The 114,617-nt window shown below is 70.0% G+C and carries 104 protein-coding genes and 1 pseudogene (2 of these 105 cut by a window edge); 52 read left to right on the top strand and 53 right to left on the bottom strand.

All coding sequences use genetic code 11. The features are described 5' to 3' along the window. The 4 genes from ABN273_RS11160 to ABN273_RS11145 all read right to left on the bottom strand — a co-directional run. Positions 1-2,754: the 5' portion of a UPF0182 family membrane protein gene (locus tag ABN273_RS11160; protein ID WP_349448610.1), read on the bottom strand. It extends 204 nt beyond the left edge of the window; 2,754 of the gene's 2,958 nt are visible here — the first part of the coding sequence; the start codon lies at positions 2,752-2,754; its stop codon lies beyond the left edge, outside the window. Positions 2,755-2,883: 129 nt separating this feature from the next. After that, entirely contained in the window at positions 2,884-3,930 is a 1,047-nt protein-coding gene (locus ABN273_RS11155) for a YlbL family protein (protein ID WP_349448609.1), read from the bottom strand. Between the two features lie 10 nt (positions 3,931-3,940). Next, positions 3,941-4,366 carry a molybdenum cofactor biosynthesis protein MoaE gene (locus ABN273_RS11150; protein ID WP_349448608.1) on the bottom strand — a complete coding sequence of 142 codons (426 nt, stop codon included), beginning with the start codon at positions 4,364-4,366 and terminating at the stop codon, positions 3,941-3,943. A 92-nt stretch (positions 4,367-4,458) separates the two neighbouring features. After that, positions 4,459-5,532: an NAD-dependent epimerase/dehydratase family protein gene (locus tag ABN273_RS11145; protein WP_349448635.1), complete on the bottom strand. Its 1,074-nt coding sequence runs from the start codon at positions 5,530-5,532 to the stop codon at positions 4,459-4,461. A 130-nt stretch (positions 5,533-5,662) separates the two neighbouring features. Here ABN273_RS11145 and ABN273_RS11140 point away from each other — a divergent pair, with 130 nt between their 5' ends. Genes ABN273_RS11140 through ABN273_RS11130 form a run of 3 tightly spaced genes read left to right on the top strand, consistent with a single transcriptional unit; the run spans position 5,663 to position 8,443 of the window. Further along, positions 5,663-6,868, top strand: coding sequence for a zinc-dependent metalloprotease (locus tag ABN273_RS11140; RefSeq protein WP_349448634.1), 1,206 nt, complete (start codon positions 5,663-5,665; stop codon positions 6,866-6,868). Next, complete coding sequence (locus ABN273_RS11135; RefSeq protein WP_349448607.1) at positions 6,865-7,425, top strand: NUDIX hydrolase; 561 nt, start codon at positions 6,865-6,867, stop codon at positions 7,423-7,425. Before ABN273_RS11140 ends, ABN273_RS11135 begins: the two co-directional genes overlap by 4 nt. A 31-nt stretch (positions 7,426-7,456) precedes the next feature. Beyond that, positions 7,457-8,443 carry an endonuclease/exonuclease/phosphatase family protein gene (locus tag ABN273_RS11130; RefSeq protein WP_349448606.1) on the top strand — a complete coding sequence of 329 codons (987 nt, stop codon included), beginning with the start codon at positions 7,457-7,459 and terminating at the stop codon, positions 8,441-8,443. Here ABN273_RS11130 and ABN273_RS11125 read toward each other — a convergent pair. Together ABN273_RS11125 and ABN273_RS11120 are read right to left on the bottom strand one after the other, a co-directional pair. Then, a complete protein-coding gene (locus tag ABN273_RS11125; RefSeq protein ID WP_349448605.1) occupies positions 8,430-9,014 on the bottom strand; it encodes a hypothetical protein in 585 nt (194 codons plus the stop codon). The two genes, ABN273_RS11130 and ABN273_RS11125, sit on opposite strands and share 14 nt — an antisense overlap. Further along, complete coding sequence (locus ABN273_RS11120; RefSeq protein ID WP_349448604.1) at positions 9,011-9,526, bottom strand: M48 metallopeptidase family protein; 516 nt, start codon at positions 9,524-9,526, stop codon at positions 9,011-9,013. The genes ABN273_RS11125 and ABN273_RS11120 overlap by 4 nt, the downstream gene beginning before the upstream one ends. A 445-nt stretch (positions 9,527-9,971) precedes the next feature. Here ABN273_RS11120 and ABN273_RS11115 point away from each other — a divergent pair, with 445 nt between their 5' ends. Together ABN273_RS11115 and ABN273_RS11110 are read left to right on the top strand one after the other, a co-directional pair. After that, the gene (locus ABN273_RS11115; protein ID WP_349448603.1) at positions 9,972-11,690 is read left to right on the top strand and encodes a hypothetical protein; all 1,719 of its coding nucleotides are present in this window, start codon (positions 9,972-9,974) and stop codon (positions 11,688-11,690) included. Between the two features lie 62 nt (positions 11,691-11,752). Continuing rightward, entirely contained in the window at positions 11,753-13,087 is a 1,335-nt protein-coding gene (locus ABN273_RS11110) for an ABC1 kinase family protein (RefSeq protein ID WP_349448602.1), read from the top strand. Between the two features lie 760 nt (positions 13,088-13,847). Here ABN273_RS11110 and ABN273_RS11105 read toward each other — a convergent pair. Beyond that, the gene (locus ABN273_RS11105) at positions 13,848-14,477 is read right to left on the bottom strand and encodes a TetR/AcrR family transcriptional regulator (RefSeq protein WP_349448601.1); all 630 of its coding nucleotides are present in this window, start codon (positions 14,475-14,477) and stop codon (positions 13,848-13,850) included. Positions 14,478-14,558: 81 nt separating this feature from the next. Here ABN273_RS11105 and ABN273_RS11100 point away from each other — a divergent pair, with 81 nt between their 5' ends. Further along, complete coding sequence (locus tag ABN273_RS11100) at positions 14,559-15,155, top strand: hypothetical protein (protein WP_349448600.1); 597 nt, start codon at positions 14,559-14,561, stop codon at positions 15,153-15,155. Positions 15,156-15,408: 253 nt separating this feature from the next. On the opposite strand, the gene ABN273_RS11095 is transcribed toward ABN273_RS11100, so the two are convergent. The 5 genes from ABN273_RS11095 to ABN273_RS11075 all read right to left on the bottom strand — a co-directional run bounded on the left by ABN273_RS11095 (position 15,409) and on the right by ABN273_RS11075 (position 19,784). After that, positions 15,409-15,573, bottom strand: coding sequence for a hypothetical protein (locus ABN273_RS11095; RefSeq protein ID WP_349448599.1), 165 nt, complete (start codon positions 15,571-15,573; stop codon positions 15,409-15,411). A gap of 64 nt (positions 15,574-15,637) precedes the next feature. After that, positions 15,638-15,907, bottom strand: coding sequence for a WhiB family transcriptional regulator (locus ABN273_RS11090; RefSeq protein WP_080045300.1), 270 nt, complete (start codon positions 15,905-15,907; stop codon positions 15,638-15,640). A 128-nt stretch (positions 15,908-16,035) separates the two neighbouring features. After that, on the bottom strand, positions 16,036-16,299 hold the full coding sequence (locus ABN273_RS11085; RefSeq protein ID WP_349448598.1) for a hypothetical protein: 264 nt from the start codon (positions 16,297-16,299) through the stop codon (positions 16,036-16,038). 158 nt (positions 16,300-16,457) lie between these two features. Next, complete coding sequence (gene tesB, locus ABN273_RS11080) at positions 16,458-17,327, bottom strand: acyl-CoA thioesterase II (protein WP_349448597.1); 870 nt, start codon at positions 17,325-17,327, stop codon at positions 16,458-16,460. A 426-nt stretch (positions 17,328-17,753) separates the two neighbouring features. Then, entirely contained in the window at positions 17,754-19,784 is a 2,031-nt protein-coding gene (locus ABN273_RS11075; protein ID WP_349448596.1) for an ATP-dependent DNA helicase UvrD2, read from the bottom strand. A gap of 152 nt (positions 19,785-19,936) precedes the next feature. Between ABN273_RS11075 and ABN273_RS11070 the strand changes: the two genes are divergently transcribed. Both ABN273_RS11070 and ABN273_RS11065 read left to right on the top strand, forming a co-directional pair. Further along, the gene (locus ABN273_RS11070; RefSeq protein ID WP_349448595.1) at positions 19,937-20,836 is read left to right on the top strand and encodes an alpha/beta hydrolase; all 900 of its coding nucleotides are present in this window, start codon (positions 19,937-19,939) and stop codon (positions 20,834-20,836) included. A 79-nt stretch (positions 20,837-20,915) separates the two neighbouring features. Further along, a complete protein-coding gene (locus ABN273_RS11065; protein ID WP_349448594.1) occupies positions 20,916-21,164 on the top strand; it encodes a mycoredoxin in 249 nt (82 codons plus the stop codon). On the opposite strand, the gene nudC is transcribed toward ABN273_RS11065, so the two are convergent. Beyond that, positions 21,165-22,139 (bottom strand): NAD(+) diphosphatase, encoded by a 975-nt coding sequence (nudC, locus tag ABN273_RS11060; protein ID WP_349448593.1) that lies wholly within the window; start codon positions 22,137-22,139, stop codon positions 21,165-21,167. It lies immediately after the preceding gene. A 229-nt stretch (positions 22,140-22,368) separates the two neighbouring features. Here nudC and ABN273_RS11055 point away from each other — a divergent pair, with 229 nt between their 5' ends. Genes ABN273_RS11055 through ABN273_RS11040 form a run of 4 tightly spaced genes read left to right on the top strand, consistent with a single transcriptional unit; the run spans position 22,369 to position 27,480 of the window. Continuing rightward, positions 22,369-23,424, top strand: a complete 1,056-nt coding sequence (locus ABN273_RS11055) for a siderophore biosynthesis protein (RefSeq protein WP_349448592.1) — start codon at positions 22,369-22,371, stop codon at positions 23,422-23,424. Further along, on the top strand, positions 23,421-24,881 hold the full coding sequence (locus ABN273_RS11050) for an IucA/IucC family protein (protein WP_349448591.1): 1,461 nt from the start codon (positions 23,421-23,423) through the stop codon (positions 24,879-24,881). The genes ABN273_RS11055 and ABN273_RS11050 overlap by 4 nt, the downstream gene beginning before the upstream one ends. Next, a complete protein-coding gene (locus tag ABN273_RS11045) occupies positions 24,881-26,413 on the top strand; it encodes an IucA/IucC family protein (protein WP_349448590.1) in 1,533 nt (510 codons plus the stop codon). Before ABN273_RS11050 ends, ABN273_RS11045 begins: the two co-directional genes overlap by 1 nt. Next, the gene (locus tag ABN273_RS11040) at positions 26,410-27,480 is read left to right on the top strand and encodes a type III PLP-dependent enzyme domain-containing protein (RefSeq protein ID WP_349448589.1); all 1,071 of its coding nucleotides are present in this window, start codon (positions 26,410-26,412) and stop codon (positions 27,478-27,480) included. The genes ABN273_RS11045 and ABN273_RS11040 overlap by 4 nt, the downstream gene beginning before the upstream one ends. Here ABN273_RS11040 and ABN273_RS11035 read toward each other — a convergent pair. Together ABN273_RS11035 and ABN273_RS11030 are read right to left on the bottom strand one after the other, a co-directional pair. Beyond that, positions 27,440-30,718, bottom strand: coding sequence for an ATP-dependent helicase (locus ABN273_RS11035; RefSeq protein WP_349448588.1), 3,279 nt, complete (start codon positions 30,716-30,718; stop codon positions 27,440-27,442). The two genes, ABN273_RS11040 and ABN273_RS11035, sit on opposite strands and share 41 nt — an antisense overlap. Beyond that, positions 30,712-33,828, bottom strand: a complete 3,117-nt coding sequence (locus ABN273_RS11030) for an ATP-dependent helicase (RefSeq protein WP_349448587.1) — start codon at positions 33,826-33,828, stop codon at positions 30,712-30,714. Before ABN273_RS11030 ends, ABN273_RS11035 begins: the two co-directional genes overlap by 7 nt. Positions 33,829-34,098: 270 nt before the next feature. Here ABN273_RS11030 and ABN273_RS11025 point away from each other — a divergent pair, with 270 nt between their 5' ends. Continuing rightward, entirely contained in the window at positions 34,099-34,722 is a 624-nt protein-coding gene (locus tag ABN273_RS11025; protein WP_349448586.1) for an NUDIX domain-containing protein, read from the top strand. Between the two features lie 13 nt (positions 34,723-34,735). Here the strand turns inward: ABN273_RS11025 and ABN273_RS11020 are convergent, their stop codons facing one another. From ABN273_RS11020 to ABN273_RS10980, 9 genes are all read right to left on the bottom strand, one after another. Then, positions 34,736-37,588: a CDP-glycerol glycerophosphotransferase family protein gene (locus tag ABN273_RS11020; protein WP_349448585.1), complete on the bottom strand. Its 2,853-nt coding sequence runs from the start codon at positions 37,586-37,588 to the stop codon at positions 34,736-34,738. Positions 37,589-37,690: 102 nt separating this feature from the next. Next, positions 37,691-38,005, bottom strand: a complete 315-nt coding sequence (locus ABN273_RS11015; RefSeq protein WP_349448584.1) for an MGMT family protein — start codon at positions 38,003-38,005, stop codon at positions 37,691-37,693. Then, on the bottom strand, positions 37,993-38,352 hold the full coding sequence (locus ABN273_RS11010; protein ID WP_349448583.1) for a hypothetical protein: 360 nt from the start codon (positions 38,350-38,352) through the stop codon (positions 37,993-37,995). The genes ABN273_RS11015 and ABN273_RS11010 overlap by 13 nt, the downstream gene beginning before the upstream one ends. A gap of 48 nt (positions 38,353-38,400) precedes the next feature. Then, positions 38,401-39,537, bottom strand: a complete 1,137-nt coding sequence (locus ABN273_RS11005) for a S8 family serine peptidase (protein WP_349448582.1) — start codon at positions 39,535-39,537, stop codon at positions 38,401-38,403. A gap of 5 nt (positions 39,538-39,542) precedes the next feature. Further along, positions 39,543-40,247, bottom strand: a complete 705-nt coding sequence (locus ABN273_RS11000; protein WP_349448581.1) for a hypothetical protein — start codon at positions 40,245-40,247, stop codon at positions 39,543-39,545. A gap of 258 nt (positions 40,248-40,505) precedes the next feature. Next, positions 40,506-41,741 carry a S8 family serine peptidase gene (locus ABN273_RS10995; protein WP_349448580.1) on the bottom strand — a complete coding sequence of 412 codons (1,236 nt, stop codon included), beginning with the start codon at positions 41,739-41,741 and terminating at the stop codon, positions 40,506-40,508. Beyond that, positions 41,735-42,451: a hypothetical protein gene (locus ABN273_RS10990; protein ID WP_349448579.1), complete on the bottom strand. Its 717-nt coding sequence runs from the start codon at positions 42,449-42,451 to the stop codon at positions 41,735-41,737. The genes ABN273_RS10995 and ABN273_RS10990 overlap by 7 nt, the downstream gene beginning before the upstream one ends. A 47-nt stretch (positions 42,452-42,498) precedes the next feature. Beyond that, positions 42,499-43,680 (bottom strand): adenylyltransferase/sulfurtransferase MoeZ, encoded by a 1,182-nt coding sequence (moeZ, locus tag ABN273_RS10985; RefSeq protein WP_349448578.1) that lies wholly within the window; start codon positions 43,678-43,680, stop codon positions 42,499-42,501. Between the two features lie 43 nt (positions 43,681-43,723). Continuing rightward, positions 43,724-44,623: an alpha/beta fold hydrolase gene (locus ABN273_RS10980; protein WP_349448577.1), complete on the bottom strand. Its 900-nt coding sequence runs from the start codon at positions 44,621-44,623 to the stop codon at positions 43,724-43,726. Between the two features lie 926 nt (positions 44,624-45,549). Between ABN273_RS10980 and ABN273_RS10975 the strand changes: the two genes are divergently transcribed. Both ABN273_RS10975 and ABN273_RS10970 read left to right on the top strand, forming a co-directional pair. Continuing rightward, positions 45,550-45,981 (top strand): hypothetical protein, encoded by a 432-nt coding sequence (locus tag ABN273_RS10975; protein WP_349448576.1) that lies wholly within the window; start codon positions 45,550-45,552, stop codon positions 45,979-45,981. Positions 45,982-46,439: 458 nt separating this feature from the next. Further along, positions 46,440-47,003, top strand: coding sequence for a hypothetical protein (locus tag ABN273_RS10970; protein WP_349448575.1), 564 nt, complete (start codon positions 46,440-46,442; stop codon positions 47,001-47,003). 850 nt (positions 47,004-47,853) lie between these two features. Here ABN273_RS10970 and ABN273_RS10965 read toward each other — a convergent pair. The 3 genes from ABN273_RS10965 to ku form a co-directional block, all read right to left on the bottom strand. Continuing rightward, positions 47,854-48,198, bottom strand: a complete 345-nt coding sequence (locus ABN273_RS10965) for a hypothetical protein (protein WP_349448574.1) — start codon at positions 48,196-48,198, stop codon at positions 47,854-47,856. A 431-nt stretch (positions 48,199-48,629) separates the two neighbouring features. Further along, on the bottom strand, positions 48,630-48,941 hold the full coding sequence (locus ABN273_RS10960) for a hypothetical protein (protein ID WP_349448573.1): 312 nt from the start codon (positions 48,939-48,941) through the stop codon (positions 48,630-48,632). Positions 48,942-49,391: 450 nt separating this feature from the next. After that, the gene (gene ku / locus ABN273_RS10955; RefSeq protein ID WP_349448572.1) at positions 49,392-50,261 is read right to left on the bottom strand and encodes a non-homologous end joining protein Ku; all 870 of its coding nucleotides are present in this window, start codon (positions 50,259-50,261) and stop codon (positions 49,392-49,394) included. Between the two features lie 59 nt (positions 50,262-50,320). Between ku and ligD (ABN273_RS10950) the strand changes: the two genes are divergently transcribed. From ligD (ABN273_RS10950) to ABN273_RS10930, 5 genes are all read left to right on the top strand, one after another. After that, a complete protein-coding gene (gene ligD / locus ABN273_RS10950; RefSeq protein WP_349448571.1) occupies positions 50,321-51,223 on the top strand; it encodes a non-homologous end-joining DNA ligase in 903 nt (300 codons plus the stop codon). Next, positions 51,220-52,092, top strand: a complete 873-nt coding sequence (ligD, locus tag ABN273_RS10945; protein WP_349448570.1) for a non-homologous end-joining DNA ligase — start codon at positions 51,220-51,222, stop codon at positions 52,090-52,092. Before ligD (ABN273_RS10950) ends, ligD (ABN273_RS10945) begins: the two co-directional genes overlap by 4 nt. Positions 52,093-52,136: 44 nt before the next feature. Then, the gene (locus ABN273_RS10940; protein ID WP_349448569.1) at positions 52,137-52,346 is read left to right on the top strand and encodes a hypothetical protein; all 210 of its coding nucleotides are present in this window, start codon (positions 52,137-52,139) and stop codon (positions 52,344-52,346) included. 144 nt (positions 52,347-52,490) lie between these two features. Then, complete coding sequence (locus tag ABN273_RS10935; RefSeq protein ID WP_349448568.1) at positions 52,491-53,111, top strand: TetR/AcrR family transcriptional regulator; 621 nt, start codon at positions 52,491-52,493, stop codon at positions 53,109-53,111. An 88-nt stretch (positions 53,112-53,199) separates the two neighbouring features. Then, positions 53,200-53,430 carry a DUF3107 domain-containing protein gene (locus ABN273_RS10930; protein WP_349448567.1) on the top strand — a complete coding sequence of 77 codons (231 nt, stop codon included), beginning with the start codon at positions 53,200-53,202 and terminating at the stop codon, positions 53,428-53,430. Positions 53,431-53,865: 435 nt separating this feature from the next. On the opposite strand, the gene ABN273_RS10925 is transcribed toward ABN273_RS10930, so the two are convergent. Next, a complete protein-coding gene (locus tag ABN273_RS10925) occupies positions 53,866-54,504 on the bottom strand; it encodes a ferritin-like fold-containing protein (RefSeq protein ID WP_349448566.1) in 639 nt (212 codons plus the stop codon). A gap of 350 nt (positions 54,505-54,854) precedes the next feature. Here ABN273_RS10925 and ABN273_RS10920 point away from each other — a divergent pair, with 350 nt between their 5' ends. From ABN273_RS10920 to ABN273_RS10900, 5 genes are all read left to right on the top strand, one after another. Beyond that, complete coding sequence (locus ABN273_RS10920; protein WP_349448565.1) at positions 54,855-56,732, top strand: DEAD/DEAH box helicase; 1,878 nt, start codon at positions 54,855-54,857, stop codon at positions 56,730-56,732. A gap of 104 nt (positions 56,733-56,836) precedes the next feature. Beyond that, the gene (locus ABN273_RS10915) at positions 56,837-57,727 is read left to right on the top strand and encodes an alpha/beta fold hydrolase (RefSeq protein WP_349448564.1); all 891 of its coding nucleotides are present in this window, start codon (positions 56,837-56,839) and stop codon (positions 57,725-57,727) included. Positions 57,728-57,740: 13 nt separating this feature from the next. Further along, positions 57,741-58,652 (top strand): oxygenase MpaB family protein, encoded by a 912-nt coding sequence (locus tag ABN273_RS10910; RefSeq protein ID WP_349448563.1) that lies wholly within the window; start codon positions 57,741-57,743, stop codon positions 58,650-58,652. Between the two features lie 820 nt (positions 58,653-59,472). Beyond that, entirely contained in the window at positions 59,473-59,973 is a 501-nt protein-coding gene (locus ABN273_RS10905) for a hypothetical protein (protein ID WP_349448562.1), read from the top strand. Continuing rightward, entirely contained in the window at positions 59,970-60,788 is an 819-nt protein-coding gene (locus ABN273_RS10900) for an RNA-guided endonuclease InsQ/TnpB family protein (RefSeq protein ID WP_349448561.1), read from the top strand. Before ABN273_RS10905 ends, ABN273_RS10900 begins: the two co-directional genes overlap by 4 nt. A 147-nt stretch (positions 60,789-60,935) precedes the next feature. Here ABN273_RS10900 and ABN273_RS10895 read toward each other — a convergent pair whose 3' ends face one another. The 3 genes from ABN273_RS10895 to ABN273_RS10885 are packed head-to-tail and all read right to left on the bottom strand — an operon-like array spanning position 60,936 to position 63,378. After that, positions 60,936-61,949, bottom strand: a complete 1,014-nt coding sequence (locus tag ABN273_RS10895; RefSeq protein ID WP_349448560.1) for a RecB family exonuclease — start codon at positions 61,947-61,949, stop codon at positions 60,936-60,938. Positions 61,950-61,997: 48 nt separating this feature from the next. Next, positions 61,998-62,708 (bottom strand): MBL fold metallo-hydrolase, encoded by a 711-nt coding sequence (locus tag ABN273_RS10890; RefSeq protein ID WP_349448559.1) that lies wholly within the window; start codon positions 62,706-62,708, stop codon positions 61,998-62,000. A gap of 43 nt (positions 62,709-62,751) precedes the next feature. Next, complete coding sequence (locus tag ABN273_RS10885; protein ID WP_349448558.1) at positions 62,752-63,378, bottom strand: DUF6758 family protein; 627 nt, start codon at positions 63,376-63,378, stop codon at positions 62,752-62,754. Positions 63,379-63,452: 74 nt separating this feature from the next. On the opposite strand from ABN273_RS10885, the gene ABN273_RS10880 reads away from it, so the two are divergent. Beyond that, the gene (locus ABN273_RS10880) at positions 63,453-63,848 is read left to right on the top strand and encodes an NUDIX hydrolase (protein WP_349448557.1); all 396 of its coding nucleotides are present in this window, start codon (positions 63,453-63,455) and stop codon (positions 63,846-63,848) included. Here ABN273_RS10880 and ABN273_RS10875 read toward each other — a convergent pair whose 3' ends face one another. Next, the gene (locus ABN273_RS10875; protein WP_349448556.1) at positions 63,849-66,653 is read right to left on the bottom strand and encodes a DUF6242 domain-containing protein; all 2,805 of its coding nucleotides are present in this window, start codon (positions 66,651-66,653) and stop codon (positions 63,849-63,851) included. A 304-nt stretch (positions 66,654-66,957) separates the two neighbouring features. Then, positions 66,958-67,947: a CPBP family intramembrane glutamic endopeptidase gene (locus tag ABN273_RS10870; RefSeq protein ID WP_349448555.1), complete on the bottom strand. Its 990-nt coding sequence runs from the start codon at positions 67,945-67,947 to the stop codon at positions 66,958-66,960. A gap of 100 nt (positions 67,948-68,047) precedes the next feature. Here ABN273_RS10870 and ABN273_RS10865 point away from each other — a divergent pair, with 100 nt between their 5' ends. Both ABN273_RS10865 and ABN273_RS10860 read left to right on the top strand, forming a co-directional pair. After that, positions 68,048-68,737, top strand: coding sequence for a hypothetical protein (locus ABN273_RS10865; protein WP_349448554.1), 690 nt, complete (start codon positions 68,048-68,050; stop codon positions 68,735-68,737). Further along, positions 68,734-69,276 carry a DUF6529 family protein gene (locus tag ABN273_RS10860; RefSeq protein WP_349448553.1) on the top strand — a complete coding sequence of 181 codons (543 nt, stop codon included), beginning with the start codon at positions 68,734-68,736 and terminating at the stop codon, positions 69,274-69,276. The genes ABN273_RS10865 and ABN273_RS10860 overlap by 4 nt, the downstream gene beginning before the upstream one ends. On the opposite strand, the gene ABN273_RS10855 is transcribed toward ABN273_RS10860, so the two are convergent. Then, positions 69,266-70,198: an HpcH/HpaI aldolase/citrate lyase family protein gene (locus tag ABN273_RS10855; RefSeq protein WP_349448552.1), complete on the bottom strand. Its 933-nt coding sequence runs from the start codon at positions 70,196-70,198 to the stop codon at positions 69,266-69,268. The two genes, ABN273_RS10860 and ABN273_RS10855, sit on opposite strands and share 11 nt — an antisense overlap. Before the next feature lie 88 nt (positions 70,199-70,286). On the opposite strand from ABN273_RS10855, the gene ABN273_RS10850 reads away from it, so the two are divergent. Beyond that, entirely contained in the window at positions 70,287-70,664 is a 378-nt protein-coding gene (locus tag ABN273_RS10850) for a hypothetical protein (protein ID WP_349448551.1), read from the top strand. Positions 70,665-70,674: 10 nt separating this feature from the next. Here ABN273_RS10850 and ABN273_RS10845 read toward each other — a convergent pair whose 3' ends face one another. Next, entirely contained in the window at positions 70,675-71,622 is a 948-nt protein-coding gene (locus ABN273_RS10845; RefSeq protein ID WP_349448550.1) for an EamA family transporter, read from the bottom strand. Between the two features lie 96 nt (positions 71,623-71,718). On the opposite strand from ABN273_RS10845, the gene ABN273_RS10840 reads away from it, so the two are divergent. Both ABN273_RS10840 and ABN273_RS10835 read left to right on the top strand, forming a co-directional pair. After that, positions 71,719-72,927, top strand: a complete 1,209-nt coding sequence (locus ABN273_RS10840) for a magnesium transporter MgtE N-terminal domain-containing protein (protein ID WP_349448549.1) — start codon at positions 71,719-71,721, stop codon at positions 72,925-72,927. Continuing rightward, positions 72,917-73,384: a DUF1003 domain-containing protein gene (locus tag ABN273_RS10835; protein ID WP_349448548.1), complete on the top strand. Its 468-nt coding sequence runs from the start codon at positions 72,917-72,919 to the stop codon at positions 73,382-73,384. Before ABN273_RS10840 ends, ABN273_RS10835 begins: the two co-directional genes overlap by 11 nt. Here the strand turns inward: ABN273_RS10835 and ABN273_RS10830 are convergent. Then, entirely contained in the window at positions 73,368-73,829 is a 462-nt protein-coding gene (locus ABN273_RS10830) for a MarR family winged helix-turn-helix transcriptional regulator (RefSeq protein ID WP_349448547.1), read from the bottom strand. The genes ABN273_RS10835 and ABN273_RS10830 overlap by 17 nt on opposite strands. Before the next feature lie 160 nt (positions 73,830-73,989). Here ABN273_RS10830 and ABN273_RS10825 point away from each other — a divergent pair, with 160 nt between their 5' ends. Continuing rightward, positions 73,990-75,123, top strand: a complete 1,134-nt coding sequence (locus ABN273_RS10825; RefSeq protein WP_349448546.1) for an Mrp/NBP35 family ATP-binding protein — start codon at positions 73,990-73,992, stop codon at positions 75,121-75,123. A gap of 170 nt (positions 75,124-75,293) precedes the next feature. Here ABN273_RS10825 and ABN273_RS10820 read toward each other — a convergent pair whose 3' ends face one another. The 4 genes from ABN273_RS10820 to sigE form a co-directional block, all read right to left on the bottom strand. Further along, the gene (locus ABN273_RS10820; protein ID WP_349448545.1) at positions 75,294-75,659 is read right to left on the bottom strand and encodes a sec-independent translocase; all 366 of its coding nucleotides are present in this window, start codon (positions 75,657-75,659) and stop codon (positions 75,294-75,296) included. A 105-nt stretch (positions 75,660-75,764) separates the two neighbouring features. Continuing rightward, a complete protein-coding gene (locus ABN273_RS10815) occupies positions 75,765-77,423 on the bottom strand; it encodes a S1C family serine protease (RefSeq protein ID WP_349448544.1) in 1,659 nt (552 codons plus the stop codon). 167 nt (positions 77,424-77,590) lie between these two features. Then, a complete protein-coding gene (locus ABN273_RS10810; protein WP_349448543.1) occupies positions 77,591-78,112 on the bottom strand; it encodes an anti-sigma factor family protein in 522 nt (173 codons plus the stop codon). After that, on the bottom strand, positions 78,112-78,744 hold the full coding sequence (gene sigE / locus ABN273_RS10805; protein WP_349448542.1) for an RNA polymerase sigma factor SigE: 633 nt from the start codon (positions 78,742-78,744) through the stop codon (positions 78,112-78,114). Before sigE ends, ABN273_RS10810 begins: the two co-directional genes overlap by 1 nt. A gap of 171 nt (positions 78,745-78,915) precedes the next feature. Here sigE and ABN273_RS10800 point away from each other — a divergent pair, with 171 nt between their 5' ends. Beyond that, positions 78,916-79,554 (top strand): O-methyltransferase, encoded by a 639-nt coding sequence (locus ABN273_RS10800; RefSeq protein WP_349448541.1) that lies wholly within the window; start codon positions 78,916-78,918, stop codon positions 79,552-79,554. Here the strand turns inward: ABN273_RS10800 and ABN273_RS10795 are convergent. Then, the gene (locus ABN273_RS10795) at positions 79,551-80,954 is read right to left on the bottom strand and encodes a leucyl aminopeptidase (RefSeq protein WP_349448540.1); all 1,404 of its coding nucleotides are present in this window, start codon (positions 80,952-80,954) and stop codon (positions 79,551-79,553) included. The genes ABN273_RS10800 and ABN273_RS10795 overlap by 4 nt on opposite strands. 78 nt (positions 80,955-81,032) lie before the next feature. After that, entirely contained in the window at positions 81,033-81,200 is a 168-nt protein-coding gene (locus tag ABN273_RS10790; protein ID WP_020545024.1) for a DUF3117 domain-containing protein, read from the bottom strand. A gap of 181 nt (positions 81,201-81,381) precedes the next feature. Here ABN273_RS10790 and ABN273_RS10785 point away from each other — a divergent pair, with 181 nt between their 5' ends. Genes ABN273_RS10785 through ABN273_RS10775 form a run of 3 tightly spaced genes read left to right on the top strand, consistent with a single transcriptional unit; the run spans position 81,382 to position 85,315 of the window. Continuing rightward, positions 81,382-82,158, top strand: coding sequence for a PaaX family transcriptional regulator (locus tag ABN273_RS10785; protein WP_349448539.1), 777 nt, complete (start codon positions 81,382-81,384; stop codon positions 82,156-82,158). Continuing rightward, a complete protein-coding gene (locus tag ABN273_RS10780) occupies positions 82,155-82,931 on the top strand; it encodes an enoyl-CoA hydratase/isomerase family protein (RefSeq protein WP_349448538.1) in 777 nt (258 codons plus the stop codon). The genes ABN273_RS10785 and ABN273_RS10780 overlap by 4 nt, the downstream gene beginning before the upstream one ends. Next, on the top strand, positions 82,928-85,315 hold the full coding sequence (locus tag ABN273_RS10775; protein WP_349448537.1) for a polysaccharide lyase 8 family protein: 2,388 nt from the start codon (positions 82,928-82,930) through the stop codon (positions 85,313-85,315). Before ABN273_RS10780 ends, ABN273_RS10775 begins: the two co-directional genes overlap by 4 nt. On the opposite strand, the gene ABN273_RS10770 is transcribed toward ABN273_RS10775, so the two are convergent. The 6 genes from ABN273_RS10770 to ABN273_RS10745 form a co-directional block, all read right to left on the bottom strand. Next, the gene (locus ABN273_RS10770) at positions 85,275-85,796 is read right to left on the bottom strand and encodes a DNA-3-methyladenine glycosylase I (RefSeq protein ID WP_349448633.1); all 522 of its coding nucleotides are present in this window, start codon (positions 85,794-85,796) and stop codon (positions 85,275-85,277) included. The two genes, ABN273_RS10775 and ABN273_RS10770, sit on opposite strands and share 41 nt — an antisense overlap. 29 nt (positions 85,797-85,825) lie before the next feature. After that, the gene (locus ABN273_RS10765) at positions 85,826-86,596 is read right to left on the bottom strand and encodes a hypothetical protein (protein WP_349448536.1); all 771 of its coding nucleotides are present in this window, start codon (positions 86,594-86,596) and stop codon (positions 85,826-85,828) included. Between the two features lie 128 nt (positions 86,597-86,724). Continuing rightward, the gene (locus ABN273_RS10760; RefSeq protein ID WP_349448535.1) at positions 86,725-87,309 is read right to left on the bottom strand and encodes an LOG family protein; all 585 of its coding nucleotides are present in this window, start codon (positions 87,307-87,309) and stop codon (positions 86,725-86,727) included. Between the two features lie 11 nt (positions 87,310-87,320). After that, positions 87,321-88,118 (bottom strand): LOG family protein, encoded by a 798-nt coding sequence (locus ABN273_RS10755; RefSeq protein ID WP_349448534.1) that lies wholly within the window; start codon positions 88,116-88,118, stop codon positions 87,321-87,323. Between the two features lie 198 nt (positions 88,119-88,316). Further along, a complete protein-coding gene (gene dapE, locus ABN273_RS10750; protein ID WP_349448533.1) occupies positions 88,317-89,372 on the bottom strand; it encodes a succinyl-diaminopimelate desuccinylase in 1,056 nt (351 codons plus the stop codon). Further along, positions 89,372-90,205, bottom strand: a complete 834-nt coding sequence (locus tag ABN273_RS10745) for a 2,3,4,5-tetrahydropyridine-2,6-dicarboxylate N-succinyltransferase (protein ID WP_349448532.1) — start codon at positions 90,203-90,205, stop codon at positions 89,372-89,374. Before ABN273_RS10745 ends, dapE begins: the two co-directional genes overlap by 1 nt. On the opposite strand from ABN273_RS10745, the gene ABN273_RS10740 reads away from it, so the two are divergent. Then, complete coding sequence (locus tag ABN273_RS10740; protein WP_349448531.1) at positions 90,204-91,061, top strand: hypothetical protein; 858 nt, start codon at positions 90,204-90,206, stop codon at positions 91,059-91,061. The two genes, ABN273_RS10745 and ABN273_RS10740, sit on opposite strands and share 2 nt — an antisense overlap. A 16-nt stretch (positions 91,062-91,077) precedes the next feature. Here ABN273_RS10740 and ABN273_RS10735 read toward each other — a convergent pair whose 3' ends face one another. From ABN273_RS10735 to fdxA, 3 genes are all read right to left on the bottom strand, one after another. Continuing rightward, entirely contained in the window at positions 91,078-91,734 is a 657-nt protein-coding gene (locus ABN273_RS10735) for a DUF4178 domain-containing protein (protein WP_349448530.1), read from the bottom strand. A 92-nt stretch (positions 91,735-91,826) separates the two neighbouring features. After that, on the bottom strand, positions 91,827-92,897 hold the full coding sequence (gene dapC / locus ABN273_RS10730) for a succinyldiaminopimelate transaminase (RefSeq protein WP_349448529.1): 1,071 nt from the start codon (positions 92,895-92,897) through the stop codon (positions 91,827-91,829). A gap of 99 nt (positions 92,898-92,996) precedes the next feature. Then, positions 92,997-93,323, bottom strand: a complete 327-nt coding sequence (gene fdxA / locus ABN273_RS10725) for a ferredoxin (protein ID WP_349448632.1) — start codon at positions 93,321-93,323, stop codon at positions 92,997-92,999. Between the two features lie 106 nt (positions 93,324-93,429). Here fdxA and ABN273_RS59435 point away from each other — a divergent pair, with 106 nt between their 5' ends. The 14 genes from ABN273_RS59435 (at position 93,430) to ABN273_RS10660 (ending at position 113,166) form a co-directional block, all read left to right on the top strand. After that, positions 93,430-93,666, top strand: a complete 237-nt coding sequence (locus tag ABN273_RS59435; RefSeq protein WP_502910992.1) for a putative acetyltransferase — start codon at positions 93,430-93,432, stop codon at positions 93,664-93,666. Between the two features lie 11 nt (positions 93,667-93,677). Continuing rightward, a complete protein-coding gene (locus ABN273_RS10720; protein ID WP_349448528.1) occupies positions 93,678-94,751 on the top strand; it encodes an ABC transporter substrate-binding protein in 1,074 nt (357 codons plus the stop codon). Positions 94,752-94,852: 101 nt separating this feature from the next. Then, complete coding sequence (locus ABN273_RS10715; RefSeq protein WP_349448527.1) at positions 94,853-95,629, top strand: class I SAM-dependent methyltransferase; 777 nt, start codon at positions 94,853-94,855, stop codon at positions 95,627-95,629. A gap of 111 nt (positions 95,630-95,740) precedes the next feature. Beyond that, on the top strand, positions 95,741-98,158 hold the full coding sequence (locus tag ABN273_RS10710; protein WP_349448526.1) for a hypothetical protein: 2,418 nt from the start codon (positions 95,741-95,743) through the stop codon (positions 98,156-98,158). 4 nt (positions 98,159-98,162) lie between these two features. Beyond that, entirely contained in the window at positions 98,163-99,980 is a 1,818-nt protein-coding gene (locus ABN273_RS10705; protein ID WP_349448525.1) for a UvrD-helicase domain-containing protein, read from the top strand. A 119-nt stretch (positions 99,981-100,099) separates the two neighbouring features. Then, positions 100,100-101,875 (top strand): sigma factor-like helix-turn-helix DNA-binding protein, encoded by a 1,776-nt coding sequence (locus ABN273_RS10700; RefSeq protein ID WP_349448524.1) that lies wholly within the window; start codon positions 100,100-100,102, stop codon positions 101,873-101,875. A 69-nt stretch (positions 101,876-101,944) separates the two neighbouring features. Then, complete coding sequence (gene cysS / locus ABN273_RS10695; protein ID WP_349448523.1) at positions 101,945-103,300, top strand: cysteine--tRNA ligase; 1,356 nt, start codon at positions 101,945-101,947, stop codon at positions 103,298-103,300. A gap of 418 nt (positions 103,301-103,718) precedes the next feature. Continuing rightward, on the top strand, positions 103,719-106,205 hold the full coding sequence (locus tag ABN273_RS10690) for a penicillin acylase family protein (RefSeq protein WP_349448631.1): 2,487 nt from the start codon (positions 103,719-103,721) through the stop codon (positions 106,203-106,205). 1,276 nt (positions 106,206-107,481) lie between these two features. Further along, entirely contained in the window at positions 107,482-108,387 is a 906-nt protein-coding gene (mshB, locus tag ABN273_RS10685) for an N-acetyl-1-D-myo-inositol-2-amino-2-deoxy-alpha-D-glucopyranoside deacetylase (RefSeq protein WP_349448630.1), read from the top strand. Positions 108,388-108,398: 11 nt separating this feature from the next. Further along, positions 108,399-108,815 (top strand): DUF6113 family protein, encoded by a 417-nt coding sequence (locus ABN273_RS10680; protein WP_349448522.1) that lies wholly within the window; start codon positions 108,399-108,401, stop codon positions 108,813-108,815. Positions 108,816-108,833: 18 nt separating this feature from the next. Next, a complete protein-coding gene (locus ABN273_RS10675) occupies positions 108,834-109,328 on the top strand; it encodes a flavin reductase family protein (protein WP_349448521.1) in 495 nt (164 codons plus the stop codon). 233 nt (positions 109,329-109,561) lie between these two features. Continuing rightward, positions 109,562-109,987 carry a hypothetical protein gene (locus ABN273_RS10670; protein ID WP_349448520.1) on the top strand — a complete coding sequence of 142 codons (426 nt, stop codon included), beginning with the start codon at positions 109,562-109,564 and terminating at the stop codon, positions 109,985-109,987. Between the two features lie 593 nt (positions 109,988-110,580). Beyond that, a complete protein-coding gene (locus tag ABN273_RS10665) occupies positions 110,581-111,003 on the top strand; it encodes a hypothetical protein (RefSeq protein ID WP_349448519.1) in 423 nt (140 codons plus the stop codon). Between the two features lie 99 nt (positions 111,004-111,102). Further along, positions 111,103-113,166, top strand: coding sequence for a S9 family peptidase (locus ABN273_RS10660; RefSeq protein ID WP_349448518.1), 2,064 nt, complete (start codon positions 111,103-111,105; stop codon positions 113,164-113,166). A 1-nt stretch (position 113,167) separates the two neighbouring features. On the opposite strand, the gene ABN273_RS10655 is transcribed toward ABN273_RS10660, so the two are convergent. Both ABN273_RS10655 and ABN273_RS59430 read right to left on the bottom strand, forming a co-directional pair. Continuing rightward, entirely contained in the window at positions 113,168-113,803 is a 636-nt protein-coding gene (locus tag ABN273_RS10655; RefSeq protein WP_349448517.1) for a hypothetical protein, read from the bottom strand. Between the two features lie 14 nt (positions 113,804-113,817). Next, positions 113,818-114,057 (bottom strand): annotated as a pseudogene (locus ABN273_RS59430) (ABC transporter permease subunit); the annotation flags it as partial. A 392-nt stretch (positions 114,058-114,449) separates the two neighbouring features. Between ABN273_RS59430 and ABN273_RS10650 the strand changes: the two are divergent. Further along, positions 114,450-114,617: the 5' portion of an alpha/beta fold hydrolase gene (locus tag ABN273_RS10650; protein WP_349448516.1), read on the top strand. Its footprint extends 1,233 nt past the window's final position; only the first 168 of its 1,401 coding nucleotides appear in the window; its start codon is at positions 114,450-114,452; its stop codon lies beyond the right edge, outside the window.

Raw genomic sequence — 114,617 nt, 5'->3', positions numbered from 1 at the left:
GTTCGGCGGGCTGGTCTGCAGGGCCTTCTGCGCGTCCTCGTACGCCTTCTTGGCGTTGGCGATCGCCGAGTTGAGCGCCGTGTTGGTCTGGCTGGGGACGGTCTGCTGCTGCTCCTCGGTTGGCTTGGTCTGCTGCTGGCCGCCGAAGACCTCTTGGAGCGCCTCCTCCAGGTTCCGTCCGACGCCGATCTTGCTGCCGTAGGACACCAGGACCCGCTGCAGGATCGGGTACGGCTCCTGGCCGCCGCCCGCGGTCGTCTGGACGTACACCGGCTCGATGTAGACCAGGCCACCCGCGTACGGCAACGTCAGCAGGTTTCCGTAGCGCAGCGAAGAGCTGCCGACGCCCATCACGTTGAGCTGACCGGCGAGGCGGCTCTGGAAGGAGTTCTGGATCTGCCCAGGACCCGGGATGGGCGTGTTGGACGGCATTCGCAGGATGCGCAGCCGGCCGTATCCGGAGCCCGCCGACGAGTCGACCGCCATGAACGCCGACAGGTTGGCTCCTCCCTGGCGCGGCACGAACGTGGTCGTCAGCGAGAACGTCGGCGTGCCACCCGTACCCGGCATCGTGGTGGTCAGGTAGTAGGGCGGCTGCTTGATGTTCTTGTCGCCCTGCGTGGGGTCGCCGGGGACGTTCCAGAAGTCCGAGCCGTTGTAGAAGGCGGCCGGGTCGGTGATGTGGTAGCGCGACAGCGTGTAGCGCTGCACCTTGAACAGGTCTTCCGGGTAGCGGACGTGGTTGCGCAGGTCGGGGCTCATCTTCGAGGCCGGGAGGATGATGCCGGGGAAGGCCTTGCTCCAGGTCTTCAGCATCGGGTCGTTGGTGTCCCAGCCGTAGAGCCTGACCGTCCCGTCGTAGGCGTCGACCGTGGCCTTGACGGAGTTGCGGATGTAGTTGATCTTGTCGGTGGGCTGCTGGGCGATCACGCGGCGGTCGGTGGACGTGTCCCGCGTCATGTCGCCGAAGCTCTCGCTCTGCGAGTACGGGTAGTCGTTGGACGTGGTGTAGCCGTCGATGATCCAGGTGATGCGCCCGTCGACGATCGCCGGATAGGGGTTGCCGTCGAGCCTGAGGAAGGGCGCGACCTTCTGCACCCTGTCACGCGGGTTGCGGACGTAGAGGATCTTGGAGCTGTCGTTGACGTCGCCCGACAGGAGGATGTTCGCCTCGCCGTACTTGGCGGCGTAGACGAGCCTGTTGACGAACGACCCGACGCGGACCCCGCCCCCTGTGTAGGTGGTGTTCTCCTGGCCGGTGCCGCCGGTCTTCGGGTAGTCGAGCTCCTGCGGGTTCTTGGGGTTGCCGCCTGCGATGACGTACTTGGCCGAGGCCGGGTCCTCGCCGTAGTAGACGCGTGGCTCCTTCAGGTTGGCGGAGGTCGCCAGCGGGCCGGTAACCGGCATGTCCTTGGCGTCGTACGCGGGCTGGCCGCTGCTGTCGACCTGGTTGCCCGGCGCGGCGACGAAGCCGTAGCCGTGGGTGTAGACGAGGGCCCGGTTGATCCAGTTGTCCTGGCCCTCGGGCGGGCCGGTCAGCTCGCGGACGCCGACGACGTGGTCGACCAGCTTGCCGGTGCTGTCGGGGTAGCGGTCGACGTCGAGCGTGTCGCCGAAACTGTAGAAGCCGCGGATGCGCTGCGTCTGCTCGTACGTCGACGACACCAGCGCCGGGTCGAGCAGGCGGACGCCGGAGACCGAGGTGTCTCCGTCCTTCTGGACCTTGGCCGGGTCGGACTCGGCGTTGTAGTTTTCCACCTCGGTCTTGTCGACGTTGTACGCCTCCCGCGTGGCCTCGATGTTGCGCTGGATGTAGGCGGCCTCCTTGCCCTGCTGGTTGGGCTTGACCTGGAACTGCTCGACCAGCGCCGGGTAGACGCCGCCGATCAGGATGGCCGAGAGCACGAGCAGGCCGGCCGAGACGCCGGGGAGCATGCCGCCGGGGCGCACGACGCCGGCGAAGAACAGGGCGGCGCAGATCAGCGCGATGATCGCGAGGATGGTCTTGGCCGGCAGGACGGCGTTGACGTCGGTGTAGGAGGCGCCGTGGACGAAGCCGCGGTCGGAGAAGACCAGGCCGAAGCGGTCGAACCAGTAGGCGACGGCCTTGAGCAGCAGGAAGATGCCGAGCAGCACCGACAGGTGGGTGCGCGCCGCCCTGGAGGCGTGCACGCCGGGCGACTGCAGCCGGAACCCGCCGTACAGGTAGTGCGTGATCGCCGCCAGCACGATCGAGATGATCACTGCGGTGAACAGGAAGTTCAGCACCATCCGGATGAACGGAAGGTCGAACATGTAGAACGAGATGTCCAGCCCGAACAGCTTGTCCTGTTTGCCGAACGACTCGCCGTTGACGAACTTGAGCCACACCTCCCACTGCCCGGCGAACGAGGAGCCGGAGAAGAGCGCGAGCAGGCCCATGCCCACAATGAAGATCAGCTTGCGGTGGGGGTCGAGCGCCATGCGGTAGCGGTCGGCGCCGCTGCCCCCGCCGAACATCGCCGGCCCGAACATCGGGCGCACCCGGAAGGCCAGCAGCATGTTGCCGCCCACGATGCCGACCATCAGCACCGCTCCGACCAAGAACAGCACGATCTGGGTCAGCACCACACCGGTGAAGACCGACGTGTAGTTCGTCGCGTCGAACCACAGATAGTCGGTATAAATCCCAGAAAATAGGAAAAACAGCGCCACGATCGCTACAAGAGCGATCGCCACAGGCAGAAGCAGTCGCGGTCGGCGGGGCAAGCGCATCGCCCTACCGGCTCCTGGGGTCCGGAAGCTCAAGGCCAACCCCTCGTCGTGATGAAGAAACGGTCCGTGTCTGGCAACCTACACCGCTGTGCCAGCCCTACGGCTAACGCACGGCAGGCGCCAGAAGTTTCATCCGGCTTCACACGCCGGCACGTTTCCCTTGCCCGTGCGCAGCGCGTCGAGCGCCAGCACCGCGTCATGCAGCGTGTCGGCCTTGACCAGCCGGAGCCCGTCGGGCACGGCTTTCGTGGCCTCCGCGCAGTTGTCGGCGGGGGTCAGGAAAATGCTCGCACCGGATTTTCTGGCGCCGACCATTTTCTGTGCGATGCCGCCGATCGCGCCGACCTGACCCGACGGCTCGATCGTGCCGGTGCCGGCGATCTTCTTTCCGCCGGTGAGCTCACCTGGTGTGAGCTTGTCGACTATGCCGAGCGAGAACATCATCCCGGCGCTCGGCCCGCCGACGTCGCCGACGTTGATCTCGACGTCGAACGGGAACTTGTATTTCGCCTGCATGAGCACGCCCACCAGAGTCTGCCCCTTGGGGCCCGCCACCGTCGGCACGGTGACATCGAGCTTCTTGCCTCCCCTGGTGACGGTGAAGAGCACGTTTTCGCCGGGCTTGTGCGCCTTGACCGCCTCGCTCACGACGTCGACGTTCTTCGCCGGTCTGCCGTCGACGGCAATGATCTCGTCGTCCTTCGCGAGCTTGCCCTCGGCGGGCTTGCCCTTCTCCGTGGACACGACCGTCACGACGGTGCTGTAGGGGATCTTGAGCTCGTTGAGCGCGGCGGCGGTGGCGGAGTCTTGGGAGTTGGTCATCTCGACCGTGTTCTCCTGCTCGACCTCCTTGGGGTCGCGGTCAGGAGCGAAGATGGTCTCCTGCGGGACGACCGCGACGGTCGGGTCGATCCAGCCGCGCAACGCCGTCAGCAGGTCGATCTGGGCGGCCGGGCCGCCCTGGTAGGCCACCGTGACCAGGCTCAGCGCGCCGCTGGTGGGATAGGTCTGCCGCCCCTTGATCGTGATCACGGGCTTCTTGTCGACCTCGCCGATCGTGTTCTCCGTCGGGCCGGGGCTCAGCACGACGTACGGGACTGGCCTGAACGCGCCCACCACGCCGAGCGCGAGCACGAGGAAACCCGCGATCAGCAGGGTCAGGGCGCGTCGTGACATGTCGATGAGCTTATTCGCCGGCGCCGACCCATTCGGTCTCGCCGTCGGCGAACACCTGGTGTTTCCAGATCGGGACCTGCGCCTTCAGGTCGTCGATCAGCCGGCGCGAGGCCTTGAACGCCTCGCCCCTGTGGGGCGAGGCCACCGCGACGATGACGGCCGCCTCGCCCAGCTCCAGATCGCCCACGCGGTGAACGGCGGCCAGCGCCGTCACGGGGAAGTCGGCGGCGATCTTCTCCGCCACCTGCCGCAGCTCGGCCTCCGCTGAGGGGTGCGCCGAGTAGGAGAGCCTGGTCACCGGCTTGCCGTGGTCCTGCTCGCGTACGGTGCCCACGAAGAGGGTGGTGCCGCCGGCGGCGTGGTCGCCCACGGCGGCCAGCACCTCGTCGACGGAGAGCGGCGTGTCACGAATGCCGAGCAACCGGATGACGTCCACGGAAAGGGAGCCTACCCAATGAGGAACCTGCTCGTTGGGCTGCCGCCCGACGGCCCTGCCAGGTCGGTTCCTCAAGTGGACTGCATCGGCCCTTACTGGCGCCGCTTCTTGCGCACCTGCCGGACGATCGCGGCGGTGCCGATGACGGCGACGGTGGCGCCCGCGGCGGTGAGCGTGGCCTCCTTGACGGGCAGTCGCCGGCCGACCACGGTCGTCCTGTTCTCGCGCAGCTCCAGGAGCTGCGCGAACGCGGCCTCGTTGGTCCACGACGGCTTCCAGCCCGCCTCGCGCAGCGACGTGCAGTCGACCACCCACGGGTAGACGACGTAGTGCAGGTCCGTGGCGGGCGCCGGGGTGACGCCGAGCCGGTGGAGCCGCTGGGCCGTGCCGAAGGTCAGCCCCGCGGGCAGCTCGAGGCTGCGGATGCCGGACAGCTCCTCGACCTGGTCCTGCTCCAGCCATCCGTCGGAGCCGACGGCCACCACGCCGGTGACGGCGCCGCGCGCCGCCAGCTCCAGCGCCGAGACCAGGTCGTCGATGTGGCAGAACTGCCAATGCGGGCTGCAGCCCTTGACGGTCAGGAGCCTGGGCGACTCGAAGTGGCGGGTGATGACCGTGTCGACCCCCGGGCCGACCACGGCGGCCGGGCGCAGCACCGTGATCTCCAGGCCGGGATGGCTGCGCAGCGACCTGCGCACCAGGGACTCGATCTCCAGGTGGTCGCCGACGACGCCGGTGTCGGGCTCGGCCGCCACTGGGGCGTCCTCGGGGAGGGGCACCTCGTTGTCGGGCGCGGCTCCGTACACCATCGCGCTCGTGACCAGCACCACCCGGCGCACGCGCGCCGCCGCGCAGGCCGTCAGCACCGTCTGGGCGGCTCGGAGGTTGTACGCGCGCCGCTCACCAGGGGCGGAGTCAACGGCGTAGTCACCGGCCAGATGGACCAGGACGTCGATGTCGGAGATCCGGTTCGCCAAGAGCGGATCCCGTACGTCGATCACTCTCCAGGTGGCTTCCCCGACGTCGCCGCGCTGCTCGTCAATGGCCACCACCCTGCGGAAATCCGCGGAGGATACGAGCCTCGCGAGCAGCTCGCGGCCTAGGCCGGAAGCCGCTCCCGTGACGGCTACTACGGGTTCGCGCGGGCGTTTCGAGGTAGGCACCAGGTCCTCACTTTGCACTGATCCGCCGTAGGACGACTAACGTGGCGGATGTGGACTCCTCCATCCTGCACGAGGTAGAGCGGTGACTGACCTGCCAGGTCGCGAAAACGACCCTAACGAGAACCCGTTCGCCATGTTCGGCAACCCTGAGCAGATGGCTCAGGCGATGCGCCAGTTCGCCGACATGTTGTCGGCGCCGCAGGGTTCAGGCCCTGTCAACTGGGACATGGCCAAGAACATCGCCCGCCACGCCGTGGTCGCCCAGGGCGACCCGAGCGTCATGGAGGGCGAACGCCGCCAGATCGTCGAGGCGCTGAGCCTCGCCGACCTCTGGCTCAACGAGGCGACGACGCTGCCGAGCGGCGTCTCCAATCCGCAGGCCTGGAGCCGGTCCGAGTGGATCGAGAGCACCGTCCCGATCTGGCGCAAGCTCTGCGAGCCGATCGCGGAGCGCATGGTCGAGACCATGGGCGGCGCGCTCGGCGGCTCCGGACTGCCTCCGGAGGCCCAGCAGATGGCCGGGCCGCTGCTCGGCATGCTCAAACAGATGGGCGGCATGATGGTCGGCCAGCAGATCGGGCAGGCGCTCGGCTCGCTGGCCCGTGAGGTGGTCGGCACCACCGACATCGGCCTGCCGCTGTCCGACACGGCCGCGCTGCTGCCAGGGGGCATCGCCTCGTTCAGCGAGGGCCTGGAGATCCCGTCCGACGAGATCAGGCTCTATCTGGCGCTGCGCGAGGCCGCGCACCACCGGCTGTTCCAGCACGTCCCGTGGCTGCGCTCCCACCTGCTGGGCGCGGTCGAGGAATACGCCAAGGGCATAACGGTCGACACCTCGGCGCTCGAAGAGCAGATCCGGGGTCTCGACATCAACAACCCCGAGGCGATCCAGGAGGCGCTGAGCGGGGGCAACCTGCTCAAGCCCGAGGAGACCGAGCGGCAGAAGGCCGCGCTGTCGCGCCTGGAGACGATGCTGGCCCTGGTCGAGGGGTGGGTGGCCACCGTGGTCGACCGGGCGGCCGAGGGCAAGCTGCCCTCCGCCGTGGCGCTGGCGGAGACCGTACGCCGGCGGCGCGCGACCGGTGGGCCCGCCGAGCTGACGTTCGGCACGCTGGTGGGTCTGGAGCTGCGGCCCCGGCGGCTGCGCGAGGCGGCGGCGCTGTGGCGCGCGCTGGAGAGCGCGCGCGGGCTCGACGGGCGCGACGCGCTGTGGGGCCATCCCGATCTCATGCCGACGGCCGACGATCTCGACGACCCCGACGCGTTCGTACGTGGCGAGGCGGACTGGGACATCTCCGAGCTGGAGAGGAAGCCGGACGACGAGGGCGACCAGAGTTGAGCCTGCATGGCGACGCGGTGGCGGTGCTGTCCGCGTGGAACGCGCCCACGCCCGAGGAAGAGGCGCTGCGGGCGGAGTTCCTTGAGCACTTGCGCTCTTACGACGACGCGATGCTGCGTGAGTGCGTACCGGGGCACCTGACGGCCACGACGGCGGTGCTGTCGCACGACGGTTCGCAGGTGCTGCTCACGCTGCATCCGAAGGCCAAGATGTGGCTGCCCATGGGTGGCCACTGTGAGATTTCCGACATGTCGCTTGCGGAGGTTGCTCTGCGGGAGGCGTGGGAGGAGTCGGGAATTTCCGGGCTTGAGCTCCTGCCTGGGCCGCTCGCGGTGGACAAGCACGTCGTGTGGTGCCATCCGCCGCACAGCTGGCATCTCGACGTTGAATACGCGGCCGTGGCCCCTCCCGGCGCCGAGGCCGTGATCAGCGAGGAGTCACTGGATCTGCGCTGGTTCCCCGTTGACGGCATTCCCGAGCTCTCCGACGAGGCGACGCGGCGATTGGCCGCACGCGGTCAGGCCGCTCTCAGCTCGGGATCACGCGCGCTCGGCTAGAGTCCTTTGCGTCGTTCCAAGAGGGGGTGGCGTGGAGACTTCTGCCGTCGGCGGCACGATCGTGACACCCCAGCGCAAGCGTGTGAAGTTCCCCGGGACGGCGTTGACATGGCTGGCGGTGGCCCCGTTCGCCGCGTGGGCCGTGGTCAGGGTGGCCGGGCTGGAGCGGGGGTCGCTGCCCACGCAGATCATGACCGGCACCCCGTACGCCGCGGCGGGTTCGCTGATCCCCCTCCTGATCGCCGCGGTCGGGCGCAAGCGCGCCGCGACCGCCGTCGCACTGCTGGCCACGGCCGCCCTCGCCGTCAGCGTGCTGCCCAGGGCGCTGGGCACGGCCGAGGCCACGACGGGCCGGTCCTTTCGGGTCATGACGATCAACATGCTGTTCGGCCGGGCCGACGCAGTGACGATCATGAAGCTGGTACGCGAGTTCACCCCTGATGTGCTGAGCACGCAGGAGCTGACGCCAGGGGCGGTCTCCGACCTGGACTCGGCCGGCCTCGCGGAGGTGATGCCGCACCGGGTGCTGCTGGACGAGTGGAGCGCCGGGGGGAGCGGGATCTACTCCAAGCACCCGTTGGAGGCGCTGCCGGACCGGATGCCGCCGGTCGGGCACCAGATGCCCGCCGCGCTGATCTCGCTGCCGGGCGGGAAGCCGATCGAGTTCATCGACGCGCATCCCTATCCCCCGTTGGGCGACCAGGTCACCGAGTGGAGCGAGGCTCTCGCGGCCTTTCCGTCCGCCTCGCCGGACCGGATCCGGATCATCGCAGGCGACTTCAACGCCTCGCTCGACCATGCCGCCATGCGGCGGCTGCTGGCCCGCGGCTACAAGGACGCGGCCGACATGGTGGGGGCCGGGCTGATACCGACGTGGCCGGCGAACAAGCGGGTGCCGCCGATCATCACCATCGACCACGTCCTGGTGGACCAGCGGGTGGGGGTGCAGGAGGTCAGCGTGCGCGACGTGCCGGGGACCGACCACCGCGCCGTGCTGGCCGCGCTCACCGTGCCCTGACCAGCGCCCTCGTGTTCTCCCAGCCTTCGAGGCCGGGGTCGAGGGCTTCGACGTCTTCGCGTGTGCGCAGGCGGTGCCAGCCCGGGGTGGTGGCGACCCTGCGGGGGCCGGGGGCCTGGCCGCGCAGGGTGGCCACGATGTCCGCGTCGTCGAGGTCGGGGTCCGCCCAGGCGGGCGCGGGGAGGGCGCAGGCCATGGCCACCGCGCCGCCGTTCTGTGCCGGGCAGATCGTGATCTCGGCCCTGCCCAGCTCCCTGAACAGTTTGCCGACGAGCAGGGGCGGCAGGTCGGGGGCGTCGGCGCTGATCACGGCGGCCTGGTCGGCGTTGAGGCGCTGGAGGATGACTTTTAGCGGTTCGTCGTCTTTTATCGTGATTACTTCGGTGCCGGGCCAGACGATCTCCTCCAGCTCGGGAACGCTGGTGATCAGGACCGGGGTGACGAGCTCGAGCCCCGCGACCATCTCGTAGGTGTCCTCCGCCACCGCTTCGAGGAACTCGCCCGGGTCAACGCCCGGGGGCGCCGCCTGTGCCATGCGCTGTCGTACCAGGACCGCGGCGATGCGCGTCAACACTCCTCCGGTGCCGTGTGGGCCGCGGCCGAGAATCCCTCCAGAAACCCGCGCGCGCGTTCTGCCTTGGGATACTGTTCTACCAGCGCCCAGAACTTGGCTCCGTGGCTGGGCACCAGCAGGTGCACCAGTTCGTGGATGATCACGTAGTTGATGACCCATTCGGGCAGGCCCTTGAGCCTGGTCGAGATCCTGATCGTGCCGTTCTCCGGGGTGCACGAGCCCCAGCGGTGCTGCTGGTTGTCGACCCAGCGCACGCTCACCGGCCTTGGCTTGCCGTCGAGATATCTGGCCGACAGCTCCTTGGCTCGCTCGAGCAGCGCCTCGTCGGTGGGCCTTCGCCGGCGTTCCTTCGCAGCCAGCCGATCCAGCATCCGGCTCACCCATTCATCTGCGTCTTCGCCACTCAGCCAGGCGGGCAGGAGCACGATCGTCTTGTCGCCGTCGCGGTAGGCGGAGACCGTACGCCGGCGACGAGAACTGCGACGAACCTCGACTGTCTCGGGGGGCACATATGCACGGTAGCCGACCCTGGCGAAATTCCACAGAGGGTGGACGTTGTTTCTGCTGGTCAGATGATTAAGAGCCGGTGAATTTGGGCATGCGCCGTTTCCCGATGCGTGGCCTGACCTGGCTCGTCCTGCTGGCGGCCGTGGTCATGGGGTGCACCTTGGATTCCCACCTCAGCGCGGCTTCCAGGGTTGATGCTCTTGGTTCAGAGGCGGTTTGGCGGGACTTGTAGGGGTTGGCACGTTCTAGGCGATCTTCACGGCGATGACACCCGCTTCCGGCATTGAGCCATTTTTCGGGAAAGATTGATTTACCAGATCTTTATCTACGCGTGCCTGCTTGTCCCGACGATCTCCCTGTCCACAAGCACTCCTCGGGACCATAGTTATCCACAGCCACCGCCGAACCGGCCCGGGATCTTGCTCGGGCGTGCCAACCTTTCCCGCCATGAGGCCACGTGTGAAGCCCGCCCTCCGGCGCATCATCCGCGACGAGCACACCCTCCAATACGGCGCGCACCCTCTCAGGGCCGTCATGTTGAGCGGCCTGACCCCGGCCGTCCGCCAGTGGATAGAGAGCCTCGACGGCACTCGCGACCTGGCGTGCGTGCTGGCGGAGGCGGCCGCCGCGGGCTTGGACGAGATCCGCGCCCGCTCGTTGCTGGAGCAGCTCGCCGTACAAGGCGCCCTCCACGACGCCGCCACCAGCCCCACGCCTCTCGCCGAGCTCTCCCTGGCCGAGCGAGACCGCCTGAGACCAGACCTTGACGCCCTCGACCTCGCCTCCACCGCCCCGGACGGCGCGATCGCGCTCTTCGGCCGCCGCCGGACGCAGCGGGTGCGCGTCTATGGGGCGGGCCGGGTGGGCGCGCAGGTGGTCGCTCTCCTCGCCGCGTCCGGCGTCGGCAACATCCGGGTGTTCGACACCGGCACCGCCCGGCCGTGCGACATCACGCCCGGCGGGCTGACGTGGGCGGAGGTCGGCCTCCCCCGCGAGGTCGGTGCGGTGGCCGTCGTGAGGAGGCTCACGTCAGGCGGCCACACCTCCGCCGGTGCCGCGGACGCGACACAAGCCGTCGAGTCCCGCGGCACCACGCCTCCGCCGGTCGCCCCGCCCATCCGATCGCCCCAAGCCGCGCGGCTCACCAACTCGCCCCAAGCCGCGCGGGTCACCGACTCGCCCCAAGCCGCGCGTTCGGGCCGACCGGCGCAGGCCGCGCGCTCCAGCAACCCGGCGCAGGTCCCGCACTCGCACTCCAGCAGCCCTGCGCAAGGCGTGCACTCCGCCACCGCTCCCCATCGGGCGCGAGCCGTCGCCCCACCCCACACAGAGGTCGTGACATCCGCCCCGGGCACCGTGCCGTCCACCACACGCGCCCTGCCGTCCTCCCCGGGCGGGATGAGGTCCGCCACAGGGAGCGTGCCATCCCCCGTCGGAAACCTGCCGTCCTCTGCGGAGAACGGGCCTATGGAGAGCGGGACGCGCCCTGCGGACAGGGCGCAATCCTCTCCGGAGACCGGGGCCGGGGCGGCTGCCGCGAGTGCGGAGGCGTGCCACGGCACCGCTGGGTCGTTGAAGCGGGGGCGCGGGGCCTCCGAGAGGCGGGCAGCCCGGGCGGACGGTCTGGCGGCGGACGGCGGGGAGGCAGTCAGGCCGTCCGTCAATGCGCTGGCCGGAGGGCCGTATCTCGGGGACAGATCGGATCGGCCCGATCTCGTCATACTCACGCCCGTCAGCCCGCTCGACGGGGTGCTGGTCAACGAGCTGACCTCGCTCGGCATCCCGCATCTTCTGGCGTCGGCCTTCGAGGGGCACGGGATCGTGGGCCCGCTGGTCACGCCGGGGAAGACGGCGTGCCTGCACTGCCTGGACCTGACGCGGCGGGATGGTGATCCCGGATGGCCGATCGTGACTGCCAGGCTGGGTGGCTATCCGCCGGGCGAGATCGCCTGCGACTCCACACTGGCGACGCTGGTCGCGGCCGAGGCGACCGGCCATGCGCTTGCTTACCTCGATGGCAAGGAGCCAGCTGTGACCAACGGCACAATGGACGTTACGCCTGATTGGCGCTGGAAGAGGCGATTGTGGAAGGCGCATCCACAATGTCGTTGTATGCGAAACAATCCTTATTCGCTAAGAATGGTCATGTCTCCTAACCGCGACTGACGTGCTCAGAGGACGACCATGAAGGGGGGAAGCGGCATCTCGCCGAGGTTCCGCGCATCAGTGTGAGCGATCTTCCGCGTCGTGCTGTCACGCGCTCCGCCAAGCTGGCCGCCCTTCCGCTCGGGTTCGCCGGCCGCGCCGCCCTGGGGCTGGGCAAGCGGCTCGGCGGCAAATCCGCCGAGATCGTGGCGCAGGAGGTCCAGCAGCGTACGGCCGAGCAGATCTTCAAGGTGCTCGGCGAGCTCAAGGGCGGCGCGATGAAACTCGGGCAGGCCCTGTCCATCTTCGAGGCGGCGCTGCCGCAGGAGATCGTCGGCCCCTATCGCGCCACGCTGACCAAGCTGCAGGACGCCGCTCCCCCGCTGCCCGTGTCCACCGTCCACAAGGTGCTCACCGAGCAGCTCGGCGACGACTGGCGGGAAAACTTCCTGTCGTTCGACGACCAGCCCACGGCCGCCGCGTCAATCGGCCAGGTGCACAAGGCCGTGTGGCATGACGGCAGAGAGGTGGCCGTCAAGATCCAGTATCCGGGGGCGGGCAAGGCGCTGCTCGGCGACTTCGCGCAGTTGGCGCGGCTGGGCAAGCTGTTCGGCGCGCTGCTGCCCGGTCTGGACGTGAAGGCCGTGCTGGCGGAGCTGCGCGAACGGGTCGCCGAGGAGCTCGACTACCTGCGTGAGGCGGAGGCCCAGCACGCGTTCGCGCTGGAGTTCGACGGCGATCCCGACTTCCATGTCCCTGACGTGGTCGCGGCCAACGAGCTCGTGCTGGTCAGCGAATGGATGGACGGCACCCCTCTGTCCCGCATCATTGCCGACGGCACCAAAGAGCAGCGCGACCGCGCCGGGTTACTCTTCGTACGCTTCCTTTTCTGCTCCCCCGCACGGGTCGGGATGTTGCACGCCGACCCCCACCCCGGCAATTTCCGCATGCTGCCCGACGGCAGGCTCGGGGCGCTCGACTTCGGCGCGGTCAACCGTCTGCCCGACGGCTATCCCAAGGTGTTCGGCCGCCTGACGCGCATCTTCAACCAGGGCGACATGGAGACCGTCATGGCGGGCCTGCGCCGGGAAGGCTTCATCCGCGACGACATAGAGATCGATCCTGACGCGTTACGAGCCTTTCTGGCGCCGTACGTGGAGCCGACGGCGGTGGAGGAGTTCACGTTCAGCCGGGAGTGGCTGCAGGCTCAGGCGGCGAGCGTCGCGGACCTCCGCCCCACGAACGTGGTCCGCCATCTCAACCTCCCGCCCTCGTACGTGCTCATACACCGGGTCCATGCCGCCGGGATCGGCGTCCTGTGCCAGTTGGGCACCACGGCCCGCTTCCGCGACGAGGTGATCCGCTGGGTCCCTGGTTTCGCCGACGACCCCAACGGCGAGGCCGTGACCATCGGTTAGCCGGTCCGCGGATCACCCTGTCGTTGGCGGACAGGCGGTGACTCATTAACTGACGCAGGGATTTTACTGGCGCCGTATTGATTTCTGACTGCTCTGTGTAATGATACGAGTGCAAGTCGTTACCGTATCGAGGGGATCCGAATGCGTCGATCCGCGCGCCTGCCGGCCGCCGCCACGCCGGCGACCGCAGGCCTATTCGCCGCCGCCCCCGCCGTCACGCTGGCGCGGGGATCGCGGGCGCGGGCTCCGCACGCATGGACTCTCGCCCGGTTCGATTTCGCAATGCCCGTAGCCGGTTTAGGTCCGTGACGCGCCGGTCCGGGCCATGACCGGTTCGAGACGGTGACGCCTCGCGGCCGGTTCCGGAGCGTGACACCCATGGCCGATCCGAGCTGGTGACCCCTCCAGTTGGCTCCCGGCCGTCACGCCCACGGCCGGTCCGCGGGTGTCATCCGTGACCGGTGCTGGGTCGTGAGACCCATGGCCGGCCCGGGTTGCAATGCCCGTGCACGCGCGTGCGCTCGTGCACGGTGATCCCACCGGCGCCGATGGTCAGCACATCCCCCTCCAGGGTGCTGAACAGGCGCCGGTGGGCTCGCAGCCGATCGCGGTCAGATCGGGGCAGGCCGATCGCTGCAGAGCAAGACTGGGGCCGCGAGACCGAAACGACACTGCAAGGTCGGACCGGCACCGCAAGGGTCGAACCCGCACCGCAAGGGTCGAACTGGCACCGTGAGATCCGGCTGGTGGCGCTGGGCGGTCAGGCGAGGCCAGAGAGCAGGGCTTGGACGCCGTCGATGAGTACGCGTTCACCCTCCTCGCGTGAGTCCAGGAACCAGCCCGGGAGCGGGCTGCGGAGCGAGCACGTCAGTTCGATGCTGACGATGCCGTGGATTGTGGTCCACACCAGGTACGCCGCCCGCACCGGATCATTCGACCGGATGAGCCCGGACTGGGCCGCCGCCGAGGTGGCCTGGGTGAGGAGGTCGAAGGTCAGTCCCAGGGCGTCGTTCCGCTGCCGGGGTGAGGGGTCGAAGTCGGGGAGCGGACGCTCGAACATCAGCGCGTAGAGCGCGGGATCCGCCAGCGCGAACTGCCGGTAGCCGCGCGCCACGGCCATGATCCGGACAAGCGGGTCGGCGTGGCCGTTCAGTGACGTCGTCATCACGTCGTGGAGCACGCTGAAACCGTGTTCGTAGATCGCCTCCAGGAGGCCCGCGCGACCGCCGAAGCACGTGTAGATGCCCATCGTGGAGGTGCCGGCGGTGTCCGCGACGCGGCGGAGGGTCAGGTGGAGCGCGCCCTGCTCGCGGAGGACTCGCAGGGCCGCGTCGAGTAGGTCCTGGCGCAGCGCGCCGAGTTCTTTCGGGGTGCTTACGTCGCTCGGCACGCTCTTCACCATATCTGGCGATAACGCGCATCATAACGAGCGTTATCGCGCTGATGTCGCCGAAGAGAAGGGACTCCAGACATGCGTGTGCATCGGGTCGCGGCGGCGGCCGGGTTCGTCTGCGCCGTGCTGCTCGTGGTGAACTCCGCCCGCCGTGCCGGGTTCCTGCCGGAGACGGCGTTCACGCACGCCATCGCGCCGTTCGGGGCGCTGACGGGCTTACTCGCGATCACCGGCATCTACCTGCTCATCCGGGGTACGGCCGGCGGCCTCGGACTCATCGGGTACGTGCTCAACTCGGCCGGTCTGGCCGGAGCGTTCGCGATCGAGTACATCCTCCACTTCGTCTTCCCGTACCTCGGCAGGGGCACGGTGAACGGGCTGCTGGCCGGGGGCACCGGGCGGGCGTTCCTGGTCACGTCGGTTGTTCTGCTGGCCGGAGTGGTGACGTTCAGTGTGGCGGCGATCAGGAGCGGGGCCATGCCCGTTCTCGGCGTGATCCTCTATGCCGTGGGGATGGTTCCCGGGTCGTTGCGGAGCGTGGTGCCGCTGCCGGTGTATCTGATCGGGCTGGTGGTGGCGGGGGCCGGGGTCGCGTGGATGTCGGCTCGGCTCTGGGCCGCCGAAGAGGAACTCGTCGCGCGTTCGCCGCTAACCGGCGTACGCCCCACGACGTGAAGCGGGTTGTAATGCGCCGCCCAAAGTGGCCACGGCCGCGCACGAGCTGAGGAGGTAGGGAAGCGGGTGCGTGACCGCAGAACCCCCTCAAAAGAGGCAACGCACCGGCCTCCCAAGTGGCCGCATACGGGCCGAGACGGAGGAGCGGGCGTACCGAGGACGGGCTCTCCATGGGAAGAGCCGGGCGCTGGGGGCGCCCGGCTCTCTCGGGGGGATCGCGGGAGATCCTGCGCCGGCGGCAGGATCTCCCGGATCAGATCTGGCGGGTCAGGGCCACGCGGAGGCGGTCGTTCGCCCGCTTGACCTGACGCCGCGCCCGCTCCACGCGGCTGACGTGCAGAACGAGGCGTTGCTGTTCCGCCTCGCGGTGGAGCGTTTGTATTCGGTCATTTACCAGGTCATGGATGAGATCCGGCACTGCTCGGCTCCTCGTGATGTGAGTGCTCATTGGTCTGTTCGCTTTCTGGTGGTAGGTGCGGTGTTCAGGCAGCGACCGGGTGCTTGCGGGGACGCCCGCGCGGACGCTTGCGGGGAACGATCGTTCCCCTGAGGATCAGTTCGCCGCCCCAGACGCCCCACGGCTCCTCGCGCTCGAGCGCGCGGGCCAGGCAGGCCTTCTGGATCGGGCAGCCGCCGCAGAGTGCCTTCGCGAACTCCACGTCCTCCGGCGACTCGGCGAACCACAGGTCAGGGTCGGTACGGCAGGGGATCTTGGCTTCGTCGATCAGGTCCATGATCGTCTTCGCCCCCATCTGCTTCTCCTTTTGATCGATATTTTTGATCTTGGTCGGGCACCTCGTAGGTGGTCGAGAATCACGGACAAATAAGTAAGGCCGCGGATCCTGTCTGCGGATCCGCGGCCTGGTGGGCTATGTGCCGGTCAGGTTATGACCGGTACATCCCTCCAGGGTTGCGGACCCCACAGTCCACCCTTGGTGAGCTGGTTGGCCGGCAGTTCGATACGTCCGATGTAGGCAGGGGCAGCTTGCGCAGCGGCGCCGAAGTGGACGCGCGCGTTGTAGGCAGCCGCCTGGCTACGGGCAGACCTCTCCTGCCGCAGCTTGGTGGGACCATCGACGAGTCTCACCGAGTCACGGCATGCGGAAGCGAGCCACTGCGTGGCCGACATCTTGATGCTCATCACGTGACTCACCTCCACTCTCGAGATCGTCGGGACAAGAGCGTCCCGACTCGCTTGACCATGACCCTAAACCGGGAACCCAGGAACCGGCAACATATTTTCTACCTGCGATTTTGTAACACTGGCCGCCTCTGACGGCCATCGCAGGCTGCGAGTATGCACTATTTTGTCAGGCGGATCATGGCCTCTTGAACAACCGAGACCACGAGATCACCCGACGCAGTGAACATCTCACCGCGAGCCAGCCCCCGAGCTCCCCCCGACCAGGGGGATTCCTGAGCATAGAGCAACCAGTCGTCGGCCCGGAATGGGCGGTGGAACCACATGGCGTGGTCCAGCGACGCACCCATGACGTTCGACTCGCCCCAAGCCATGCCGTGGGTCAGCAATATCGTGTCGACCAGCGTGAAGTCGGAGGCGTACGCGGCCAGCACCACGTGCAGGAGCGGGTCGTCGGGCAGGTCCGCGTGGTAGCGGAACCACACGTTGGTATTGGCGCTGCGCAGGTCGGGGTTCTTGAACGCCTCCCAGGTGAGCGGCGAGACGTACCTGGCGTCCACCGGGCGGGGCCGCGAGAGCCACTCCCGGAGGCCGGAGTTGTCGCCGACCAGCTCGTACATCCTGTCCTGGAACGTGGGCAGCGTCTCAGGGTCGGCCACCTGCGGCATCACGGACGCCTGATGCGCCACGCCCTCCTCGGTGATGTGGAACGACGCCGACATCGTGAAGATCGCCTTGCCGTGCTGGATGGCGACGACCCTGCGAGTGGTGAACGAACGGCCGTCGCGCACGCGCTCCACGTTGTAGACGATCGGGACGGCGGGGTCGCCCGGGCGGATGAAGTACGCGTGGAGGGAGTGCACGTTGCGGTCCTTGGGGACCGTACGGCCGGCCGCCACGAGGGCCTGGGCCGCCACCTGGCCGCCGAAGACGCGCTGGATGCGCTCCTCCGGGCTTCGTCCCCGGAAGATGTCGAGCTCGATCTGCTCCAGGTCGAGCAGGTCCAGGAGCTCCTTCAGCGCCTCGTTCACGTGTCCGTCCCCCCTTTGTGCTTTCCGTGTCTTTGGACAAGTCTGACGTGTCGCCTTTATACGGCCAAAGGTGGGCCTGTGTTGTCCGATGATCCTCGGCTCATCCCCCGCGCTGGTTTCTCTCTTGTTACGGGGCTGTGGCCCTTGAGGGTGAGGAGAACACAGCGTATGGGCCGCCGGGGTGGCCGAGCCGTTGGGCCGGGAGGGAGGCCGGACGCGATCGATGCGAACGGACGCCCGGAGCGCCGGACTGGGGCTTGCGGGCTTCGGGCGCGCCGGAAGCGAGGCCGAGGCGAGAAGGCGGGGGCCGGACATCGCCGCGAGCGGGATCGAGGCGGGGGGCCGGACGTCGCCGCGAGCGGTGGAAGCGGGACAGGGCGCGTCGCGAGCGGGACACGGGCGGCGGGGCCGCGCGTGGGGAGGTGGTCAGTCGGTGCGGCAGAGGGACAGGACGGCCTCGCCGTAGCGGTCGAGTTTGACCTTGCCGACGCCCGCTATCGACAGCAGCTCCTGCTCGGACGCCGGCGCACGTTCAGCGATGGCCTGGAGGGTCACGTCCGTGAAGATGACGTACGGCGGGACCTTGGACTCCTTGGCCGTGGCCGCGCGCCAGGCCTTCAGGCGCTCCAGGAGGGCCTCGTCATAGTCCGCCGGGCACGTCGAGCAGCGGCCCAGTTTCTGCTCGGCGGCCGCCACCAGGGTCCTGGCGCACACCCGGCAGCTCACCGGGGCCGCCACCGGGCGGCGCTCGCGGGGCGACGGCGAGAGGCGGGGCGGGGACGAGGCGCGGCCGGTGAAGCCGTCGAGGAAGCGGGAGGGGCGGCGGGTCTTGCGGGCGCCCGGGGCGCGGGCTCCGGCCCAGGAGAGGGACAGGTGCTCCCTGGCGCGGGTGATGCCGACATAGAGGAGGCGGCGTTCCTCCTCGATCTGCTCCGGAGTCTCGGCGTAGATGATGGGCAGCATGCCGTCCGTCAGGCCGACGAGGAAGACGGCGTCCCATTCCAGGCCCTTTGCGGAGTGAAGAGAGGCCAGGGTGACGCCCTCCACGGGCGGGGCGTGCTGTTCGGTGGCGCGGCGTTCCAGCTCGGCCACATACGTGGGCAGGTCGGCGCCCTCGGCGGCCATGTCCTCCGCCAGGTCCGCGAGGGCCTTCAAGGACTCCCATCGCTCCCTGGCCTTGCCGCCGCCGGGAGGGGAAGGCGTCAGGCCCACGCCGCTGAGGATGTGGTGGACCTCCGAGGCCAGTGGCTCTCCGGCGGAGGAGCGGGCGGCGCCGCGGAGGAGCACGACCGCCTGGCGTACCTCGGGGCGGTCGAAGAAGCGCTCGGCGCCGCGCAGCACGTACGGGATCTCGGCCTTGGACAGCGCCTCCTCGTACGACTCCGACTGCGAGTTGATGCGGAACAGGATCGCGATCTCCCGCGAGGGCACACCCTTGTCCAGGAGCTTCCTGATCGCGCGGGCCACCCCCGCGGCCTCGGCAGGCTCGTCGTCGTAGTCGGCGAACGACGGCTTGGGGCCGTCGGGGCGCTGTGCCACCAGGTCGAGCCGGTGCGGCGACCTGGCGACCATCCGGTTGGCGAGGTCCACCACCTGCGGGGTCGAGCGGTAGTCGCGGAACAGCTTGATGACGGTGGCGTTCGGGTGTTCCACGGCGAAGCCCGTCAGGTAGCGCGGGGTGGCGCCGGTGAAGGAGTAGATCGTCTGGTTGGGGTCGCCGACCACGCAGAGGTCGTCGCGGCCCCCGAGCCAGGTGTCGAGCAGGAGCTTCTGCAGCGGGTTGACGTCCTGGTACTCGTCCACGACGAAATAGCGGTACTGCTGGCGGATCTGCGCCGCGACCTCCTGGTGCTCGGTCATCACGGCCGCGGTCAGCTCGAGGATGGTCTCGAAGTCGACCAGGTGGCGCTCGCGCCTGATCTGCTCGTACGCCTCATAGAGCCGGGCCACCTCCTCCGGGGGGACCGGCGGCGTGCGGTGGTATTTCGCGGCGGCGGCCGCGTAGTCCTCTGGGCCGATCTGGGTGACCTTGGCCCACTCGACCTCGGCCGCGATGTCCCGCAACTCGGACCGATCCGGATTTTTCCGGATCTGGCGGCAGGCCTCCACCAGCACCGGGAGCTTGGACTCGATCACCGAGGGCGCCTCGCCGCCGATGACCCGCGGCCAGAAGTATGTGAGCTGCCGCAGGGCCGCCGCGTGGAACGTGCGGGCCTGCACGCCGGGCGCCCCCAGCGCGCGCAGGCGCTGGCGCAGCTCCCCCGCCGCGCGAGTGGTGAACGTCACAGCGAGCACGCTCTGCGCGTCGACCACCCCGCTGTGCACCGCGTACGCGATGCGATGGGTGATCGCCCTGGTCTTGCCCGTACCCGCGCCGGCCAGCACACACACCGGCCCGCGTACGGCCTCGGCCACCGCGCGCTGCTCGGGATCGAGGCCCGCCAGGACGTCATCCATGTTGTTCACCCGTACATACTCCCAGGTGTAGCGGAAAGACTCTTTATTCTGGCAACATGCGGGCCGACGTATGTTCATCGTGGTCCCAACGCAAAGAACTGGTCTCTTCCCCCACAATGGGGCCGACCGTCTGTATGGGGGAAAGGAAAGCCGTGCGAACTGCGGTTTCCGCGAGCGTGCTCGCGCTCGCCGCCGTCGTGCTCACGCCGGTCGCCGCCAGCGCGAACAAAGAGCCGACGCCCGCCCCCAGCTCCGTCATTGACCAGGAGGGTCTCGGCGGCTTCGCCAACGAGACCATCTCGTACGGCTCACACGCACGTCAGAGCATGGACGTCTGGTGGACCCCCGACGGCCAGCAGCGCCCGGGGGTCTTCCTGATCCACGGCGGCTGGTGGTCGGGCGGCGACAAGCGCTACATGAAGGAGATCGTCCGCCAGTACGTCGAGCTCGGCTACACGGTCTTCAACCTCAACTACCGGCTCTCCGGCGACGCGGCCTGGCCCGCGCAGCGCACGGACGCGCTGGCCGCGATAGCGATGGCCCGCAGGCACGCCGACCGGTGGGCGTTCGACCCGGGCAACTACGTGGTGGTCGGCTTCTCCGCCGGGGGTCACATCGCGGCGGCGGTGGGCACCTACGGCGACGGCATCCACGGGCTCAAGGGCGTCGTGGGCCTGTCGCCGATCATCTCGCCCCTGCGCGCCTACTCCGACGGCGAGAAGGCCGGCGACCCCAACAAGCGCAAGCTCCGCACGGCCGCCATCCGCCTGGCCGGAGGTTGCCAGCCCAAGGGCAAGTGCTCGCGGGTCTGGGCCAGCATGGAGGTGGCCTGGCACGCCAGCCGCAAGGACGCGCCGATGCTGACCGTGCACTCGGACGGCGAGTTCGTGCCGCCGGTGCAGAGTCAGTTGCTCAAGACGATGCTGGGTCAGGTGGGCGTGCCCGTGACGGTCATCACCCAGCCGGGCGTCAACCACAGCAACCCTCTCTACCGCGAGCCGGGCGTGGCCGAGCGCGTGCAGGCCTGGATCGCCGAGCGCCTCGGGGGGTGAACCCCCCGGGGGATTAACCAGGCGCGTGCCGTTGTTGCACCGAGCGCCTGAATTCCTGACCTCGGAGGGATCTCCCAACATGGCGCTCACGGTCTACAGCACCACCTGGTGCGGCCCCTGCAAGCGGCTCAAGTCCCAGCTCACCCGCGAGGGCATCAGCTTCCGAGAGGTCGACATCGAGCGCGACCCGTCGGCTGCCGAGTTCGTGATGAGCGTCAACAACGGCAACCAGACGGTGCCGACCGTGGTGATCGAGACCCCCAACGGCCGCATCGTCCGGACGAACCCCTCCGCCCTCGAGGTCAAGGCCCTGCTCGGAGCCGCCTGATCACCAGTCGCCGGTCAGCTCGCCGCCGTACCAGGTCTCGATCAGGCGGCGGGCTATCGACACCGGCGGCGGCAGGCGCAGCTCGCCGGACTCCAGCGCCCGCGCCAGCTCCTCGCGTGAATACCAGCGGGCCTCGGCGATCTCCTCCGCGTCGGGCGTGAGCTCGGTCGAGGTGGCCTCGGCGAAGAAGCCGAGCATGAGGCTGCGCGGGAACGGCCAGGGCTGGCTGCCGAGATAGCGCGGGTTGACGACGGTGATGCCGACCTCTTCGGCCACCTCGCGCGCGACGGCGTGCTCCAGCGACTCCCCCGGCTCCACGAACCCCGCCAGGATCGACAACCGCCCCTCCGGCCACTGAGGGCCGCGGGCGAGCAGGCAGCGGTCGTCCTCGTCGCGTACCAGCATGATCACCGCGGGGTCGACGCGGGGGAAGTGCTGGCTGGCGTCCTGCGGGCAGATCCGGATGTGGCCGCCGGCCTGGACGTCGGTGCGGGTGCCGCAGCGCGGGCAGTATTCGTGGGTCGTGTGCCAGGCCTCCAGCGCCACGGCGTAGACCAGCAGGCCCGCGTCGCGGTCGCCGAGCAGGCCGCCCACCTGGCGCAGCCCGGCCGCCACCGGCTTGCCCTCCGGGGTGTCGCCCAGGCTCATCGGCATCGTCACGCGGCCGTTGACGTCGCCCGTGGGGATGCCGGGCAGCGCCGCGGCCACCGCGAAGTACGCGACTCCGCCCTCCAGCCCGAGCAGGTAACGCTGTCCGGGCGGCGCGTCACTGGGCGTGAACAGCACCGCCTGCACCTCATCGCCCGTCCGCCGCACCAGCGTGTGACCGTTGTCGATCACCAGCACCCGGGTGGACGGATCGGACCACGCCCGCTCCAGCCATCGCTCGTTGGCACGCAGCGCCGACGATCTGTCGATCGTGCCGCGCGCCAGAAGCAGGGGTCCGATGAGTTGCTCTTCCGCGGTCGTCTCCACAGGCCGCCCCCTCCCAAATCCCCTGTCATCCTATGACCTCGCAGTTAGCCGCCGATTAAGGTATCCGGGCCCCTGAGTGATCTCTCTGCGGCTAAGATCGATGAGTTAGGTAAGCCTTACCTGATAATTCGGGGGTGCCTTCGCGTTGCGGCTCTATCTGACCGCGCTCAAACCAACAGATTCCGTGACGGATGGCTTCTTGCCCGCTGCTCGGGCGCTGGGTTGTGAGGTGACGATCCTGACGGATCGGCCGGAGCGCCATCCGCACGCGGTGGCGTGCGACGTACGCGACCCGCGGGCCGTGATCGACGCCGTCGAACACCTCGGCAGGCCGGACGCGATCTTCACCAACTCCGATCACCTGCAGGCGGAGACCGCGCTCGCGGCCGCCTATTTCGGGCTGCCCGGCAAGGACTGGCGGGCGTGCGTGGCCGCCAAGAACAAGTTCCTGATGCGTCGCAGGCTCCTCGAGGCCGGGATCGAGCATGTGTGGTCGACGCGGCTCGCCCCCGGCGACCCGGTGCCCGAGAGCCTGCCCTATCCAGTCGTGCTGAAGCCGCGCGAGGGCGTGGCCAGCGAGGACGTCATGCTCGTCGAACGCGACCTGGCCGGGGCGGTGGCCGCGGCCAGGAAGCGGCGGCCCGGCGAGGCGCTGGTCGTCGAGGAGTACCTCCAAGGGCCGCTGCGGACGCTGGAGACGCTGGGGGACTCCGCCGAGGTGCGGGTGCTCGGAGGGTTCGAGACGATCCTGGGGGCGCTGCCGTACTTCATCGAGGAGCGGCTCGACTGGGCGCCACGGGACGCGTCACACGAGCACGTGCTCGGCGCGTTGCGGGCGCTCGGGGTCGGGTTCGGGGCCTGTCACACCGAGTACGTGGTCACCCCCGGGGGGCCCCGGATCGTCGAGGTGAACTACCGGGCGATCGGGGACCATTGCGACTTCCTTCTCGGTGATGTGCTCGGCGTGCCGCTGTTCGAGTGGATCCTGCGGGTGCACCTCGGCGAGCCTGCGCCCGACATTCCGGAAACCTCAGCACACGGGAGCGCGGTGAGCCTGGTCGCGGACCGAGCAGGGACCGTCAAGGACGCTCCCGGTACCGAGGCGCTGGTCGACGGGGACGTCCGGCTGTGGCACCGGCCTCTGCGGCGGGTCGGGGACGTTGTCTCCCTCACGCACACGAACCGGGACTACCTCGGCGTGGTACGGGCCATCGGCCCTTCCCGGGAGGTCGTGGACTCGGCGATCGACGCCTACCGGGCCGCGCAACCGTGGGTGATCGAATGAGCGGTCGGGAGGCCTACCTGGCCGCCCGGGTGCTGAACACGCTGCTGCGCGAGGACTACGGCGGGCTGTCCTCCCGGATCAGCCGGACCAAGGACGGCGCGGGGCTGCTGCTGGCGGACGGACGGTGGGTACGGCTGGCCCCCGGGGTGCTGTTCCAGGACTTCGTGGTCGCGGAAGGCGAGCGGCTGGGGCTGGAGCAGGTGCTGGAGACGTTGGCGGAGGTCGCGGACCCGGCGGACTCCGAGGGGGTCGCGGCCTTCTTCGAGGAGTGCCTGGCGGCGCTGGCCGCCCTGGAGCTGCACGACGCGCACGCCGCCGAGGTGCTCGGGCGGAAGCCCTCTTATGAGGCGCTCGCCGCGTTCGTGGATCATCCCGTCTACCCGACCTCCCGGGCTCGTGTGGGATTGTCCGAGGCCGAGCTGCTGGCCTACGCGCCGGAGTTCGCGCCCTCGTTCGAGCTACGCTGGGTCGTGGTGCCCGGCTCCGCCACGCGCCTTCCCGCCGACGTGGCGCCCTGGGAGAGCGACGAGGTGCTGTTCCCGGTGCATCCGCTGACCGTCGGCGAGGTGCGGAAGATCGACGGGGTACGGGTCCTCGACGAGGCCCGGGTGAGCGTGCGGCCCACCCTGTCGATGCGGACCGTCGAGATCGCCCCCCGCACCCATCTCAAGCTCCCCCTGCCGATCAGCACTCTGGGCATGCGGAACCGGCGCTCGATCAAGCCGGGCACGTTGGGCGACGGCGCGAAGGCCGAGCTGCTGCTGCGGGAGCTGGCCGGCCCGGACGTGCTGCTGGCCGACGAGCAGGTCCATGCGCACTCCGGCCACGAATACCTCGCCTGGATGGTCAGGCGGCTGCCCGAGGGCGAGATCGTGCCGGTGGCCGCGCTGGCAGCGCCAGGAGTGCTCGCCGAGCTGGGCGACGTGGTCCCCGCCTACCTGCGGATGCTGCTGCGGTGGAACGTGCGGCTCTTCGTGCGGTACGGCGTCGCGCTCGAAGCCCATCAGCAGAATCTCGCCCTGGTCTTCCAGGGCGACCGGATGCGGCTGCTGGTCAAGGACAACGACGGGCTGCTGGCCTCGCCCGCGAGGTTGCGCGCCGCCGGGCTCGCGGTGCCGGAGTTCGCCGACGAGCGGATGTTGACCGACGATCCGCACGCGCTGGCCGACGTGTTCGTGACCATCACGCTGCACCTCGCCGCCGCGGCCGTGGCGTTCGCGGCGATGCCGCACGACCGGGCGGGCGCGCTGCTGCGCGACACCCTGGCCGAGGCGCTCGACGAGTACGGCGACGACCCCATGGCCAAGATCCTGCGCGCCAGGACCCTGGACGCCGCCAGGCTCACCGGCAAATCCATGATCACCGCTGGGACGCTCGTGGCGAAGGAACGTTCCGGCGCACGCGACATCAACAAGTTCTACGGCACCAGCGGGCCCAACTATCTGAGGAGAGCTTGATGCAAGGACTGGCCATCGACGCGCCCTCCGCCCTGGCCGAGGAGGCGACGCTGGCGGCCCTGCTGCGCTGCTGCGTGCGGGAGGTGGCCGGGCCGCGCGGCCTGGTGTGGCCTGCCCCGCCGTACCTGCTGCTGCGGGTGGCCGGCACGCTGCTGCGGGCCCGTACGTACGGAGGCGCCGCACTGCGCTTCGACGGCCGGCCGGAACGCCTGGAAGACGGCGCCTGGCAGCCGTTGACCACCGACGAGCTGGTACGCCTGGCCGAGTCCGACCTCCACGGGGAGAACGGCGAGTTCGGCGGGCAGGTGGCGGCCAGCCGGGAGGCCGTGGCGGCGATCCTGCGGGCCAGGCAGGAGGCCGTGCCGCCCGCCGATCCGTGGCTGGCCTCGGAGCAGGCGCTGGTGTACGGGCATCCGTTCCATCCCAGCCCCAAGGCGCGCGGCGGGGAGGGCTGGCTGCGGTACGCACCTGAGGCGCACGCCCAGTTCCCCGTGAGGCTGCTCGGCGTGCGGGAGGACGTGCTCGCGGAGGGCGGCGACGTGTCGGTGCTGGACGCGATGGGCGCGGCGCCGGCCGGGTACCGGCTGCTCCCGGCGCATCCGTGGCAGCTCGAACTGCTGCGGCCGGCGTTCGGGGCCGAACTGGTCGACCTGGGTCCTGGGCCGGCTGTCATGCCGACGTCGTCCGTCCGGACCGTGTACGCCCCCGGGCCGGAGGCCTGCCTGAAGTTCTCCCTGGACGTCCGGATCACGAACTGCGTGCGGAAGAACGCCTGGTACGAGCTGGCCGGAGCCGTGGAGCTCACGTCCCGACTGGCACCGATTTTTGAGGAAATATCCGGCAAGCACCCCGCCACCCGTTGGCTGCCCGAGCCCGGCTACCGCTCGGTCGCCCTCGGCACCCGGCTCCACGAGGGCCTGGGCGTGATCGTCAGGCAGAGCCCCTGGGCGGCCTGCGACCCCGGCGTGACTCCTGTGCTGGCCGCCGCGCTCGCCCTCGACGCATCGGCGAAGGACCCGCTCGACTGGTGGCACGCGTACGTGACGGCTGTGGCGCTGCCCGTCCTGGAGCTGTACTTCACCTACGGCGTCGTGCTCGAGCCCCACCTCCAGAACGTCCTGGTCGGCCTGGACGCGGACGGCCTGCCCGCACAGGCCGTCTTCCGCGACCTGGAGGGCACCAAGCTGGTCGCGGGCCGCCACGACCTCACCGGCCTGCGCCCCGAGGTGGCCCGGGCACTCACCTACGACGCGGAGCGCGGCTGGGCCCGGGTGGTCTACTGCCTGCTCGTCAACCACCTGACCGAGATCGCCGCCACGCTGGCGGGGCCGGACGACGGGCTGCTGCGCGAGCTGTGGCGGACCGCCCGCGACCTGCTCGTTCGCCAGGCCGGTGAGCTCGGCTGGCCGCTGCCCCTGTCGGACCTGCTGGCCGGGGCGCCGCTGCCCGCCAAGGCGAACCTGGGCGTCCGCTGGGCCAGGGCCGCCGACCGCGCCGCCGGTTACGTCCCGATCGCGAACCCGCTCGCATGATCTCCGACCGCGTCCAGAACGCCGCTCTGAGCCTGCCGGAGGCCCCCGCCTACCTCTATGACCTGCCCGCGCTGGACGAGCACGTCGCGTCCGTACGGCGGGCGCTGGGGGGCATCGAGCTGTACTACGCCGTCAAGGCCAATCCGGACGCCGAGCTGCTGCGCGTGCTGGCGGGCCACGTGGACGGCTTCGAGGTGTCGTCGGCGGGCGAGCACGCGCATGTCGCGGCCCTGTTCCCGGGCAAGAGGCTGGCGCTCGGCGGCCCCGGCAAGACCGACGCCGAGCTGCGCCTGCCGCACCACCGCATCCACGTCGAGTCCCCGAACGAGCTGCGCCGCCTCCTCGGCACCGGGCTGGAGGCCGACGTGCTGCTCAGGCTCAACCCCGACCTTCCCGTCGAGGGCGCCGCGCTCACGATGAGCGGGCCGTTCGGCATGGACGAGCAGGGCGTGGCCGAGTGCCTGCCGCTGTTCGGCGCGCGGGTACGGCTGCGCGGCCTGCACACCCACCTGGCCAGCGGCCTGGCCGCGCCCCAGCTCCTGGCCCTGGCCGGGGCCCTGCTGGACAACGGGCACGAGGAGGTCAACCTGGGCGGCGGCATGGGGGTCTCGTACGCCGCGCCGGAGTCGCGCTTCGACTGGGCGGGCTACGGGCGCGGCCTGGCGGCGCTCGGCCGGGGCAGGACGCTGCGGATCGAGCCCGGCAGGGCGCTGACCGTGTACTGCGGCTACTACGTGACCAGGGTCGTGGACGTGAAGCGGGTGCGCGGCGAGGCGTACGCGATCCTGCTGGGCGGCACGCACCACCTGCGCACCCCGGCGACCAAGGGCCACGACCAGCCGTTCACGATCCTGCCGACGGGCAAGGGGCCGGGCGTGGCGGACGAGCCGATCACCTTCGTCGGCCAGCTATGCACCCCAAAAGACGTTTTTTCCCGAAAAATCGTGACCTCTGCGCATATCGGAGACACGGTGGTGTTCGAGATGGCCGGCGCCTACGCCTGGAACATCTCGCACCACGACTTCCTCATGCATCCGAAGCCGGCGTTCCACTATCTAAGAGGCTGACCCGCTCGATGAGGGCGACCAGGCCGTCGGCGTCGAGCAGGTTGACGGGCCGTACGGTGCGGTTCGCGCGTACGTAGTGGAAGGCCGCCCGCACCTTCTCCAGCGGCGCGTCCGCCAGGTGCGACCAGGCCAGCCGGTACGCGGCGAGCTGCACCGACGCCACCTTGGCGGCCTTGCCCTTGGGCGGCTGGCCGGTCTTCCAGTCGACGACCTCGTAACCGCCGTCGGGCAGCTCGAAGACCGCGTCCATCCGCCCGCGCACCAGCCGGTCGGCGATCATGGTCTCGAACGGCACCTCCAGATCGACCGGCCGCCGATCGGCCCACTCGCTCGCCTCGAACCGCTCCTGCAGCTCGGCCAGGCGCACATCGGCCTCTTCGAGCTCCTCGTCGTACAGCTCGAGGTCGTCGATCAGCCGCTGCTGGTCCCACCGCGTCTCCAGCCACTTGTGGAACGACGTGCCCCGGCGTGCCAGCGGCGCGGGCTTGACCGGGACGGGGCGGCGGATCCTGCGGGCCAGCTCGCGCGGGTCGCCGGCCAGCGTGACCAGCGACGACACGGTCAGCTTCGCGGGCAGCTCGACCGTCGTGGCCGGCCGGCGGTGATACCGCTCGCGCTCGCGCAGCAGCAGGTCGGTGTCACGCTCCCAGGCCCGCAGGCGCTCCTCCTCGAACGCCCGCAGCGGCTCGTCCTCCTCGTCCGCGAGGGTGCCCGCCAGCGCGTCCTCGACCAGCCTGGCGCCGTCCAGCACGGACTCGTAGCGCAGGCCCTCGGGCGTGACCGGCCAGGTGGCCTCGGCGGGCTCGGCGAGCAGCGGGTTCGTGGCGCCATCCGCCGGCTCCTCGGCCCAGAACGAGACGCGGTCGGCGGTGTCGCGGATCTCCAGCAGGAAGTCGGACGGCTCCAGGGGCTTGGTGGCGCTACCCCAGCGGTAACCGGAGGCGATCAGGTGGTAGTGGGCGCGGGTGACGGCCACGTACGCCAGCCTGCGCTCCTCCATCAGGTCGCGCTCGCGGCAGTGCTCGTCGAACGCGGCCAGCTCCTCCTTGCTCAGCCCGGCCAGCCTGGGCAGGTCGGCGGCGTCGCCGCGCAGGGCGTAGGGCAGCTTGCGCGGGTTTTCCGTCCAGCGGCTGTTCATGACCGGTGTGGCGGGGAAGATGCTGCCCGTCGCGATCATCCCCTTCGAGCTGACGAGCTGCGACAGGCCCGGCACGACCACGACCGGCCACTCCAGGCCCTTGGAGGCGTGCACGGTCATGAGCTTGACGCTGTTGCTCTCGCCGACCCGGCCCGCCTCCAGCCCGAACTCCTCGCTCTCCGCCGCCTGCAGGTAGGCCAGGAACGCCCCGAGCGTCGGGTCCTCGGCATCACCCGCGAACCTGGACGCCGCGTCGATGAACGCGTCCAGATCGGCCCGCGCCGCGAACGCGCTCGCCGTCCCGCTGCGCGCGGCCACCTCGACGTCGAGCCCGAGCGTGCGCTCGACCTCGGTGATCAGGTCGGGGAGCGGCTGCGCGGTGTGCGCCCTGAGCCGGCGCAGCTCGTGGGCGAGCGCGACGAGCCTGGTGCGGGCCAGCGGCGAGAGCGGCTCCAGCCACTCCTCCCTGTCGGGCAGCTCGTCCAGCGCGTCCACCAGGCTGCCGCGCTCCTCGGCCAGGTCGGCCACCACCTGGTCGAGCGGGTCCTCCTCGCGGCCGCTGTCGCTCAGCTCGCGGGCCAGCTGCCTGGCGTGCTCCCCCAGCACCCGCAGGTCGGCGGGGCCGATGCGCCAGCGCGGCCCGGCCAGGAGCCTGGCCAGCGCGTCACCGGCCGTCGGGTCGTACAGGACGCGGAGGGTGGCCACGATGTCGGTCACCTCGGGCACGGTCAGCAGGCCGCCGAGCCCGACCACCTCGACCGGGATGTCGCGGTCTTCGAGCGCCCTGCGCAGCGCGGGGAACTGCGATCGCTTGCGCGCGAGGATCGCCACGTCCTGGGGCTGTATGGCGAGCGTCTTCTTGCGCTCCTTCTCGCCCCAGGGCATGCCGTCGGGTGCGACCTCCTGTCCGAGGATCTTGGCGATGCCGTCGGCGATCCACTTCGCCTCGTCCTCGGCGGTCTCGTGGAAGGCACACGTGACGCGGCCGCGCTCGACCCGGTTGGGGCCGGGGACCAGGACCGGCACCTCGCGGGCCTCCATGCGCAGCGGGAGCTGGACGCGGGCGGCGACGTCGAGCACGCGGTCGCCGTTGCGGAAGCTGACGCTGAGCTGGCGGACCTCGGCGGCGTCGCCGGTGCTGGTGCGGAAGTCGCGCGGGAAGCGGCGGAGGTTGCCCGCGGAGGCGCCGCGCCAGCCGTAGATCGACTGGCAGGGGTCGCCCACGGCGGTGACCGGGTGGCCGCCGCCGTACAGGGAGCGGAGCAGGACGAGCTGGGCGTGGCTGGTGTCCTGGTACTCGTCGAGCAGGACCACCGAGTAGCGGGCGCGCTCGATCTCGCCGACCTCCTTGTGGTTGGCGGCGATCCTGGCGGCCAGCGACATCTGGTCGCCGTAGTCGATGACCTCCCGGCCGCGCTTGAGCCGTTCGTACGCCTCCACCAGCGGCAGCAGCTGCTCCCTTGCGGCCTGGACGCTGAGCGGCTTGCGCTGGGCCACGGTCGTCCTGCCCGGCAGCGCGTCGTGCCTGTCCTGCAGCCACTCGCCCACCCGCCGCACGTCGCCGGCCGATCGCAGGTGCTCCGACAGCTCGCCGGCGAGCTCCAGCACGGCGGCCGTGACCGACGGCGGGCCCAGCTCGATGCGGTCCATCGGCCCGTCGTACATCGCCACCACCCGCGAGGCGAGCTGCCACGACACGGCGGGCGTGACCAGGCGCATGGTCGGCTCGAGACCTTCGCGCAGCGCGTGGTCGGTGACCAGGCGGGCGGCGTAGGCGTGGTAGGTGGACACGGTCGGCTCGTTGTCGAGCGCGCCCGGCTCCACCAGACCCGCCTCGGCCAGGCCGTTCAGCCGCTCTCTGACCCTGGTGGCCAGCTCGGCGGCGGCCTTGCGGGTGAAGGTCAGGCCCAGCACGTTCTCCGGCTTGACGAGGCCGTTGGCGACGAGCCAGACCACGCGCCCGGCCATGGTCTCGCTCTTGCCCGAGCCGGCGCCGGCCATGACGACCATCGGCTCCAGCGGGGACTCGATGATTGCGGCCTGCTCGCGGGTGGGCGGCAGGATGCCGAGCTTGTCGGCGAGTTCGGCGGGGGTCAGCACACCTGGCCCCCGTTGTCGTTGACCGGGCAGCTGGCCCTGGCCGCACACGTGCGGCAGCCGTCGTTGACCTTGGCCTGGAAGAACGGGCCCGACATGCCGATCGCGACCGTGTCCACCAGGTCCTTGGCCCAGCCGGGGTCCTTGTCCTCCGACAGCGGTGGCTGCTGCTGCTCCAGTGCGTCATTCTTGCCCGCCGCCTTGCCGACCTGGACCAGCGCGGCGCCGCCCGGCTCGGTCATGCCGTGCCGCGCGAACGCGCCCAGCAGCGCGGCGAGCTGGTAGACCCCGAGCTGGGGATGGCGGTCGAGGTCACCGGCCTTGGGCTTGGAGCCGCCGGTCTTGAGGTCGATGATCACGGCGCGGTTGTCGGAGTCGCGCTCGACCCGGTCGACGCGGCCCTTGATCTGGACGCCCTCCGACACCATCGCCGTGAACGCCTCCTCCAGGGCCACCAGCTCGCGCGGGTTCTCCTTGTGCCAGCGCAGGAACTTGCCGATCATCTGCTCGGCGACCTGGCGCTGCTTGCGGTTGTACCAGGCGCCGCCGAAGTCGAGGTCGTTCCAGATCTGGTCGAGGCGCTCGCCCAGGAGGTCCTCGCTGGGCAGGTCGGTGGAGGCCAGGACGGCCAGGGCGTGGATGATGTTGCCCAGGCCCTGTGCGGTGCTGGTGCCGGCGGCTCCGACGGCCGTCTCAAGGAGCCAGCGCAGGCCGCACTTGGTGAAGCTCTCGACCGCCGAGGGCGAGATGCTGACGACGTCGCCGGGCCAGCTCAGGGGGCGGTCGTCGGAGATGGGCGTGAGGGCGTACCAGTCGTTGGGGTGGGCGCCCTGGACGCCCGCGGCGGCGAGGCGGGCGAGCTGCTTGGCGGCATTTTGGCGGATTTTTCGGGGCTTGGTGGGATCGGTCACCGCGCTGCGGAGGTCGGCCACCAGCGCGGACAGGTTCAGCCACCGGGCCCGGTCGTCGACAGTGGCCGACTCCACCGCGCCCGGCATCAGCTCCGACAGGAACCTGGACGGCCGCTCGTCGGTGTCCTCGCCGCCCACCGCGGTCACCACGAGGCTGCGCCTGGCCCTGGTGACGGCCACGTAGAACAGCCTGCGCTCCTCGGCCAGCAGCTTGGAGACCAGCGAGGCGGCGTTCGGCTGGGTGCCCTCGACCACCTCGACGAGGTCCTCCACGCCGAGCAACGACCCGCGCAGGCGCAGGTCGGGCCAGACGCCCTCCTGCACGCCCGCGACGACCACGACGTCCCATTCGAGGCCCTTGGAGCGGTGGGCGGTCAGCACGCGCACGGCGTCGCCGTCAGGGGCGCGGTCGGCCAGGGTGTCGCCGGGGATCTCCTGGGCGGCCAGGTCGTCGATGAACACCTCGGGGCCCGCCTTGGGCATGCGGTCCACGAACCTGGCCGCGTGGTCGAACAGGGCCACCACGGCGTCGAGGTCTCGGTCGGCCTGCGCGCCCCTGGGGCCGCCCTGCAGGCTCTGCTCGCTCCAGCGCGCGGCCAAACCGCTGGCGTGCCACACGGTCCACAGGAGGTCCTCGGCGGTGCCCTCCTGCTGTGCGGCCTCGCGGGCGGCGGCGAGCAGCTTGGCCACGCGTTCGGCGGGCAGGGCCACATGGGGCTCCACGCGGGTGAGCTCCCGGACGTCCTGGACGGCCGCGACCAGCAGCTCGCCTGACGACCGCGTCCCCTCTGCCTCGTTCTCCGCGATCTTGAGTGCGCGGCGCAGGCGCCGTACGCCGATCATGTCCGTGCCCCCGAGCGGCCCCGTCAGCAGCTCCTCAGCCACGCCCTCGTCGAGCTGGACGGGATCCAGGGCCACCCGCAGCATGGTGAGCAGCGGCCGCACGCCGGGCTCCTGCGCGATCGGCACCTCGTCGCCCGCGATCATCGTGGGCACGCCCGCGTTGACCAGCGCCCGCCGCAGCAGCGGAACCTGGCGCTTGGCCGAGCGCACCAGCACGGCCATCCGGTGCCACGGCACCCCGTCGATCAGGTGCGCGCGGCGCAGCGTGTCGGCCACGATCGCCGCCTCCTGACTGGTGCTGTCGGCCAGCAGCACTCGTGCGTCGCCGGGCTCCGACTCGGGCAGCGGCGCCAGGTCGCGATGGTCGTGCTCGTGCCCGTACGCGTGGTCGGGCATCGGTGCGACGGGCAGTCGGGCCGCGACCCGGCGGGAGGCCTCGAGCAGGTCGGCCCCGCTCCTGCGGCACACCCGCAGCGCCAGCACCGGCGCGTCGCGGCCGTCGCGGGTCCTGAAGCGCTCGGGGAACTTCATGATGCCCTGCACGTCGGCGCCCCGGAAACCGTAGATCGACTGGTCGGGATCACCCACCGCGACCAGGTCGCGGCCGTCGCCCGCCAGCTGCGCCAGCAACAGCTCTTGCGCCGGGTCGGTGTCCTGGTATTCGTCCACGAACACCACGTCGTGCGCCGCCCGCTCCCGCTCGCGCACCTCCGGCCTGGCCAGCAGCGCGGAGGCGGCCCCGATCAGCTCGGCGTAGTCGTACGTCTCCTCCGGGTCGAGGTCGAACCTGTCCTGGTAGCGCTCGGCGAACCTGCCCGCCGCCACCCAGTCGGTCCTGCCGTGCAGCCTGCCGAGCGCGACCAGCCGCTCGCCGTCGAGCCCGCGCTCGTTGGCCCTGGACAGGAAGTCGCGCAGCTCCTCGGCGAACCCACGGGTCTTGAGCGCCTCGCGCAGCGACACCGGCCAGTCGAGCGCGCCGCTCTCCAGCTCGCCGTGGAGCAGCCGGCGGATCTCCAGCAGCTGCTCGGGACCGGTCAGCAGGCGCGGCGGGGCCTTGCCCTCGAGCACCGACTCGCGGCGCAGCAGCGCGTACGCGTAGGAGTGGAAGGTGAGGGCCAGCGGGGTGCGGGTGGTGCGGCGCAGGCGGGCGGTGACCCGCTGGCGCAGCTCCTCGGCGGCCTTGCGACTGAAGGTGAGGATGAGCACCCGCTCGGGGTCGAGACCGCGCCGGTCGATCCTGTCGACCACGCTCTCGACGATCGTCGTGGTCTTTCCGGTGCCGGGGCCTGCGAGAACGAGCAGCGGGCCGCTCTGGTGGGCGACCACGGCACGCTGGTGCTCGTCGAGCGCAGGGGGCACAACAGGGCCAACACTGCCACGCCGCACCAACCGCCAGGTCTGACCACTCACAGCACTAGATTCCACCAGACCACAGGGGTAGATCGTGCCGACTTGCCCGGTCTCCCCACACGATCCGCCTACCGTATCGGGACGAATCTCCGCTTCCTGCGCGACACGCCGCCCTCTTGTTCGCCATGGGCTTGGCAGGCGATCACGAGCCCTCGCCTACGCAGCGTTGATCCTTGTAACGTGAGGTCAACATCTCGCCCTGGCGTGGAGGTTGATCGCATGCGGTGGCAGGTCCACTCCGAGAGGTCGCTGTACGCCGACCAGTGGCTGGACATTCGCCTCGCCGAGGTGGAGCTGCCTGACGGGCGCCGTCTCGACCACCGGCTCGTCCGTACGGCGCCGGCCGCGGGGGCGGTCGTCACCGACGACCAGGACCAGGTGCTGCTGATCTGGCGGCACCGCTTCATCACCGACAGCTGGGGATGGGAGATCCCGCTCGGGCGGGTGGACGAGGGCGAGATGCCTCGGGAGGCGGCGGCGCGCGAGGTCGAGGAGGAGACCGGCTGGCGTCCCGGGCCGCTGCGCCCGCTCCTGTCGATCCAGCCGACGAACGGCCTCGCCGACAGCCTCCACCACGTCTACCACGCCGACTCCGCCACCCACATCGGCCCGCCCGCGGACCCTTGGGAGGCCGATCGAGTGGAGTGGGTGCACGTCTCAGGCATCCGCAAGCTCATCGAAAACGGCGAGATCGTCTGCGCCACGACCATGTCGACACTCCTCTACCTCCTGGTGGAGCACCTCCCTCACACCGGCCTGCGCCGCGCCGAGGACCTCCCCCTGGAGACGGGCTACGACCCGGACCGCCGCTTCCTCCTGCCGGACCTCCCCGACCTCTTCTGACGTCACCGAGTGATCAAGAAAAGAGGTGGTCGACGACGCGTGCGGTCGCCTTGCCGTCGTCACGCGGGGCAAAGGTGGCGCGGAAGGACTCGTAGCGGTCGGCGTGGGCGGCGGCGACGGAGTCGATCGAGCGCAGTGCCTCGATCACCTCGGCCGACGTCGACAGCACCGGCCCCGGCGCCAGCTCGGCCAGGTCCAGGTAGAGGCCCCGCTTCGAGGAGTATTTCGCCAGGTCGTACCCGTAGAAGACGATCGGCCGCCCCGTGCACACGAAGTCGAACATCACCGACGAGTAGTCCGTCACCAGCACGTCGGCCACCAGCAACAAGTCCGCGATATCGGGATAAGTGGTGACGTCGTGGGCGATGTCGGGAACGGCGGGCATTGCCTGCATCGGGTGCGCCCGCACCAGGATCTCGTGATCGGCTCCCAGCGCCTCGCGCGCCTTGGCCAGGTCCAGCTTGACCATGGCGTTCTTGCGGTCGTAATCCCGCCACGTAGGCGCGTACAGGACGACCCGCTTGCCCTCCACGAGCCCCAGCCGCTCCCGGACGGCGGCCGCCAGCGCCTCCCGGTCGGGAGAGTGCAGCACGTCGTTACGCGGCAGGCCGCTCTCCAGGATCTCGCCCTTGTAGCCGAAGGCCTTGCGCAGCACCGGCGTCGCCCACGGCGACTGCGACAGCAGCAGGTCCCAGCCGCGCACCTCCGCCGCCTGCCGGTGCCAGATCGGCGGCTTCGGGTCGCGGGCCATGTGGGCCTGGTCGTTGCCGATGTGCTTGGCCGGGGTGCCGTGCCACGTCTGCACCACCACCTGGTCCTCGCGGGCGCGGAACCAGACCGGCAGGAACGAGTTGGTCACGATGTGGCGGGACCTCGCGAGCGCGGCGTGGTGCTCGCGGCTGCCCGCGCGGATGACGGTCGCGCCGCCGGGCGGCACGAAGGCGCCGTCCTTGACGATCCAGATGTGTTCGCGGTCGTCGCCCCGGCGCAGCCGCTCCTCGTAGATCGCGCGGACGCTGTCGGCGTAGAGCCGCCCGTCGTTGACCACGTAGACGGTGGCGTCCGTCAGCGGCTCCGTGCGCTGGGCCGGGTAGAAGACGCGACGCAGCACGTGGGTGCCCGCCACGCCCCGCTCGTCGGCGGGCCGGGCCTCCTCGACCGTCACCACCGGCACATCGAAACGGGTGGAGATCATCCGGTAGGTGCGCCCGTCGAACGTGCGCGGATCCTCGTCGAGCCCCGGCAGGGCCGCGTGGTCCATGCGCAGCGGCACGATCTCGCCCGACGGGTGCCGGATCGACATGTTCCAGGTGCCGGAGGCCAGCGGCACGGACTCGCCGAAGCGGTCCATGGCCGACGGCTCGACGCGTACGGAGAACTCCTCGCCGGAGCGCTCCATGGGCAGCAGATAGGACAGCCCGGACCGGTGCCGCAGCGTCAGGTTGCGGGGCCCGGGAGCGTCGGGATAGCGGCCGCGCAGGACGAGCACGGATCCGTCCCAGACCGCGGAGGTGATGACCGGGCGGATGCGGTGAGCCGAGACGACCACGCGGTCGCGGCGGTCACCGAGCACGGTGATCTCGCGGTCGCCCACCGGCGTGCGGGTCTCCACCAGGTCGGCGAGCATGACGGACGCCGCGGGGTCGCCCTTGGGCTCGACCCAGAGCCGCCGCCCGTCCTTCTCGTGCAGCAGCGCGGACACGGCGAGGCCCACCACGACCTGCGTGCCGTCGCCCGCGGGTGTGAAGTCGGCAGCGATGCGGTGGCCGCCGAGCCGGGCGTGGCCCTTGGTCACCGTGCGCCCCGGCAGGGAGATCTTCAGCTCCAGGCGCTCGCCGTCGACGGACACACCCGTCAGCTCGGCCCTGTTGGGCTGGAGCACGACCTGCAGCGCCCGATCGGACGTCCACACCGGCCTGATCCACCAGCCCGGCTTCAGCCGCAATCCCGCGGGACGCTCCGGCCGGCCGACGGAGGAGCCGCGCAGCAGGCCCGTGGCCCGCGCACCCCGGCTCCAGAACACGATCTCGGCCCGCCACGTCGTGGCGTCGGGCACGGACGGCCGGTGGCGCATCCGCCGCCGCACGGCGGACACCACGCCGCGCACGGCGCCGCGCCAGCGCAGCGGCCACGGGCTCAGCTCGGCGCTGAATCCGGACCAGTCGTAGTTACAGCCGGGCTCGCGCGCGCCATGCGTGGCCTCGGGCGCGAGCACGCGGCGCGTGCGCATGCGGATGGGCGGCAGCCAGCGTGGCCCACGCAGCACCACGGTCGCCCAGTTGAACCTGCGGCTGCGGACGGAGAGCCCCGCCAGGTACGCGAACCCGGTCACGCGGAGCTTGCCGTCGACCCAGACGATGTCGTCGATGTGGGTCACCGGCACGAGGTCGGCCCGCCGCAGGCGGTAGAGGTCGGGCGGGAGCTCGTCACGGAAGGGCAGGTCGGCGTACCAGCTCAGGCCCTTGCGGATGCGCTTGGACGGCTCGGCCGCCGCGGTCACGACCTTGGTCAGCGTCTCGCCCTCGACGAGCTCCTCGTCGGGCCGGTGCTCGATCAGGTGGACGATGACGCGCCGCGCGACCGGCAGATCGCGCTTGACGCGCGCGTCGACGGCCGCCAGGTAGGGCCGGACGAGATCGAGCATCTCACGCCGCCGCGCTGCGCCGCGCTTGACCGCCAGGTCCATGCGCGCCCCGAGCGGGCCGCCCAGCACCTCGGCGTCGAACGCAGCGTCGCGACCGCCGGAACCGACCGCTCGCATGACCGCTTCGAGAGGCTCTCCACGATCGCAGAGATCCTGGACAGCCTTCAGGCGGTCGGCGAGCGAGTCGCCGCCCTGGCTCTGGGCTGTGACGCCGGTGGCCATAGGGAGGCACCGCCTTTCGGGCCGCCATCAGTGTTCTGCCCATGGTAATGGGAGTCACAGGTCACGGGTTCGCCGGTTCGGCGAAACAGCAGGTCACGCCCCTTACTGAAAATCCGCTGAACGCCCGTCCCAGCGAGCGCCGCGCATGTCCACCCGCTCGCCCCGCAACGGGGTGCCCTCCTCGCGCCAGTGGGCCAGGCAGCGTTGCAGGTGGTCAGGGGCCGCGCCGGTGCCGTCGGAGTGCACGACGCGCCACCACGGCACGCCGCCGCCCCACGTGGACATCACCTTGCCGACCTGCCGGGGGCCGCCCTCGCCGAGGTATTCGGCGATGTCGCCGTACGCCATGACCTTGCCGGGCGGGATGCGCTCGACGAGGTCGAGCACCCGCTCGGCGAAGGGGTTCAGGGGCTCCATGCCGCCGGACCCGCGTCGATGATCTCGTCGAACTTGCCGATCTCCATCGCGCTGCCGCCCGTCAGGACCTCGATGACGCCGTCGCGCAGCGCGTAGACCTCTCCGTCCTCGCCCACGAGCCGGGCGCCGAGCGCGGCCGACAGCCGCAGGAGCTGTGCGACGTGCCAGTCGGAGCCGGGCTCCCCGATCAGCTGGCTCTGCCAGCGCGCCACCACGTGCGTGCCGCCCCTGTGTGCGGCCACGATCTCGTCAGATCCGCGCAGCTCGAAACCGGCCGGTGCGATGGCCTTCGCGAGCTCCGCGAAGGCGAGTGGCGACTCGCGCACCACCCGCAGCTCGTATCCCATGACGGGGGACCATAGCGGAACTTTACCCTTCGCGCGGATCGTAAAGGTTCACTCCTTGCGCTGATTGAGCACGATGATCGCGCCACAGAACATGACCAGCGCGACCAGCACCCCTCCCCCGTACAACCACAGCCGCAGCGGGTCGGGGCCCGGCCGCGTCGGCACGGGCGAGTCCTCGCCCTGCCCGAAGTGCTCCTTGCCCGGTACGACACTGCGTTGCTCGCCGGTCAGCCGCTCGGCGGCGTTGAGCGCGGCGGCCGCGTCGACCACCCCGTAGCCGGTCTGGTCGTCGTATCCCGCGGCGGGCCGGCCCCGCGCGCTCGACGCCAGCGCCTGGGCGACCTGCTCGGGCGGCAGGTCGGGATAGCGCGACTTGATGAGCGCGGCCACGCCCGCCACGAGCGCGGCGGCCGAGCTGGTGCCCTCCGACAGTTCGTAGCCGCTCTTGCGCTTGACCACGGGCACGCCCACGCCGGGCGCGGCCACCAGCACGGAGAGGTTGTCGCTGCTGAACGTGGCCCGCTTGCCCTGCTTGTCGGTGGCCGCCACGCCGATGACCCCCGGGTAGCCGGCCGGGAAGCTCCAGTAGGAGGTGCCGTTCTGCTTGGCGTAGTTGGTCATGCCGTCGTTGCCCACGGCGGCGACCAGTACGACGCCCTTGCCGAGCGCGTACGAGACGGCCTCGCGCTCGGACCTGAGCGGGCCGTAGGAGCCGATGGACATGCTGACGACCTTGGCTCCGTGGTTGGCCGCGTACCGCAGCGCCCGGGCCAGCGGGCTCTCCGAGACCTGCTCGTCGTCCTGCGCCGGCGGGACGCCCACCTCGGGATCGTCGTCCGTGACCATGGGCAGCGACAGGATGTTCGCCTTGGGCGCGACGCCGACCAGCCCGTCGTCCTCGCCCGAACCTGCGATCAGTCCAGCCATGGCGGTGCCGTGCCTGCCGGGCGGCATCTGGCGGGTCACCGCGCCGGTCATGTCGGGGCCCGCGCTCACGCGGCCCTTCAGCTCCTTGACCTGGCCGTCCACGCTGCTGTCGATGACGGCGACCGTGACGCCCTCGCCCTTGGTGACGCTCCACGCCTGCTCGACGTTGAGCGCGTCCAGCACCCACTGCTGCTGCTCCCTCACGGGCTCGGCGGCAGGCCCTGCCAGCACGAGCAGCGCGGCGGTGAGCGCGCGCACGCCGGCTAGCACACGTTCCCCTGGGTGCAGGGCGGCACCTTGGGCGGGTCCGCGAGGAAGTAGGCGATCTGGTTTCCGACGGACTTGGCGGCCGGCCACAGCTCGCTGTGCAGGATCTCCTCTGGCGGGATCGCGGCCCTGGTCCGCCCGTCGGCGTAGCCCGCCGTCGAGAACACGATGTACGGCCCCGCGACCACCCAGCCGGTGCGCTGGCGCTGGTCGGGGCCGAAGCGTTCGGTGATCGTGCCGGGGAAGGCGACGGGCAGCACGCCCACGCGGTCGTCCTGGGTGAGCTCCTCGGCGGCCGAGACCCTGGACTCCTCGTCCTTCAGCACGGCGACCCCGACCGTGATCACGAACGAGGCCGTCTGGTCGATGTACGTCGCCCGCAGCATCGTGAGGCAACCGTGGCTCTGCAGCACCCCGGCGACGGAGGCGTCCACGCCCTTGCCGCACTCGGTCTCGGGGGCGATGCCGACGCGCCTGGCGTACTGCTGGGCCCGGTCGAGCCCGAGGTACTTCACCTCTTCCGGGAAGACACCCGTCGCCGGCCATGCCTGCCAGCGCCTGGCGATCTCCTCCTGCTGGTACTGGCTCTGCTCGGCGGGGGTCAGCGGGCGCGAGCGCGTCTCGGCGAACAGGCCGATCGTGCCGAGCAGCACGACCACGGACGACACGACCACGATGACGCTGAGCAGCGTCACGAACATGCGCCTGTACCGGACACCCTGCTGGAGCGTGTCCAGCTCCGCGCGCTGCTTGACGGCCGCGCGCGTACGGGAGTTCGCCGCCGGCCAAGCACGGACGCGGGACCGCCGGCCGGCAGTGGCGCCGAGCGGGTTCCTCTGTCCCGGCGTGCCTTCTCCTCCGGCGCGCGGTAGCCCTGACGTCGACCTACGAGCCCTCACCACCGCCTCATCCTCTTTAATGGCCTCCGTGTGTCTATTTCGTCCCCCTTAGTAGGCGGATCATGCGCATTGCGCGCTGTGTGCCCGGCGGACGCGCCTGACCAGGATGAATATGACACTCAGGGACGCGAGCGCGCCGACGGCCGCGGCGGCGGCGATGGCCGCGTGGACCGCGACGCGCTTCTCGTCCCTGGCGATGACCTTGATGGGGCCCGGCCGGCCGCCCGCCAGCGGCTTGGCGGGGTCCTGCGCATGGGAGCCTGCGGCGGCCTCGGTGTACCCGGCCAGCTTGCCGGCCTCGGACAGGGCCCTGGCCGCGTTCACGACGCCGAAGCCGGTGGCGATGTCATACCCTCCCGGCGGCCGGTCGGTGGCGCCGGTGGTCAGAGCGCGGGCGACCAGCGGCGGCGACATATCCGGATATTTCGCCTTAATGAGGGCGGCGACTCCGGAGACCAGCGCGGTCGCCTGCGAGGTGCCCCGCCCGACCCAGTACTCGTCGCCGGGGCCCGCGCCCATGATGTCCACGCCCGGGGCGGCCACCAGCACGGAGGAGTTCCAGTTGGAGAACGTGGCCCGGCGCAGCCGCCCGTCCGTCGCCCCCACCGAGACGACCCCGGGGAACGCGGCCGGATAGGAGTAGGGGGCGTAGTCCGCGTCGATCTTCCTGTCGCCGTCGTTGCCCGCGGCGGCCACGAGCACGACGCCCTTGGAGATGGCGTAACGGATGGCCGCCCGCTCCTCCCTGGTCGCCAGCTCTTTGGAGATCGACATGTTGATCACGTCTGCCCCTTCGTCCACGGCGTAGCGAATGCCCCGGGCCACCACGTTCTCGAAACGCTCCGCCGAGTTGAACTCCTGGAAACCCGGCTCCTCGTCCTCGAGGATGACCCTTACTGACAGTACGTCCGCTTCGGGCGCTACGCCGATGATCCCCAGTTTTCCTCCGGGTCCGTGCCCGTGACCGGCGATCAGAGAGGCCATGTACGTGCCGTGCAGGCGGAGCGGGGCGACCCCTGGGGGGTTCGCGCCCGCGGTGAAGTCCTTGCCCACCCGCACCGAGTCCACCAGGTCGCGATGGCGCGGATCGACACCGGAGTCGAGCACCGCCACCGTCACCCCACGACCCTTGCTGGTGCGCCACGCCTGGGTCAGCTCCAGCGTCTTGATGACCGGCTGCTGACCCCCGCGCACGTCGTCGGCCCATGCGGGCGCAGCCGTGAGCAGCAGCACTCCGGCCGCCGCGACCGCCGCACCCCTCCTCAGCATGATCCGCGTACTGCCCAGGCTCAGCACTGCCACTCCTTGGCCGTGCATGCGGGCATCTTCGGCGTGCTCAGGTCGGTCAGCACGTGCTCGGCGATCTCGGTGGCGAAGGCGAAGATGGCGGGCCGCTGCTCGTCCGCCGCGCCCGCGGGCCGCCCGTCCACCTGGCCCGCCGTCGTCAGCACCAGGTACGGCCCGGCCTGCCGTACCGAACCTGACTGCCGCACGCCAGGGGTGAAGCGGTCGGCCACCGTGCCGCTGAAGGCCAGCGGATACAGGCCCGGCACGGGTTTGCCGCTGTCGGAGAAGGCAGTCCTGGCGCGTACGGCGCCCGGCTCGTCGCGCATGGCCACCACGCCGATCGTGACGAGCACACCGCGCAGCGCGTCGACATAGGTGGCCCGGAGCACGCCCCTGCAGCCCGCCTTGCGCAGCGCCTTGACCGCCTTGGCGTCGACGGGGTCGCAGGAGGTCTGGGGCGAGATGCCGATCCTGCTGGCACGTTCCTGCCCGCCCTGCTCGGCGGAGTACGGCAATGTGGCGGGGAAGATACGGCCGCTGGGCCAGGTGCGCCAGCGCTCGGCGACCTCACGCCTGGCCGCTCCCTGCAGCTCCGCCGTGCTGGGACCGCGGGTGAGCTCCGTGCCGGCCGCGCTGCCCGCCACCCCGGCGGCCACCGCGCAGACCAGCGTCAGCGCGGAGGCCACCACGAGTGTGGGCCAGGGGCGAGCGGAGTTCACCCCATCGACCTTAATAGGGGCGTCCGGGGAACTTCCCCAGAAACCCGTTAGTAGGTGGGCAGGCTCGGGTTTACCGTCTTGATCCAGCTCAGGACGCCACCGCCCACATGGACGGCGTCGGAGAACCCGGCGTTCTTGACCACGGCGAGGGCCTCGGCCGAGCGCGCGCCGGACTTGCAGTGGAGCACGATGCGCTTGTCCTGCGGCAGCTTCTCCAGGGCCGAGCCGTTGAGGAACTCACCCTTGGGGATCAGCGTGGCGCCGGGGATGGAGACGATCTCGTACTCGTTCGGCTCGCGGACGTCGACGAGGAAGATGTTGTCGCCGCGGTCCTGCATCTCCTTGAGCTCCAGCGCGGTGATGGTGGAGCCGCTGGCGGCCTCGGCGGCCTCATCGGAGATCGCGCCGCAGAACGCCTCGTAGTCGTCGAGCAGTTGCGTGACCGTCGGGTTCTTGCCGCACAGGACGCACTCGGGGTCCTTGCGGACCTTGACGTCGCGGTACTTCATCTCCAGGGCGTCGTAGATCATCAGCCGGCCGACCAGCGGGTCGCCGATGCCGGTGAGCAGCTTGATGGCCTCGTTGACCTGGATGGAGCCGATCGACGCGCACAACACGCCGAGCACGCCGCCCTCGGCGCACGAGGGCACCATGCCGGGAGGCGGGGGCTCCGGGTAGAGGCAGCGGTAGCAGGGTCCGTGCTCGGCCCAGAACACGCTGGCCTGGCCGTCGAAGCGGTAGATCGAGCCCCAGACGTACGGCTTGCCGAGCAGCACCGCGGCGTCGTTCACCATGTAGCGCGTGGCGAAGTTGTCGGTGCCGTCGACGATGAGGTCGTAGCCGGAGAAGATCTCCATGACGTTTTCCGTGGTCAGCGCCGTGTTGTGGATGACGACGTCGACCAGCGGGTTGATCTCGCGGACTGACGCCGCGGCGCTCTCGGCCTTCAGCCTGCCCACGTCGGACTGGCCGTGGATGATCTGGCGCTGCAGGTTGGACTCATCGACCACGTCGAAGTCGATGATGCCGAGGGTGCCGACGCCCGCCGCCGCGAGGTACATCAGCGCGGGCGAGCCCAGGCCCCCGGCGCCCACACACAACACCTTGGCGTTCTTCAGCCGCTTCTGCCCCGCCATGCCCACGTCGGGGATGATCAGGTGGCGCGAGTAGCGGCGCACTTCGTCGACGGTCAGCTCTGCGGCCGGCTCGACCAGGGGTGGCAACGACACTTTCTACGCTCCCGTTCCAGGGGGTCCTATCTCACCTTGAAACCTAGCTGGCGAGTGGGGCATTCCCCAATCGAGTCTCACGGATCAGACTGCGTGCTTCCGCCGCCACGACCTGCGGCATCTCCATCATCGCCACGTGGCCGGCCGTCGGCAGCAGCACGAGCCGGACCTGCGGGAACGTACGGTATGCCTTCGCGGCCATGGCGGGCCGGACGAGGCGGTCGTGTCTGCCGTGCACGATCAGGGTCGGAGCTTTGACCTTGGCCGCCTGGCGCCACAGGTTGGCCTCGCCGCGGCGGAAGTACTCGGCCACGATGCCCCTGGCTGAGCCGATCATGGCCTCGCCGGAATGCGGGACGTCGTCGCGCCTGCGGAGCTCGTCGATCGCGTCGCGCAGGCGTACGGGATGGACGTTGCCGGTGTTGGCCCAGACCATGGCCATGGAGGCGTTGATGCGCTGCTCGGCGGGGACCAGGGGGAGCCGGCTCGCCACCCAGTCGCCCAGCACGGGGATCGCGGCGGCGGCGATGCGGACGGGGCCGTACCTGGGGAGCAGGTCGGGCAGGGCCGGGGAGACCAGGGTGAGCGAGCGGACCAGGTCGGGGCGGGTGGCGGCGACCCTGACGGCGATCGCGCCACCCAGCGAGTTGCCGAACAAGTGGGCCGGGCCGGTGTGCTCCATCAGCTCGGTCACGGCTCTGGCGTGGCCGGCGACGGTGTAGTCGCCGTCGGACGGGGCGGGCGAGAAGCCCGCTCCCGGGAGATCGATGGCGTGGCCGGTGACCGTGTCTTTGAGCTCGTCCATGAGATCGGTCCAGTTGGTGGCCGAACCGGCCAGGCCGTGCACGAAGACCGCCTGCTCACCGGGGCCCGTGCCCGTCGATCGGACGTGCACCGAGCCGATCATGCGTCCCGGCCAGTGCGGGATCGGCTCCGCCATCATGTGTCCTCCTTGTCGTTCCGCGAAGGCCTCTTCTCGTTCCTTCAACGATAACCATCAGGTCTGGATGGGGCACGGAATCCGTACAGAGCGGGTTTCATGACCATCTTTCGGACATTTGGCACCCGATCATGGGGTCAGGCCACGGACGGCAGCCGCTCACCGGACCTCCTCCGGTCCGGCGTCCACTCCAATCAATGCGGACATATCGGCCTATTTAGTTTCATAAATGTCTAATGGATCTCATGCCAGACTAAGAGTGCGGTAAAAGCTGTAGCCCCCCGTTTGTGGCAGTCAAGGCCGGAAAACATGACAACCAAGCGGTACTCAGCGTGACAGCACGGGCACTCACCGTTTACGGCGGGCGAGTCGAGAAGGCGGGCATTGCGGGGCACCGCGAAAAGCGGAAGACATCCACAGGGAAGGCACGACGCCGACCCCAGACAATGATGGCCGCCGTGGCGCAATAACGCATCTCGCCGGTGACACCGGTGCGCGTCAGCATGCCTGCCCTCACCACTACGGCGAAATGCGAACGCCACCACCACTGGCGCGAGCGAGCGACCCTGCGCCATGGCAATACATATGTTCGCGGTTTTTCCGCGCCTGGGAGCGACATCGCAAACGAGGACATCACCGTTCGCGACGCCGGCACGGCCACCAGGAAAGCCCGGCCGGCACGACGGTCGATGTCATCTACGTTTCCATAGCGGAACAATCGGACATATCGAGCCATTTCATTGGATAGATGTCTAATGCGAGCAATAAGAGTGTTAATGCATAGCAAAATAGGGTGATTCCTGTTTGCCTGGCCACCGCTCCGGAAATGACTTTCGGCGGATGACTCTTCAGCAGCCGTCCAGGAACCTGTTTTCAGGCATCCGAAAACGTCGAGAACGGGGCAACAGATCCTTTAGGGGGAAAACGAAATGCCCAACCTCAAGAGTGTTATGGCGGGCCTCGCCATCAGTACGCTGCTGACCGGCGGCGTGGTCGGCCTCGGCGCCACCGCCGCCGACGCGTTCACCGGCAGGACCATCCTCAGCGGCGACGACGACGACCACGACGAGCACGTCTTCTTCGACGACGACGACGATGACGACGACGACGACAACTTCGCCGAGTTCCTGCCCTTCTTCTTCAACCACAACAACGGCTTCGACAACAACGGCCACTTCGGCGGCCGTCACTGCGGCCGGGGCGGAGGGGGCGGCTGGAAGACCAACCGTCGCAACGTCTGCGTCACCGTCTTCAACGACAACCAGAACTTCAACTTCGATCACAAGAAGGACAAGAGGCGCGAGTTCGAGAAGGACCACCGCGAATTCGAGCACAAGAACAAGAGCAGGAGCATGCGCTGACGCGCCGTGCGCTGACAGTGCAGGGATGAGTGCCCGTCTTCACGGGCGGCCACGGTTCACGTGAAGTGGATCCGGCCGGTGAGTGATGGGCTCTCGGGAGCGGTCCGCGTTTCCTTCGCGGTTCGGCCTGAGATTCACTCTCCTCGTCTCACGACAATTCCTGGTGAGGGCTTCATCGGTATCCGCCGGGGAGCCCTCACTTCGCCTCGTTCCATTTCTCGCCATTCCGCAATTCGGGGAATGACGGCCATCGGCGTCAAACTTTCCCCGAACCATAGAAACGCCTACTGTCGGGCAAAAGTGAATAATTCCGGTTTGCTGGCCATTCGGCTGGAAACATAGAGGATATGGATGGTTTTTGCTCAGCGGCCATTCAGAGTCATTTCCCGGCACTCCGGCTCTGCCGTTTTCGGGAAGTGTCGAAAACGGGGCAATCGATCCTTTAGGAGGAAAACGCAATGCCCAAGCTCAAAAGTCTTATGGCGGGCCTCGCCATCGGTACAGCGATGTCTGGCGGCGTGATCGCCGCGGGCGCGACGACGACCGCGGCCAACGCCGGCACCGCCCAGGTCAGCACCGGCGCGCCTGTCCTCATCGGGGGACACGGTTGCGGCTGGCGGCGCTGCGGGGGCTGGGGCGGCTGGTGGCGCAAGCACCACCGTAAGGACCGCATCGACATCCAGATCTTCAACAGGAACCACAACTTCAACTTCAAGCGCGACCACAAGAACGACCGCGACTGGGAGAAGCACGACGAAGAGTTCGAGTTCTCGCACGACGGCCGGAGGGGCGGCGACGGGGGCTGGGGCGGCGACGCCAGCAGCGACGGCGGCGGCGGAGGCGGCGGCGGCGAAGGTGGCGGCGGCGGTGGCGGCGGCAACGAGGCCGGCGGCGGCGGCGGAGGTGGCGGCGGCAGCGTCGGCGACACCAACAACATCGGCAGCAGCGGTGATGCCTTCGGCGGCATCGGCGGCGACGGTGGCCGCGGCGGCGACGGCGGCATTGACGCAGACATCCGCTGAGCCCGTGGCGCGCTTTCCCGCGCCACTCGGCTCCAGAGTCCGCTGACGCGGGAAACCGTGGCAACACGAACGAGTGCCCGTATTCGCATCGGATCGACATCCACCGCGAATACGGGCACTCGCCTTGTCTCTCCTCCATCACACCGGCCGTGCCGCCCACCGCCCGTCACGTACCGCCCACTGCACGGCGCACCGCGCGGCGCATGGCGCGCCGCCCACCGCACGGCGCATCCCCACCGCACGGCGCACCCACCGCAGCGCGCATCCCCACCGCGCAGCGCCCACCGCACAACGCCCACTGCACAACGCCCACTGCACAACGTCCGCTGCCCGCGGAGTGCACGAGCCTGGACGGCCCCGTCTGTGAGCACGTGGCGATCGCGGCTACCCGGACCCGCCGACGGACGCCTCCGTGAAAGCCCCCTGGCTCTTCCGGCGTGATGGCTTGGGAACTCTCCCGACGTGACGGGCCGCGATGGCGGGCGCCGTGAACCTGCCTGTTCACCACTGCCGACCGGACAGGCGCATCAACGCGATCGACCACCGCCGGCCAGGAGCCGGATCGGCGACATCGCCCAGGGCCAGGCGACGCCGTGTCCGAACGGCCCGCGAAGCCCTCGACGTCGTCGGAGTCACCGGCCGGTGAGCCCGAGGGCGATCGAGGCGACGCCCGATCAAGTCCCGCGCACATGGCACGGCCCTAAGGCGATGGACAAAAAGGGGAGTGCCCGTATTCGCAATGGATGTCGATCCTTGCGAATACGGGCACCTATTTGGGTGACCGGAGTTCATCGCCTTGGCGGACTCCGGAGTGGCGCAGGGAAACGCGCCACCTGCTCAGACCGAGACGTCAGCTGTCGTCACCGTCGAGGAACCGGTCGCGGAACTCGCGGAACCGGTAGTCCCGCTCGTCCCGGTGGTCCCGGTTGGCATTGAAGTTCTGGTTGTTGTTGTGGATAAGAATCCGGATCGTCTGGGGACGGTGGTGGCGCCGCCAGCCGCGTCCCCAGCCCCATCCGCAGCGACGCCAGCGGTGGCAGCGGGCGACCTTGGTGAGGACGGACGTCCCTGCGCTGATCTGAGTGGCGGTGCTGGCGCTGGCCGCGGTCGTCGTGGCGCCCACGGCGACCACGCCGCCGGTCAGCGCCGTGCTGATGGCGAGGCCGGCCATAACATTCTTGAACGTTTTGGGCATTGCGGTTCCCCCCTAAAGGATCGATTGCCCCGTTCTCAGAGCTTCCCAAATCCAGTACGACCGGAATATCGGGAAACGCCCCCGGATGCCCGCTAGGCGAATCATCCGTACCCTGCATATTTCCGGCCGAATGGCCAGCAAACCGACATTGTCCACTCTTGCCCGACACCAGGCATTCACATGGCTCAGCAGTAACACCTCGTGGCATATAACCGCCGCCTCTCGCCCAGCCAGGGCGGGCTTCCGGCGAACGGCACACGGCATCGGGCACAAATAGAAAGGCACCTGGACAGGCAGCACTCGCCTCGCCGGACATGGCACAGTGAGGGCTCCCTGGCCGATGCCAGTGGAGCCCTCACCAGGAATTGCCGTGGAGACCAGAAGCAGGCACTCATCCCTGCGCTGTCAGCACACGGTCAAGTCAAACCACGTCAGTCGTCGTCATCGTCGTGGTGCTTGAAGAACTTCTCGATGTCGTACTCCCTGTGGTTGTGACGGTCCCTGTCGAAGTTGAAGTTCTGGTTGTTGTTGTGGACGAAGACGTTGGTCCGGTTGTTGTGGCGACGCCCCCAGCCCCAACCGCCGCACCGCCAGCCGCAGCCGTGTCCGATGAGGACGGGCGCGCCGGAGGTGGCCTGGGTGGTGCCGGCGCTGGCCGGGGTCGTCGCACCCATGGCGAGCAGGCCGCCGGACAGACCCGTACTGATGGCGAGGCCCGCCATAACACTCTTGAGCTTGGGCATTGCGTTTTCCCCCTAAAGGATTTGTTGCCCCGTTCTGGACGTTCTCCGATTACTCGGAAAACGTCTTGGACGCCTGCTGAAGAGTCATCCGCTGAATGTCATTACCGAGGACGTAGGGGTACAAACGGGAATCGCCCTATTTTGCCGTACAATAGCTATGCTATTGCTCGCATTAAAGATTTATCTCATGACATGCTATGAATTATCACGATATGTCCCATTTGGCGGATCGCCGGGCGCGTACGAGTGCGCTTCTCACACGGCGCAGACTGGAGCCCGGTCAGACGGAAGGGCCCCTCACACAGCGTGGACCCTGGTCGCGCGTAATGCGCCCCATGCGTGTCCCACTCATGGCGGACGAGCGATCGGGAGGGTTATCGGGGCAGCTGTGGGCGCGAAGAGCATCGCCCAGGACGCCTCAATCAGGCCCGCAGAGGGCCGCAGGCAGCCTCAGGCGGACTTGCGGGCCTTGCGCTTCGCGGGGGCCTTCTCTTCGTCCTTGGACTTGCCCGCCGCTTTCTTCGCCTTGGCGGGCTCGCCGGCTTCGCGCTCCCGCTTCGCGGCCTCCACGCTGGCCCGCAGCGCGGCCATGAGGTCCACCGCCGGGCGGGCCTCCTCTTCCTCCCCGGGAGGAGGGACTTCCTTGCCCGCCACCTTCGCCTCGATCACCTGCTGCAACGCCTCGCGATAAGCGTCGTGGTACTCGCTCGCGTCGAAGTCCGACTCCATCGTGGTGATCAAGGACTCGGCCATCTTGAGCTCCTGGGGCCGTACCTCGATGTCCTCCTCGAGGAAGGCGAAGTCCGGCCTGCGGATCTCATCGGGCCAGAGCATGGTCTCCAGGACGAAGACGCCGTCCCGTACCCGCAGCGTGGCCAGGGACTCGCGCTGGCGCAGGGCCACCTTGACCACCGCCACCTGGCCCGAGCTCTCCAGGGCGTTGCGCAGCAGCACGTACGGCTTCGCCCCCTGCGCGTCCGGCTCCAGGTAGTACGACTTGGCGAAGTAGATCGGGTCTATCTGTTCGGCCGGGGCGAACTGGAGGACGTCGATCCTGCGTGACGTGCTCAGCGGCAGGCCCTCGAAGTCCTCATCCGTGAGCACGACCATCTCGCCGGACGCCAGTTCGTACCCCTTCGCGATGTCGGAGTACGGCACCTCCTCGCCGTCCACCGTGCACACGCGCTTGTACCGGATCCGGCCGCCGTCGTCGCGGTGCACCTGGTGGAACGCCACATCCTTCTGCTCGGTCGCCGAGTAGAGCTTGACGGGGATCGTGACCAGCCCGAAGGAGATCGCACCTTTCCAGATGCTGCGCATGGTCACTCCTCAGCTCGCATGGGTTTGCCATTGGGCACATACCCGTCATGGGGCAACCAATGCCATACCCGGTCGAACCGATGCTGGCCGTACCTGGGGAACTACCCTCCGACCGCGAGCGGTACGGGCTGGAGGTCAAGTGGGACGGCATCCGCGCCATCGTTCATCTTGATGGCGGGCTGAGGGTGACGGGTCGACATGGGGTGGAGTACACGCGGCGGTATCCGGAAATTTCGGGGTTCGGGATAAAGAACGCGATCATCGACGGCGAGGTCGTCGCGCTCGACCGGCGCGGCAGGCCCAGCTTCGAGCGGTTGCAGCACAGGATGCACCTGACCGATCCCGAGCCGATCATGCTGGAGCTGTACCCCGTCACGTACATGCCGTTCGACCTGCTCTATCTCGACGGCACGCCGCTGTTCGAGCTGCCCTACCGGGACCGTCGGGCACTGCTCGACGAGCTGGACGTCGGCGCTCCCCCGTACTTCCCGGGGGACTCCGACCTGCTCACGGCCACGTACGAGCAGGGGCTCGAGGGCGTGGTCGCCAAGCGGCTGGACTCGCCCTACCGGCCGGGTACGCGCTCCCCCTGGTGGATCAAGGTGAAGAACCTGATCACCAGGGAGGTCGTGGTCGGCGGCTGGAAGCCGGGGAAGGGGCGGCGGGCGGGCGGCGTCGGGTCGCTCGTGATGGGGGTGTTCACCGACCAGGGGTTCACGTACGTGGGGCATGTGGGCACCGGGTTCACCGACGCCGTGCTCGACGATCTCTATCAGCGGATGCGGCCGCTGGAGATCCCGCGCAGCCCGTTCTGCAACGAGGTTCCGTGGCGGAACCGGTGGGTTAGGCCGGAGCTGGTCGGGGAGGTGGCCTACACGATGTGGACCGACGAACAGCGGCTGCGGCACCCCGTGTGGCGCGGGCTGCGGCCCGACAAGCTCCCCGCGGAGGTGACGCTATGAAGGTTCCGGTCAAGGTCGACGGGCGCGAGCTGACACTGAGCAACCTGGACAAGGTCCTCTACCCGGAGTACGGCTTCACCAAGGCCGAGGTCATCGACTACTACAGCCGCGTCGCCCCCGTGCTCCTCCCCCACCTCCAGGGCAGGCCCCTCACCGTCAAGCGCTACCCGAACGGCGTCACCGGCCAGTCCTTCTTCGAGAAGAACGCCCCCGACCACACCCCCTCCTGGGTGCGGCGGGCCACCCTGCCCGCCCCCGGCAGCACCAAGAACCGCGAGACCATCGACTTCGCCGTCGTCGACGACCTGCCCACGCTCGTCTACTACGCCAACCTCGCCGCGCTCGAGCTGCACGTGCCCCAGTGGCGCGTCGGCGAGGACGGGGAGCCGCTGCCGCCCGACACGCTCGTGTTCGACCTCGACCCCGGCGCGCCCGCGACGATCGTCGAGTGCTGCGAGGTGGCACTCATGCTGCGCGAGGTGCTGAAGAGCGAGGGGCTCACCGCCAGGCCGAAGACCAGCGGAAGCAAGGGCATGCAGCTGTACGCCGACTGGGACTGCCGCGAGGAGCCCGCCGCGTACGCCAGGAGGCTGGCCCGGCTTCTGGAGAAAGAGCATCCCAAGCAGGTGGTCAGCGTGATGACGAAGAAGGCCAGACCTGGCAAGGTGTTCATCGACTGGAGCCAGAACAACCCGGCCAAGACCACCGTGGCGCCTTACTCCCTGCGGGCCAGGGAGCAGCCGACCGTCTCGACCCCGCTGCTGTGGAAAGAGGTCGAGGGCTGTGAACGGCCCGAGGAGCTGGTGTTCACGGCGCCGGACGTACTCGCCAGAGTGGAGAAGCGCGGCGACCTTTTCAGCCGGGCGTAGGCTGGTTCCGTCCGCACCTTAAGGGGGACCAGAAGATGTCGGAGATGGACATACGCGGGGACGAGCTCTCCTACGACGTGGAAGAGGAGGCGGAGCTGTCGATCGAGACGCCCGAGGCCGACGCCGCCGATCAGCATCACGAGATACGCGAGAGCGCCGGCAGGCTCCGCTTCGAGCTGCCGCTCGACGTCGATCCCGCCGACGCGGCCGATCAGCACCGCGTCGTGGACCTCGACGACGACGAATATCGCTGACTACGGCCTCCGCGACGACTCGGCAGACTCGGCTGACTCGGCATCTGGGCGACCGAGCCCGCCTCACGGAGTGAGGCCGATACGACTGGCCTGCTCGCACGTAGGATGTCCGCACAGCCCGCTGAGAGACCTATGGAGACCCGTGTGACCGCAACCCCGGATGCGAAGCCCCGGGGCACCCGCCTGCCCCGACTGGCGCGCCGCCGGCAGCTGCTGAGCGCCGCGCAGGAAGTGTTCGTGGAGAACGGCTATCACGCGGCCGCCATGGACGAGATCGCCGACCGCGCAGGGGTCAGCAAGCCGGTGCTCTACCAGCACTTCCCCGGCAAGCTGGAGCTCTACCTGGCGCTGCTCGACCTCCACGTCGACGACATGGTCAACCGGTGCCGGGAGGCGCTGGCCTCCACCAACGAGAACAAACTGCGCGTGCAGGCCACGTTCAGCGCGTTCTTCGACTTCGTCTCCACGCAGGGCGAGGCGTTCCGGCTCGTGTTCGAGTCCGACCTGCGCAACGTCGCGCCCGTGCGGCAGCGCGTGGAGCGCTCGTTGCAGGAGTGCGCGGAGATGGTCAGCGCGGTCATCCAGGAGGACACCGGATGCACCAGCGACGAGGCGCACCTGCTCGGCATAGGCCTGGTCGGCATGGCTGAGGTGAGCGCCCGCTACTGGGTGACCACGCACGGCTCGATCCCGAAGGACGCGGCCGAGCAGCTCATGGCGCGGCTGGCCTGGCGCGGCATCAGCGGTTTTCCGCGTACGGCATAACCCGTTCGCTGGCCGCGATCATTTGCGCCGTTCGCGGGTACGAGCCGCCACGATGGGAGTGAGCCAGCCCATCGACTAAGGAGCCACGATGGAAGTCAAGATCGGCGTACGCTCGGTACACCGCGAACTCATTGTCGAGACCGACCTCACCCCCGAGCAGGTCGAAGAGGAGCTCAGAAGCGCGTTGTCGGTCGAGCGTGGCGTGTTCGCCCTGACCGACGTCAAGGGCAGGCGGGTCGTGGTGCCGGTGTCGTCGCTCGGTTTCGTCGAGATCGGCGAGGACGACGCCAGGCCCGTCGGGTTCGGCGGCACCCTCTAAAGGCTCCTGACCTGGGGGTACGGCTAACGCGCCGTACCCCTCCCCTGGGCGCCCTGCCTTGTCGGCGCACCGCGCCTGCTGCGCCCGCCGTAGTGGGCGTGATGCATCACGGTCGCTGCCATGTAGGCGTGATGCAGCGCGGCCACGGCTGTGTGCCGCTATCGGCGTGCGGTGGGTCCGGTCAGCGGAGAGTCCCGAGCAGGCAGGCGCGGGGTGGGCGGGGGCGGAGGGTGGCGCGGTGCCCAGGCTCCGCGGTCGGGCAGTGTGCGCTCTCCCTCCGCAGCGCAGGGCGCGAGGTCCAGCGGTTCGGCGCACATCTCGTCGTCAAGGAACTGCCGTAGCGGCGCGAGGCCCTCATATCTGGCACGGTACAACCGTTCCGCGCCCTCGCGCCGCTCGATAGACAGACCCGTGACTTTCCGCAGCCGCGGCCGCTCAGATGCCCAGGGTGGCCATGCGCTTGTTGTGCGCCTCCGTCAGTGTCGCGAAAAGTCGGGAAATATCGGCGGCACCCTCCGCCGACACCAGCAGCAACGCCAGCTCGGGCCGCGCCGAGGCCACCTGCTGCCCCTGGCTGAGCGCCTCGCCTACGAGCCGCCGGGCCCACAGCGCCAGCCGCCCGGCCTCCGCGGGCGCGGCCTCGATCCCGGCTCTGACCCGCTCGACCGCGAACTGCGAGCGCCCCTCGTCCACCAGCACCTCGTCCACCAGCTCGGCGATCGAGGGATCGAGATGCCTGGCCGCCTCGCGGTAGAAGTCGAGCGCGATGCCGTCCCCCACATACGTCTTGATCAGCGCCTGCAGCCAGTCGGCCGGCTTGGTCTGCGCGTGCCAGGCGTCCAGCGCGCCGACGAACGGCGCCATGGCCTCGTCGGGATCGGCCCCGAGCTCGGCCAGCCGGTCGCGCAGCAGACGGAAATGGGCGTACTCGGTCACGGCCAGCTCGCTCAGCGCCGCGCGGTCGGCCAGCGTGGGCGCCAGCGTGGCGGCGTCCTCCGTCATCCGCGCGTACGCGCTGAGCTCCGCATAGGCGAGCACACCGAGAAGGTCGACGACTCCTGGAGACTCCTTCATGACAGGCAGCGTACTTCGCAGAATCTGCGGGAACATACGCAAGCTCGGCCTGCGTTGTGGTATCGAGTACACTGCTCTGTGAAAGTGCGACCGCACTGTGTAAATTCGAGGGTTTCCCCCGAATACCCCCACTTCTGGGTGCGCGGTCGCTGATGACGCGAGAGGGCTGGCTCTACCGCGAGGACCCACATAACGGGGGCTGTTTCACGCCCGTCGGTCCCGGCAGGCCCGCCTTCATTTGAGAACTGAGGCAGGCCACGCTGACGACTTTCCGAGACCTCGGAGTCACACCAGAGATCGCCGATGCCCTCGAGACCGAGGGCATCGTCACACCGTTCCCCATCCAAGAGATGGCTCTCCCGCTCGCCCTGACCGGCCAGGACCTGATCGGCCAGGCACGCACGGGCACGGGCAAGACCTACGCGTTCGGCATCGCCATGCTGCAGAGCATCGGCAAGCCGCGCAAAAACCGCAAGAAGCCCCGCGGGCTCGTCGTCGTGCCGACCCGCGAGCTGGCCGTGCAGGTCAGTGAGGACCTCGTCACCGCGGCAGGCAAGCTCGGCTCCCGGGTCCTGACCGTGTACGGCGGGCGCGCGTACGAGCCGCAGATCGAGGCGCTGAGGGCCGGCGTCGACGTCATCGTCGGCACCCCCGGGCGTCTGCTCGACCTGGTCAAGCAGAAGCACCTCGACCTGAGCCAGGTCACGACCCTCGTGCTCGACGAGGCCGACCGCATGCTCGACCTGGGCTTCCTTCCCGACATCGAGCGGATCTTCAAGCTGATCCCCGCGCAGCGGCAGACGATGCTGTTCTCGGCGACCATGCCGGGCGAGATCGTCGCGTTGTCGCGCAAATACCTCAACCGTCCGACACACGTGCGAGCCGAGCACGAAAGCGGCGAGGGTGAGGCCACGCCGCAGGTTCGCCAGATCGTGTGGCGCGCGCACCGGATGGACAAGATCGAGATCGTCGCGCGGCTGCTGCAGGCCGAGGGCCGCGGGCTCACCATGGTCTTCTGCGAGACCAAGCGGGCCTGCGACATGGTCGCCGAGCAGCTCGACACCCGTGGCTTCGCGGTCGCGGCCGTGCACGGCGACCTCGGCCAGGGCCAGCGCGAGCAGGCGCTGCGCGCGTTCCGCAACGGCAAGATCGACGTGCTGGTGGCCACCGACGTGGCGGCCCGCGGCATCGACATCGACGACGTCACCCACGTGGTCAACTACGACTGCCCCACGGACGACAAGACGTACGTGCACCGCATCGGCCGCACCGGCCGGGCCGGGCGCACGGGCATCTCGGTCACGTTCGTGGAGTGGGAGGAGCTGACCCGCTGGAAGATGATCAACCAGATGCTCGGGCTCGACTTCGCCGAGCCCGAGGAGACCTACTCCACCTCGCCTCACGTCTACTCCGAGCTGAACATCCCCGAGGGCACCAAGGGCGTCCTGCCCCACGCGAACCGCTCGCGTGCCGGGCTGTCCGCGGAGCGCATCGAGGATCTCGGAGAGACCGGCAGGACTCGCGGTCGTGGTGGCCGTCGCCGCGACGAGCGCGAGGAGCGCCCTGCCCGTACGCCACGCCAGCGCCGCCGCACCCGTGGCGGCAAGGAGCTGGCGGAGACCGCAGCCGTCGAGACTCCGGAGGTCGAGCTCGTGGATGCCAAGGCGGAGGAGACTCCCGCGATCTTCTCAGCGGACGAGATCAAGGTGGCCGCCGAGCCGAAGCGGACGCGTACGCGGAGGGGGGCGGCTTCCTCTGCGATCGAGCAGGCGCTCGCCGAGGCCCCCGAGGCACCGGTCAAGCCCACGAGGTCGCGCCGGGGCGCCGGCGCCGCCCCCGAGGCTGACGCGCCGGTGGTGGCCGAGGAGGCGCCGGTGAAGAGCACCCGCTCTCGCCGCACCGCCACCAAGACCGCCGCCGCCATCGTCGAGCCCGAGACCGTCGCGAAGCCCGCGGCCGTCGCGGAGCCCGTGACTGTTGCGGAGCCCGTGACTGTTGCGGAGCCCGTGACTGTTGCGGAGCCGGAGCCGTCCTTCCTCGCGACCCCGCCACCGCCGGTGCGCAAGGAGCCGGAGCGGATCGTCCCGCCGAACCCGTTCACGGTGATCTTCCAGTCTCCCGACCTGGCCACGGACGACGACGACATCGCCCCGTCCGCCGCCACCGAGCGCAAGCAGCAGCGCCGCCAGTCCAGGGGCGGCGGCGGCAACCGCCGCCGCGCGGGCTGAGCACCGTCTGAGCAGGGCGCGCACCCGGCCGGGTGCGCGCCCTTTCGCCCAGGTAGACCCCTCCACGGTGTCGAGCTGCTGACCTCTGGGTATTGTTGCCCCACGTGAGTACGCCGCGATTCCTCGATCTGCCTCCTGGCGTCGCACCACAGAAGATCGAAACGCCGCAGGGCACGTTCGCGGCCCTGGACGCGCGACCGGTCAGTGGTGTGGTTGAGCGCTGGCCCGCGCTGCTGGTCCCCGGCCTGACGGGCAGCAAGGAGGACTTCATCGCGATCCTGATGACCCTGGCCCAGTCGGGGCGCAGGGTCGTGGCCGTCGACCTGCGCGGCCAATACGAGACGCCGGGCCCCGACGACCCGGCCGCCTACACCTGCCCGTCGCTCGGCGCCGACGTCGACGCGCTCGCCCAGGTCATCGGCGGCGGAGACCCCGTTCACCTGGTTGGCCACTCGTTCGGCGGGCTGGTGGCCAGGGAAGCGGTGATCGACGGGCGCACGCATTTCGCGTCGTTCACGCTGATGGGCTCGGGTCCGGCGGCCATCGAGGGCAGGCGGGCGATCAACGGCATGAAGCTCATGGAAGAGGTGCACGCGTTCGGCCTGGAGCACGTGTGGCACCACAGGCTCGAGCCCGAGGCGCTGTCCGGCGACGTGTCCGACGAGATCCTGGTCTTCCTGCGCAAGCGCCTGCTCACCAACTCGCCGATCGGGCTGGCGTGCATGGCCCAGCAGGTGCTGTCCATGCATGACCGTACCGACGAGCTGCGCCAGATCGAGGTGCCCACGCTCGTGCTGTACGGCGAGCACGACGACGGGTGGCCGCCCGAGGTGCAGTCGGAGATGGCGGCCAGGCTCGGGGCCGAGTGCGTGGTCGTGCCCGGCGCCGTGCACTCCCCGAACGTCGAGGCGCCGGAGACGACGGCGGCGGCGCTCGTGCGGTTCTGGAACGTGGCCGAGAAGCACTATTTGGACATAAGATTTAATATCATGTAATTATCCACTTACTATGGCGAACATCGAAGACCTCGTCGTCCAGCCGCCGCAGAGCGTGACGTGGCTGGTGCATCTCGACCGTTCGATGTGGGTGGGCGGCGTACGTGGTCTCATGCTGCAGGCACTGCACCCGCTGGCCATGCGCGGCGTCTGGCAGAACTCCAACTTCCAGGAGGACCCGTTCGGCCGGCTGCGCCGCACGGCCGACTTCGTGGGGCGGGTGACGTTCGGCAGCCCGGCGGAGGCGGACGAGATCGGCCGGCGGGTGCGCGGCATCCACAAGGCGCTGCGCATCCATGATCCCGAAACCGGCAGGACGCACCGGGTGGACGACCCCGAGCTGCTGCTGTGGGTGCACTGCGCGGAGGTGTCGTCGTACCTGGAGGTGGCCAGGCTCGGCGGGCTCGGCCTCACCGAGCGCCAGGCCGACCGCTACCTGTACGAGCAGCGCAAGAGCGCCACGTACGTCGGCCTGCACCTCGAGGACGTGCCCGGCTCGTGCGCGGAGATGGACGCCTACTTCAAGCAGGCACGCCCCAGCCTGCGCGTGACGGAGGAGGCGGCCTCGACGGTGCGGTTCCTGATGTGGCCGAGGCTGCCGCACGAGCTGAGGCTGCTGTCCCCCGGCAAGCCCGCCTACTTCCCGTTCGGCGCGCTGTGTTACTACACGCTGCCGGAGTGGGCCAGGCGGATGTACGGGGCGCTGCCGGAGGTTCCCCGCGCGACCGTCACGGCCGCGCTGAAGGCGTTCAGGCTGGGCCTGAACTCGTTGCCGGAGCCGATGCACGACCGGGCGTTCATGCCGGCCACGAGGGAGATGCTGCGGGCGTCCAGGGAGCGGCTCGGCGCGGCGGGTTACGACGTGAGCAAGGGTCTCAAGGGCCTGACCGATCCCCGTCGCTGGCCGACGGCGCTGGCCGCCTGACCGGCAGCAGCGCCCCGGCGTCCTCAATTTCCGAGAAGGCCATTGGGCCAGATCCACTGTCCCCGGCGCGTGGGGCGCATCGCGTCGATACCAGGCACCACTGGGCTGCGGACTGCTTGAGAGATCAGGCTTTCGACCCCGGCACGGGCCGCGTAGCGCTGTTTCCACTCGTCGGTGTCTTGAGCCTGGCGGGCGGCTTGGAAGGCTTCGTGGCGTTGGCGGGGCACGAGGGTCAGGCCCCCGGCGTTCGGTCGGGAGGCGAGTGCATTGTGCCCGCACAGGGCAGAGGCCGCAGTGTTCGGCGGACAAGAAAGGGAGGCCCGCCTGAGACTCTAACGACATGCCCCCTCGTTGCATCCGACCAGCGACTCTCAGCCACCACAACCATGCACGGCAAACAGTCACACTGATTGATGAATTGCTCAGCAGAGTCCTTCAGGCGGGAGGTGAAGGCCCGCGCGGGAAGGCCCCCGAGGGCCGGAGCGTGCCCTGATCCGCACTTGGAACCGGGCATGATCACGTCTGATCTTCGCTCATTTCTGGGGCCGGTCCTGGGACTGGATGTACGTGCGGATGGTGGCCAGGCTCGCGCCACCGGTCGAGCCCGCGTAGGACTCGGTCAGCTTGCATTCGAACTTCTCGCACACTGCTTTTATGATCTGTTCGCAGTGCTTCAGCATGGGTCGGTGAAGACGTCTCGCCGATATTTCGCGACAAACACCAAATGTGCGGTGAGGTCTTGGATGCAGTGATGTCCCGCTCTGATTTCGGAATTCGGTTTCCGTCGCAATGACATATACCAAACGATAAGGTGAGCCGCGTGGGGCTGGAGAGACGCAATCGTGCTCATATTGCGCGCCTGGAGTTGGACTGGCGGCAGATCGCCGTCTTGGACGGTCAGGCGCACAACGCGCGCGTGGTGTGGAACCTGCTGCACGAATTCTTCACCTTCCGTCAGGGCCGGTTCGCCTCGCTCGCGGCGTGCGACGAGGCCATCCGGGAGGCCCGTAAGGAGATCGACTGGCTCAGGGATCTGCCCGCGCAGGCGGCGCAGGCCGTGCTGAAGACCTACCGGCAGGCGTGGGCGAACTTCTTCAACCCCGGCCACCCGGCCGGGCGCCCCACGTTCAAGAGCCGCGTCCGCTCGCGAATGGCTGTGGACGTCCCCCAGGGGCGGGATCTGAACATCACCCGGATCAACCGGCGGTGGGGCGCGGTCAACATCCCCAAGCTCGGCCAGGTCCGCTTCCGGTGGACGAAAGACCTGCCGGGGTCACGAAGGGCGGACCGGACGGGAAGATCACCGGGGCGCGATTGGTGAAGGAGGCCAATGGGTGGCACATCGTGTTCCGTACCCAGACCAAGCAACCGGTGCCTCCCTCGCGCACGGGACCGGCAACGGCGATCGACCGGGGTATCACCGTCCCGCTTGCCCTGGCCACCGGAGAGAAGATCTTCCACCGCAAGGACTGGCTGACAGGCGGAGAACAAGCCCGCCTGCTCCGCCTGGAACGCAAAGCCGCCCGCCAGAAAAGAGCGGCCGAACCCGGCCGGCCCACCAGCAGCCGGCTAAGACGAACCTACGACCAGATCGCTCGCCTGCGCGCCAAAGCCAAACGCCGGGCCATCGACTGGCAACACCAGACCACCGCCAAGCTCGCCGATCGGTTCTCCGTCATCGTGCTGGAAGACCTCAAGGTCAAGAACATGATGACCTCCGCCTCCGGCACCCTCGAACAGCCGGGCAAGAACGTTGCTCAAAAGCGGAGTCTGAACCGCGCCATCGCCAGCCAGGCGTGGGGGCGCACCGCCGACTTCCTCACCTACAAGGCCACCGACAAAGGCGGCAAGGTCGTCTTCGTCCCGGCACCGGGCACCAGCCAGGAATGCCACGCCTGCCACACGATCACCGAGGGCTCCCGCGAGAGCCAGTCGCGGTTCGTGTGCAAGAACACAGCATGCGGGTGGATCGGCAACGCCGACGTCAACGCCGCCCGCACCCAGTTGTACCGGTACAACTCAGCCGCCGGACAGGCGGTCACCGGACGTGGAGGCCCTGCACCACTGGGGCCGGTGAAGCGTCAAGCACCTCATGGCGAGACTACCCGCACCACCCCGCAAGGGGTGGCCGCGTAACGGCCATGAGAGCCCTCCCCATTCATGGGAGGAGCACGTCAAGAGCTCAGATAGGGCTACGCCGCCAACGCCAGACTGCGGTGCCGAGGGTCCTGTCCTTGGGGGCCGCGCGCCGAGGCCCGCCGGCGGGGCGGGCCGGGCGGTGCGTTACTCGGCGAGGGCGTCCCACGGGCGTCGGTCGGGGGCGGCGGCCTGGCCCTCGGGGCAGTGGCGGCGGAAGTCGCACCAGGAGCAGATCGGCCCGGGATTGGGGGCGAACAGCTCGTCGATCTCGTCCGGCACCACTGCCGGCCCGACGAACTGCCGCTCTCCCGGCACGGAGGTGCCCGGCCCTGAGCGCGAGGCAGAGGCCCCCGGCACGGAGGTGCCTGGCCCTGAACGCGGGGCAGAGGCCCCCGGCGCGGCCGCTCCCCGCCCCGAGCGCGAGGTGGTGGCGCCCTTGGCGGGTGGGCTGACGAGGGTGCGGTAGCGTTCGTCGGCCTCCGACGCCTCGGTCGCGAGCTCCTCCGCGCGCCGCAGGTGGCGGGCGAGCGACTCCTCGGTGTGCCGCCACTCCACGATCTCGCCGGTGGGCAGGTGGTGGAGCTCGACCGAACGGCAGGGCGTGCGCATCATCGTGGAGGCGGCGATCGCGTAAACGGCCAGGGCGAGCGACGAGCGGGCGTCGTCCTGGGTGAGCGGGCGGCGGCCGGTCTTGTAGTCGACCACGACCAGCTCGTCGCCGCGCCGGTCCAGGCGGTCGATGCGGCCGGACACGGCGATGACCTTGGTACGGGTGGCGACCGTGCGCTCGACGCCCACAGGGTCGTCACTCGGGTCTAATGTCGCGACATATCCGGACACGAGGTCGCGGGCGCGGCCGAGCCAGTGCCCCGACTGCTCGGCGTCCCTGAACCCCTCCGTGATCCATCCGTTCGTGACCAGGATGGCGGCCGTCAGCGGCGTCCTGCGCTCGTACGGCTCCCGCCACCACCCCGCAAGTGCGTTGTGCACGCTCGCCCCGACGCTGTTGTGCGCCCAGGCGGGCCCCTTGGACGGCTGCGGCCGGTCCAGGTAGCTGAACCGGTAGCGGCGCCGGCAGTCGAGCCAGGCGTTCAACCGCGACGGCGTGCACGAATAGAGCCGCCGCGGCATCCCGTCCAGCGGAAGCTGCGTGTTCATGGCCTCCACTCCGTGGCGGCGGCCCGGTCGCTGGGGCTCCCTCGCACCCTAGTCGTCGCTCGGGTCGAGCTTGATCCCGGAGAGCTTGGTGCCGTCGGTGAGCGGGCCCTCGTCGTCGGAGTCGCCACGGGTCAACGAGCCCGACACCCAGTCGTCGAAGTGCGGCTCCAGGTCGCCGATCGTGACCTCGTCGCCGTGGACGGCCAGCACCCGCGTGTCGCCGGGCAGCGTGAACAGCCGCCCGCCGATCGAGGTCAGCTGATCGGCCAGGGCGGGGTAGTCGCCGCCCAGCTTCCCGGGGCCGTCAGCCTGGAGGGCCTTGCCGGTGAACACGGCCGAGAGCGCCTCGCAGTAGAGCGAGACGCCGCCGGGCGTGATGCCGGGCGTCTCCAGGACATCGAGCTGGACGTCGGCCACCTCGAAGATGCCGTCGTCCTCCATGTCGATGTCGGGCCAGGTCTCGCGCCAGGTCTCCCGCCACAGGGGCTTGTCCTTGGGGTGCAAGGCGACGACGGCCTCGTCTCTGCTGGCCACCTCGATGGCGGCCCCGACGTGGTCAGGCAGCCCCGCCGTGCAGATGACGGCGAGCACTTCCCGCTCGCCGACCTGCTCCAGGATCTTCTCAGCGTCACGCGCCGCGTCGATGACGATCACTTCGTCGTCGTCGCCGATGATCCAGGTGTTGTTCTCGACCTTGTGCTCGGTGCCGTCGATCTCGACGACGCCCTCGGTCACCACTCGCTCGATACGCGCTGTCACGTCTCCGAACTCTAGTCCGTCTGCCTCAGAGCGCGAATCGAGCTCAGTCCTCGAGTCTCGGGGAGAACGCGCCGAACGGCACATCCAGGTCGTGATCCCGCGCGTCGAGCAGCGAGAGCTCGGCGAGCGCGATCATGCATCCGGCGTCGGCCGGCCAGGCGATGGCCCACAGCCAGTTGCCCAGCGCCTCGCCCGCGTAGACGGCACGGTCGTCGGCGGCGCCCACGCACCAGAGCGCGGTGGGATGCCCGAGCACGTCGATCTTGGCGTTCGGCGGTCCCGAGTCGAACCCCTCGCCCGGGTCAGGACCGTCGAGCCCCGCGAACGCCGCGCCGAGCCCGATGCCCGGCTCCTCCGCGATGATAAGCAGATCGGCGGGTCCTTCCATGAGCGACGGCCCCGCCAGCGCGACCACGCTGGCGCGGGCGCCGGTGCGCTGGTCGCCCACCTCGCCGAATCCGGTCACCAGCCAGCCGGCGGGCAACGGCCAGGGCAGCCACACGGGCACCACGGCGCTCTTGCGTATGGCCTCCAGCGCCGTACTGGTCGGCGGCCAAGGAGGCTGATACGGCAGGACATCACCGTGCGTGTCACATCGAAACGCGCTCGACCACGCACTCGGCCCGTGAAGCGGGCCAAAACACCGTGGACAGGTAGGAGCCGCTCTCACAACTACCCACGGTGCTTTCTCTGGCACCGGCCCGTCAAGGGCGCTTCCCGTTGTCCCGTCGTAATCTTGGTCATGTGCGCGTAAATTGTGTCGGCGCGATTATTTTCGATGCCTCCGACCGGCTGCTTCTCATCAAGCGAGGACGTCCGCCCGGCGTGGGCCTGTGGTCCATTCCCGGCGGCCGGCTGGAGCCCGGGGAGAGCGACGCCGACGGGGTGCGGCGCGAGGTCCTGGAGGAGACCGGGCTGCAGGTCGAGGTGGGCCGCCTGGCCGGCACGGTGGACCGCCCCGGCCTCGGCGGGGACACGTACGTGATCCGCGACTACCTCGCCAGCGTGACGGGTGGCGTGCCGGCCGCCGGGGACGACGCCGCCGACGTGCGCTGGTTCGACATCGAGGAGCTGGTACGGCTGCCGCTCTCCGAAGGGCTCCTCGAGTCGCTGACCGGCTGGGGCGTGCTCTCCCGCTGACTACCTGTTCGAGGTGAGGCTGGAGGTCCACAGGATCAGGTGGTCGGCGTTGTACGTCGTGGACCGGCCGAGCGCCACGACCTCCGACCCCGACACCGCCACGGCCGTCAGCCACTGCGCACCCTGCCCGGCCAGCCGGTCCTTCGTCAGCACCATGCGGTTCCACGAAAGACCGTCCTGTGAGGTCCAGGCCGCGCTGTCGCCCTCGCCGGGAACGCCGTGCCAGCCCACCGCCACCAGGCCCTCCTCCGCCGCCGCCAGGTCGTACACCGCCGCCGCCTGCTCCGCGGGCAGCCAGGCCGTCTGCCAGCTCGTGCCGTCGTCGTCCGAGACGGCCGCGAAGGCGCGACGGGAGCCGCCCGTCACGGCCGTGCCGATGGCCACCAGCTTGTCCTGATAAGTCGTGACCCGTCGGAGTCCGGCCGAGGTGGCGTCCGGCGGGGTCACGCGCCTGCGCGAGCTCCAGTTCACGCCGTCCGGGGAGTACCAGACCACGCTGCTCTCCTGGTCGGCGCCGCCGGAGCCGCCCACCGCCACGTACCCGTCCCCGCCGGCGACGGCGTCGTAGATCCGCACCCCGGAGCCGCCCTGCGGCAGCTTCTTCGACCTGGTGAACTTGCGCAGGTCAGGCGTGAACCACATGGCGGCCACAGCCGTGCCCGCCTGGTCCCTGGACTCGCCCGCCAGCACGTACCCCTTCTTGCCCGCCGTCACCACGTGGGTCTCCAGGTAGGGGTCGTTCGGGTTGCGGGCCAGGTCGCCGGAGACGCTCACCTTCCGCCAGTTCTCGCCGTCGCCGGAGGTGACGAGGAGGGGGTCGGTGACGGCCACGTTCGTCTCGGTGGAGCCGACGGCGAGCCAGCCGCGGCCGCCGTGTGCCACGTCCTCCAGCGTCTGCCGGCCTGGACCGCCGAGGCTCATGGACTTCCAGCTCTGCCAGTCTCTGATCGTCCACAGGCCCGCGTCGCCGGAGGCCGAGCCGACGGCGACGTACCTGCCGGCGAAGCCGGCCAGCGCGGTGGTCTCGCGCGCGATCCTGGTCAGGCCCTCGACCTGGCCGAGCTGCACGCGCGAGGCGGTGCCGCGCGGGGGCGCGGTCATCAGCACGAGCTGGTTGTCGACGTCGGAGGCCGCCTGGTCGCCGCCCGCGAACAGGGTGCCGCCGTCGGCGATCGTGAACCCGCGCAGCGTCGCGCCCGGCAGGTTGCCGAAGTCGGTCCGCCTGGCCCACTGGCGCCCGTCGGCGCTGGTCAGCACGGAGTACCGGCCGAGGCTGGTCTGCGCGATCGCCGCGACACCCGACGGGTAGGAGATCAGCGACTCGACGCCGGGGCTCTCGCCGCTCAGGCCGCCGATGGAGCCGCACTGCGACCACTGTGCCCCGGTCGGGGAGCAGTAGACGCGCACGTCCCCGGTGATCACGCGCTTGCGCCACGGCACCAGCACGAACCCCTTCGGCTGCACGGCCACCGTCCCGGCACGCGGCATGGCCTCCGGAAGCTGGAAGCCAGTCGCCTGCCAGTGGCGCCCGCCGTCGGCCGAACGGAGCACCCGCGATCCCTCGCCGACCGCGGGGGCTCCGATGGCCACGACCGTGTCGCCCTTGGCGACGACCGCCTTGATCTCGCGTACTTCCAGCTCCCTGGTCTCGATCCGCTCCCAGGCCCTGCCGTCGGCGGAGCGCCAGGCCGCCGGGCCCGTCCCGCCGTCGTCTCCCGTCGTACGGCCCACCACCACGAATCCGGACGCCGTCCTGGCGATGTCGTGGATCTGGTCACCGGGCCTGAACGCGGCCAGCCCGGACTCCGCCACGGCCGTCCAGCTGTACCCGTCGGTGCTGGTCCACAGGCCGCGCTCGGACACGCCGTCTCCGCCGGCGGCCAGCCAGCGCCCGTTGCCGCCGACGACTCGCTGGACCGTGGGGGTGGAGGCGCCGTTGACCTGACCGAGCTGCCAGTTCTTGCCGCCGTCCGGCGAGAACAGGAAGAGCGGGCGCGGTGTCGGGTTCGTCGTGTCGCTGCCGACCGCCACCACCGCACGGCCGACGGAGGTCATGTCGTTGAGCTTCTGGTTGGCGCCGTCACCGGCCGCGGGGACGGTGAACAGGTCGTCTCCCGACCGCCCGGTGCCCGCCTCCAGCCGCAGGCCGGGCGCCTCGTCCTCGGTCCACTGCCAGACGAGCACGCCGGCGGCCACCAGGACCACCATGGCCAGCGACAGGACGACGGGAACGGTCCTGCTGCGGTGGCGTACGGGGCTGGACCTGCGGACGGCGGCGGGGGCCGGGCCTCTGTGGTGCCTGCCGCTCGAGCCCTGCGGGCCCGGCTGCCCCGTGGCGACGAGGAGGTCGGGCCGCGTGGGCCGGCCGGCCGGCGGCCGCCCGACCCGCCGTACCTCGGGCTCGCCGTCCTCGTCGGGCCGCTGCTCGGGCTCGGCCGGCTCCTCGTCCTGCTCGGGAGCCGCCCGCTCGACCGGGTAAACCAGCCGGTACGGGGGCTCGCTCCGGGGCGCGGGCTCCCGCTCCCCAGGCTCGGGAGAAGGCCTGGGCTCGGGGAAAAGCTCGGACTCGTGGGGAGGCTCATGCTCGGGAGAAGCCTCGGGTTCCGCCTGCCGCTCGCCGCGGGACGTCTCCTGAGGGGGATGGACGGGGGCACCGGCCACGAGCTTGTCGGGCCGGTTGACGATGCGGCGGGGGCGGCGGCGCGGCTCGGCCTCTGGCTCGGCCGTGGGCGAGCTGTACGGCATGCGCCCCTTGGGCGGCTCCTGCGGCTCGTCCTCCGGCACGGGGGCGGCGAAGGGCGGCATGCCCCAGGGCGAGGTCAGCGGTAAACCCCGCGCCCGATCGTCGGTCGGGCCCGGCGGCGAATGGCTGATCCTCGGCTCTTCCGAGGATTGTGGTTCAGACGCGTCCTCAGGACGCGGGTCGTCGTCACCCGGCGGTCGCCGAGGCGGTTCGCTGGGGCCGGAGGCCACGCGCCGTACCTCCTATTGGTCGAACTCGTCGAACGTGGAATCAGCACGCTGGTCCGTTCCACAGGAACCAGACCAGCATGACTCAGCCGGAATAGCGAGACCTCTCTAGCGAGATTCCCGGCACCTCGCGCGTGTTTTATCCGGAAACGTTATTGAGTGCCCGCTTTTTGGCTAGATACAACACACCAAACGCATACACCCCGAGCTGCACCAGCGTCCCCGACAACGCCTGCCAGGGCACGGGCACCTCTCCCTGCGCCAGCGCCTCCTCCAAGCGCCCCGCGGCGGCGGCGAGCCCGAAGGCCGCCAGGTTGTTCAGGACGTGCAGCGCGATCCCCGCCTCCAGCCCGCCGGTCCGCACCGTCAGCCAGCCCATGACGACCCCGAACCCGAACACATCGATCAGCCCGGCCCACGAATACCCGTGCAACGACATGAACAGCGCGGATCCGAGCAGGATGGACCAGGCCGGATTTCGCACGTGCGCCCCGATCGCCTGCACCAACCACCCGCGGAAGACGTACTCCTCGGCGGCCGCCTGGAACGGCACCAGCAGGACTATCACGATGAGCGCGGGCAGGAACCCGGACCACCCCGCCCAGCCGAACAGGTCGGCGTCCTCGCCGGACAGCGTCAGCACGAGCGCCTGCGTGCCCTGCCCCAGCACAATCGCCAGGACGGCCACCCCGAGGCAGCTCAGCAGCCAGGTCCGGCGCAGCCGCCCGGCCACGGACGAGAGCGTGCCGGGGCGTCTGCGCTGGACGAGCGCCGCCGTGCCCTGCACGACGAAGAGCACGGGCGCCAGCGACAACAACAGCACGACCAGCCAGAGCACCGGATCACCGAACAACCGGCCTCCGACGTCGAGCGGCGCCGGGATGCCCAGGATGGTCGACACCACCAGGCCGACCCACACCATCACCGCGCTGAGCACCACGAATCCCGCGGCGATGAGCAGCGTGCCCACGATCGCCCGCCACGGCTTCGCGGCGGCGGTCCTGGCGAGGTGGTCGTAACGCGCCCCACGAGGTGTCGGCAGGAACCAGGACGGCGGTTGGTACGGGTGGACCGGCGGCTGAGGACCGTAGCCGTAGGGAGGCCACTGCCCTGGATGATTCTCCTGCACGCATCCATTCTGTCCGCCCGGTGCGCAAAAGTTCACAGACGGGCCGGTCATTTAGGCGGATGCTCGGAGTCGTACGGCATTTCGACCCCGGGAGCAGTCCATGTCAAGGCTGGGACCTGTCATCACCCTCACGGCGGGGGCACTGCTCGCCGTGGGGCTGGGTGTCGCCAGCGTCATCGCGACACCGGCGGCCAGGAACGAGGCCGCCAGCACCGCCGCGGAAGCACCGCCCGCCGAGGAGAGCACCGCGGCTCCGTCCCCTTCAGGCGAGGCGGAACAGACAGCACCGAAGAAGATCGCCAAAGCGGACTACGGAGGCTACGTCAAGGGCAACGGCGGCCTCATCGCGATCTCGATCAGGGACGGCAAGGCCGTCGGCTACTTCTGCGACGGCAAGGCCGAGGCCTGGTTCAAGGGCACGGAGTCGGACGGCGACCTGCGGCTGTCCGGGCTCGGCAGCGCCAAGGTCACGGCCGCGCTGGACGGCGGCCGGGCCAAGGGCTGGGTCGCGGTCGGCGGCAAGAAGTGGAGCTTCGTCGCGCCCACGGTGGTCAAGCCGTCGGGCCTGTACCGGGCCACCGCGATCGTCAGGGGCGCCAAGCTCAGGGCCGGCTGGATCGTGCTCAAGAGCCCGCAGGGCGGCTTCACCCAGGTCGGCGCCGCATTCGAGGGCGACACGCAGGTGCCGATCCCGCAGTTGCAGGGCGAGCGGCCCACGGCGCCCGTGACGGTCGACAGCACCACGCTCTACCCGAAGGACGTGGACGGCTTCATCGAGGAGATGCAATGACCGCCGTACCCCAGCCATCACGCAGCCTCACCCCGCTCCTCGTGCCGCTGCTGGCCGGCGGCCTCGCGGCGCTCGCGCTCGGCGTCTACGGGCGGGTGCACACGCCCACCGGGTTCGCCGTGGGCGTGGCCGGGTTCTCCGCCGCGCTGCCGATGAAGGCGTGGCTGACGACGGGCGCGTTCGTCCTGGCGATCGTGCAGGTCGTCTCGGCCCTGTCGATGTGGGGCAAGCTCGGGATCACCATCCCGCCCGCCGTGCACCGCTGGTCGGGACGGCTGGCGTTCCTGCTCACGATCCCCGTCGCCGTCCACTGCCTCTACGCCCTCGGCCTGCAGTACGACGTGCCGCGGGTGCTCGCGCACTCCCTGCTCGGCTGCTTCTTCTACGGCGTGTTCACCGCGAAGATGCTGGCGCTGCCCAAGCGGGACGCGCCCGGCTGGACGCTGCCGGTGCTCGGCGGGCTGGCGTTCACCGCGCTGATCGGGATCTGGCTGACGTCGTCGTTCTGGTTCTTCACCGCCATCGGGCTCAAGGTGTGAAGCTCTTCGTACGCCTGAGCCCGGCGGCCCGCCCCTTGGCCGCCACGACGAGCGCCATCTTGCGCGAGGCCTCGTCGATCATCTCGTCGCCCAGCATGACCGCGCCGCGCTTCTCGACCGAGGTGTAGTACTCGTACGCCTCCAGGATGAGCTCGGCGTGGTCATAGTCCTCCTGCGACGGCGAGAACACCTCGTTGGCCGCGTCCACCTGGGAGGGATGGAGCACCCACTTGCCGTCGAACCCGAGCGCGGCCGACCTCCTGGCGGCCCGCCTGAAGCCCTCGACATCCTTGATCTGCAGGTAAGGGCCGTCGATGACCTGCAGGTCGTGCATCCTGGCCGCCATGAGCAGGCGCATGAGGATGTAGTGGTAGGCGTCGCCCTCGACGTAGCCGGGCGGCTGCTCACCGACGACCAGCGTGCGCATGTTGATCGACGCCATGAAGTCGGCCGGGCCGAACACCAGGGTCTCCAGGCGCCTGGACGAGCCCGCGATGGCGTCGGCGTTCACCAGGCCGCGGGCGTTCTCGATCTGCGCCTCGATGCCGATGCGGCCGACCTCGTACCCCATGGTCTTCTCGATCTGGGTGAGCAGCGTGTCGAGCCAGACCACCTCGGTGGCGTCCTGCACCTTCGGCAGCATCACGCAGTCGAGGAACTCCCCGGCCCCCTCGACGACCTCGATCACGTCCCGGTACGTCCACTGCGTCGTGAGGTCGTTGACCCTGACCACGCGCGTCTTGCCGGCCCAGTCGCCCTCGCGCAGCGCCGTCACGATGTTCTTGCGCGCCTGCTCCTTGGCCAGCGGCGCGACGGAGTCCTCCAGGTCGAGGAAGACCTCGTCCACGGGCAGGGTCTGGGCCTTTTCGAGGAAGCGGGGGTTGCTGCCTGGCACGGCGAGCACCGAACGACGTGAACGCATGCGCTCACGCTAGCGCCGTCCCCGTCACTCGCCTCCAAGCGCCTCCACCGAAGTGCGGCGGGTGGCGGTGAGGGCTACAGTCGGGAATGTGACCGACAACGCCGCGGCCATCGAGGAGGGTGCCAAGAAGTCCGGCATCCTCTGGCTCACGCTCGACCGCCCCCGCCTGGCCTGGCACGCCTGGCACGACGGCGCGATCTACCTGGTGACGGGGGGCGAGGAGCAGCAGCTGCCCGGCCTCGAGGCGCTCGACCAGGTCCACGTCACGCTGCGCAGCAAGGACAACGGCGCCCGGCTGGTGGAGTTCGACGCGGCGGTGTCGGTCGTCGACCAGGCCGCGGCGGCCGACGCCGTGGCGGTGCTGGCCAAGGAGCGGCTCAACGCCCGCGACAGCGAGCACCTGACCGAGCGCTGGGCCCGCGACTCCACCGTCCTGCGCCTCACGCCGGCTGTCCCGGCCACCTGAGTCGCGCGTCTCACCCGCCGACGCCGAGGGGCTGCGCACCGGGCTCCACCGCCGGTGACGGCTGGGCGCTCGCGGTCTGGGCAAGCAGCGCGCCGGACAGCACGAGCAGGCCGCCCACGATCTGGAAGACGCCCAGCGTCTCGCCGACCAGTGCCCAGGCCACCACCGCGCCGCCGATGACCTCCAGCGACGCGACCGTGGCCCCCACCGCGGCCGAAAGCCGCCGCACGGCGTTCACCCCCAGGATGTACGCGATCACGGTCGCGACCAGCACCATCCACAGGTACGCCCCCAGCACCGGCAGCGTCCGGCCGCCGTCCGGCGTGGCGGTGGCCGCGAAGGCGTCCCACGGGATGTCCCAGGGCCTGGCGAACGGGATCAGCACCACGGCCGCCCCCGCCATCCCCCAGGCGATCAGGCCGAGCGGGTCCACGTCGTCGCCGAAGCTATCGTTCATCAGGAAATATCCGGCGCAGCAGGCCCCGGCCAGCAGCCCGAGCAGCAGGCCCAGCGTGTCCAGCCGCATCCCCTGCCAGGCCTCGACGACGATCCCGAGGCCCACGACGGCCACGACCGCCCCGATGTAGGCGGCGCGCGCGAGCCGTACCTTCCGTACGAAGCGCACCCAGGCCACCACCATCACCGGCGCCATGAACTCCAGCAGCAGCGCGATCCCCACCGGCAGCCGGGTGATCGCCACGAAGTACAGCGACTGCACCCCGGCCACCGCCATCACCGCGTACAGCCCGAAGAACGGCAGCCTCGATCTGGGGATCCGCAGCGCCCGCGGCTTGACCACGGCCAGCACGGCGACCAGCAGCAGCCCCGCGCCCGCCATCCGCGTCCAGACGGCCTCGATCGGCGCCAGCCCCGCCGTGATGAGGTACCTGGCCATCGGCCCCGAGAACGCGAAACACCACGAGGACACGAACGCGAGCCCGAGCCCGGCATACCTCATAGCCCACCACCTGGCCAGTAATCACCGTTAAGCACGTTGGATACTGACATGTGAGGCGTTGGGGGCGCAATGGAGGAGCGCTGTTAGCCTGACCACGTGCAGATCTTCGTGGGCCGGCTGCCGGGGACCCCGGTCTTCGACCCCGCCGGCGACCAGATCGGCCGAGTCAGGGACGTCGTGGTCGGCCTGCGCATCGGCCGCAGGCCCAACGTGCACGGCCTGGTCGTGGAGGTGCAGCCGCGCCGCAGGGTGTTCCTGCCCATCACCCGGGTACGCCGCATCGAGGCGGGAGCCGTGGTCTTCACCGGGCGGATCAACATGCGCAGGTTCGAGCAGCGCGCCACCGAGACACTGGTGGTCGGCGAGATGCTGGACCTGACCGTCGAGGTCGACGACGAGCCCATGACCGTCTACGACGTGGCCATGGACGAGGTCAGGCCGTCCGCCTGGGAGATCACCAAGGTCGCACTCTACAAGGGCAGGCGGCGCGAGCCCCGGATCGTCGGCTGGGAGGAGGTGTCCGGGTTCGACAAGCTGCAGAAGGACCAGGGCGCCGCCCGGCTGATCGCCGCGTTCGAGTCGCTGCGGGCGGCCGACATGGCCAGCGCGCTGCACGAGCTGCCCAGCAAGCGGCGCATCGAGATCGCCCGCGCCCTCAACGACGTCCGGCTGGCCGACGTGCTCGAGGAGCTGCCGCCCGACGACCAGATCGGCATCCTCGGCACGCTGGAGCCCGAGCGGGCGGCCGACGTGCTGGAGGAGATGGGGCCCGACGACGCCGCCGACCTGCTGCACGACCTGCCGGAGGAACAGGCGGCCAGGCTGCTGGCCCTGATGGAGCCCGACGAGGCGGAGCCGGTCCGGCGTCTGCTGACCTACCCGGAGACCAGCGCGGGCGGCGTGATGACCAGCGAGCCGGTGATCCTGCCGCCCACCGCCACGGTGGCCGAGGCGCTGGCCCACATCAGGCAGCAGGATCTGACGCCCGCCGTCGCCGCCCAGGTCTACGTGACCCGGCCGCCCACGGAGACGCCGACGGGCACGTACCTGGGCGTCTCGCACTTCCAGCGGCTGCTGCGCGAGCCGCCGTCCACCCTGCTCGGCGGCGTGATCGACCCGTCGATCGACCCGATCAGGCCGGACTTCTCGCTCCGCGACGTCACCTACTACCTGGCGAACTACAACCTCGTCGCCGCCCCAGTCGTGGACGAGCTGGGCCGGCTCGTCGGCGCGGTGACGGTCGACGACGTGCTCGACCACATGCTTCCCGAGGACTGGCGCGAGAGGGCCGACCGTGACGTCTGAACGACTGGACCAGCCGCGCGCCCTGCGCCGCACGCTGCGGCCGCACTACGACCCCGAGGCGTTCGGCCGCCTTTCTGAGCAGATCGCCCGCTTCCTCGGCACCGCGCGATTCATCGTCTACATGACCGTGTTCGTGGGGGTCTGGGTGACCTGGAACGTGCTCGCGCCGCCGAACCTCAAGTTCGACCCGTACCCGTTCATCTTCCTCACGCTGATGTTGTCGCTGCAGGCCAGCTACGCCGCGCCGCTGATCCTGCTCGCCCAGAACAGGCAGAGCGACCGCGACCGCATCCAGTACGAGCAGGACCGCGAGGCCGCCGAGCGCAACCAGGCCGAGATCGAGTATCTGACGAGGGAGATCGCGGGGCTGCGGCTGGCGCTGAACGAGGTGGCCACGCGCGACTACCTGCGCACGGAGCTCGGCCGGCTCCTGGAGGAGCTCAAGGAGCGCCGCTGACGTCGAGCCTGGCGACCATCGACCGGATGCGGGAGAGCTCCTCGGCGCCCAGCAGGTCGAGGAACTGAGTCCTGACGCCGCGCAGGTAGGTCGGCGTCGCCTCGGCCAGCCGCGCCGCGCCGTCCTCCGTCAGCACGGCGAACAGCCCGCGGGCGTCGTCGGCGCACGCCTCGCGCGAGACCAGCCCGTCGCGCTGCAACCGGTCGATCAGCCTGGTCAGGCCGCTGCGGGAGAGCAGGACGCGGTCGGCGAGGTCGTTCATGCGCAGCCGCCGCCCGGGCGCCTCGGCCAGCTGCATGAGCACCTCGTACGAGGCCAGCGGCAGGTCGTGGGCGACGAGCAGCTCGCCCTCCAGGTGGCGGGTGATGCGCACCTGGGCGCGCTGCAACATCCGCCAGACCGCCAGCTCCTCGGCGGTCAGGCCCTCGTCGCGCAGGAGAGTCACGGAGTAACCTTAAGACGTTGTTGCACAGACATCTAACAGCACGGATTAACTCAGCGAGGCCTCCGGTTCATACCATGGAGGGGCATCCTCACTGGCGTCCTGCGCCTGTCACACATATACCGACAAAGGAGGGACGGCACTCCCTCGTGCCGAGACTTCGATGGCACTAACCCAGGAACAGGTGACGGTCGCCCTCGCCACCGTCATTGACCCCGAGATCCGTCGGCCGATCACGGACCTCGACATGGTCAAGAGCATCGATATCGCTCCCGACGGCGTGGTGCGCGTGGGCGTCTTCCTGACCGTGGCGGGGTGTCCGCTGAAGGACACCATCCGCCGTGACGTCACGAACGCCGTCGCCAAGCTGGACGGCGTGACTGGCGTCCAGATCGAGCTCGACGTCATGAGCACCGAGCAGCGCAAGGCCCTCCAGACCAAGCTGCGGGGCAACCGCGGGCCGGAGAAGGAGATCCCGTTCAACCAGCCGGGCTCGCTGACCCGCGTGTTCGCGGTGGCCAGCGGCAAGGGCGGGGTCGGCAAGTCCTCCGTGACGGTCAACCTGGCCGCCGCGATGGCCGCCAACGGCATGAAGGTCGGCATCGTCGACGCCGACATCTACGGCCACAGCGTCCCTCGCATGCTGGGCGCCGACGAGCGGCCCACCAAGGTCGAGGACATGATCATGCCGCCGGTGGCCCATGACATCAAGGTCATCTCGGTCGGGATGTTCAAGCCGGAGGGCAACACGCCGGTGGTCTGGCGCGGGCCGATGCTCGACCGGGCGCTCCACCAGTTCCTGGCCGACGTCTACTGGGGCGACCTCGACATACTCCTCCTCGACCTGCCTCCCGGCACCGGCGACATCGCGATCTCAGTGGCGCAGCGGCTGCCGACCGCGGAGCTCCTGGTCGTGACGACGCCGCAGATGGCCGCCGCGGAGGTGGCCGAGCGGGCGGGCTCCATCGCCGCGCAGACGCACCAGCAGATCGCCGGCGTCATCGAGAACATGGCCTGGCTGCCGTGTCCCCACTGTGACGAGCGCATCGCGGTGTTCGGCGAGGGCGGTGGCCAGACGGTCGCCGACGCGCTGACCCGCACGCTGGGGGCGCGCGTCCCGCTGCTGGGCCAGGTCCCGATCGACCTGCGGCTCCGCGAGGGCGGCGACGAGGGCAAGCCCCTGGTCCTGACCGAGCCCGACTCCCCCGCCGCCGCCGAGCTCCGGAAGATCGCGTCGAGCCTGAGCAAGCGCTCCACCAGCCTCAAGGGCCTCCACCTGGGCCTCGCCCCCCGTTGACGTCCCTCTTCAGGGTCCTTTACAGCCGCGCGCGGCGGGCACCCACCCGCCGGCGCGGGTGACCGGCCTTCCACGGGGGCGCCGGGCCGCTGTAGAGGGCCCTGAGGGCCTCAGAGGGCCATATGGGCGGGTTTGAGGGTCGGTGGGTAGATGGGTGCCAAGAGTCGGCGTCAGGTCGCTTCTGAGTCGTATGGGGGCACTTCGCCGTAACCCAGCTCGTCCACCGGCTCGGAGACGTACGGAGCCGTCGCGGCGGGCTCCAGCTCACGGGGCTTGTTGTTGTTCCAGTCGTCCTCGAGGTCGTCGAGGAGGTGCTTGCGGACGAAGTTTCGCGGGTTGAGGTCGGCGGGGTCGAAGTTGCTGAACTCCGGGCCCAGCCCCGTCCTCAGGTCGTCACGTGCGTTGTTGGCCATCCGGCGCAGATTGCGCAGCGTCTTGCCTGCCTGCGTGGCGGCCTGAGGCAACTTGTCGGGACCGAAGACGAGCAGCGCGATGACGATCAGCGCTCCGATCTCCATCCACCCGAGTCCGAACACCGTGAGCTCCTACCGCAGTCCAGCCCTTCCGAGGACACCCCCGGCCTATCCACAGACTAAGGGCTTCTCTGGGTAGGTCGGTCAGTCCCCCCGGTCATATCGCCATCAAGACGGGGTCGGGGTCGGCTCGTCCTCGGCCATAACGGTCAGCGTGGCGGTGCGGTCCTGACCAGCGCGCTGGTACTTGACGGTGATCTTGGAGCCCGGGGCCTTGCTGCGGATCAGGGCGATCAGCTCGTTACCGTCCTGCAGGGTCAGCCCGTCGATCTCCAGAATCACATCGCCCGCCTTCAGGCCGGCCTTGTCGGCAGGCCCGTTGGCGTCCACCGGCTGGCGTCCCCCACTCGGCCCCGAGGCGATCTTCACACCCTGACCCTTGTAGTCCTTGTCCAGGACGACGCCGATCTTGGGGCGCTTGGCCTTACCCGTCGTGATCAGTTCCTCGGCCACGCGCCGCGTCTGGTTGACCGGGATCGCGAAGCCCAGGCCGATGCTGCCGCTCTGGCTGGCCTCCGAACGGCCGAGGGTGGCGATGGCCGAGTTCACGCCGACGACCTCGCCCTTGCCGTTCACCAGCGGCCCGCCCGAGTTGCCGGGGTTGATGGCGGCGTCGGTCTGGATGGCGCTGATGTACGCGGTCTCCTCGGCGCTGGCGCCGGACTCGTCGCCCGCGATGACCGGACGGTTGAGCGAGCTGACGATGCCGGTCGTCACCGTACCCGTCAGGCCCAGCGGGGAACCGATCGCGATCACCGGGTCGCCGACCACGACCTGGTCGGAGTTGCCGAGGGTGATCTCCGGCGTCCCGAACGTGTCCTCCGGCTTCACCACAGCCAGGTCGGAGCCGGGGTCACGGCCCACGATGCGGCCCGAGGTGGTCTTCCGGTTGTTGAACATGATCCGGATCTCGCCGCCCTTGGCGGCCAGGGAGACGACGTGGTTGTTGGTGACCACGTAGCCGTTCTTGATCAGGAAGCCGGATCCGGACGCGCCCTCGGTGGTAGTGCCGGCCTCGATCGAGACCACGCTGGGCAGCACCCGCGCGGCCACGCCCGCCACCGAGCCCGGCTCCCGGTTGGTCGCGCCGGTCGTCGGCAGGGGGCCGAGGCTGTAGGAGGGGTCGTTGCCGTCGCTCGACCTGGTGAGCAGGTACGTGCCGACGCTGCCGAGCAGCGAGGCCACCAGTGCGATGGCCAGGGCGGTCGAGACGAGCAGGACGGTGCTCGGCGCGCGCCTGGGCCCTGGAGAGCCCTGCGCGCCCGGGGGCGGCGGCGCCCAGCCCGCGCCCATGGGGAGCGCCTGTCGTGGCGGTGGCGGAGGCGTGCCGCCACCTGCGGGACCGGACGGAGGCGGGCCGCCGAACAGCGGAGCCTCGTAGGCGCGCGTCCCGTTGTCCGGGCCGCCGCCGAAGGATGAGCCTCCGCCGCCGTACGCGGGGCTCTCGTAGGAACCGCCGTACGAAGGGCCTTCATAGGAACTGCCGTACGAGGGGCTCTCGTAAGAGGTCGGGGCGCTGAACGAAGGGTTGGTGAACGACGGGGCGCCGTAGGAAGGGCCGCTCGGTGGCGAACCGCCGTAAGGCGGCACCCCCGAGGCGGTGCGGCCCGACGGATCGCCCCAAGAGGTGCCGAACGAGGCGGGCGGCTCCGGCCGCCGGTCCTGTTGTTCAGGCGAGTCGTCCGCGGGCAGGAAGTCCGGCCGCCCCTGTGGTTCGGGGGAGTCCGACGGCGTGCGTCCTTCGGTGGGGCGCGTCTCGTCGGTCATCTAATGTCACCACTCCTTGGCTCGGCCACCGCAATACTCGCTCTTGCGGCATACGAGGGTTATAAAGCATTTGTCACGAACACCTTGTAACAAATCCCGAAACCAGATCGTATGCCCCATGTGTGGCCGAGTACGCCAAGTCCTGGTCTGTCAGGCATAGGCGGAGGTCAAGGCGTGGCGGTCGAAGGCGCGCTCGCCGGTGTGGTCCGCGGCTGCTGGAACAGCTCCACCGGGGGCGCCGGGTTGTTCTGCCCGACGCCGGAGGCCGCGAAGAAGGTGCCGAGCGCCACGGCCGCCGAGACCACCCCGACCGCCACGTAGGTCGAGCGCCGCCTACCGCGGCCCGGACCCGAACCCCCACCAGTGGCGTCCCTGCGCGGGCGGTTGTCCAGCGGAGCGATGGTGTGCGGCCCAGGAATGGGCACCCCGCCGAACGTGCGGGACGGAAAAGGGCGCTCCCTCGGAGGCAGCGGCCCTCCCGGCTCCGCCATCCGGAGCAGGGACATCGTCAGGTCGGCCGGCATCGCCGGCCCTTCCAGCGAACGCAGGCGCGATTTCAGCGCCCGCATCGACTCGACCTCTCGCCTGCAGTCAGCACAGAAGGTCAGGTGAGCCAGCGCGCGTTCGCGTTCGGTGTGGTTGAGCTCACCGTCCACCAGCGCCGAAACACGTTCTCCAAGATGAGCCATCAGAAGTCCTCCCCACGGATCACGGTCGGGGGGAGTTGGGAATTACGGGGGGCTCGATGATCGAGTGCTTCCCGCAACTGCGCCCGGCCACGGTGAATACGGCTTCGGACCGTACCCAGCTTGACGCCGAGCGTGGCCGCGATCTCCTCATAAGACAGGCCCTCGATGTCACACAGCACGATCGCGGCCCGGAACTCCGGTGCGAGCGCGTCGAGGGCGGCCTGGATGTCGGGCTCCAGGTGGGCGTCGTCGAACGCCTGCGCCGGAGACGGCTCGCGGCCGCGCAGCCGCTCGGCGGCGTCGTCGGCCAGCCCCTCGAACCTGATGCGCTGCTTGCGCCGCGCCATGTCGAGGAACAGGTTCGTCGTGATCCGGTGCAGCCACCCCTCGAACGTGCCGGGGGTGTAGCTCGACAACGATCTGAAGACCCGGACGAAGACCTCCTGGGTCAGGTCTTCGGCATCGTGGACGTTGCCGGTCAGCCGGTACGCCAGCCGATACACGCGCGCGGAATGCGTCCGCACGACTTCCTCCCACGTGGGGGGAGTCCAGTCAGACGACACGGGAGTATCCGCCTGGTGGTCGCTTTCGTCCACCAGAACTCCTCTCTCTGGGACCACCGCTACCGCCATAGTGCCTGGTTTCGTCCCTTCGTGCGCACTGCTGCCTTTGGACCGGCAAAGCCCGTCTAAACCTGCAACGCCTTTGGAGCCTCCTGAGTTCCCGTCCCGGCGCGTCTCCCCTAGGCTGCGATCGGTGCCAATCACGTGGACCAATCGCACGAAAGTGGGGGGAGGCGGCCGATGACCAGTCCGGTGGAGGCCACTCTGGCCTATGCGGAGCAGTTCCATCAGGAAGATGAGATCCTGCATGCCGCGCGACAGCGCGGGCTGGAGATGGGGGCCACACCCATTCTTCCTGGAGGCGGGGCGGCTCTGTGCTTCCTCGCCACCGCCGTCAACGCCAAGTCGGTCGTCGAGATCGGCACGGGCTGCGGCGTCTCGGGCCTGTGGCTGCTCCGCGGCATGCGTACGGACGGCACGCTGACGAGCGTCGACGTCGAGCCGGAGCACCAGCGCCTGGCCAGACAGGCGTTCGCCGAGGCGGGCTTCTCCGGCGGGCGGGTGCGGCTCATCTCGGGCCGGGCGCTCGACGTGCTGCCGCGGCTGTCGGACGGCGGCTACGACCTGGTGTTCGCCGACGGCGCGAAACAGGAGTACACCGACTACCTGGCAGAGGCGATCCGCCTGCTCCGTGTGGGCGGCATCCTGGCCTTCGGCAACATGTTGTGGCGCAACCGGGTGGCCGACCCGGCGCAGCGCGACACCGACACGGTGGCGCTGCGTGAGGTGGGCAAGCTGGTGCAGTCGGACGACCGCCTGCGCTCGGTGCTCATGCCGCTGGGCGACGGCCTGCTCGCCGCGGTCAAGATCGCCGACTAGGCGCGGGTGAGCCACTCCAGGAGGAGGCGTACGCCGAACCCGGTGGCGCCCTTGGTGAGCGTGCCCTCGTCCACCGTGCTGCGCCCGACGCCGGCGATGTCGAGGTGCGCCCAAGGACGCCGCCCCGCGAACTCCCGGAGGAACAGCGCCGCCGTGATCGACCCGGCCCCGAACCTCGACCCCGACTCGACGTTGGCCAGGTCGGCGATCGACGACTCCAGCGCGGGCTTGTACTCCTCGATCAGCGGCATCCGCCACAGCCGGTCGTCGCTGGTCTCCGCGGCCTCGAGCAGCTGCTTGGCCAGCACGTCGTCGGAGGCGTAGACGGCGCCGACGTTGCGGCCGAGCGCCACCGTGATCGCCCCCGTGAGGGTGGCGACGTCCACCACCGCGTCGGGGTCGAGCACGGCGTCTGCGTAGGCGAGCGCGTCGGCCAGCACCAGCCGCCCCTCGGCGTCGGTGTTGAGCACCTCGACCGTGCGCCCGCCGTAGTGCTTGATCACGTCGCTGGGCCGCTGGGCCGTGCCGGAAGGCAGGTTCTCGGCGGACGCGATCAGCCCGGTGACCCGTACGGGGGCGCCCAGCTCGGCCAGCGCGCCGAGCACGGCGATCACGACCGCGCCGCCCGCCATGTCGGTCTTCTGGGTCTTCATGTTCTCGGTCGGCTTGAGCGACAACCCGCCCGAGTCGAACGTGATCCCCTTGCCGACCAGCACCACGTGCCGGTCGGCCGGCTCGGCGGGCGTGTAGGAGAGCTGGATGAGCCTGGGCGGGCTGGCCGAGCCCCTCCCGACGGCGAGGATGCCGCCGAACCCGTCGGCCTGGAGCTGCTCCTCGTCCCAGACCCGCACGGGCACCCCGCGCTCGGCGGCCTGCTCGGCCAGCCAGGCGGGGTTCTTGACGGACGAGGGCGTGTTGGCCAGGTCGCGGGCGAGCGCCACCGCCTGCGCCACGACCTGCGCGCGCCGCACCTGCTCCGCGTCGGCGCCCGCGAACGCCAGCGCCCGCACCGGCTTCTTGCCCTCACTACCGATCTTGAACGAGTACGCCGCCAGCAACGCCGCCTCGGCGAACGCCGCCACGTCGCCCTCGGGCGCCACCACGGTCAGTGTGTCCCTGCCCTTGGCCCTGCGGGCCAGCGCGGCGCCGGCCTTGCGCAGGGCACGCGGCGTGCCGTCGCCCACGCCGTAGAGCAGGACACGGCCGACGCCGCCGGCCCGTGCCACAGGAACCTCGACGATCTCCCCCGCCTCGCCCTTGGCCTCGTAGTGGGCCAGCAGCTCGGTCACCGGCAGGTGCAGCTCGACCTCGGGGCTGAGGTCGGAGGCGTAGGGGACGGCCAGGAACTCGGCGCCGTCGGGAACCTCGGCGACCACCGACACAGTGGTCTCAATGGGCACGGGATCTCTCCTCAAACGTCAGCGACCCTGGCGCCGGATTACGCCAGGGTCGTGGACCAAACTGTCGAACGGGAGCTCTCAGCCGACGACGTTCTTCAACGCCTCGCCGAGCGCCTTTGCCTCGTCGGCGGAAATCTCCACGACGAGCCGGCCGCCACCTTCGAGGGGGACCCGCATGACAATGCCGCGCCCTTCCTTGGTGACCTCGAGCGGACCATCGCCGGTCCGCGGCTTCATCGCCGCCATGCGTGCATCCCTTCCTGCCTTGGGCTCCCGCGGCCCGCGATTTCCGACCGCCCATGGGGGGTGGTCGGCGCATTCACGTCTTCTGTGATGTCCTATTCTCCCGCATCGAGAGCGCTCATGGGTAACGATCTCCTCCCAGAATGCGTTGTCGAGACGTGCGTTGACGTCCAAACTGGACTTCGTGCACGCTCGCGCCGCTCTGTTCGATCTCTACGGAGACCACCTGCGCTCGCGCGGTGGACAGGCGTCCGTCGCTGCGCTCGTGAGGCTCATGAAACCCCTGGATATAGCGGCTCCCGCCGTCCGCACCGCCGTTTCGCGCATGGTGCGTCAAGGGTGGCTGAAACCGATCAGGCTGCCGCAGGGAGCCGGCTACGGGCTCACGCCGAAGTGCGTCAGACGCCTGGACGAGGCCGCACTGAGAATTTACCGAGCCGGGACATTGGAGTGGCACGGCCGGTGGCACCTGATCGTCTTCGAGCCGGTCAAGGAGCGGCCGCGCAGGGAGCGGCTCAGGGCCGATCTGGCGTTCCTCGGGTACGCGTCGCTGTCGGAGACGACGTGGATCGGTCCACGGTCATCGATGGAGCTGGACAACCTGCTGGAAAGCGAGGGCGTGCGGGCCGACCGGTTCGACTCGGCGCTCGAGGGCGACCCGCGCGAGCTGGTGGCCAGGGCATGGGATCTGGACGCCATCGGCGAGGCGTACGAGCAATGGCTGACCGAGGCTGTCACGCTGATCAGCACGCTGCCCGATGGGGCTCCAGCGGACCAGGTCTTCGCCACCAGGAGCAGGCTCGTGCACGGCTGGCGCAACTTCCTGTTCCGCGACCCGGGTCTGCCGGCCGAGCTGCTGCCCGCGGGCTGGCCGGGTGAGAAGGCCAGGGCCTACTTCGAGCAGGAGGCCGCCCGGCTGCTGCCCGCAGCCGCCGCGTTCGTCGACAGGGAGTTGATTTGATCCGCTATGACGTGGCCGACGCCGTCGCCACCATCACACTCGACCGACCAGAAGCGATGAACTCGCTGACCGCCGAGACCAAGGACCGCCTCCTCGCCGCCCTGCGCGAGGCGGCGCAGGATCGCGAGGTCAGGGCCGTGCTGCTCACCGGCTCGGGGCGCGCCTTCTGCGCGGGCCAGGACCTGCGCGAGCACGCGGACAACCTGGAGGCGGGCCGCGGCCTGGCCGACACCGTACGCGTGCACTACAACCCGATCGTCGAGCTGATCACCACCATGCCCAAGCCGGTGGTGGCCGCGGTCAACGGCGTCGCGGCCGGGGCGGGCGCGTCCCTGGCCTTCGCCTGCGACCTGCGGGTGGCCTCGGAGAAGGCGAAGTTCGCGCTGGCCTTCTCCGGCATCGGCCTGGCCCCCGACTCGGGCGCCTCGTGGACGCTGCAGCGGCTGGTGGGCCGGGGTCGCGCGGCCGAGCTGATGCTGCTCGGCGAGCCGCTCGACGCGGCCCGCGCGCTGGAGCTGGGCCTGGTCACGCGCGTGGTCCCGGCTGACGACGTGCTGAAGACCGCCCAGGAGCTCGCCGTACGCCTCGCGCACGGCGCCACCCTGGCCTACGCCGCCACCAAGCGGGCGCTGGCCTACGCCGCGACGCACTCGCTCTCCGACTCGCTGGCCATGGAGGCCGACCTCCAGGACGAATGCGCCGCCACCCAGGACCACCAGAACGCCACCCGCGCCTTCCTCGCCAAGGAACGCCCGACGTTCCGCGCCGAGTGACGTCCGCACCAGACCCGGCGGCGCAGCAGGCCGCCAGACCCGGCGCGGTGCCTGCCACCGCGCCGGGCTCCCCGCCCCCAGCCACCGCGTCCGGCTCCAACCTCCCAATCACCGCGTCCGGCTCCGTGCCCCCGGCGGGCGCTTTCGAGGGGCTCCGGGCGACCGCGCTCAGCCTGCTCACCGGCGGCGACCTCGACGCCTGCGATCCGGTCTACGCCGGACCGGTGGCCAGGCTGAGCGAGGCGGCAGGCGGCTGGCTGGCCTCGATGTCGCCCGGTGGAGCAGCCGGGAGAGGAGCCGGCCCGCTCTGGCCGGACCTGCCGCTGGACGGCCGTCCTGGCGACGTGACGGGCAGCTACGGCCGCCTCCGCCGGATCGCCACGGCCTGGGCCACGCCGGGCACCGCACAGCACGGCGACGACGCCGTCGCGGCGCGGGTGGTGGACGCACTCGACGTGCTCTACGAGCGCCACTACAACGAGCGGCTGCCCGAGACGGGCAACTGGTGGTTCTGGGAGATCGGCACGCCAGCCCACCTGAGCCGAACGTGCGTGCTGCTCGGGGAGCGGCTCGACGCGGCCAGGCTGGAGGCGTACCTGCGGGCGATCGACCGGTTCTGCCCGGACGCCGACTGCCGTACCCGTCATCCCGAGGTGTCCGAGAGCGGCGCGAACCGGGCGGACAAGGCGTCCATCGTCGCCTTCCGCGGGATCGCCGGGCGCAGCGCGGCCAAGCTGGCGCTGGCCCGCGACGGCCTGTCGGACGCGCGGGACGGCGGGCGCCGCAGCGTGTTCGGCTACGCCGAGTCCGGTGACGGCTTCTACCGCGACGGGTCGTTCATCCAGCACGAGTGCGTGGCCTACACCGGCTCCTACGGCCTGTCGCTGCTCATCGCGGTCGCCGAGACGCTCGCGCTGCTCGACGGCTCGCCCTGGGAGGTGAGCGATCCAGGGCGGCGGGTGGTGCTGGACGCGGTCGAGGGGTCCTTCGCCCCGTTCGTGCACGACGGGCTGCTGATGGACACCGTGAGGGGGCGAGCGGCCACGCGGCAGGCCTTCTCCGACGCCGTGGCCGGTCATGGCGCGATCGGCGCCGTCCTGCTGCTCGCGCGGAGCGCGCCCGAGCCGTACGCGCGCCGGTTCCGCGAGCTGGCCAAAGGGTGGATCGAGCGCGGCACGAACCGCCCCTACCTGGAGCACGCGGACGTGCCGGAGACCCGGCGGGCGGTCGCGGTCCTGGACGACCAGACCATCGAGGCGGCGACGGGACCGGTCGGCCACTTCGTGTTCCCATCGATGGACCGGGTGGTGCACCGGCGGCCCGGCTGGTCGTTCGCGATCAGCCTCTCGTCGCGGCGCGTCGCCGCGTACGAGGCGATCAACAGGGAGAACCTGCGCGGCTGGTACACCGGCGACGGCATGACCTACCTCTACACGAGCGACCTGGGCCAGTTCGGCGAGGACTTCTGGCCGACGGTGGACCCGTACCGGCTGCCGGGCACCACGGCCGGCACCCGCGACCGCGAGGACCTGTCCTTCAGCGCCTACTGCCCGGCCAACGCGTGGGCGGGCGGGGCGGTCCTCGACGGCCGGTACGGCGCCGCCGCCATGGAGCTGGCCGGCGACGGAGCCGGCCCGCGGGCACGCAAGTCGTGGTTCTGCCTGGACACGGCCGTGGTGGCGCTGGGCAGCGGCATCACCGGCTCCGACGGCCGCGGGGTCGAGTCCGTGGTGGAGAACCGGGCCACGGACGCGGAGCCGTACCTGGGGGACGGCTGGGCGCATCTGCCGGGCGTCGGCGGCTACGTGATGGATGGGGCGATGAGCCTCGTGGAGGCGCGTACCGGCAGGTGGCGCGAGATCAACCAGGGCGAGGACACGTGCGGCGCGGCCGACCCCGTCACGCGGCGGTACGTGACCTTCTGGTTCGACCACGGCGTGGACCCCATGAACGCCTCCTACGCCTACGTGGTGCTGCCCGGGGCCTCACGCGAGCGGACGCGGAGGTTCCGCGGCTCGCGTCCCGTGCGGGTGGTGGCCAACACGCCCCTGGTGCAGGCTGTACGGAACCGGGAGCTGGTGGCGGCCACGTTCTGGGCAGCGGGCGCGGTCGAGGGCGTCAGCGTGGACGCGCCCTGCGCGGTGCTCGTACGGCGGGCCGGTGGGCGGGTCTTCCTGGCCCTGGCCGACCCCAGCAGGACCGTGGACACGGTGACGCTGACGCTGGACCGCCCGGCACGCGGCGTCGTCAGGGCGGACGACACCGTCTCGGTGCGGCCCGGACGCCGGCCCGCCGTCACCGTCGAGCTCGGCGGTTCGCTCGGGCGGACCCACACGGCCGAGCTCAGCGTGAACGAGCCACGCAGCCCTCAATATGGTCGTTGACCAGGCCGATGGCCTGCATCAACGCGTAGACCGTGGTCGGGCCGACGAACCTGAAGCCGCGCTTCTTCAGCTCTTTGGCCAGCGCCTTGGAGCCCGGAGTGGTCGCGGGCACGTCGGCCATCGTGCTCGGCACGGGCGCGTCGGGGTCGGCGAAGCGCCACACCAGGTCCGACAGGCCCTCCGGCAGGTCCATGGCGGCCCTGGCGTTGCTGATCGCGGCCTCGATCTTGGCCCGGTTGCGTACGATTCCCGCGTCGCCGAGCAGGCGCTCCACGTCCTGCCCGGTGTAGGACGCGACCTTGGGGATGGAGAAGCAGTCGAAGGCGGCGCGGAAATTGTCCCGCTTGCGGAGGATCGTCAGCCACGACAGGCCCGACTGGAACCCCTCCAGCGCCACGCGCTCGAAGACCGCGTCATCGCCTCTGACCGGGCGGCCCCACTCCTCGTCGTGGTAGGCGATGTACATCGGGTCCGCCGCCATGCCGGTCCAGGTGCATCGGATCGGCTCGGTCACGAGCGTTCGTCCCCGTCCTTGCCCTGCGCGACGGGTACGGCCTCCCCGGCGTCCTGAGGCTCGTCCTCCGCCTTGCGGTCGCTCTCGCCGCTCTGCGGCTCGTCGGGCCCGTCGCCGGGCTCGCCGTCGACGGCGGCGGACTCGTCAACGGGAGCCTCTGCGTCAGCGGCACGCTCATCGGCAGCAGCCTCCTCGGCGGGAACCTCCACGTCGGGAGCCTCCGCGTCGGTGAGCTCGCTCGCCTCTGCCTCGTCCTGGACGGTCGCATCGTCGCCCTGCGGGATCCGCCACTCCGGGTCCTCCGGCGGGCGTCGCAGGTCGGCGGTGCCGTCCCAGGAGATCGTGGCCCCGCTGGACGACACGGGGTCGCCCGACTCCGGCAGCTCGCGGGCGACGGCCGGCGGCTCCGGCGAGTGCTCGGTGCGGGGCCCGGCCCCCGGCGCCGCGTAGACCTCCTGGCGCGCGTGCAGCCGGCTGGCCAGCAGCTCCGAGACCCGCTGCTCCAGCACCGCGATCCGGGTGTCCCGCGCGCTGATGGCGTTGGCGGCCCTGCGCAGGGTCTCGTCGACGCTCGCCGTGTGGTAGCCGACCAGGTTGACCGGTAGTTGGAGCGCCATGAAGTCGACCGCGGTGAGCTGCCCGGGCTCGGGCAGGTCGAGCGGCGGGACATCGGGCGGGAACTCGGTCAGCTCACCGCCCCTGCCGATGGAGACCAGGACCACGCAGGCCAGTATGGCGATGGCGGCGATGGCGAGTATGACCAGCACATTGGCATCGTACTCACATGGCGGACCGCGTTCAGCGGTCCGCCACAAGTGGCGCATTCCGTACTTACGATCGCGGCATCAGGTTCGCACCTGCCGCAGCTCGTGTCTCTCCGGGCGGTGCGCGCCGGTCAGCCGGCGGCTTCGCCCAGCTCGGCGACGCTGGGCCGGACCGGCTGCCCGCGCGACTCGAGGTGGGCGAACGCCTCGTCCACGGTGGCGGTCCAGGAGATCGCGTCGAAGACGGCGGCCCGGGTGAAGCCCTCGTCGTACAGGTGGTTCATCAGCTTCCTGAGCGGGTCGTACAGGCCCCAGGGGTCGAGGATCACCAGCGGCCGGTCGTGGATGCCGAGCACCCGCGCGGTCCAGATCTCGAAGAGCTCCTCCAGGGTGCCGATGCCGCCAGGCAGCACGAGGAACGCGTCGGAGCGGGCGTCCATGATCCCCTTGCGCTCGCGCATGTCGGCGGTGACGATCAGCTCGTCCGACTCGTCGTCCGCGACCTCGACGTCCACCAGCACCTGCGGGATCACGCCGATCGTGCGCCCGCCGCCCGCGCGGACGGCCGAGGTCACGGCGCCCATGCAGGAGACCGTGGCGCCGCCGCTCACCAGGGTGTGGCCCCGCTTCGCGAGCTCGGCGCCCACGTGTGCGGCCAGGTCGATGTACTTGTCGTCGATGTTCAGGCTGGAGGCACAGAAGACGCAGATGTTCACATCGAGGAAGCCTATTGGGGCTCGGCGTACTGGGCCTCGGCGGCCTCCAGCTCCTCCTCGCGCTGCCTGGAGCGGGCCAGGTCGGCGTCCACGATGATGCGCACGGCCTCGTCCACGTCGTCGGTCACGGTGATGAGGTCGAGGTCCTGGGGAGCGATCTTGCCGGTGCCGAGCAGGGTGCCCTTGATCCAGTCGAGCAGCCCGCCCCAGTACTCGCTGCCCATCAGCACCACGGGGAAGGACGTGACCTTGCGGGTCTGCACCAGGGTCAGCGCCTCGAACAGCTCGTCGAGCGTGCCGAACCCGCCGGGCAGCGTGATGAAGCCGCACGAGTACTTGACGAACATCGTCTTGCGCACGAAGAAGTAGCGGAACTCGATGCCGAGGTCGACATAGTCGTTCATGCGCTGCTCGAACGGCAGCTCGATGCCGAGCCCGACCGACATGGCGCCGTCCACCTCGCTCGCGCCGCGGTTGGCGGACTCCATGACGCCCGGCCCGCCGCCCGTGATCACCGCGTAGCCCGCCTCGGCCAGCGCCCGGCCGAGCGCACGGCCCATCTGGTACTCGGGCGTCCCCTCGGGTGTGCGGGCGGAGCCGAAGACCGTGACCGCCTGCGGCAGCTCCGCGAGCTGGCCGAACCCCTCCACGAACTCGGCCTGGATCCGCAGCACCCGCCACGGGTCCATGTGGACCCAGTCGGACGGCCCCTGGCGGGCGAGCAGGCGCTGGTCGTGCGTGGAGCTGGGGACGAGGTGACCGCGGACGACCGCCTGACCCTGACGGCGTTCAGGACGTGACTGTTTCATGCTCGCCACGGTAGTCCTCTTGCGCACGGTAGGCGTTACGAGCATGAAACACCAGGTCAGACACCTGGAGAAGCGCGCGGAAAAATCTTTGAAAAACTAGGGAACCGGATTTCGACTGCCCTGCGTCTAACTGCCGAGGGTGCTGCTCGGGACTGAAAGTGGCTTTCCCCGCCAAATGGCCGGCGAGGAAAGCCACTTTCATCTTGTGAGCCAGTCGAGCATGGCCCGCTCGCTCTCGACGATCTTCGACAGCGACACGTACTCGCCCTGTTGATGCGCCAGATTCGGATCCCCAGGACCGTAGTTCACGGCGGGCACCCCGAGCGCGGAGAAGCGGGCGACGTCCGTCCAGCCCAGCTTGGCGCGGGGCGTGCCGCCGACGGCCGCGGTGAAGGCCGCCGCCACCGGATGCGTCAGCCCCGGCCTGGCCCCCGGCGCGGCGTCGACGAGGCTCACCTCGAACCCGTCGAACACCTCGCGTACGTGCTCCTGCGCCTGCTCGATCGACAGGTCGGGCGCGAAGCGGTAGTTGACGGTCACCACGCACAGGTCCGGGATGACGTTGCCGGCCACGCCGCCCCGGACGCCGACCGCGTTCAGTCCCTCGTGGTATTCGAGCCCGTCGACCACCGGCAGCCGCGCCTCGTACGCGTTCAGCCTGGCCAGCACCGGCTCGATCCCGTGGATGGCGTTGACCCCGAACCACGACCTGGCGCTGTGGGCCCGCTTGCCCCGCACCGTGATCTCGGCGCGCAACGTGCCCTGGCAGCCGCCCTCGATCACGCCGTCGGTCGGCTCCATCAGCACCGCGAAGTCGGCCGCCAGCCAGTCGGGGTGGTCCCCGGCCACGCGGTTGAGCCCGTTGCGCTCGGCCTCGACCTCCTCGCAGTCGTAGAAGACGTACGTGACGTCCTTGTCGGGCGCGGGCACGGTGGCCGCCAGCTTGAGCGCGACCGCCACGCCGGCCTTCATGTCGGACGTGCCGCACCCGTACAGCAGGTCACCCTCCACCCGGCTGGGCAGGTTGTCCGCGACGGGAACGGTGTCGAGGTGCCCGGCGATCAGCACGCGCTCGGAGCGGCCCAGCTCGGTGCGGGCGACGACCGTCTCGCCCGACCTGTCCACCTTCAGGTACGGCAGCGCGGACAGCGCCCGCTCCACCGCGTCGGCCAGCGCCCGTTCGCCGCCGCTCACCGACTCGATGTCCACGATCGCGGCGGTCAGCGCGCGTACGTCCTGCGTCAGGTCAAGCATCAGGTGTTCACTCCGTGTTCGCGCAGCACCTCGTTGAGCGCCGCCTTGTCGTGTCGCTGCCCCGGCTCCAGTCGCTTGAGCACCAGCACGCACGGCAGGCCGAACGTGCCGCCGGGGAACTCCTTCTGCCGCGTGCCGCCGACGGCCACGGACCAGGCGGGGATGTGGCCGCGGGCCAGCTCCTCGCCGGTCTGCACGTCGATCACCGGGATCGAGCCGGACAGGATCGTGCCGGCACCGACGACCGCGCCCTCGCCCACCCGGGCGCCTTCGACGATCATCGACCGGCTGCCGATCAGCGCGCCGTCCTCGACCACGACCGGCACCGCGTTCGGCGGCTCCAGCACGCCGCCGATGCCCACCCCACCCGACAGATGCACATTTTTCCCGATCTGAGCGCACGAGCCGACCGTGGCCCAGGTGTCCACCATGGTCCCTTCGTCCACGTACGCACCGATGTTCGTGAACGACGGCATCAGCACCACGCCGGGCGCCAGATACGAGCCCCAGCGGGCGATCGCACCCGGCACCACGCGCACCCCGTCGAACGAGCTCTTGAGCGGGATCCTGTCGTGGTGCTGGAAGTCGCCCACCTGCGAACGCGCCATGCCGAGCACCTTGAAGCCGAGCAGGATGGCCCGCTTGGCCCGCTCGTCCACGACCACCTCGCCGCCCACCAGGCGCGCGGCCCTGGCCGCACCCTTGTCCAGCAGGTCCACCGCGCCGACGATCAGCCGGCGTGCCTCCACATCGGCAGGCGACAGCTCCGCACGGCGCTCCCACAACTCGTCCACCACCGCGGATATGGGCGAGGAGGTGCTCAGGTCACTCATGGCCACGGAGCTTATCCGGCCGGGTAGGTTCTTCAGGGTGCGCCTGCGCTTCTCCCGAGGAGTCATCACCATCGCGATCATCGTGATCGTGCTCGCCGTCGGCATCTCCGTGGGCCTCTACCACCTGCTGAAGAAGGCCACGCCGCTGGCCGTGCCCGAGGCCCACTGCACCGTGCGCACCCCTGACGGCGAGCTCTACCTCTACCCCGAGCAGGCGCAGATCTCCGCCACCATCGCGGCCGTCGCGGCGCGCCGCCGGCTGCCCGAGCGGGCCGTGGTGATCGCGTACGGCACGGCTCTGCAGGAGTCGAAGCTCTACAACCTCAACTACGGCGACCGCGACTCGGTGGGCGTGTTCCAGCAGCGGGAGTCGCAGGGCTGGGGCACCAAGAAGCAGCTCATGGATCCCGTCTACGCCACGAACAAGTTCTTCGCCGCGCTGGTCAAGGTGAAGGGCTACCGCAAGATGCCGCTGGCGGACGCGGCCCAGGAGGTGCAGCGCTCGGCGGGCGGCTACGCGTACGCGCAGCACGAGGGGGACGCCAAAATCCTCGCCGCGGCCTTCACCGGGCGTGTCCCCCAGGCCGTCCACTGCTGGTACCCGCCGGGCAAGAAGACCCCTGCGCCGCAGCCCCGCACAGAAGAGGCGCGCAAGCAGCTGGCCAGGGCGCTCGGGAGCACGGCCATCACCACGAAGAAACGCGGGTGGCTGATCGCCGCCTGGTCGGTGGCCCACGCCGAGAAGTACGCGCTGCGGCGCGTGGGGTACGCGGGGGCGACGTGGTCGAACGACATGAACCTCGAGGGCTGGCAGGCGGGCGGCAAGGCCACCGCCACCCAGGTGGAGCTCTCGTGACGCCCGCCCGCCGGGGTCAGGAGGCGCGGCGGACGATGGTGATGGAGCCGGGCGCCAGGGGCTGGGCGTAGCTGGCCGTCCAGGACTGGCCCTGGATGCGTTCGAACGACAGCAGCCGCCCGTCCAAGGCGCGGTAGTCGGCGAAGTCCAGCAGCCCCCGCTCAGGGTGGCCCGTGTCGCCCTCGCTCCGGAAGGCCGCGGTCCCCCGCTCGACTGGGAAGAACTCCATGCCCTCCATGATCAGCATGCTCTTGGCCGGCACCATGCCCTGCGTGGGCACGTCGGTCCAGAGCTTCACCTCCAGGTGCGGCGGATCACCGGCGTGCAGCTCCACGGACAGCCACTGGAAGCGGCGCGCGCGGTCCCGAAGGAGGTATTCGGTCCACTCATGTCCCTGCCACGAGATGTGCATCGCACCGAGCACCCGTGCGGGAGACCCGTGCACCTCGATCCGGTCGCCGACCCGGATCGTGCGCGGGTCGGTGTAGTCGGTGCCGGCATGCCCGGGCGCGCTCACCGGCGCCGGTAGCGGGGTCTCGACGGGAGCGACCTCAGCCGGCGGCGCGCTCGCGCGGCCCTTCCCGTCGCGCCGCAGGGTGGCCAGGAAGGCCCCGAGCAGCAGCAGGACGGTGGCGATGCTCAGCCCGAGTACGACCATGGAGGTCATGCTCATCGATCAGCTCGCTCCACTCGCGGTCTGTCTCGGCAAAAGCCCTTATCGATTTATGTGTTCAAGCCCGTACGGCTGGCTTATGACGGGCGATCCTACTGGAGGCGGCGCACCGCCGCACCGATCCGCTCATCAGTCGCCGTAACGGCGATGCGGATGTGCCGCTCACCTGCCGATCCGTAGAAATCTCCCGGTGCGGCCAAAATGCCGATTTCGGAGAGCTTGGCGACCTGATCCCAGGCGTTCTGCCCGTTCGATGCCCAGAAGTACAGTCCGGCCGTCGAATGGTCGATGTGCCAGCCCGCCTGCTCGAGCGCGGGCCGCAGCAGGGCGCGGCGGGCGGCGTACCGCTCGCGCTGCCGGTCGGCGTGCTCGTCGTCGCCGAAGGCGACGGTCATGGCGGCCTGCACGGGCCGGGGCATGATCATGCCGGCGTGCTTGCGCGTCTCCAGCAGCCGCTTGACCAGGACGGGGTCGCCCGTCACGAACCCGGCGCGGTAGCCGGCCAGGTTGGAGCGCTTGGAGAGCGAGTGGACCGCGAGCAGCCCCTCGTGGGAGCCGCCGCAGACGTCGGGATGGAGGATCGAGACCGGCTCCTCTTCCCAGCCGAGCTCGATGTAGCACTCGTCGGAGGCCACGACCGTGCCGCGCTCGCGCGCCCAGGACACCACCTTGCGCAGGTGCTCGGCGGGCAGCACCCGGCCCGTGGGGTTGCCCGGCGAGTTGACCCAGAGCAGGTCCACGCGTTCGGGGCCGAGCGCGAGCGTGCTGTCGGAGGCCGTGCCCACCGCCCCGGCCAGCCGGGCGCCCACGTCGTAGGTGGGGTAGGCCAGCTCGGGGAAGACGACCCGCCCGGCGCCCAGGTAGGTGGGCAGCCAGGCGACGAACTCCTTCGAGCCGATCAGCGGGAGCACGTCCTGCTGGTCGACGGTGACGCCGTGCCTGCGGCGCAGCCACCCGGCCGCGGCCTCGCGCAGCGCCTTGGTGCCGTGGGTGAAGGGATAGCCGGGGCTGTCGGCCGCCTGCACGAGGGCGTCCTGAACGATCTGCGGCACGGGATCGACCGGAGTGCCGATCGAGAGGTCGACGATGCCGTCGGGATGTGCGAGCGCGCGTTCCTTGTACGGCTCCAAACGGTCCCAGGGGAAGTCGGGCAGCTTGTTCACACGGTTCTCCAGGGTTGTGCGTTGCCGTACTCAAAAAGCGCACGCCAACGGGGCGCATCCGAGCCCGGATGCTCCCCGTGCGGCGTAGACCAGGACCGGCTAGTGGTCCTCACCCTGCGGCGGCAGCGCGGCCACCACCGGGTGGTCCTTGTCTATCTTCCCGACCTTCGAAGCGCCACCCGGCGAGCCGAGGTCTTCGAAGAAGTCCACGTTCGCCTTGTAGAACTCCTTCCACTGCTCGGGAAGGTCGTCCTCATAGAAAATCGCCTCGACGGGGCATACAGGCTCACACGCGCCGCAGTCCACGCACTCGTCGGGGTGGATGTAAAGCATGCGCTCGCCCTCGTAGATGCAATCGACGGGGCATTCCTCGATGCACGCCTTGTCCAGGACGTCCACGCAAGGCTGCGCGATGACGTAGGTCACCTCGAGCTCCTTCTTCTCCAGCACCATGGCATGACTCTGACCGCGGTTTGCTACGCCCTAGTATTGCCGTGCTTGCCAGCTGGCCGAAACGGAGGGTGGCAAAGTCGTGGCCGCACGCCTCGTCATCGCGATCACAAGTCAGGATATAGGTGCACGGATCACCACCCGTAGGCGCGTTCCAGGGGGATTTCGCGACGCTGTGGGCATCCTCGTGTCGTGGGAGGGCGGACTTCTAAAAGTTCGCAAAAAGGACGGCACTGTGGTGGAGATCCCTGAAGAGACACTGGTGGCGGCCAAGGTCGTTCCGGCCGCGCCTCCTCGACCTGGGCGGATGCAACAGTAAGTATTCGTACTGTGACTGTACGTACCTGCGCCGCCGCCGCAGCAGCCATCCTCGCCAGCGCCGGATGTGGCGCGTCGTCCACAGACCACAACTCGACCCAGCCGAAGAGCCTGCCGCCGGTCAACGTCCAGGCAGACTCGATGAAGGCCGGCTTCACCACCGTCGACCGGCTCGTCGAGGCCGCCAAGCGCGAGGGCCAGCTCAACGTGATCGGGCTGCCCCGCGACTGGGTCAACTACGGCGAGGTCATCGACACGTTCTCCGACAAGTACGGGATCAAGGTCAACGAGCTGGAGCCGCAGGCGAGCAGCAAGCGCGAACTGGACGCCGCCGCGCAGCTCAAGCCCGACGTGTTCGACCTGACCATGGACGTGGCCGTCTCCGGGGCCGACCGGTTCGCCCGGTACAAGGTGCAGGGCTGGCAGGACCTGCCCGACCACGTCAAGGATCCCTCCGGCGCCTGGTACGCCGCCTACGGCGGCTACATGTCCATCGGGTACGACCCGCGCGCGGTCAAGCCCCCCGCCTCCTTCGCCGACCTGCTCAAGCCCGAGTACCGGGTCGCGCTCGACGGTGACCCGCTGCGCTCGGAGGGGGCGTTCGACGGCGTGATGGCCGCCTCCATGCAGGCAGGGGCGCCGCGGCCGGAGCAGGGGGTGGCGCTGTTCGCCAAGCTCAAGCAGGCGGGGCGGCTCACCGATCTGACCAAGGCCAACGTGGTCGTCGCCTGGGACCACCTCAACGCGGCCCGCAGCGCCGCCCACCCCGACGCCTGGCAGGTGACGATCCCGCGGGACGCGCCGCTCGGCGACTACCACATGCAGGCCATCAACAAGGCGGCCCCGCACCCGGCCGCGGCCCGACTCTGGCAGGAGTTCGTGTTCTCGGACGAGGGCCAGAACCTGCTCCAGAAGGGCTTCGCCCGCCCCGCGCGCGGGGAGGCGATGCTCATGAAGGGCACGCTCGACTCGGAGCAGGCCGCGAAACTTCCCAAGGCGCCAGGGCGTCCGGTGCTCATGACGATTCCGCAGGCAGACGCGGCGAAGGCGTATCTCAAGCAGGAATGGACGAAGAGTGTCGGATGAGTCCGATGTGACTTGATATGTCGTAGGGACGTTCAGGCTCTAAAGTGAGCAGACAGCACGGCCAGGGGGCCCGTTGTCTGATCGAATGTGAGCTGATCGTCTTGCGATATGACACACCGAGCTTGGAGCGGTGGAACAGTCGCGCCTACGACAGCAGCTTCGGCTACGTCTCGACGCAGGGCGCGCCGCTGGTCGATCTGCTGGATCCGCGGCCCGGAGAGCGCGTGCTCGACCTCGGCTGCGGCACGGGCGTGCTCACCGCGCAGATCGCCTTCAGGGGCGCGGACGTGCTGGGCATCGACGGCTCGCGCGCGATGATCGAGAAGGCCATCGCGCAGTATCCGGGGATCACGTTCGCCGTCGGCGACGGGCACGACTTCACCGTGGTGGACCCGTACGACGCGGTCTTCTCGAACGCGGCGCTGCACTGGATGAGCCGCGACCCCAGCGCGGTGATCGCCAGCGTGCGCGAGGCGCTGACGCCCGGCGGGCGCTTCGTCGCCGAGCTGGGCGGGGCGGGCAACTGCGCCGAGCTGACCGCCGCGATGCTGACGGCCTGGCGCGAGTACGGCCTGCGCGAACCAGACCTGCCCTGGTACTTCCCCACCCCCGCCGAGTACGCCCGGCGCCTCGAGCAGGAGGGGTTCGTGGTGCGGTTGCTGGAATACTTCGACCGGCCGACCCCGCTCGACGAGTGCCCCGGAGGGGCCGCCGACTGGGTGCGGATGTTCGCCGCGTCGGTGCTCGAAGGGCTCCCGCCGGAGATCGTGGAGCCCCTGCTCCATCGCGTGAACGAGTTGGCCGCGCCCGCGCTCCGCAGGGAGACTGGCTGGATGGCCGACTACGTGCGCCTGCGCTTTGCCGCTGTTCGGCGTTGATGCGTTGTACATGATGCGTAGGGCTGTTTTGCCGGACTATGGTCTTTTCCGAGGCGGCGAGATTATGGCTGCACCGCTGCGGCGGCGTGAGGGGCTGGTGAACGGAACGGGATGAACTTCTGCCTGAGCGACCTCGTACCACCGTTGAGGTGGAGCGACGCCTCGACGATCACGCTGCTCACGGGGCAGCCGGATCTGCCGGACGCGTGGTGGCGCAGCCTGCCCATGCCGCACGTCCTCACGGCGATCGGCCCCGAGGCGTTGGGCGAGCTGCTGACGGAGATCGCCCTGGAGCACTGGCCCGCTGCCGCGGTGGGCGACGTACTGCCTGCGCTGTACGTGCTCGACCCTGACGAGGCCGACGAGCCCGCCGTCGCGATCGCCCTCGATCGGGCCGGATCGTGGGCCGGGCTGCTGACGCTGACCGGCAGGGAGCTGGTGGACCAGCCGTTCATCCAGGCGCGGCCGGTGCTGAACACGCTGTTCTCGGCGGTCCTGGGACGTCTCGCGCACCCGCAGGTGGCCGAGCCCACGGCCCAGGCGTCGCACACCGGCACGCACGAGCCCGCGCACGCCGCCGAGCCGCGTACGGCCGTGAAGCCGTCGCACGCCGCCGAAGAGCGCGAGCAGAGCGCCGACGAGGCGGAGCCCGCGGCCGTGGCCCAGGAGGCGGCACCTGAGCCGATCGCGGCCCACGAGGCGGCCCCTGAGCCGGTCGCGGCCGAGTCCGCGCCTGAGCCGGTGGAGGAGCCCGACCCCGTGGTCCGGTTTGCCGCCGCAGGGTCGGTCATCGACGACCCCGAACCCGCCGCCCACTTCTCCCCCGCCGGTTCCGTCATCGACGACCCCGAGCCCGTGGCGAGCGCGGCCGAAAAGGCGGCACAGCACGCCGCCGACAGCCCAGAGCCCGCCGAGCCCCGGCACGCGGACGCGGCCCCGGAGCCCGCCGCGGCCCCGGAGCCCGACAGGGTCGAGCACGCCGTCGAGGCGGAGCGGCCCGTGCACGATGAGGGCGCGGCGTCCCACGAGGGCGCGTCTGAGACCGGCGAGGGCGAGCCCGTGGCCGCCGAGCCGCACGAGGCCGCCGCACATCGCGAAGAGGCCGCCGCACATCACGAAGGCGAGCCGGCGGTTGCCGAGTCGGTGCTGGACGCCGACGCCGAGCCGGTCTCCGACGAAGGACGCGAGCCCGTGCTCGACGCCGCCGAGGAGCCCGCCCCCGAGCCGGCGGCCGAGGAGGCGTCGGCCCTGGAGGCCGAGAGCGCGGCCGAGGAAGCGGAGCCCTCCGAGGCACCGGCCCCCCAGCCGGAGCCCGCCCAGGCGATGGCTCCGGAGCCGGAGCCCGCCGCAGCCCAAGAGCCCGCCTCAGCCCAGGACCCCGCAGAAGCCCAAGAGCCCGCGCCAGCGCAGGACCCCGCCGCAGCCCAGGACCCCGCCGCAGCCCAAGAGCTCGCCTCGGTGCCGGAGCCGGCCCCGGCGCAGGAGCCGGTCGCGCAGGAGCCGGGGTTGCCGGAGCTCATCGAGGCCTCGTTCGCCGGGCTCGACGACAAGAGCTGGGCCGTCGCGCAGAACCGGGTCTTCACCGACGAGCCCTCCGCCGTGGACCAGCTGGCCAAGCTCTTCGCCGTCCCTCCGGCCGAGATCTCCGCGACCGAGGACGAGTTCCGCACCCGCCTCGACCACTGGCTGGCGAGCGAAGAGGCGGCCCCGTACCGGGCGCATCTGGACGAGCTGCGCAGGACCCTGGGCCCGGCCGTCCGCAAGGAGCAGCTCATCGGCGCGGCCGACTGGCACAACGTGGAGATCCGCGCCCTGGAGGTCCCCGCCTGGCAGTTCGTGCTGGCCACGCTCGCGCCCCAGCGCGAGCCGCAGCCCCAGCTCCAGCCGCAGTCGGCGTTCGGCCAGGTCCAGACGGAGTCCCCGCCCCCGGGCCCGCCGCAGTTCCAGGCGTTCGCCCCGGCCGCCCCCGCGCCGGAGGAGGCCAACGGCGACTCGGGCGAGCACGAGCCGCACCAGCCGCTCAAGGACGTCTCCCAGACCAGGCGCTGCTTCAGGCAGCCCGACGGCCGGTGGTGGCTGCGCATCGACGTGACCGCCGAGCAACTGGCCGGGGGCGAGTGCGCGCTGCCGACGGGGTTCGCGTCGTACCTGGGCCTCTCGCCCGGCGAGAGCAGGACGGTCAAGAGCGCAGCCGGCGAGCTGACCATGGCGTGGCACGGCAGACCGGTGCTCGAGTCCATCGAACGCCTCCTGGTGGACGTGGGCGCGCGCGAGGGCGGCCACCTGTTCCTGACGCTGTCGGACGAGGGCGTGCTCAGGGCCAGGCACCTCCCGGTCGCCGCGCAGGGCGCCGAGAAGATCACCAAGGCGCTACGCCTGGTCGGCTACACGGCTCCGGGAGGCACCCGAGATCAGGCGGCCAGGGTGATCGCCACGAGGATCGGCATGACCGGACCGGTCGCACTCCCCGACCTGCTCGCCAGGCTCCGCGAACGCGGGGACCGCGATCTGCTCGAACTCCTGGACTGAGCCGGTGCCGCGGCTCGCGATCGGCCCTGAGTTTCTCAGGGAGCTCAGCGCACTGGCCCAGCCGGTGCGCAGGGACGCCGTGGTCGCGCTGCGCCGGTTCCTGCTGAACGTGGCCGGCGCCCCGCACCCCGAGCGGGTCAGGGGCGGCCAGGACCCGCGGGTCGCGACCCTGCGGCTCGCCGGGGGGCACCGCGGGGTGGTGGTGCGGCAGCGGGACGTGTACTGGCTGCGTACGGTGCTGCCCGACCCCGACGCCTGGTCGTACGCGCGCCGCCACAGGTACGGCGTCAACCCGGTGATCGGCGTCGTCGAGGAGTGGGACGCCGAGGCACTCGAACGCGTCGAGCCGGCGTTACGCAGGTCGGCCAGGTCCCCCGGGCTGTTCGACCCGATCTGCGACGGCGACCTGCTGGGACTCGGCCTGGACGGGCACGCGCTGCCGCTGTTCCGGCTGATCACGACCGAGGCCGACGTGGCCGCGCTCGAACCGCTCCTCCCGCCCACCCAGCACGGCCCGCTCGCCGTGCTCGCCAGGGGCGGCACGCTCTCCGAGGCGTGGCGTGAGCTCGACGCCTGGCGCGCGACCGACGAGGAGCCCGGCCCGATCGACCCCGAGGACCTGCACGCGGCACTGCGGCGCAGCCCCGACAGGGCGGTGTTCGTCACCGACAAGGTGGAGCTGGACCGGGCGCTCGACGCCCCCGAATGGTGCACGTTCCTGCAGCCGCCGCAGCACCGGCTGGCCAGGGCCGGCCGGTACGAGCACCCGGTGCTGGTCGTGGGCGGGGCGGGCACCGGCAAGACGGTCGTCGCCCTGCAGCGGGCCGCCCGGCTGGCCGCGCACGGGTCGGGCCCTGTGCTGCTGGTGACGTTCACTCAGGGGCTGGCCGAGGACCTGTCGGCGAAGCTGGACCTGCTGATCGAGGACGAGGTCATCCGCAAGCGGATCGAAGTGGACAACGCCGAACGCCTGGCCCTGCGCATCGTGGCCGACGCGGAGGGCCGTCGCCCGGCGCTCGTCGGCCCCGGGGCGCGCACGCTGGCCCAGCTGACGGACGAAGCGCTCAGGCTGCTCTCCCTGGCGACGGGCGATCTGCTCGACGACGTGGATCCCGGGCGCAAGCCGTACCGTCACATCGTCGTGGACGAGGCGCAGGACGTCAGCCCGGCGCAGTGGCGGCTGCTGCGCGCGGCTGTGCCGCGGGCGCCCGATGACCTGTTCATGGTCGGCGATCCGCACCAGCGGGTCACCGACACGCGGGTGACGCTCGGCGCGGTGGGCATCCCCGCCGTGCAGCACACGCTCAGGCTCTCCTACCGGATGCCCCAGGAACTGCTGTCGTTCGCGATGCGGATGCGCGGCGGCCCGGCCAGCGGCCTGGTCAAGGGCATGACCGATATGTACGGCTTGCGCGCGACGCGCTACGGCGAGCGCCCGATCCTCAGGGCGTACGACACGCCGGAGTCGGAGCTGGCCGGGCTGCGCAGCACGGTCGAGTCGTGGCTGGCGGACGGCGTGCCGCCGAGTGAGATCGCCGTGGGCGCACGCAACTCGCGGCTGGTCCGGCAGGCCAGGCAGGTGCTGGGCGGACTGGACGTGCAGGCGTCGACGTTCCAGCATCTCAAGGGGCTGGAGTTCGAGCGGGTGGCGCTCATCGGCGTGGCGGAGGGCGTGGTGCCCGAGCCGCCGCCGGAAGAGCCTGACGCGCGGGCTCGTGCCCTGCAGCGTGAACGGAGCATACTATTCGTCGCCTGCACGCGTGCGCGGGCGATGCTCTATATCTCCCATTCCGGAAGAGGCAGCCCGTTTTTGTCACTCTAATCACATAGTCTGAACTGCGGATATATCTTCCCATTGCCGGTTGGACCTCAATGAACCTCAGCCTGAGCGACCTCGCGCCACCCCTGCGATGGACCCCCCCTGGTCAAATCGCGCCGATCGTGGAGGAGCCACAGCTGCCCGAGGCCTGGTGGCAGGCGATCCCTCTCGATCGCGCGTGCGCCATCGTCGGGACGCAGACCGTGGCCGGCCACCTGGCCGACCTCGCCGTGGCCTGCTGGGGTCATCTGATGATCGGCGACGTCCTTCCGTTGCTGCGCTTCTCCGACCCCGCCGAGTCCGAGCGGACGCCGGAGATGCTCGGCAAGGACGTCGTGCAGAAGCTCTTCACCGGCGTGTTCGAGCGGCTGCTCGAGCCCGCGCCCGAGGCGGTGCCCGCGCCGTCCAGGCCGGACAGGCCGCTGCCCGAGTTGATCGACGACCTCTTCGGCGCGCTTGACGACCGGCAGCGGGCCATCGCCCGCGACCGGCTCTACGCGGCGCAGCGGGCCACTCTCGACGAACTGGCGCAGCGCTTCTCGGTGACGCGGGAGCGAATCAGGCAGATCGAGCGCGACCTGCGCGATCACGTGGACGCCTGGCTCAACAAGCCGGAGGCCGCCGCCCTGATGGCACACGTCACCTGGCTGCGCGGGCGGCTCGGGTCCGCGGTCCCGGCCGACGATCTCCAGGTCGCCGTGCCGTGGCACCGTGCCGAGCTGCGCTCTCTGGGGATCCCGGCGTGGCGGTTCGTGCGTACGCTGCTGACCGGCTACGAGCAGGCCGACGGATGGCTCGTGGCGGGCGGCGCGGACGAGCTGAGGGAGAAGACGCGGCAGCTGTTCGCCGACGGGCCGCGGCCGCTCGGCGAGGCGGTGGCCATGGTCGCCCAGCTCGGCGTGCGCGAGGACGTGGCCGAGCGGTGGATCCTGGCCGTGCCGCAGCTGCGCGTGCTCGGCCAGCACGTGGTGCCGTGGCCGCGCAGCATCAACGAGAAGGCCGAGGCGGTGCTGGCGGTGGCGGGCACGCCGCTGTCTCCCGAGGAGATCCAGGAGCGCATCGGCGAGGACTACAGCCTGGTCGGCATCCGCAACCAGCTCACCGCCGACGAGCGCTTCCGCCGGGTCGACAGGAACAAGTACGGCCTGACGCGGTGGGGCGGCGACGAGTACCTGGGGATCAGGGAGATGATCGTCAGGGAGATCGAGCGGGCCGGCGGCGAGGCCTCGGTGAGCACGATCGTGACGAACCTGACCTCGAAGTACGACGTCAGCGAGAGCTCGGTGCGGGCGTACTCGGGCGGTCCCGGGTTCGAGCGCACCCAGCGGGGCTGGATCAGGGTGGCGGGCACTTCGCCGGGCGGGGAGGCGGAGCCGTACCAGCCGCGTAAGGACGTGTCGGAGACGCGGCGCAGCTTCCGCTCCCGCGACGGCCGCTGGTGGCACCGGGTGGACGTCAACGCCGAACACCTGCGCGGGTCCGGTTCGCCGCTGCCCACCGGCTTCGCGGCGTACCTGGGGATGGCGCCCGGCGGGCAGCTCACCGCCTCGACACCGTCCGGCGACGTGGTGATCAGCTGGCACAACCAGCCGACCATGGGGTCGATCCGCAACGTGCTGGCCGACTTCAAGGCGAGCGACGGCGACCACGTGTTCATGACCGTGTCGGACGGCGGCGAGTTGCTGACCCGCTACCTGCCTGCCGCGCCGGTCGGGATGCCGCCGGTGAACCGGGCTCTCTACCTCATCGGCTACACCGCTCCCATCAGCTCGGAGATGGAGGGGCTGCGGCTGATCGGGGCGAGGATCGGGATGCCCGACACGGCGACGCGCGAGGAGGTGCTCAGCAGGCTGCGCGAGCGCGGCGACCGGGACATCCTCGGCTTCCTGGGCAGTTGAGCTCTTCTGCCTGGACAGGTCAGCTCTTCGTCGGCGGTCCAGCTCTTCCTGGGCGGTTAAGCTCGGAGGATGCTCCGGATCTACGACACTCGCGCCAGGCAGGTCGAGGAGATCGCCGCGGGGCGGGCGTTGCGCATGTACACGTGCGGTCCGACGGTCTACCGCCACGCGCACGTGGGCAACCTCCGTACGTACCTGCTGTCCGACCTGATCAGGCGGGTCCTCGAGCGGCGGCGGGTACGCGTGCTGGCCTGCCAGAACATCACCGACGTCGGCCACCTGACCGACTCGGGCGCCGACAAGGTCCTGGAGCAGGCGCGGGCCGAGGAGCGCTCGGTGCGCGAGCTGGCCCGTTTCTACGAGGACGCCTTCAGGGACGACACCGCGGCGCTCAACATCCGCCCGCCGGAGCACATGCCGCGGGCGACCGAGACCGTCGACCTGATGCTCGAGCTGATCGCCAAGCTGATCGAGCGGGGGCACGCGTACGTGGTGCCGGACGGGTCGGTGTTCTTCGACGTACGAACTTTCCCGACTTACGGCGATATTTCCGGAAATCGCCTGGATTCACTTAAGCCCGCCCACCGCATCGACGCCGTGGACCCCCGCAAGCGTTTCCACGCCGACTGGGCGCTGTGGAAGCCGTTCTCCGGGGAACTGACGTGGGACTCGCCATGGGGTCGCGGCTTTCCCGGATGGCACGTCGAGTGCTCGGCCATGTCCCTGCATTTTCTCGGCTCGCGTTTCGACGTCCACGTCGGCGGGATCGACCTGCGTTTCCCGCACCATGAGGACGAACGCGCCCAGTCCAACTCGGCGGCCGGGCACGAGGTCGTCCAGCACTGGGTGCACGGGGAGCACCTGCTGTTCGACGGGCGCAAGATGGCGAAGTCCACGGGGAACGTGGTGCTGCTGTCGGATGTGGTCTCGGCCGGTCTCGACCCGCTCGCGGTGCGGATGGCGTTCATCGAACATCGGTACCGGCAGCAGATGAACCTGACGTGGGACACGTTGCGGGCCGCGGACCGTACGGTGCGGAGGTGGCGGGCGCGGGTCGCCGACTGGTCGGAGTCGCCCAGCGCGCCGATGGCCGCCGAGTACGTGCGGCGGGTCGAGTCGGCCTTCGACGACGACCTGGACACGCCGTCGGCCCTGCGGATCCTCCGGGAGCTTGAGCGTGACGCGTCGGTGGCGCCCGGCGCCAAGTTCGAGACGTTCCTGCATGTGGACCAGGTGCTGGGGCTGGACCTTTCCACGGAGATCGGCAAGGCGCGGGTGCTACCTCCGAGGGCCGGCGAGCTGCTGGAGGCGCGCGGCCGGGCGCGGGAGGCCGGCGACTGGGGTGAGTCGGACCGGCTGCGGGACTTGCTGGCGGAGATGGGGGTCCGCGTCTCGGACACCCCCGACGGCCAAACCTGGTCCTGACACCCGCCCGCTTGACGACACAGCGACGGACGCCTCGCCCTGCGACGCCCGCCTCGCTGTGAGGCACACCGGCGACGCACGCCCTGCGCCGGGTCGGTGAGACGCGGGACGGCGCAGCCCGGCGCAACGCCCACAGCGTCCGGCCGGCGAGCCCTCATCGCACCCCAGCACGCCTCCTCGTGCCCGGAGCGCGAGCCACCCGGCGCCCGCGAACAGTCCCGGCCCGCATCCCCACCCCACCCCCCCACCCCGCGCCGCAAGACGGGTGCGATGGGTGAGGTGATCGTTCTCGACCGTAACCAGCGCGCCAAAAGTCCTTCAGCGGGGGTTGTGAAGTCGTCCGGAGGAGTGATCCCGGACTGACAGACTTAGTGCCAGTTCGGCAGAGATGGAGGTGTCGGTGAGGCCCTATGCGTGGATGCCGCGACCGTTGCGGTGGTTCACTCGGGTGTTGACCGTTCTTGTCACACTGGTCCTGGTGCTGGCAGGAGTCCTCGTCTACACGGTGCGGAGGTCGTTCCCGCAGGTGGACGGGTCGCTGCGGCTGCCGGGCCTGCAAGGGAATGTGGAGATTTATCGGGATAAATCAGGAATCCCGCACATCTACGCCGACACCGCCGCGGACCTGTTCATGGCACAAGGATTCGTCCACGCCCAGGACCGCTTCTTCGAGATGGACTTCCGCCGCCACCTGACCTCAGGCCGCCTCTCGGAGCTCTTCGGCAAGGCCACGGTCGACAACGACAAGGCCATCAGGACCATGGGCTGGCGCAGGGTCGCCGAGCAGGAGCTGCCCGAGCTGTCCCAGCAGACCCAGGACTACCTGAACGCGTACGCGAAGGGCGTGAACGCCTGGCTGAGCGCCAACCCGAACGCCTCCGACCGCAGCCTCGAATACTCCATCCTGAAGATCCAGAACGGTGGGTACCAGCCGGAGAAGTGGACCGCGGCCGACTCGGTGTCCTGGTTGAAGGCCATGGCGTGGGACCTGCGCTCCAACATGGAGGACGAGATCGACCGCGCGCTGGCGCTGACCAAGCTGCCCAGGGAGCGGGTCGAGCAGCTCTACCCCGACTACCCCTACGACCGCCACTCCCCGATCGTCACCCAGGGCACCGTCGACCAGGGCCGCTTCAACCAGCGCGCCGAGCCGCGGGTCCGCGCCCCCCGAGCACTTTCCCAGGCCGCCAGGACCCTGGACGCCGTGCCGAGCACGATGGGCGCCGAGGAACGCGAGGGCATCGGATCCAACTCCTGGGTGATCTCCGGCGAGTACACCGCGAGCGGCAAGCCGCTGCTGGCCAACGACCCGCACCTGTCTCCGCAGATGCCCTCCGTCTGGTACCAGGCCGGGCTGCACTGCAGGAAGATCACAGAGGAGTGCGCGTACGACGTGACCGGGTTCACTTTCTCGGGCGTTCCCGGCGTGATCATCGGACACACGGACAAGATCGCGTGGGGCTTCACCAACCTGGGGCCCGACGTGGCGGATCTGTTCCTGGAGAAGGTTCAGGGCGACACGTACCTGTACAAGGGCCAGCAGGTGAAGCTGGAGACCAGGCAGGAGCAGATCAAGGTGGCGGGCGGCGCCCCGGTCACGATCACCGTCAAGAGCACCCGGCACGGCCCGTTGATCAACGAGGTGATGGCCGACGCCCGGCCCAGCGGCGACGCCAACGCGGTGGCGCTGCAGTGGACGGCGCTGACACCGGGGAAGACGGCCGACGCCGTCTTCGCACTGAACAAGGCGGGCGACTGGGAGGAGTTCAAGGCCGCGGCGTCGCTGTTCGACGTGCCCTCCCAGAACCTGATTTACGCCGACACCACGGGCAAGATCGGCTACCAGGCTCCGGGGCGCATCCCCGTACGGGAGATGGGCGACGGCACCTGGCCGGTCCCGGGATGGACGGGCGAGTACGACTGGAAGACGGCCCCCATCCCGTACGACCAGTTACCTTCGGTGGAGGACCCGGCGGACGGGTTCATCGTCACGGCGAACAACGCCGTCATCGACCCGAAGCGCTACAAACCCCTGCTGACCAAGGACTGGGCGCACGGCTACCGCTCCCAGCGCATTCGCGGCCGCATCAAGGAAGCCTTCAAGAAGGGCCCGGTCGACGCGGCGACCATGTCGGCGATCCAGCAGGACACGTACAACGGCTTCGCGGACACGCTGGTCCCGGCCCTGATGCAGGTCGATCTCGCGGGCCCGAGCGGCGAGGCCAGGCAACTGCTGAAAACGTGGGACCGCACGCAGGGTCTCGACTCCACCCCCGCCGCATACTTCAACGCCGTATGGCGCCAGGTGCTCCTGCTGACGTTCAACGACGAACTGCCGGAGGGTGCCAGACCCGCCGGAGGGGACCGCTGGTATGACGTCGTCGGGCGCCTGCTCGACCTTCCGGACGACCCCTTCTGGGATGACGTGACCACGAAGAACCGCAAGGAGACTCGCGACGACATCCTCCGCCAGGCGCTGGCCTCGGCGTACCAGGAGCTGTCCGACCGGCTCGGACCGGAGGTCAAGTCCTGGCGCTGGGGGGATCTGCACCAGTTGGAGCTGGTCCACGGCTCGCTCGGGACATCGGGGATAGGGCCGGTGGAGGCGATGTTCAACCGGGGACCGCTGGCAGTGGCGGGGAGCAAGGACGCCGTCAACGCCACAGGTTGGAACGTTCAGAGGGGGTACGAGATCACCGCCGTGCCGTCGATGCGCATGATCGTCGATCTGTCGGACCTGGACAAGTCCCAGTGGATCAACCTGACGGGCGCGTCGGGGCACGCCTTCCACGACAACTACTGGGACCAGACGTCGGCCTGGGCGAGGGGCGAACTGCTGCCGATGCACTCGAAGCCTGAGTCGGTCAAGAAGGCGGCTGTCCACACCCTCAAGCTGACCCCCTGACCGAGCCCCTGGGCCCGGACACATCCCGGAACGTGCAATCGGCCCGGCCTGAATGCGCCCAGAACGCATGACCGGCCGGGCCCGAACGCACCTCAGAACGCACAACCGACCCGATCCGATCACCCCGGTACGCATAACCTGCCGAAGCCGAACGCACCCCCTAGAAATGCACAATCGGCACGACCCGGAGGCATTCCGGAACGTACGAACGTGCCCCCATCCAGGTCCGACCGTCGCCCGGGACGGACGACGTGGGTCCGGCGCCGCACGCCCCTGACCGTACGACCAGGGTTGTAGACACGATCCAAACCCTGAGCCGACGCGCCGGCCCTCACCCTCCTGCCACCATGGCGCCATGAATCGCCTCTGGTATCTCATCGGAGTCCTGCTGGTGCTCGCGGGCCTCGTTCACCTGGGCGTCTTCGTCGTGGACGGCGGGCTGTGGGAAGGCGCGGTGTCGTGGCGCAAGCCGTTCACGTTCGGCGTGTCGTTCGGGCTGAGCGTCCTGACCCTGACGTGGGTCTCCCAGTTCGTACGGCTCCGCGCCCGCCCGCTGCTGCTGGGCGCCTTCGCGGGGGCGTCCACATTAGAGGTGGCCCTGATCACCGTTCAGGCATGGCGGGGCGTCCCATCGCACTTCAACATGGAGACCGCCTTCGACACCACCGTCGCGAGGACCCTGGCAGCAGGCGGCGGCGTCCTCATCGCCATCGCGATCACCATGATAATCGCCGCGTTCCGCCCTAATCCTGACGTGCCGCCGAGCACGCGCCTGGCCGTACGAGCGGGCTTCGCCACCCTGCTCGCCGCCATGGCTTTCGGCGCCGTCATGATCGCCCGTGGGGTCATCGAGGTGGTGACGGGCAACCAGCAGCTCGCGTACACGGTGGCCACCACGCTGAAGCCCGCCCACGCCGTGTTCATGCACGGCGTCCTGCTCCTTCCGGCCCTGTCCTGGCTCCTGTCCCGCACCTTGCTCCCTGAGGCCGCCCGTCTCCGCTGGGTACGCCTGGCCACCTGGCTCTACGTGACCGTGGCCGTGGCCGTCTCCGCGCTGGCCCTAGCGGGCATCACCGTCGTCACGCCGTCCACCGCGTCCATCCTGTGCGCCGCCGCCGTCTCGGGCCTTGGCATCGCCGCCCTCGCCCTGGGCACGCTGAAGGCACCGCCAGGACCGGGCACACTGAAGGGCAGGGCGGGCCTGGGCGAAGCTGCGGGCTGGCGAGAAGCCGCTCCCTCCAAGCGAGCGGAGGAGTCACTGTTACCCTCTTGCCTTGTGACTGATCGACGCCTTCTCCTCGTGCACGCCCATCCGGACGATGAGTCGATCGGCACCGGCGCGACCATGGCCAAATACGTCGCCGAGGGCGCCCACGTCACGCTAGTGACCTGCACGCTCGGCGAGGAAGGCGAGATCATCCCCAAGGACCTCGCCCATCTGGCCGCCGACCAGGACGACGCGCTCGGGCCGTACCGGATCGGTGAGCTCGCCGCCGCCTGCCAGGCGCTCGGCGTCGAGGACCACCGCTTCCTGGGCGCGCCCGGGCGCTGGCGCGACTCCGGGATGATGGCGGTGGCGTCCAACGACCACCCGAAGGCGTTCTGGCGCGCCGACCTCGACGAGGCGGCCGGGGAGCTGGTCAAGGTCATCCGAGAGGTACGGCCTCAGGTGCTCGTCACGTACGACGAAAACGGCTTCTACGGGCATCCCGACCACATCCAGGCCCATCGGGTTTCGCGCAGAGCGTTCGAGCTGGCCGCGAACCCGGACTTCGGCGAGGGCGAGCCGTGGCAGATCGCCAAGTTCTACCACACGGCCCTTGCCCGATCCGTCATGCTGCGCACGGCGGAGGGGCTGCGCGAGGCCGACGTCGACTTCCTCATCGAGGAGGTGGACGACATGCCGTTCGGCACCGCCGACGCCGACATCACCACCGAGATCGACGCCCGCCCGTGGATCGGCAACAAGATGGAGGCCATGCGGGCGCACGTCACGCAGATCAGCGTGGACGACCCGTGGTTCGCGCTGTCCAACAACATCGGCCAGGAGGTCCTGGGGGTCGAGCACTACACGCTGGCCTTCGGCGTGCCCGGCCCTCCGGTGCCCGGTCCCCCCGTCGAGGCGGGCGGGCTCGGTGAGCCGCACAACCGCGAGAACGATCTCTTCGCGGGCATCGACTAACCTCGTGCGACATGGAACATCGCAGCCAGGCCGAGTCGGCCCTGGGTGGGGCGGCGTACGGCATGCTGTTCGTGCTCGGTGTCGTCATGGGCGTCGTGGGCGGCTTCACGCATCCGGTGTGGCAGGCGGGGGCCTTTCCCCTTTCCGCGATCGCGTGGGTGCTGGCCTTGCTGGCGGTCTGCCTTGGGGCGGGCAAGCTGATGCGGGCCAGGCTCGGGACCTTCGCGACGGCGCTCGGATGGCTGTTGGTGACGATGCCGTTCGCGCTCAAGCTGGGCGCGGGTGACCTCGTGATCGCGAACGGCGCGCCCGGTTATGTGTACCTGTACGGAGGATTGGTGGCCGTTGTGGCTGCCTATTTGCTTTCGCCCACGTCAAAGGGTGGATCGTGGCTCTTGCATGGGTACCCTCAGAAGAACTCTATGTAGAGGCATAAAGTAGCGTTTGTGCATTCGATCGAGCGGCCCGCGGACCCCGCAACGTACCGCAAGGTAGTCGGCCGCTTCGCCACCGGAGTCGCGATCGTCACGACCAGGGTGGGCGACCTCGATCATGCGATGACGGTTAATTCGTTCACCTCCGTCTCCCTCGACCCGCTCCTTGTGCTGTTCTGCGCGGAGAAGGTGGCCCGCTTTCACGACGCGGTGATGGAGGCGGGGGTGTGGGGGGTGTCCGTGCTGCCCGCGTCCATGGAGGACGCCTCGCGCTTCTTCGCCCACCGGGGAAGGCCGCTGAACGGGCAGCTCGCGCGGTGGTCGCATCATCGGGGGGAGTCGGGGGTCGCGTTGTTCGACGGGGCCATCGCCACCATCGAGTGCACAACGACGGCCGTACACGATGGAGGGGATCACTCGATCGTGGTGGGCGGGGTGATGGCGCTGGACACGCCCTCGGACGGGGCGCCACTGCTGTATCACGACGGGCGGTACAAATCCCTCTAGGCCGCCCGGTGCGGATGGGCCTGGTCTGCGCGTAAGTCTCGTGCCGGGTCAAGTGGTCGTACGGATGGGCGCGGTCCGGGCAGGTGCCGGGCCGGGCGGTCGTACGGATGCGTGCGGCCAGTGCATGGGGCGGGCCGACCAAGCGGCCGTACAAATGGGTGCGGTCCGGACATGAGTCGGGCCAGGCGCTTGGCCTGGCCCGCTCGTTGGTCGCAATCCCGTGACGTTACTGGGTGGGAGTGCTGGCCGATTCCGACGGCGTGGTCGTCGGGGTCTCAGACGGGACGCTGGTGTCGCTCGGCGTCGCCGTGTTCGTCGGAGTCTCCGTGGGGATCTCCGTCGGTGACTCCTCCACCGGCGGCGCACAGGTGGGGATCTCCGTGGAGCTCACCGTCGGCGTCGCAGTGTCGGTGGGAACGTCGGTCGGTGTCGTGGTCGGAGTCTCAGTCGGCGTTTCGGTCGGAGTTTCGGTCGGCGTTTCCGTGGGAGTTTCGGTCGCTGTGTCAGTCGGAGTCGCGGTGTCAGTCGGAGTCGGCGCCGGGGTGTCGGTCACCGGCGGGCTCGTCGTGGCAGGCGCGGAGTCCGTGGTGGTCGGCGTCGCCGTGTCAGTCGGGACATCCGTCGGCGTGAGGGTTTGCGTCGGCTCGGTACTCGGCTGACAGGTGAACGTCACTGTCTCCGTGACCGTCGGGCCGGGTTCGGTGACCGTGACCGTCGGGCCAGGCTCGGTGACCGTGACCGTCGGAAGGGGCGTCACGCTGATGGCCGGCTTGCCGCGTTTCTTGTACGTGCCCCAGCCGAGTCTCTTCCTGGACTCTCCCGAGCCCTCGGTGACCGGGATGTCGACGCTGGCCGTCTTGCACGACCTGCCCTTGCACACTTTCTGCTTGACCGAGAAGAGGGCGGCTTCCGCATCCGTGATGGATACATTCAGATAGGAAACGCCTCGGCTCTTGACGACCTTCGTCGTGGCGGTGTAATCCCCGGCTGTGGGGGTCTCCGTTGGGGTCGCACTCGGGGTCGGGACGGTGGTTAACGCCACCCCCGCGCCTAGAGCGCCTAGTCGGTTGTCAGTGGATCGTAGGGGATCGGACGCTGACGTCTGGGTAATCGCGATTCCGCCGGCTCCTGCCAGTGCGACGGTGCCGAGCAGCGCGCCCAGGATGGAGAATCTCATAATCCTGCTCTTGTAGGAGATTTCAGGACGGGGGCCATTATTCCGACTTGTCAAGATTGGTCAAGGTTGAGACGCATGGAGACGCGCTTCCGGTTCCGCCGTGCGGCGAACTACATCAATCTCGCCACTCCGCTCGGTTTGCTGGTCTCATTCATCGGTGGCGCGACCAGGCAATCTGGCCCCAATGGGCTCATCCTGGCTTTCGGCTACCGCTACCGCTTCCCCATCGCGGGAGCGTTCACCGTGGGCAACGTCGTCGTGACGAAGCGGAACGCGCTGGACGACCGCCTCATCCTCCACGAGGACCGCCACGCCACCCAGTGGGCCTGGTGCGTCGGTCTCCCCATGCTCCCCCTCTACCTGCTGTCGATGCTCGTATCGGTGCTCGTCTGCGGCAACCAGGCTTCGTACAACGTCTTCGAGCGGCTGGCCAACCTGGAGGACGGCGGCTACCCCCGTGCCCCGCTGTGGTGGCGACGGCCGAAGGGCACGTCATAAGCAACGCCCCCGGAACGGCGCCCGGCCGCAACTGGCGCGGCGTTCCGCTCATGGCCGACCCGCGTGAAGCAGTGACTTCCCGATGGCAGGATTGGGGCCATGAGCGAGAGCTTCCCGCGCCTGTCTGCCAGGACCCGCCGGTTCACCCTCGGGGTGCCCAGGGGCTTCACGATCTCCCCCGACGGCGGCCGGGTGGTCTTCCTGCGCACGCAATCGGGCACCGATCCGGTGACCTGCCTGTGGGAGCTCGACACCGACACCCACGTCGAGCGTCTGGTGGTGGACCCGCGGGCGCTCCACGGCGACGAGGAGGATCTGCCGCCCGAGGAGCGGGCCAGGCGCGAGCGCAGCCGGGAGGCGGCGGGGGGCGTGGTCGCGTACGCCACCGACAAGAACGTGACGCGGGCCTGCTTCGCCCTGTCCGGCGGTCTCTACGTCGTCGAGCTGGCGAGCGGCCAGGCACGGCGGCTGGACACCCCGGGCGCGGTCATCGACCCCCGCCTGTCGCCTGACGGGCGACATGTCGCATACGTCACGGACGGGGCCCTGCACGTCCAGGACCTCGTCACGGGCGAGGACCGCGCCCTGGCCACGCCGGAGTCGGAGACGGTGACGTACGGGCTGGCCGAGTTCATCGCCGCCGAGGAGATGGACAGGATGCGCGGCTACTGGTGGGCGCCGTCGAGCGACGCGCTGCTGGTCGAACGCGCCGACGAGGCCCCGGTCCGGGTCTGGCACATCGCCGACCCGGCCAACCCCGACCGACCGGCCACGGCGCAGCGCTATCCGGCCGCCGGCACGCCCAACGCCGCCACCGAGCTGTTCGTGCTGGGGCTCGACGGGTCGCGGGTCGCGGTGCCGTACGAGGAGGAATACCTCACGACGGCGGCCTGGGACCCCCACGCGCTGTCGATCGTGACCATGACCCGCGACCAGCGCACGATGCGGCTGTTCGCGGTCGATCCGGCGACCGGCGCGTCCACGCTGGTCCGCGAGGACACCGATTCCGCCTGGGTCGACGTCGTCACCGGCGCGCCCGCGCACCTCGACGACGGTTCGCTGGTGTGGGTGGCGAGCTCCGAGGGCGGCAACCGGCTGTTCGTGGGCGACCGCGCGGTCACGCCGCCCACGCTGCAGGTGCGGGCGGTGCTCGACGTCGATCACGACAGCGTGCTGTTCAGCGCGAGCGGCGATCCGACCGAGATCCATCTGTGGACCTGGGACGGGCATTCGCTGCTGCCGGTCTCGACCCGTTCCGGGGTGTTCTCGGGGCGGATGGCGGGCGGCGTGGGCGTGCTGAGCGAGCAGAGCCTCGATGCCGAGGGTGTGTCGACCACGGTGGTGCGGCGTGACGGCATGGCGGTGCCGATCCCGTCGTTCGCCGAGCGTCCCGGCCTCGACCTGCGGGTCTCGCTCGGCCGTTCCGGCCGTCGCGAGCTGGCCACCGCCGTGCTGCTGCCCTCGTGGCACGAGCAGGGCTCGCGGAAGCTGCCGGTCCTGATGGATCCGTACGGCGGTCCGCACGCGCAGCGCGTCCTCAACCGGCGCGGCGCGTTCCTGGAGAGCCAGTGGTTCGCCGAGCAGGGGTTCGCCGTCATCGTGGCCGACGGGCGCGGCACTCCTGGACGGGGTCCCGAGTTCGAGCGGACCGTGCTCAACGACCTGGCGACCCCCGCGCTCGAGGACCAGATCGACGCCCTGCAGGGCGTGGCCGAGCAGTACCCCGACGACCTCGACCTGACGAGGGTGGCCATTCGCGGCTGGTCGTTCGGCGGGTTCCTGGCCGCGCTGGCGGTGCTGCGGCGGCCCGACGTGTTTCACGCGGCGGTGGCGGGGGCGCCGGTGACGGACTGGCGGCTGTACGACACGTGCTACACCGAGCGATACCTGGGCCATCCGGACGAGCAACCCGAGGTGTACGAGAAGTCCTCGCTGTTCGCGGACGCCGGCAAGCTCGAACGCCCGCTGCTGCTGATCCACGGCCTGGCCGACGACAACGTGGTGGCCGCCCATACGCTGCGCCTGTCGTCCGCCCTGCTGGCGGCCGGCCGGCAGCACAGCGTGCTCCCGCTGTCCGGGGTGACGCACATGACGCCGCAGGAGGTCGTGGCGGAGAACCTGCTGCTGCTGCAGGTGGACTTCTTGAAGAAGTCGCTGGGCTGAGCTATGTCCGCAGGGCGTCGAGTGCCCGGGACACGGTCAGGCCGGAGATCACGACGCCGCCCATGACGATCATGGTGAGGTTGAACGGGGCACCCAGCAGGGCGAGCTGACCCTGAATGATGCCCAGGATGACCACGGCGAACACCGTGCCGCCGATGGCGCCACGGTCACCGTACGCGATGGCGCCGAGCCCATCGGCACCACGCTCGCGGGGTCCGATGGCGCCGGGCACGCCGGTGGGCGCCGGTGAGCCGCGCTCGCCGCTCAGACTCGTGCCCGCCAGGACGACGGCGGCGAGTGCGAACACGACGGCCGACAACCCCTGAGAGCCCGGCTGTGCCGCCCCCAGTCGCAGCAGCAACAGAAACCCGCCCAAAGCGGCGAGCACGCATGATCCGGCCAGCCCGGCCAGCGGGCCCACCCACTCCTTGCTCAGCCACTGGCGAAGATCTCGCCACTTCCACACCAGTCCGCCCGCCACCGAAACGACGGCGAATGCCACGAACCCCACCACGGGCGGAACCACCAGCGGGTCGGCCAGGATGACCGTCCTACCCTGGGTGACGGCGAACAGCAGCGCGTCGCACACCGCTGCCGCGGCGACCGTGACCGCCCAGGACGGCGCCGACAGCAGCACCGTGAACGCCCCATGACCAGTCCTGCGATCCCGGCGAGCAGGAGCACGAGCAGCAGTCCGACGATCAACGGCAGCCGGGTGACGGTCACGAGGGAGGCGATGAGAGCACCGGACAGCGCGGACACGGATCCCACGGCGAGATTGGGCGTGCCGGTGCGCAGTGACAGGGACAGCCCCACGGCGACCAGGCCGGACGGCGCCGACAGCGCAAGGATGTTCAGCAGGTGCCCGTCAGGTGCGGTCAGCAGGACCATCACCACGCCCAGCACCGTGACTAACCCGAGGACGCCTTCCCAGGCCCACTGCCATTTGCTCACGCTGTTGATGTTGACAACGCCATCTCACCATCGCAAGACCCATTCGGCCCGCCGGTTCACCTTCCCGCGCGTGCGGGGCAGGCCGAGGCGGCCCGACAACCCCCAGGTCTGCAGAGGCGGTCTGACACAACCCCAGGTCTGCAGAGGCGGTCTGACACAACCCCAGCTCCCCAGAAGCGGTCTGACACAACCCCAGCTCCCCAGAAGCGGTCTGACACAACCTCAGCTCCGCAGAAGCGGTCTGACAACCCCAGGTCTGACTGCGCACCTCCGAAAACCAAACCCTGGTCCGACGCGATCCCGGCTCCCGCTCCGGCATCGTGAACGCCATGCTCAAGCCCCTCACCATCACCCTGACGCTCGGGGCCCTGCTCGGGACGGGCCCGCACGCCCTGGCGACCACGGCGGCCGCCGGCGGACCGCAAGAGTGGCAGGCCTGTCCCAACGACAAGATCGGCATGGAGTGCACCGACCTCCAGGTCCCGGTCGACTGGCAG

Origin of the sequence: Nonomuraea sp. B19D2 (assembly GCF_040137845.1) — a bacterium.
Taxonomy (GTDB): domain Bacteria; phylum Actinomycetota; class Actinomycetes; order Streptosporangiales; family Streptosporangiaceae; genus Nonomuraea.
This window is presented reverse-complemented; position numbering and strand designations above follow the sequence as displayed.

Excerpts from the sequence above, each read along its gene's own strand:
- ABN273_RS10665 (WP_349448519.1), top strand. The coding sequence starts at position 110,581 with ATGGAGACGCGCTTCCGGTTCCGCCGTGCGGCGAACTACATCAATCTC.
- ABN273_RS11115 (WP_349448603.1), top strand. The coding sequence starts at position 9,972 with ATGAGGCCACGTGTGAAGCCCGCCCTCCGGCGCATCATCCGCGACGAG.
- ABN273_RS11045 (WP_349448590.1), top strand. The coding sequence starts at position 24,881 with ATGCAAGGACTGGCCATCGACGCGCCCTCCGCCCTGGCCGAGGAGGCG.
- ABN273_RS11015 (WP_349448584.1), bottom strand. The coding sequence starts at position 38,005 with ATGGAGCCCCTGAACCCCTTCGCCGAGCGGGTGCTCGACCTCGTCGAG.
- ABN273_RS11100 (WP_349448600.1), top strand. The coding sequence starts at position 14,559 with ATGCGTGTGCATCGGGTCGCGGCGGCGGCCGGGTTCGTCTGCGCCGTG.
- ABN273_RS10930 (WP_349448567.1), top strand. The coding sequence starts at position 53,200 with ATGGAAGTCAAGATCGGCGTACGCTCGGTACACCGCGAACTCATTGTC.
- ABN273_RS10975 (WP_349448576.1), top strand. The coding sequence starts at position 45,550 with ATGCCCAACCTCAAGAGTGTTATGGCGGGCCTCGCCATCAGTACGCTG.
- ABN273_RS10755 (WP_349448534.1), bottom strand. The coding sequence starts at position 88,118 with ATGAAACAGTCACGTCCTGAACGCCGTCAGGGTCAGGCGGTCGTCCGC.
- ABN273_RS10970 (WP_349448575.1), top strand. The coding sequence starts at position 46,440 with ATGCCCAAGCTCAAAAGTCTTATGGCGGGCCTCGCCATCGGTACAGCG.
- ABN273_RS10865 (WP_349448554.1), top strand. The coding sequence starts at position 68,048 with ATGTCAAGGCTGGGACCTGTCATCACCCTCACGGCGGGGGCACTGCTC.
- cysS (WP_349448523.1), top strand. The coding sequence starts at position 101,945 with ATGCTCCGGATCTACGACACTCGCGCCAGGCAGGTCGAGGAGATCGCC.
- ABN273_RS11140 (WP_349448634.1), top strand. The coding sequence starts at position 5,663 with ATGTTCGGCAACCCTGAGCAGATGGCTCAGGCGATGCGCCAGTTCGCC.
- ABN273_RS11155 (WP_349448609.1), bottom strand. The coding sequence starts at position 3,930 with ATGTCACGACGCGCCCTGACCCTGCTGATCGCGGGTTTCCTCGTGCTC.
- ligD (WP_349448570.1), top strand. The coding sequence starts at position 51,220 with ATGAAGGTTCCGGTCAAGGTCGACGGGCGCGAGCTGACACTGAGCAAC.
- ABN273_RS11010 (WP_349448583.1), bottom strand. The coding sequence starts at position 38,352 with ATGGGATACGAGCTGCGGGTGGTGCGCGAGTCGCCACTCGCCTTCGCG.
- ABN273_RS10710 (WP_349448526.1), top strand. The coding sequence starts at position 95,741 with ATGAACTTCTGCCTGAGCGACCTCGTACCACCGTTGAGGTGGAGCGAC.
- ABN273_RS10895 (WP_349448560.1), bottom strand. The coding sequence starts at position 61,949 with ATGAACACGCAGCTTCCGCTGGACGGGATGCCGCGGCGGCTCTATTCG.
- ABN273_RS10745 (WP_349448532.1), bottom strand. The coding sequence starts at position 90,205 with ATGAGTGACCTGAGCACCTCCTCGCCCATATCCGCGGTGGTGGACGAG.
- ku (WP_349448572.1), bottom strand. The coding sequence starts at position 50,261 with ATGCGCAGCATCTGGAAAGGTGCGATCTCCTTCGGGCTGGTCACGATC.
- ABN273_RS11090 (WP_080045300.1), bottom strand. The coding sequence starts at position 15,907 with ATGGGGGCGAAGACGATCATGGACCTGATCGACGAAGCCAAGATCCCC.
- ABN273_RS10800 (WP_349448541.1), top strand. The coding sequence starts at position 78,916 with ATGACCAGTCCGGTGGAGGCCACTCTGGCCTATGCGGAGCAGTTCCAT.
- ABN273_RS10855 (WP_349448552.1), bottom strand. The coding sequence starts at position 70,198 with ATGCGTTCACGTCGTTCGGTGCTCGCCGTGCCAGGCAGCAACCCCCGC.
- ABN273_RS10735 (WP_349448530.1), bottom strand. The coding sequence starts at position 91,734 with ATGAGCATGACCTCCATGGTCGTACTCGGGCTGAGCATCGCCACCGTC.
- ABN273_RS10740 (WP_349448531.1), top strand. The coding sequence starts at position 90,204 with ATGGCCACGGAGCTTATCCGGCCGGGTAGGTTCTTCAGGGTGCGCCTG.
- ABN273_RS10910 (WP_349448563.1), top strand. The coding sequence starts at position 57,741 with ATGGCGAACATCGAAGACCTCGTCGTCCAGCCGCCGCAGAGCGTGACG.
- ABN273_RS10680 (WP_349448522.1), top strand. The coding sequence starts at position 108,399 with ATGGAACATCGCAGCCAGGCCGAGTCGGCCCTGGGTGGGGCGGCGTAC.
- ABN273_RS11020 (WP_349448585.1), bottom strand. The coding sequence starts at position 37,588 with ATGGCCACCGGCGTCACAGCCCAGAGCCAGGGCGGCGACTCGCTCGCC.
- ABN273_RS10875 (WP_349448556.1), bottom strand. The coding sequence starts at position 66,653 with ATGCCGCCCTTCGCCGCCCCCGTGCCGGAGGACGAGCCGCAGGAGCCG.
- ABN273_RS10815 (WP_349448544.1), bottom strand. The coding sequence starts at position 77,423 with ATGACCGACGAGACGCGCCCCACCGAAGGACGCACGCCGTCGGACTCC.
- ABN273_RS10860 (WP_349448553.1), top strand. The coding sequence starts at position 68,734 with ATGACCGCCGTACCCCAGCCATCACGCAGCCTCACCCCGCTCCTCGTG.
- ABN273_RS10965 (WP_349448574.1), bottom strand. The coding sequence starts at position 48,198 with ATGCCCAAAACGTTCAAGAATGTTATGGCCGGCCTCGCCATCAGCACG.
- sigE (WP_349448542.1), bottom strand. The coding sequence starts at position 78,744 with ATGGCGGTAGCGGTGGTCCCAGAGAGAGGAGTTCTGGTGGACGAAAGC.
- ABN273_RS11075 (WP_349448596.1), bottom strand. The coding sequence starts at position 19,784 with ATGGATGACGTCCTGGCGGGCCTCGATCCCGAGCAGCGCGCGGTGGCC.
- ABN273_RS11065 (WP_349448594.1), top strand. The coding sequence starts at position 20,916 with ATGGCGCTCACGGTCTACAGCACCACCTGGTGCGGCCCCTGCAAGCGG.
- ABN273_RS11000 (WP_349448581.1), bottom strand. The coding sequence starts at position 40,247 with ATGTTCGTGACGCTGCTCAGCGTCATCGTGGTCGTGTCGTCCGTGGTC.
- ABN273_RS10770 (WP_349448633.1), bottom strand. The coding sequence starts at position 85,796 with ATGGCGGCGGACCCGATGTACATCGCCTACCACGACGAGGAGTGGGGC.
- ligD (WP_349448571.1), top strand. The coding sequence starts at position 50,321 with ATGCCATACCCGGTCGAACCGATGCTGGCCGTACCTGGGGAACTACCC.
- ABN273_RS11025 (WP_349448586.1), top strand. The coding sequence starts at position 34,099 with ATGCGGTGGCAGGTCCACTCCGAGAGGTCGCTGTACGCCGACCAGTGG.
- ABN273_RS10940 (WP_349448569.1), top strand. The coding sequence starts at position 52,137 with ATGGACATACGCGGGGACGAGCTCTCCTACGACGTGGAAGAGGAGGCG.
- ABN273_RS10925 (WP_349448566.1), bottom strand. The coding sequence starts at position 54,504 with ATGAAGGAGTCTCCAGGAGTCGTCGACCTTCTCGGTGTGCTCGCCTAT.
- ABN273_RS10690 (WP_349448631.1), top strand. The coding sequence starts at position 103,719 with ATGCCGCGACCGTTGCGGTGGTTCACTCGGGTGTTGACCGTTCTTGTC.
- ABN273_RS10960 (WP_349448573.1), bottom strand. The coding sequence starts at position 48,941 with ATGCCCAAGCTCAAGAGTGTTATGGCGGGCCTCGCCATCAGTACGGGT.
- ABN273_RS11050 (WP_349448591.1), top strand. The coding sequence starts at position 23,421 with ATGAGCGGTCGGGAGGCCTACCTGGCCGCCCGGGTGCTGAACACGCTG.
- ABN273_RS11040 (WP_349448589.1), top strand. The coding sequence starts at position 26,410 with ATGATCTCCGACCGCGTCCAGAACGCCGCTCTGAGCCTGCCGGAGGCC.
- ABN273_RS10920 (WP_349448565.1), top strand. The coding sequence starts at position 54,855 with ATGGCTCTCCCGCTCGCCCTGACCGGCCAGGACCTGATCGGCCAGGCA.
- ABN273_RS10825 (WP_349448546.1), top strand. The coding sequence starts at position 73,990 with ATGGCACTAACCCAGGAACAGGTGACGGTCGCCCTCGCCACCGTCATT.
- ABN273_RS10845 (WP_349448550.1), bottom strand. The coding sequence starts at position 71,622 with ATGAGGTATGCCGGGCTCGGGCTCGCGTTCGTGTCCTCGTGGTGTTTC.
- ABN273_RS10810 (WP_349448543.1), bottom strand. The coding sequence starts at position 78,112 with ATGGCTCATCTTGGAGAACGTGTTTCGGCGCTGGTGGACGGTGAGCTC.
- ABN273_RS10660 (WP_349448518.1), top strand. The coding sequence starts at position 111,103 with ATGAGCGAGAGCTTCCCGCGCCTGTCTGCCAGGACCCGCCGGTTCACC.
- dapE (WP_349448533.1), bottom strand. The coding sequence starts at position 89,372 with ATGCTTGACCTGACGCAGGACGTACGCGCGCTGACCGCCGCGATCGTG.
- ABN273_RS10790 (WP_020545024.1), bottom strand. The coding sequence starts at position 81,200 with ATGGCGGCGATGAAGCCGCGGACCGGCGATGGTCCGCTCGAGGTCACC.
- ABN273_RS10980 (WP_349448577.1), bottom strand. The coding sequence starts at position 44,623 with ATGATGGCGGAGCCGATCCCGCACTGGCCGGGACGCATGATCGGCTCG.